Annotated in this window: 101 protein-coding genes; 73 read left to right on the forward strand and 28 right to left on the reverse strand. The window is 41.1% G+C overall.

What is annotated here, in order from left to right; all coding sequences use genetic code 11:
• A partial coding sequence (locus AN395_RS10465) for an Ig-like domain-containing protein (RefSeq protein ID WP_200910447.1) occupies positions 1–7,176 on the forward strand: 7,176 nt, incomplete at its 5' end.
• Positions 7,177–7,333: 157 nt separating this feature from the next.
• Here the strand turns inward: AN395_RS10465 and flgN are convergent.
• The 3 genes from flgN to flgA all read right to left on the reverse strand — a co-directional run bounded on the left by flgN (position 7,334) and on the right by flgA (position 8,865).
• Complete coding sequence (gene flgN / locus AN395_RS10470) at positions 7,334–7,765, reverse strand: flagellar protein FlgN (RefSeq protein ID WP_054982970.1); 432 nt, start codon at positions 7,763–7,765, stop codon at positions 7,334–7,336.
• Positions 7,758–8,081, reverse strand: coding sequence for a flagellar biosynthesis anti-sigma factor FlgM (flgM, locus tag AN395_RS10475; protein ID WP_004588011.1), 324 nt, complete (start codon positions 8,079–8,081; stop codon positions 7,758–7,760). The genes flgN and flgM overlap by 8 nt, the downstream gene beginning before the upstream one ends.
• A gap of 76 nt (positions 8,082–8,157) precedes the next feature.
• Entirely contained in the window at positions 8,158–8,865 is a 708-nt protein-coding gene (gene flgA, locus AN395_RS10480) for a flagellar basal body P-ring formation chaperone FlgA (RefSeq protein WP_054982971.1), read from the reverse strand.
• Between the two features lie 140 nt (positions 8,866–9,005).
• Between flgA and AN395_RS10485 the strand changes: the two genes are divergently transcribed.
• The 23 genes from AN395_RS10485 (at position 9,006) to AN395_RS10595 (ending at position 31,083) form a co-directional block, all read left to right on the forward strand.
• Positions 9,006–9,938, forward strand: a complete 933-nt coding sequence (locus AN395_RS10485) for a chemotaxis protein CheV (RefSeq protein ID WP_004588013.1) — start codon at positions 9,006–9,008, stop codon at positions 9,936–9,938.
• 21 nt (positions 9,939–9,959) lie between these two features.
• Positions 9,960–10,790 carry a protein-glutamate O-methyltransferase CheR gene (locus AN395_RS10490; protein WP_004588014.1) on the forward strand — a complete coding sequence of 277 codons (831 nt, stop codon included), beginning with the start codon at positions 9,960–9,962 and terminating at the stop codon, positions 10,788–10,790.
• 144 nt (positions 10,791–10,934) lie between these two features.
• Positions 10,935–11,342 carry a flagellar basal body rod protein FlgB gene (gene flgB, locus AN395_RS10495; RefSeq protein WP_029773927.1) on the forward strand — a complete coding sequence of 136 codons (408 nt, stop codon included), beginning with the start codon at positions 10,935–10,937 and terminating at the stop codon, positions 11,340–11,342.
• A 5-nt stretch (positions 11,343–11,347) separates the two neighbouring features.
• Positions 11,348–11,779 carry a flagellar basal body rod protein FlgC gene (gene flgC, locus AN395_RS10500; RefSeq protein WP_004588016.1) on the forward strand — a complete coding sequence of 144 codons (432 nt, stop codon included), beginning with the start codon at positions 11,348–11,350 and terminating at the stop codon, positions 11,777–11,779.
• 13 nt (positions 11,780–11,792) lie between these two features.
• A complete protein-coding gene (locus AN395_RS10505; protein ID WP_004588017.1) occupies positions 11,793–12,473 on the forward strand; it encodes a flagellar hook assembly protein FlgD in 681 nt (226 codons plus the stop codon).
• 59 nt (positions 12,474–12,532) lie between these two features.
• Positions 12,533–13,903, forward strand: a complete 1,371-nt coding sequence (gene flgE, locus AN395_RS10510; RefSeq protein WP_054982972.1) for a flagellar hook protein FlgE — start codon at positions 12,533–12,535, stop codon at positions 13,901–13,903.
• Positions 13,904–14,079: 176 nt separating this feature from the next.
• Positions 14,080–14,823, forward strand: a complete 744-nt coding sequence (locus AN395_RS10515; RefSeq protein ID WP_004588019.1) for a flagellar basal body rod protein FlgF — start codon at positions 14,080–14,082, stop codon at positions 14,821–14,823.
• 21 nt (positions 14,824–14,844) lie between these two features.
• Complete coding sequence (gene flgG / locus AN395_RS10520) at positions 14,845–15,633, forward strand: flagellar basal-body rod protein FlgG (protein ID WP_004588020.1); 789 nt, start codon at positions 14,845–14,847, stop codon at positions 15,631–15,633.
• Between the two features lie 20 nt (positions 15,634–15,653).
• Positions 15,654–16,337, forward strand: coding sequence for a flagellar basal body L-ring protein FlgH (flgH, locus tag AN395_RS10525; RefSeq protein WP_004588021.1), 684 nt, complete (start codon positions 15,654–15,656; stop codon positions 16,335–16,337).
• An 11-nt stretch (positions 16,338–16,348) separates the two neighbouring features.
• Positions 16,349–17,443, forward strand: coding sequence for a flagellar basal body P-ring protein FlgI (locus AN395_RS10530; protein WP_004588022.1), 1,095 nt, complete (start codon positions 16,349–16,351; stop codon positions 17,441–17,443).
• A 135-nt stretch (positions 17,444–17,578) separates the two neighbouring features.
• Positions 17,579–18,595 carry a flagellar assembly peptidoglycan hydrolase FlgJ gene (gene flgJ / locus AN395_RS10535; RefSeq protein ID WP_054982973.1) on the forward strand — a complete coding sequence of 339 codons (1,017 nt, stop codon included), beginning with the start codon at positions 17,579–17,581 and terminating at the stop codon, positions 18,593–18,595.
• Between the two features lies 1 nt (position 18,596).
• Positions 18,597–20,603: a flagellar hook-associated protein FlgK gene (gene flgK / locus AN395_RS10540; protein ID WP_054982974.1), complete on the forward strand. Its 2,007-nt coding sequence runs from the start codon at positions 18,597–18,599 to the stop codon at positions 20,601–20,603.
• Positions 20,604–20,605: 2 nt separating this feature from the next.
• Complete coding sequence (flgL, locus tag AN395_RS10545; protein WP_054982975.1) at positions 20,606–21,874, forward strand: flagellar hook-associated protein FlgL; 1,269 nt, start codon at positions 20,606–20,608, stop codon at positions 21,872–21,874.
• 275 nt (positions 21,875–22,149) lie between these two features.
• Positions 22,150–22,968, forward strand: coding sequence for a flagellin domain-containing protein (locus AN395_RS10550; RefSeq protein ID WP_054982976.1), 819 nt, complete (start codon positions 22,150–22,152; stop codon positions 22,966–22,968).
• A 210-nt stretch (positions 22,969–23,178) separates the two neighbouring features.
• Positions 23,179–23,994 carry a flagellin gene (locus AN395_RS10555; protein ID WP_054982977.1) on the forward strand — a complete coding sequence of 272 codons (816 nt, stop codon included), beginning with the start codon at positions 23,179–23,181 and terminating at the stop codon, positions 23,992–23,994.
• 85 nt (positions 23,995–24,079) lie between these two features.
• Complete coding sequence (locus AN395_RS10560) at positions 24,080–24,481, forward strand: flagellar protein FlaG (RefSeq protein WP_054982978.1); 402 nt, start codon at positions 24,080–24,082, stop codon at positions 24,479–24,481.
• A 10-nt stretch (positions 24,482–24,491) separates the two neighbouring features.
• Positions 24,492–25,883, forward strand: a complete 1,392-nt coding sequence (fliD, locus tag AN395_RS10565) for a flagellar filament capping protein FliD (RefSeq protein WP_054982979.1) — start codon at positions 24,492–24,494, stop codon at positions 25,881–25,883.
• An 8-nt stretch (positions 25,884–25,891) separates the two neighbouring features.
• Complete coding sequence (fliS, locus tag AN395_RS10570; protein WP_054982980.1) at positions 25,892–26,311, forward strand: flagellar export chaperone FliS; 420 nt, start codon at positions 25,892–25,894, stop codon at positions 26,309–26,311.
• Between the two features lies 1 nt (position 26,312).
• Positions 26,313–26,645 carry a hypothetical protein gene (locus tag AN395_RS10575; protein ID WP_054982981.1) on the forward strand — a complete coding sequence of 111 codons (333 nt, stop codon included), beginning with the start codon at positions 26,313–26,315 and terminating at the stop codon, positions 26,643–26,645.
• A gap of 6 nt (positions 26,646–26,651) precedes the next feature.
• On the forward strand, positions 26,652–28,772 hold the full coding sequence (locus AN395_RS10580) for a 6-hydroxymethylpterin diphosphokinase MptE-like protein (protein WP_054982982.1): 2,121 nt from the start codon (positions 26,652–26,654) through the stop codon (positions 28,770–28,772).
• 5 nt (positions 28,773–28,777) lie between these two features.
• Entirely contained in the window at positions 28,778–29,440 is a 663-nt protein-coding gene (locus AN395_RS10585; RefSeq protein WP_054982983.1) for a bifunctional 2-polyprenyl-6-hydroxyphenol methylase/3-demethylubiquinol 3-O-methyltransferase UbiG, read from the forward strand.
• On the forward strand, positions 29,441–30,499 hold the full coding sequence (gene pseG, locus AN395_RS10590) for a UDP-2,4-diacetamido-2,4,6-trideoxy-beta-L-altropyranose hydrolase (protein ID WP_054982984.1): 1,059 nt from the start codon (positions 29,441–29,443) through the stop codon (positions 30,497–30,499).
• Complete coding sequence (locus AN395_RS10595; protein WP_054982985.1) at positions 30,496–31,083, forward strand: formyltransferase family protein; 588 nt, start codon at positions 30,496–30,498, stop codon at positions 31,081–31,083. Before pseG ends, AN395_RS10595 begins: the two co-directional genes overlap by 4 nt.
• Positions 31,084–31,311: 228 nt before the next feature.
• On the opposite strand, the gene AN395_RS10600 is transcribed toward AN395_RS10595, so the two are convergent.
• The 9 genes from AN395_RS10600 to pseB all read right to left on the reverse strand — a co-directional run bounded on the left by AN395_RS10600 (position 31,312) and on the right by pseB (position 39,756).
• Entirely contained in the window at positions 31,312–31,965 is a 654-nt protein-coding gene (locus AN395_RS10600) for a hypothetical protein (protein ID WP_054982986.1), read from the reverse strand.
• A 45-nt stretch (positions 31,966–32,010) separates the two neighbouring features.
• On the reverse strand, positions 32,011–32,628 hold the full coding sequence (locus tag AN395_RS10605) for an MBL fold metallo-hydrolase (protein ID WP_054982987.1): 618 nt from the start codon (positions 32,626–32,628) through the stop codon (positions 32,011–32,013).
• 3 nt (positions 32,629–32,631) lie between these two features.
• Positions 32,632–33,225: a TylF/MycF/NovP-related O-methyltransferase gene (locus AN395_RS10610; protein WP_095206645.1), complete on the reverse strand. Its 594-nt coding sequence runs from the start codon at positions 33,223–33,225 to the stop codon at positions 32,632–32,634.
• 403 nt (positions 33,226–33,628) lie between these two features.
• Complete coding sequence (gene pseI / locus AN395_RS10615) at positions 33,629–34,684, reverse strand: pseudaminic acid synthase (protein ID WP_054982989.1); 1,056 nt, start codon at positions 34,682–34,684, stop codon at positions 33,629–33,631.
• 4 nt (positions 34,685–34,688) lie between these two features.
• Entirely contained in the window at positions 34,689–35,969 is a 1,281-nt protein-coding gene (locus AN395_RS10620) for an aminotransferase class III-fold pyridoxal phosphate-dependent enzyme (protein ID WP_054982990.1), read from the reverse strand.
• Positions 35,970–35,972: 3 nt separating this feature from the next.
• Positions 35,973–36,725 carry a cytidylyltransferase domain-containing protein gene (locus AN395_RS10625; RefSeq protein ID WP_054982991.1) on the reverse strand — a complete coding sequence of 251 codons (753 nt, stop codon included), beginning with the start codon at positions 36,723–36,725 and terminating at the stop codon, positions 35,973–35,975.
• A 12-nt stretch (positions 36,726–36,737) separates the two neighbouring features.
• Positions 36,738–37,586, reverse strand: a complete 849-nt coding sequence (locus tag AN395_RS10630) for an aldo/keto reductase (protein ID WP_054982992.1) — start codon at positions 37,584–37,586, stop codon at positions 36,738–36,740.
• Positions 37,583–38,746, reverse strand: coding sequence for a UDP-4-amino-4,6-dideoxy-N-acetyl-beta-L-altrosamine transaminase (gene pseC / locus AN395_RS10635; RefSeq protein ID WP_054983065.1), 1,164 nt, complete (start codon positions 38,744–38,746; stop codon positions 37,583–37,585). The genes AN395_RS10630 and pseC overlap by 4 nt, the downstream gene beginning before the upstream one ends.
• 8 nt (positions 38,747–38,754) lie before the next feature.
• On the reverse strand, positions 38,755–39,756 hold the full coding sequence (gene pseB / locus AN395_RS10640; protein WP_054982993.1) for a UDP-N-acetylglucosamine 4,6-dehydratase (inverting): 1,002 nt from the start codon (positions 39,754–39,756) through the stop codon (positions 38,755–38,757).
• Between the two features lie 368 nt (positions 39,757–40,124).
• On the opposite strand from pseB, the gene AN395_RS19625 reads away from it, so the two are divergent.
• Together AN395_RS19625 and AN395_RS10645 are read left to right on the forward strand one after the other, a co-directional pair.
• The gene (locus tag AN395_RS19625; RefSeq protein ID WP_235576571.1) at positions 40,125–40,271 is read left to right on the forward strand and encodes a flagellin; all 147 of its coding nucleotides are present in this window, start codon (positions 40,125–40,127) and stop codon (positions 40,269–40,271) included.
• A gap of 141 nt (positions 40,272–40,412) precedes the next feature.
• Positions 40,413–41,849 carry a sigma-54 dependent transcriptional regulator gene (locus AN395_RS10645; protein ID WP_054982994.1) on the forward strand — a complete coding sequence of 479 codons (1,437 nt, stop codon included), beginning with the start codon at positions 40,413–40,415 and terminating at the stop codon, positions 41,847–41,849.
• 286 nt (positions 41,850–42,135) lie between these two features.
• On the opposite strand, the gene AN395_RS10650 is transcribed toward AN395_RS10645, so the two are convergent.
• Positions 42,136–42,732, reverse strand: coding sequence for a DNA-3-methyladenine glycosylase I (locus AN395_RS10650; RefSeq protein WP_054982995.1), 597 nt, complete (start codon positions 42,730–42,732; stop codon positions 42,136–42,138).
• Positions 42,733–42,864: 132 nt separating this feature from the next.
• Between AN395_RS10650 and AN395_RS10655 the strand changes: the two genes are divergently transcribed.
• The 31 genes from AN395_RS10655 (at position 42,865) to AN395_RS10805 (ending at position 73,111) form a co-directional block, all read left to right on the forward strand.
• A complete protein-coding gene (locus tag AN395_RS10655; RefSeq protein WP_024032324.1) occupies positions 42,865–43,977 on the forward strand; it encodes a PAS domain-containing sensor histidine kinase in 1,113 nt (370 codons plus the stop codon).
• Positions 43,974–45,398, forward strand: coding sequence for a sigma-54 dependent transcriptional regulator (locus AN395_RS10660; protein WP_054982996.1), 1,425 nt, complete (start codon positions 43,974–43,976; stop codon positions 45,396–45,398). Before AN395_RS10655 ends, AN395_RS10660 begins: the two co-directional genes overlap by 4 nt.
• A gap of 172 nt (positions 45,399–45,570) precedes the next feature.
• Positions 45,571–45,903, forward strand: coding sequence for a flagellar hook-basal body complex protein FliE (gene fliE / locus AN395_RS10665; protein WP_004588289.1), 333 nt, complete (start codon positions 45,571–45,573; stop codon positions 45,901–45,903).
• Positions 45,904–45,923: 20 nt separating this feature from the next.
• On the forward strand, positions 45,924–47,639 hold the full coding sequence (gene fliF / locus AN395_RS10670) for a flagellar basal-body MS-ring/collar protein FliF (RefSeq protein WP_054982997.1): 1,716 nt from the start codon (positions 45,924–45,926) through the stop codon (positions 47,637–47,639).
• A complete protein-coding gene (gene fliG, locus AN395_RS10675) occupies positions 47,632–48,672 on the forward strand; it encodes a flagellar motor switch protein FliG (protein ID WP_004588291.1) in 1,041 nt (346 codons plus the stop codon). Before fliF ends, fliG begins: the two co-directional genes overlap by 8 nt.
• Before the next feature lie 3 nt (positions 48,673–48,675).
• Positions 48,676–49,485: a flagellar assembly protein FliH gene (gene fliH / locus AN395_RS10680; protein ID WP_024032320.1), complete on the forward strand. Its 810-nt coding sequence runs from the start codon at positions 48,676–48,678 to the stop codon at positions 49,483–49,485.
• Between the two features lie 18 nt (positions 49,486–49,503).
• A complete protein-coding gene (fliI, locus tag AN395_RS10685; protein WP_054982998.1) occupies positions 49,504–50,838 on the forward strand; it encodes a flagellar protein export ATPase FliI in 1,335 nt (444 codons plus the stop codon).
• Positions 50,838–51,284: a flagellar export protein FliJ gene (gene fliJ / locus AN395_RS10690; RefSeq protein WP_004588294.1), complete on the forward strand. Its 447-nt coding sequence runs from the start codon at positions 50,838–50,840 to the stop codon at positions 51,282–51,284. The genes fliI and fliJ overlap by 1 nt, the downstream gene beginning before the upstream one ends.
• 89 nt (positions 51,285–51,373) lie before the next feature.
• The gene (locus AN395_RS10695; RefSeq protein ID WP_054982999.1) at positions 51,374–53,359 is read left to right on the forward strand and encodes a flagellar hook-length control protein FliK; all 1,986 of its coding nucleotides are present in this window, start codon (positions 51,374–51,376) and stop codon (positions 53,357–53,359) included.
• A gap of 57 nt (positions 53,360–53,416) precedes the next feature.
• On the forward strand, positions 53,417–53,950 hold the full coding sequence (gene fliL, locus AN395_RS10700; RefSeq protein WP_004588296.1) for a flagellar basal body-associated protein FliL: 534 nt from the start codon (positions 53,417–53,419) through the stop codon (positions 53,948–53,950).
• Between the two features lie 9 nt (positions 53,951–53,959).
• A complete protein-coding gene (gene fliM / locus AN395_RS10705; protein ID WP_054983000.1) occupies positions 53,960–55,051 on the forward strand; it encodes a flagellar motor switch protein FliM in 1,092 nt (363 codons plus the stop codon).
• A gap of 20 nt (positions 55,052–55,071) precedes the next feature.
• Positions 55,072–55,470: a flagellar motor switch protein FliN gene (gene fliN, locus AN395_RS10710; RefSeq protein ID WP_004588298.1), complete on the forward strand. Its 399-nt coding sequence runs from the start codon at positions 55,072–55,074 to the stop codon at positions 55,468–55,470.
• Positions 55,467–55,850 (forward strand): flagellar biosynthetic protein FliO, encoded by a 384-nt coding sequence (fliO, locus tag AN395_RS10715; protein WP_004588299.1) that lies wholly within the window; start codon positions 55,467–55,469, stop codon positions 55,848–55,850. The genes fliN and fliO overlap by 4 nt, the downstream gene beginning before the upstream one ends.
• Before the next feature lie 4 nt (positions 55,851–55,854).
• Complete coding sequence (gene fliP / locus AN395_RS10720; RefSeq protein ID WP_024032315.1) at positions 55,855–56,598, forward strand: flagellar type III secretion system pore protein FliP; 744 nt, start codon at positions 55,855–55,857, stop codon at positions 56,596–56,598.
• A gap of 42 nt (positions 56,599–56,640) precedes the next feature.
• The gene (gene fliQ / locus AN395_RS10725; protein ID WP_004588301.1) at positions 56,641–56,910 is read left to right on the forward strand and encodes a flagellar biosynthesis protein FliQ; all 270 of its coding nucleotides are present in this window, start codon (positions 56,641–56,643) and stop codon (positions 56,908–56,910) included.
• Positions 56,911–56,912: 2 nt separating this feature from the next.
• Positions 56,913–57,692 carry a flagellar biosynthetic protein FliR gene (gene fliR / locus AN395_RS10730; protein ID WP_054983001.1) on the forward strand — a complete coding sequence of 260 codons (780 nt, stop codon included), beginning with the start codon at positions 56,913–56,915 and terminating at the stop codon, positions 57,690–57,692.
• An 8-nt stretch (positions 57,693–57,700) separates the two neighbouring features.
• The gene (gene flhB / locus AN395_RS10735; protein WP_054983002.1) at positions 57,701–58,834 is read left to right on the forward strand and encodes a flagellar biosynthesis protein FlhB; all 1,134 of its coding nucleotides are present in this window, start codon (positions 57,701–57,703) and stop codon (positions 58,832–58,834) included.
• A 190-nt stretch (positions 58,835–59,024) separates the two neighbouring features.
• Positions 59,025–61,136: a flagellar biosynthesis protein FlhA gene (gene flhA / locus AN395_RS10740; protein ID WP_024032312.1), complete on the forward strand. Its 2,112-nt coding sequence runs from the start codon at positions 59,025–59,027 to the stop codon at positions 61,134–61,136.
• 22 nt (positions 61,137–61,158) lie between these two features.
• The gene (gene flhF, locus AN395_RS10745; RefSeq protein WP_024032311.1) at positions 61,159–62,634 is read left to right on the forward strand and encodes a flagellar biosynthesis protein FlhF; all 1,476 of its coding nucleotides are present in this window, start codon (positions 61,159–61,161) and stop codon (positions 62,632–62,634) included.
• Complete coding sequence (locus AN395_RS10750; protein ID WP_054983003.1) at positions 62,627–63,487, forward strand: MinD/ParA family protein; 861 nt, start codon at positions 62,627–62,629, stop codon at positions 63,485–63,487. Before flhF ends, AN395_RS10750 begins: the two co-directional genes overlap by 8 nt.
• A gap of 26 nt (positions 63,488–63,513) precedes the next feature.
• A complete protein-coding gene (locus AN395_RS10755; protein ID WP_024032309.1) occupies positions 63,514–64,224 on the forward strand; it encodes an RNA polymerase sigma factor FliA in 711 nt (236 codons plus the stop codon).
• 41 nt (positions 64,225–64,265) lie between these two features.
• Entirely contained in the window at positions 64,266–64,649 is a 384-nt protein-coding gene (cheY, locus tag AN395_RS10760) for a chemotaxis response regulator CheY (RefSeq protein WP_004588308.1), read from the forward strand.
• Between the two features lie 15 nt (positions 64,650–64,664).
• Positions 64,665–65,432 (forward strand): protein phosphatase CheZ, encoded by a 768-nt coding sequence (locus AN395_RS10765; RefSeq protein ID WP_054983004.1) that lies wholly within the window; start codon positions 64,665–64,667, stop codon positions 65,430–65,432.
• Between the two features lie 15 nt (positions 65,433–65,447).
• Entirely contained in the window at positions 65,448–67,676 is a 2,229-nt protein-coding gene (locus AN395_RS10770) for a chemotaxis protein CheA (RefSeq protein WP_054983005.1), read from the forward strand.
• A gap of 51 nt (positions 67,677–67,727) precedes the next feature.
• A complete protein-coding gene (locus AN395_RS10775) occupies positions 67,728–68,873 on the forward strand; it encodes a chemotaxis response regulator protein-glutamate methylesterase (RefSeq protein ID WP_054983006.1) in 1,146 nt (381 codons plus the stop codon).
• Positions 68,866–69,630 (forward strand): flagellar motor protein, encoded by a 765-nt coding sequence (locus AN395_RS10780; protein ID WP_029773814.1) that lies wholly within the window; start codon positions 68,866–68,868, stop codon positions 69,628–69,630. Before AN395_RS10775 ends, AN395_RS10780 begins: the two co-directional genes overlap by 8 nt.
• A gap of 5 nt (positions 69,631–69,635) precedes the next feature.
• Positions 69,636–70,601 (forward strand): flagellar motor protein MotB, encoded by a 966-nt coding sequence (locus tag AN395_RS10785; protein WP_054983007.1) that lies wholly within the window; start codon positions 69,636–69,638, stop codon positions 70,599–70,601.
• 12 nt (positions 70,602–70,613) lie between these two features.
• The gene (locus AN395_RS10790) at positions 70,614–71,384 is read left to right on the forward strand and encodes a ParA family protein (protein ID WP_054983008.1); all 771 of its coding nucleotides are present in this window, start codon (positions 70,614–70,616) and stop codon (positions 71,382–71,384) included.
• 3 nt (positions 71,385–71,387) lie between these two features.
• Positions 71,388–72,170, forward strand: coding sequence for a chemotaxis protein CheW (locus AN395_RS10795; protein ID WP_004588315.1), 783 nt, complete (start codon positions 71,388–71,390; stop codon positions 72,168–72,170).
• A 24-nt stretch (positions 72,171–72,194) separates the two neighbouring features.
• Positions 72,195–72,692: a chemotaxis protein CheW gene (locus tag AN395_RS10800; RefSeq protein WP_004588316.1), complete on the forward strand. Its 498-nt coding sequence runs from the start codon at positions 72,195–72,197 to the stop codon at positions 72,690–72,692.
• A gap of 17 nt (positions 72,693–72,709) precedes the next feature.
• Entirely contained in the window at positions 72,710–73,111 is a 402-nt protein-coding gene (locus AN395_RS10805; RefSeq protein WP_004588317.1) for a DUF2802 domain-containing protein, read from the forward strand.
• A 79-nt stretch (positions 73,112–73,190) separates the two neighbouring features.
• Here the strand turns inward: AN395_RS10805 and AN395_RS10810 are convergent, their stop codons facing one another.
• Positions 73,191–73,511 carry an EscU/YscU/HrcU family type III secretion system export apparatus switch protein gene (locus AN395_RS10810; RefSeq protein WP_004588318.1) on the reverse strand — a complete coding sequence of 107 codons (321 nt, stop codon included), beginning with the start codon at positions 73,509–73,511 and terminating at the stop codon, positions 73,191–73,193.
• 1 nt (position 73,512) lies between these two features.
• A complete protein-coding gene (locus AN395_RS10815) occupies positions 73,513–75,825 on the reverse strand; it encodes a flagellar hook-length control protein FliK (RefSeq protein ID WP_054983009.1) in 2,313 nt (770 codons plus the stop codon).
• A 113-nt stretch (positions 75,826–75,938) separates the two neighbouring features.
• Between AN395_RS10815 and ccmA the strand changes: the two genes are divergently transcribed.
• Genes ccmA through AN395_RS10865 form a run of 10 tightly spaced genes read left to right on the forward strand, consistent with a single transcriptional unit; the run spans position 75,939 to position 83,654 of the window.
• Entirely contained in the window at positions 75,939–76,559 is a 621-nt protein-coding gene (gene ccmA / locus AN395_RS10820; protein WP_095206646.1) for a cytochrome c biogenesis heme-transporting ATPase CcmA, read from the forward strand.
• Positions 76,559–77,245: a heme exporter protein CcmB gene (gene ccmB / locus AN395_RS10825; RefSeq protein ID WP_004588321.1), complete on the forward strand. Its 687-nt coding sequence runs from the start codon at positions 76,559–76,561 to the stop codon at positions 77,243–77,245. Before ccmA ends, ccmB begins: the two co-directional genes overlap by 1 nt.
• 1 nt (position 77,246) lies before the next feature.
• The gene (locus AN395_RS10830; RefSeq protein WP_004588322.1) at positions 77,247–77,984 is read left to right on the forward strand and encodes a heme ABC transporter permease; all 738 of its coding nucleotides are present in this window, start codon (positions 77,247–77,249) and stop codon (positions 77,982–77,984) included.
• A gap of 3 nt (positions 77,985–77,987) precedes the next feature.
• Positions 77,988–78,191, forward strand: coding sequence for a heme exporter protein CcmD (gene ccmD / locus AN395_RS10835; RefSeq protein WP_004588323.1), 204 nt, complete (start codon positions 77,988–77,990; stop codon positions 78,189–78,191).
• On the forward strand, positions 78,188–78,667 hold the full coding sequence (gene ccmE, locus AN395_RS10840) for a cytochrome c maturation protein CcmE (protein WP_004588324.1): 480 nt from the start codon (positions 78,188–78,190) through the stop codon (positions 78,665–78,667). Before ccmD ends, ccmE begins: the two co-directional genes overlap by 4 nt.
• 1 nt (position 78,668) lies before the next feature.
• Positions 78,669–80,633 carry a heme lyase CcmF/NrfE family subunit gene (locus tag AN395_RS10845; RefSeq protein ID WP_004588325.1) on the forward strand — a complete coding sequence of 655 codons (1,965 nt, stop codon included), beginning with the start codon at positions 78,669–78,671 and terminating at the stop codon, positions 80,631–80,633.
• On the forward strand, positions 80,633–81,202 hold the full coding sequence (locus AN395_RS10850) for a redoxin family protein (protein WP_029773820.1): 570 nt from the start codon (positions 80,633–80,635) through the stop codon (positions 81,200–81,202). Before AN395_RS10845 ends, AN395_RS10850 begins: the two co-directional genes overlap by 1 nt.
• Positions 81,202–81,663 carry a cytochrome c-type biogenesis protein gene (locus AN395_RS10855; protein WP_004588327.1) on the forward strand — a complete coding sequence of 154 codons (462 nt, stop codon included), beginning with the start codon at positions 81,202–81,204 and terminating at the stop codon, positions 81,661–81,663. Before AN395_RS10850 ends, AN395_RS10855 begins: the two co-directional genes overlap by 1 nt.
• Positions 81,663–82,913: a c-type cytochrome biogenesis protein CcmI gene (gene ccmI, locus AN395_RS10860; protein ID WP_054983011.1), complete on the forward strand. Its 1,251-nt coding sequence runs from the start codon at positions 81,663–81,665 to the stop codon at positions 82,911–82,913. Before AN395_RS10855 ends, ccmI begins: the two co-directional genes overlap by 1 nt.
• Before the next feature lie 9 nt (positions 82,914–82,922).
• Positions 82,923–83,654 carry a VacJ family lipoprotein gene (locus tag AN395_RS10865; RefSeq protein ID WP_054983012.1) on the forward strand — a complete coding sequence of 244 codons (732 nt, stop codon included), beginning with the start codon at positions 82,923–82,925 and terminating at the stop codon, positions 83,652–83,654.
• A 77-nt stretch (positions 83,655–83,731) separates the two neighbouring features.
• Here the strand turns inward: AN395_RS10865 and AN395_RS10870 are convergent, their stop codons facing one another.
• Positions 83,732–84,955: an EAL and HDOD domain-containing protein gene (locus AN395_RS10870; RefSeq protein ID WP_054983013.1), complete on the reverse strand. Its 1,224-nt coding sequence runs from the start codon at positions 84,953–84,955 to the stop codon at positions 83,732–83,734.
• Positions 84,956–85,289: 334 nt separating this feature from the next.
• On the opposite strand from AN395_RS10870, the gene putP reads away from it, so the two are divergent.
• Entirely contained in the window at positions 85,290–86,768 is a 1,479-nt protein-coding gene (gene putP / locus AN395_RS10875; RefSeq protein WP_054983014.1) for a sodium/proline symporter PutP, read from the forward strand.
• 116 nt (positions 86,769–86,884) lie between these two features.
• Here putP and fahA read toward each other — a convergent pair whose 3' ends face one another.
• From fahA to bcsR, 10 genes are all read right to left on the reverse strand, one after another.
• Positions 86,885–88,198, reverse strand: coding sequence for a fumarylacetoacetase (gene fahA / locus AN395_RS10880; protein WP_054983015.1), 1,314 nt, complete (start codon positions 88,196–88,198; stop codon positions 86,885–86,887).
• A gap of 130 nt (positions 88,199–88,328) precedes the next feature.
• On the reverse strand, positions 88,329–89,375 hold the full coding sequence (gene hppD / locus AN395_RS10885; protein ID WP_054983016.1) for a 4-hydroxyphenylpyruvate dioxygenase: 1,047 nt from the start codon (positions 89,373–89,375) through the stop codon (positions 88,329–88,331).
• 308 nt (positions 89,376–89,683) lie between these two features.
• The gene (locus AN395_RS10890) at positions 89,684–92,431 is read right to left on the reverse strand and encodes a metallophosphoesterase (protein ID WP_054983017.1); all 2,748 of its coding nucleotides are present in this window, start codon (positions 92,429–92,431) and stop codon (positions 89,684–89,686) included.
• A 145-nt stretch (positions 92,432–92,576) separates the two neighbouring features.
• Entirely contained in the window at positions 92,577–94,070 is a 1,494-nt protein-coding gene (locus tag AN395_RS10895; RefSeq protein ID WP_024032295.1) for a peptide MFS transporter, read from the reverse strand.
• A 245-nt stretch (positions 94,071–94,315) separates the two neighbouring features.
• Complete coding sequence (locus AN395_RS10900) at positions 94,316–98,134, reverse strand: cellulose synthase subunit BcsC-related outer membrane protein (RefSeq protein WP_054983018.1); 3,819 nt, start codon at positions 98,132–98,134, stop codon at positions 94,316–94,318.
• Entirely contained in the window at positions 98,125–99,252 is a 1,128-nt protein-coding gene (bcsZ, locus tag AN395_RS10905) for a cellulose synthase complex periplasmic endoglucanase BcsZ (RefSeq protein WP_095206647.1), read from the reverse strand. Before bcsZ ends, AN395_RS10900 begins: the two co-directional genes overlap by 10 nt.
• The gene (gene bcsB, locus AN395_RS10910; RefSeq protein WP_054983020.1) at positions 99,252–101,498 is read right to left on the reverse strand and encodes a cellulose biosynthesis cyclic di-GMP-binding regulatory protein BcsB; all 2,247 of its coding nucleotides are present in this window, start codon (positions 101,496–101,498) and stop codon (positions 99,252–99,254) included. The genes bcsZ and bcsB overlap by 1 nt, the downstream gene beginning before the upstream one ends.
• A complete protein-coding gene (bcsA, locus tag AN395_RS10915; protein ID WP_054983021.1) occupies positions 101,491–104,160 on the reverse strand; it encodes a UDP-forming cellulose synthase catalytic subunit in 2,670 nt (889 codons plus the stop codon). The genes bcsB and bcsA overlap by 8 nt, the downstream gene beginning before the upstream one ends.
• Before the next feature lie 2 nt (positions 104,161–104,162).
• On the reverse strand, positions 104,163–104,876 hold the full coding sequence (gene bcsQ / locus AN395_RS10920; RefSeq protein ID WP_004588340.1) for a cellulose biosynthesis protein BcsQ: 714 nt from the start codon (positions 104,874–104,876) through the stop codon (positions 104,163–104,165).
• Between the two features lie 31 nt (positions 104,877–104,907).
• Positions 104,908–105,087, reverse strand: coding sequence for a BcsR/BcsP family cellulose biosynthesis protein (bcsR, locus tag AN395_RS10925; RefSeq protein ID WP_004588341.1), 180 nt, complete (start codon positions 105,085–105,087; stop codon positions 104,908–104,910).
• A 114-nt stretch (positions 105,088–105,201) separates the two neighbouring features.
• On the opposite strand from bcsR, the gene bcsE reads away from it, so the two are divergent.
• The 3 genes from bcsE to tyrR all read left to right on the forward strand — a co-directional run bounded on the left by bcsE (position 105,202) and on the right by tyrR (position 110,340).
• Entirely contained in the window at positions 105,202–106,824 is a 1,623-nt protein-coding gene (bcsE, locus tag AN395_RS10930; RefSeq protein WP_054983022.1) for a cellulose biosynthesis protein BcsE, read from the forward strand.
• A gap of 169 nt (positions 106,825–106,993) precedes the next feature.
• Complete coding sequence (gene bcsG, locus AN395_RS10935; RefSeq protein ID WP_004588343.1) at positions 106,994–108,574, forward strand: cellulose biosynthesis protein BcsG; 1,581 nt, start codon at positions 106,994–106,996, stop codon at positions 108,572–108,574.
• Between the two features lie 209 nt (positions 108,575–108,783).
• Positions 108,784–110,340, forward strand: coding sequence for a transcriptional regulator TyrR (gene tyrR, locus AN395_RS10940; RefSeq protein WP_004588344.1), 1,557 nt, complete (start codon positions 108,784–108,786; stop codon positions 110,338–110,340).
• Positions 110,341–110,358: 18 nt separating this feature from the next.
• Here the strand turns inward: tyrR and AN395_RS10945 are convergent, their stop codons facing one another.
• A complete protein-coding gene (locus AN395_RS10945) occupies positions 110,359–110,853 on the reverse strand; it encodes a hypothetical protein (RefSeq protein ID WP_054983023.1) in 495 nt (164 codons plus the stop codon).
• A gap of 103 nt (positions 110,854–110,956) precedes the next feature.
• Here AN395_RS10945 and AN395_RS10950 point away from each other — a divergent pair, with 103 nt between their 5' ends.
• Positions 110,957–111,493, forward strand: a complete 537-nt coding sequence (locus AN395_RS10950; protein ID WP_004588346.1) for a thioesterase family protein — start codon at positions 110,957–110,959, stop codon at positions 111,491–111,493.
• A gap of 60 nt (positions 111,494–111,553) precedes the next feature.
• On the opposite strand, the gene AN395_RS10955 is transcribed toward AN395_RS10950, so the two are convergent.
• Positions 111,554–112,207: an OmpW family protein gene (locus tag AN395_RS10955; RefSeq protein ID WP_004588347.1), complete on the reverse strand. Its 654-nt coding sequence runs from the start codon at positions 112,205–112,207 to the stop codon at positions 111,554–111,556.
• Positions 112,208–112,468: 261 nt separating this feature from the next.
• On the opposite strand from AN395_RS10955, the gene dapE reads away from it, so the two are divergent.
• Positions 112,469–113,653, forward strand: a complete 1,185-nt coding sequence (gene dapE / locus AN395_RS10960; RefSeq protein WP_054983066.1) for a succinyl-diaminopimelate desuccinylase — start codon at positions 112,469–112,471, stop codon at positions 113,651–113,653.
• Positions 113,654–113,787: the final 134 nt, after the last annotated feature.

Below are 113,787 nucleotides of genomic sequence, written 5' to 3' on the forward strand. Positions count from 1 at the left end.
AGCTACAGTGTACAAGCCAGCATTACGGATGCGGCGGGCAATACAGGCGGCGCTACGCAATCGGGCACCCTTGATAGCCTTGCCCCGACACTGACACTCGACACTGTAGGCGCTACCAACGACAGCACGCCAACCATTAGTGGTACCACGAATGCACCAGCCGGCACGGTGATTAGCATCAGCGTTAGCGATGGCATTACCACCGAAACCTTTACAGCCACAGTCCAAGCGGGTGGCAGCTGGTCAGCCGATGTACCAAATGCACTGGTTGATGGTGAGCTCACCATTGAAGCCAGCGTGAGCGACAACGCCGGTAACACCACCACAGTTAGTGAAACAGCCACGCTGAACACCACCGCGCCAAGCATTAGCATTAATACCTTGGTTGATACCAACGACACCACGCCAACCATTAATGGGACAAGTGATGCAGCCGATGGCACCACCATTAGCTTAACGTTTGTAGACAGTTCAGGCGCTGAAACCACCACAACCACCACAGTAACCGGTGGCGTATGGAGCGTTGATGCACCGAGTGAACTAGCTGAAGGTGAATACACAGTGACCGCGGAGGTAGACGATGGTCTGGGTAATATCGGCAGCGCCACAGAAACCGGTATTATTGACACCACTATGCCTGCGATTGAAGTGAATGAGTTAGTTGTTACCAATGATACAACCCCAACGATCACCGGCACCGCGAATGCACCGCAAGGCAGCACCGTAACTGTAGAGATCACCGATAGTAATAATATGACCCATACGGTTACAACGACCCTAGGAGCTAATGGCACGTGGAGTGTGGCTGCCTCACAAGTAGTTGCTGAAGGCAGTTATACCGTAAGTGCAAGCGTAAGCGATGCAGCGGGTAACACAGCGACCGCCACAGGCGCAGGGGAGGTTGATACCATTGCGCCAACACTTGATTTAACTAGCCCAGGTTCAAGTAACGATGTCACACCAACCCTAAGCGGCACCAGTGATGCGGTTGAAGGCACCGTGATCACCTTTACGGTTATCGATGATTTAGGGGCAGAGCAAACCTTTACGACGACTGTGGATGCGAGCGGCAACTTCTCAGTCGAAGTGCCAAACGCATTGGCTGAAGGCCCTTACAGCATTGAAGCGACTATTAGTGATGCGGCGGGTAACAGCACTGATATCACCGGCACCGGTAACATCGATACCACCGCACCAAGTGTGAGTGTAGATGCACCAGCGCTCACCAACGACAGCACACCAACAGTTACGGGCACCAGTGATGCACCAAACAGCACCGTCACGGTAACCTTTACCGATGCAGCCAATGCCGTACAAACTATTGATGTACAAACCGATGCCAATGGTAATTGGAGTGCCACCTCAGCGACTGATTTAGCCGAAGGGAGCTACAGTGTGAGTGCGAGCATTACCGATGCAGCAGGCAACACTGGCACAGGCAGTGATACGGGCGAAGTGGATGTAACTCCACCGACTTTAGAGATCATTCCTTCGTTTGCCCTAGGCAATTTAGTCTCTCTTTCTGGGGATTCTGATTTACCAGAAGGGTCAGTGATCACAATTACCGAGTATTTAGTCGGTGGTTTAGTGGGCGCAACGTACACTGCTACCACGAATGCTGATGGCACATGGGGACTTGCCAACATAACAGTACCTTTGCTTAGTCTTGCGTATGTTACTGCAACTGCAAGTGATGCAGCCGGTAATGTTGCGAGCGTCAACTCACTTAATTTTGATAATGAAGCACCTGCGCTCACTGTGACTGTTGATGCCTTATCGAACGATGCAACGCCTGTGATCTCTGGTGTTACTGATATGGTTCAAGGAACCGAGGTAGAACTAACCGTCGTAGATAGTGCAGGTCAAAGCCAGCAGTTTACGGCCATAGTTCAAGCTAATGGAAGTTGGTCTGTTGAAGTGCCAACCGAGTTAGCACAAGGGCAATACACTGTTACCGCAGAGGTAAGAGACGATGTGGGTAATTTAACCACTGAGCAAGCACAAGGTGAAATAGACAGCATAGCACCTACTCTTAGCGTTAATCCTATCGACACGACAGCAGATACAACGCCAACCCTATCAGGCACCAGTGATGCCATAGGTGCTGATGTAATAATTAGCATTGATGGCCAAACCTTTTTTGCGGTAGTCGATGCTGATGGAAATTGGCAGGTAGAGATACCAACTGCACTCACCGATGGTAACTATACGGCGCAAATTAATGTTGCTGACGACGCCAATAATATCACTAACACAACAATCGACTTAACAATTGATACTCAGATACCAATAGTCGCATTGGACGACATAACCGTATTTAACACAGATACGCCAGTTATTAGTGGTACATCTGGTGAACCTACTGGCACAAATGTAGATATTGTTATTACAGATAGTAATGGTGATACGCATACGTTAGCCGCTACGGTTGATGCAAATGGTAATTGGCAAACAACAGCGCCTAATTTACCTGAAGGAAATTACAGTGTTGTTGTTAGTATTACCGACGATGCTAATAATACAGGCTCAGCGACTGGAACAGGGCTTGTTGATACTCAAGCACCAACCATTACCATTGACGCATTAGGTACAATTAATAGCAGCACGCCTACTATTTCAGGTACATCTAATGAGGTTGAAGGTACTACAATTAATGTCACAATTACTGATGGTGATAGCACTGATACCTACACAACGACTGTGGGGGCAGGCGGGGCCTGGAGTGTTGATGTAACCACGCCATTAACTGATGGACAAGTGACAGTTTCAGCAAGCATTACTGATACTGCAGGTAACAGTAGTGAAGCAAATGCTACTGCCACGCTTAATACTAATGCACCTACCATTAATATAAACACTATTGTTGATACAAACGATCAAACACCTACGCTTTCTGGGTCGAGTAGTGCTGCAAATGGTACGCTAGTTACGGTTACTATTACCGATGTTAATAATGTCTCGCACACGGTTACAACAACTGTAACTGATAATACATGGAGTGTAGATGCGACAAATATCCTTCCTGAGGGCACGTTTACTGTTTCAGCCAGTGTGACTGAAGGTGGCTTAACCAGCAGTGCAACAGATACAGGGCTGATAGATTTAACAGCCCCAGAATTGAATATTACACCGCTACTAACGAGTAATGATACAACGCCTACAATTTCAGGTACAAGTACAGCCCCACAGGGCGCCATAGTCGCTATTTTGATTACAGATAGCTTAGGCGCAGAGCAAACAGTTAATGCCACAGTAGGTGCAAATGGCACATGGTCAGTTGCAGCTCCTTTATCGCTTAGCGAAGGCACGTATACTGTTACTGCATCAACAAGTGATACCGCGGGCAACCCTGTAAATACTAGCACTACCGGTGTGGTTGATATAACCGCACCAGTGGTTAGCATTAACAATATTGTAGGTAGTACAGATTTAACACCTAGCGTTTCTGGCAGTGTAACAGGTGCAGCCGTAGGAGATGTGGTTGCTGTGGTATTTACCGACTTCCAAGGTAATGCGCATACAGTCAATACAACGGTGCAAGCCGGTGGAACTTGGTCAGTAGAAGCAAGCAATAGTCTTTCGCAAGGGGCATATTCAGTAGAAGTATTTATTACTGATAATGCCGGAAATACAGGCAGCAATATCACTAACGCAAATATTGATACAATTGCGCCAGAAATTAGTATTGATCAAAGTTCATTAATACTTACCCAAGACAGCACGCCATTAATTAGTGGCACATCAAACGAGCCAAATACAAACGTTTTCGTTACGTTTACTGACTCAGCTGGCGCATCGCATCAAATTACCGTACAAACGGATGCTAATGGAGACTGGCAAGCCGCTGCAGACAACGTATTAGCAGAGGGGGTTTACAGTGTTTCGGCAACGATTACTGATAGCGCGGGAAATACCTCTGTTGATAGTAAAACAGGTGGCGAAGTAGATACAGTAGGGCCAGAGCTTACTATTGTGCCTTCGTTCGTATTAGGGCAGCTAGTATCTTTATCTGGTACTTCCGATTTAGGTGAAGGTAAAACAGTCACCGTTAATTTAGAATTAGCAGGTGATTTGGCTAACTTAACTTACGATGTAACCACCGATGCCAATGGAGATTGGGAGTTATTAGGCCTAGCGGTTAATATTATTGGCTTATCAGTTGTTGAAGCCTCCGCAACTGATGAAGCGGGTAACACCACCACTATAACGACGGCAGATGTAGATGCTTCAACGCCGTTACTTAATGCGGTGGTTGACTTTGTAGCTGGCGAGGGTGATTTACCAGTAATTAGCGGTACGACCGACCAAGCCCCAGGCACCGAAGTGCTAGTGAGAGTGGTAGATAGCGATAACATAGCACAAGATTTGGTTGCTATAGTGCAGGCAGATAATTCATGGACTGTACAGGTTCCTCAATCACTTGCTGAGGGCGTGTTTACTGTAACTGTAAATGTATTAAGTGAAGTCGGGATCACAGCTACACAGCTGCTAAGCAGTGTAGTAGATACCATCTCGCCAACGCTTAATTTGCAAGTGATTGGTACAACGTCAGATTCTACTCCAATTATTCAAGGGAGCAGTGATTTAATTAATGGAGTGGTAGAGATTCAGCTGGACGGAGGTTCAGTACTTACAACAACAGTGAATGCAGCAGGGCTATTTTCACTGGAGGTTGATGCGCTGACTGAAGGGCAGCATGTTGCCAACGTGAGTATCACTGATGATGCCGGCAATGTAGTAACACAAACGCTCGAGTTTGTTGTTGATACGTTAGTGCCTGTGGTAGATATTTTACCGTTGAGCATCAGCAATACTGACATTCTAACTATTTCTGGTACTTCTGAAGAAGCTCAAGGCACAGACATTGATGTAACTGTGATAGATATTAACGGCAACGCAACAGTATTTGATGCCCTTGTTGGTAGCGATGGCACGTGGTCATTAGTAACCACTAGCCTACCTGATGGTATATATAGTGTATTCGCAAGTATTACTGATGCTGCGGGTAATCTAGGCCAGTCTGCTACTGAGCAAGTGACGATTGATACCATACCGCCATCGTTAGAAATAGACGCCTTTGGTGTACTTAATACATTAACGCCTACTATTACTGGCACCAGTGACGAAGAAACCGGTAGCTTAATCACGGTTAATATTACCGACTCTGCAAACACACTTTATGAAGTTACTACAACAGTATTAGGAGATGGCACGTGGCTTGTTGTTGCACCTTTACTTGCTGAGGGCGATTTAACCGTCGAGGCTATTAGTATTGATAACGCAGGCAATATAGCAACGGTGACGCAAACGGGCGTTGTGAGCACCACTTTACCGAGTCTATTAATTAACCCAATAATAGATACAAGCGATACAACCCCAACTATTAGTGGTACTACCGATGTACTAAACGGTAATGTAGAAGTTGTTATTACAGATAGCAGTGGTAATGCAACAACCTATAACACTCAAGCTATTGCTGGTGTATGGACATTAATACCGACCACTCCATTAGCTGAAGGTGCATTTACGGTTGATGCAACAGTCGAAAACTTAAACCTTACAAGCTCTACAAGTCTTAATGGCATAGTTGACTTAACTCCGCCTACAATTGAAATTAATGAACTTGCAGTTACGAATAACTCACTGCCAATCATCTCAGGTACAAGTGATGCTCCGGCAGGTACAACCATAAGCGTAGTACTTACTGATGCTAATAGTGATTCGCAAACATTAACTGCGCAAGTGGCAGGTAACGGAACTTGGTCAGTCACAGCTGTTACGCCGCTTAGTGAAGGCGGTTTTAGTGCTACTGCAACAGTGAGTGATGCTGCAGGAAACTCATCAAGCGATACCATGGTTTCAAGTACTGATTACACAGCACCTATTGTATTTATAGACCCTATTGCAGTAGGCCAAGATACCACACCGACTATTACAGGCTCGGTAACCGGAAGTTTTGCGGGAGCTGCAGTTATGGTGATGTTTACTGACGCACTAGGTGAAACACACAATGTTTCAACAACAGTAAACACAGATGGATCGTGGAGTGTTACAGCTTCGCAGCCTCTTAGCGAAGGGAATTACAGTGTTGATGTAAGCGTACTTGATAATGCAGGTAATATTGGCGAGCAATCTATAAGCAGCATAGTTGATTCAGGCATAGTAATTAACTCTGGTTTAGAATTAACAGCCGATAGCACACCTAAGATCACCGGTACCGCAGGAGCAAATGAAGATATTACCGTAAGCTTTATAGATGAAAGCGGTACTGTTGTAACCAAGGATACAACAGCGGGTGAGACAGGTGTATGGAGCGTATCACCAGACAATGCTTTACTCGATGGAGCATACACTGTAACGGCTACCGCTACTGATGAATCTGGAAATGTTACTTCAAGTGGAAGCTTATCTGGGTTAGTGATTGACTCAACGCCGGTAGACTTCGAAGTGTCTAACTATTACTGGGGCTTACTAGGAATAGGTTTAACTGCAGAAGGCACAGTAGAAGAAGGAAATAGTGTATATGTTGTAGGAGCAAACTTACTTGGCCTTGAGGTGTTAAACCTAAACTTAAATGTGCTAGAAAGCGCTATGGAAATTCAACCTGATGAGAATGGAAATTGGAGTTCATTATTATCAGTTCTTGATTTAGGTTCTTGGTCTGATTATCGCTTTATCACAGTTGATGAAGCCGGTAATTATTTAATTAAGGATATTAATGACAATATTATTGACCAAGGAAACGACCCACAACTTGCTAGCGCAGGAAGCAGTGCAAGTGCCACCGATACAACATTTGGCTTAGAAGGAGCCGCTGAGCCGTTTAGCGAAGAAGCAGCATTAGGCGCCAATATACCAAATGCAGCAGTAACCAGCGATGCTTTAGGAGAAACGGTTAATTTAAGTAATGTAAGTGCTTTATCGAGTACAGAGCAAACGGTGTCAATGAGCTCTACAGAGCCCCTTAATATCAATGATGTAATTATTGACGAAGACACCGAGCAACTCGTTGCTCTTAATACTGTGATTGACGATGAAGGCTCTGCAATTGCTTATAGCCCTGCACAAAGTGGCGGAAGTACCGATGAAGCTGCGCCAGCAGTTGATGTTCAAAATCAATCAGAGGAAATGATTAAACACTTAATTGAAAATGGTAATAACCAAACAGATATTTAAATCAGTAACCCACTTCAGTTAAATAACTGAAGTGGGTTTCTAAAACTCACTTAATCAAAAGTGTGGTTATTATTTTGTGCTAAGTAGTAAACCTAAAAAAGCCCTTATTGAGACTTCAATAAGGGCTTTTTTAATAAATTAGGATATATAAAAGCAGTTAAGCTTTTAGGTTACGAACCAGCTTGCTGTCGGTATTAACCACACTACCGCCTTGGTCGTAAGTCATACTAGTTGGGGCGCCAATTAAAATATCTTTTAATTGTTTTACACTTAAGTGTGCTTGGCGGGCAGCATGTGAGTTTACTTTATTTTGTTTTTGGCACTGCGCTAACTGCGCTTTAACTTGCGCTACTCGTTCAGTCACTTCAGGGGCATTTTCATCATTTGCAGCAAAAAGTTTATTCAACTCTTTATCGAGCTGCGTAAGCTTAGTTAAAAAAGACATTTTTTGTTGGGCAAGTTCTTTTAAACCTTCACCTCTACGAGAGGCAATAATACTAAGCTCTTCGTTTAATAACGCATATAATGAATCCAAGCATTTAACTTGTTCATTTAATTTAACGCTAATTAAACTATTGTGATCAGCCATATACGTTAAACTCAAAATCAGCTAAGTTTTTAGTCAGCTTTTCAGCATCAATTTGGTATTTACCTTCGGTAATCGCTTTTTTAAGCTCAGCGACCTTTTCACTATCAAAGCCAGATGATTGCTGTGCTTTATCTTGCAGTGTTTTTAACTGCTGTGCTTGTGGCGTCAGGCTCACTGAATCGCTCGCCGCTTTAGGCGAAGGAGTCTGTGTTGTTTGTGTACTTGCAGCGTTATCTTTTTTAATATCAACTTGTTGCTGTTTAGCGTTTGTAAGCGCATTAGCTTGTTGATTACTGCCATTAACTTGATTAACCATAATAATAAACCTGTATATTACCCAACTTATGCCAAGTTATCGGCATATACATAGGATACTTTAGTATAAATCGAAATTAAATATTAACTTGTACAGACTCTACACCATCTACGCGTGCATTCAAAATTTTACCGGATTTTTTATTCTTGATCTGTACTTGCTCACCAAGGGTGCCATCTTCAAGTGCTATCCCCGTAGTTTTTATTCTAAGTCCTTTAATACTCGCATAAATATTAACAGCGTCGCCTTTGCAAACCATACAAATTTGGTTGAGCAAAACCGGCATACCGCTTCTTATATTTCGCTTACTGCGGCTGCCAATAAGCATTAAAGGGTTATCTAAATATTGTACCCTAACAAACTGCGAAGGCTTCATTTGTACGCTTAAATGAGACTTAGTAATAACTTCACCACGGGCTAGATTTGCCGTGGCAACCACAACGGGCGCCATTTTAACGATTCTTACATGGACATATTGAGTCCAGCTTTGCGCATCGTTACATTTTATTTGTACAGTCACCTGGCGTGTAAATGGCGGCTCATTTGGCACGACTAATTCTGGCTCGTTTTCGCATACCCTATCAGGAATACGGCTATCGAGGGCAAGCGCGGTAATCTCCACATTTTTTTCAAGTGGAACGGTAACTTGCTCTGCAATATGAGAAATTGCTATTTCTTGTAATAAATCTTTACTAAACACTTTTGCATGCAAAGGTGTTGCTAAGCAGAGGCTAGCAAGAAAATAAAAAACACTGTATCTTCTGACTTTTTTTAACAAACTCATAATGTTTCGACTATGCTTATGGTTTCAAACAGGGTATAAATATTTTGCGTCAAAAAGTAGACGCTCCCGCGATGTTATGTAGCTTTATAAACAGAAAGCAATTATCGTTCCGCATTATTTGTTTTCTTTAGGAGATTTGAATGGCAGGCATTTTAGACTCAGTAAACCAACGCACCCAGTTGGTTGGGCAGAACCGCCTAGAATTACTATTATTTAAGCTCAGAGGGCGTCAGCGTTTTGGGATCAATGTATTTAAAGTAAGAGAAGTACTACAATGTCCTCCTTTAACGAGTATGCCTAAATCAAATGCATACATTCGGGGTGTGGCGCATATTCGTGGTCAAACTATTTCAGTTATCGACTTATCAATGGCCGTAGGCGGCCGACCTATTGAAAATGTTAAAGACAGCTTCATAATAATTGCAGAATACAATCGTTCAGTGCAGGGCTTCTTAGTTGGTGGCGTTGAGCGAATCGTTAATATGAACTGGGAAAAAATAATGCCACCTCCGTCGGGAGCAGGGCGTTACTCTTATTTAACTGCCGTTACCGAGATTGAAAACGAACTAGTCGAAATTCTCGATGTAGAAAAAATCTTAAACGAAATTTGTCCAGTAAATACCGAAGTTAGCGCCGACCTTGCCGCCGATAGTGCAATACAAAAAGACTTAGGCGAGCGCATTGTATTTATTGCCGACGATTCAGCTGTTGCACGTAACCAAGTAAAAAGAGCACTTGAGCCACTTGGCGTGCAAACTGAGCTTGCAAAAAATGGTAAAGAGGCTTTAGTTAGGCTTAAAGAAATAGCCGAGCTTGATTGTAAAAATGATATTACTGAGCGCGTAGGTTTACTTATCTCTGATGTTGAAATGCCTGAAATGGACGGCTATACATTAACAGCAGAAATTAAAGCAGATCCAAAATTAGCGCCTCTACATGTTATTTTACACACTTCTTTGAGTGGGGTGTTTAATCAGGCGATGATCGAAAAAGTAGGCGCGGATGACTTTATAGCAAAATTTAACCCTGATGAATTGGCAACAGCAGTTAAAAAATGGGTTCATTGCGACTAAACAACAATAGGTGTTATTAATTTGAATAATAAAGATTTGCAGCAAAGTGACTACGATCAGTTTCGCTCATTTTTAGAGCAGCAATGTGGTATTGTGCTAGGCGAAAACAAGCAGTATTTAGTAAAAAGTAGGCTTGCGCCGCTTATGGCTCGTTTTAATGTTGAATCTTTATCACAATTAGTGAGTAAAACGCTTGGCCCTCATGAGCGGCAACTTAGAGCCGCTGTAGTTGATGCCATGACCACTAACGAAACCTTGTGGTTTAGGGATCAATACCCATTTGAGCTTTTAAAAAATAAACTGTTTCCAGAGTTTAAAGACGCCCGCCGACCATTAAAAATTTGGTCAGCGGCCAGCTCTTCAGGCCAAGAACCATACTCTATTGCCATGTCTGTTGCTGAGTTTCAGGCCAAGCAACCGGGCGTGTTGCGTATGGGGGCACAAATTATTGGTACTGATATTTCTAACACAATGCTGGATATGTGTAAAAACGCCGAATATGACGCGCTGGCATTAGCGCGAGGCCTATCTGCAGAGCGCCGTAAAAAGTACTTTATGGATAGCGGCAACGGCATGGCAAAAGTTGTCGACTCAGTCAGAAAACAGGTGAGCTTTAGACATTTAAACTTGCTTGATTCTTACGCCTTAATGGGGAAGTTTGATATTATTTTTTGCCGCAATGTCCTTATATATTTTTCACCAGAGGTTAAAGCAAAAATAATTGGTCAGTTTGCCCAAGCACTAAACCCAAAAGGGTATTTATTTTTAGGTGCGTCGGAGTCGATGACGGGCTTAAGTAATGAGTTTGATATGGTTCGTTGTAACCCTGGAATCATCTACCAAAAAAAATAATCCTATCACTTTGTTATTAAAAAACGACGTTCTTAGCGTCGTTTTTTTATTTAATAACAACCCTCTATAAAAAAATAACGTAACTAAAAACTACTGGCTTATAAATTGCTTTAACTTAAGCAAGTCAATTTTTTGGAGAACGTTATGGCTATCAGTTTTGATAAAGCATTAGGTGTGCACCCGCATGCAATGTTGATCCGCTCACAGCGGGCAGAAGTACTTGCCACAAATATAGCGAATGCTGATACGCCTGGCTATAAAGCAAAAGATATCGACTTTGCCTCAGCATTAAAAGCGGCAAGGTCAACTCAGCAAAGCGGCAATAGCATGGTTACTACCAATGAAAAACACATCGCAGGCGGTACTCGAAGTGTAGGTGGTTCTGAATTATTTCGCACTCCAAATCAAGGAGATACAGGCGATGGTAACTCAGTTGATATACAGGTGGAACGAAACTTGTATACACAGAATGCGATGGAGTATCAGGCAAGCCTGCAATTTTTAAGTAGTAAATTTAAGGGCCTGAATAAAGCGCTCGGTAGTCAAGGATAATAATTATGAGTTTATATAACGTTTTTGATATTTCAGGCAGTGGTATGAGTGCACAAAATGTTCGCTTAAATACCACCGCGAGTAATATTTCGAATGCTAATACAATTAGTTCATCCCAAGACAAAACTTACCGAGCACGCCAACCTGTATTTGCTGCCGAGCTGACGAAAGCGTCTGCCTCAGCCAGCAACCCTCAGGGCTCCGCTGTTGGTGTTAAAGTGCTGGGAATTGTTGAGAGTAACAAACCACTACAAATTGAATATAACCCTAATCACCCAAGTGCGGATGAAAATGGCTATATCTATAAACCCAACGTTAATGTTGTTGAGGAGATGGCAAATATGATCTCTGCTTCTCGCTCTTATCAAACAAACGTGCAAGTTGCCGATGCAGCTAAGCAAATGTTAAGCAAAACGCTGTTACTTGGGCAGCGATAACCGAGGGTAGGTTATGAGTAACGATATTAGTACTAGTTCATCTTTTTTGGACTCTATAACTTGGCAAGAGACCCAAGTAGCGACAACCACTGAAGAGAGCGATGCATTAACGCAGGAAGATTTTTTCTCGTTGCTAACTCAGCAGCTATCGTATCAAGATCCGAGTAATCCGGCTGATAACGATCAGATGATTGCGCAAATGACTAATTTTACCATGGCGCAAGGCATCACAGATTTAAACACAAATTTTGAATCACTTGCCTCGTCAATGACCTCAAACTCTGCCTTACAAGCATCAACGCTGGTTGGTAAGCAAGCGCTTTTAGAATCTAATACGCTTGAGCTTGGCGAAAGCGGAGAGGCAAAAGGGTCTGCGGTTGCTGAAGAAGCCGTTGATAATTTAACAATTAAAGTCACAGATGCTTCTGGGCAACTGGTTAGAACTATCGATATGGGTTCGCAAGCAGCGGGTGCAGTGCGCTTTAGCTGGGATGGTAATAATGAATCCGGTGAGCGCCTACCAGAGGGCGAATACACCATTACTGCAGAGGGCAGTACCAACGGCGAGTTTTCAAGCTTACCGGTGGCAACATTCAAAAACATTGAAAGCGTTAATATCAATGGCTCTAGTGGCATTATTATTAACACTAAAGAGGGTGCGGTTAGGTTGACTGATGTCGCAGAGATCGCATAACCAATTAAAAAGTATTTCGCCTGCTAGCAGGCTATTAGATTAAAAGTTAGAGGTGAATTATGAGCTTTAATATCGCACTTACAGGCCTAGCTGCCGCTCAAAAAGACTTAGACGTAACAGCAAATAATATTGCTAACGTAAATACCACTGGTTTTAAAGAATCGCGGGCTGAATTTGCTGATGTATATGCTGCATCTGTGTTTAGTGCAGGTAAAACCAAAAATGGTGATGGTGTGCAAACAACCATGGTTGCACAGCAATTTCATCAAGGCTCACTGCAATTTACTAACAACTCGTTAGATTTAGCGATTACCGGCGAAGGGTATTTTGCAATGACTGATGATATTTCGTCGCAAGATTTAACCTATACTCGTGCAGGTGCATTTAAGCTTAACCAAGATAACTTTATGGTTGACGCCAAAGGTAATTACTTACAAGCTTTTCCGGTTGATGCATCAAGTGGGGACACCACATCGGTAAGTCTAAGTACAACTAACCCAATTCAAATTCCTGATTCATCTGGTTCGCCTCGCGCAACCGAAAACGTATTTTTATCGTTCAACTTAGATGCAACAGCTGATGCAACAGGCCTCGATTTTGATCCGACATCGAACGGTACCTATAATTCGTCGACGTCTACTACTGTTTACGACTCATTAGGTGAACCACATATTCTGCAATACTTTTTTGTAAAAGAAGAAGATGCAGCTGCAGGTGGTACAGACAATAGCTGGGAGGTATACGCTACGCTTGATGGTAAAGTGGTAGACGGTACATCTGGTGCAGAGCAAACAACTACACCATATACACCTATTACCACACTTGGTTTTGATTCTAGCGGTTTACCCGCCACAACAGATGGTGTAGCAAATACTAACACCACCACGTTTGATGAAATTAATTTACCGGCAGGTGCAGGTACTGGTTTATCGTCAATGCTTGATAACGGCGCAACATTCCCAAGTACAGGTATTGAGCTAAACTGGCGTGATGAAAACAACACAGCTGGCCGTATTCCAACTCAGTACTCAAGTGGCTTTGAAGTAAAAGCACTTGACCAAGATGGTTCTACAGTGGGTCGTTTAGCGGGTATTGATATTGGCACAGACGGTAAAATTGTTGCCTCATACAGCAATGGCGATTCAACCTACTTAGGCCAAGTTGCTATGGTTCGCTTTCCAAACTCTCAAGGCCTTTCGCAAGTAGGCGATACCAGCTGGAAGCAAAGCATTGACTCTGGTGAGCCAGTGGCCGGTGAAGCAGGCTCGGGCACTTTTGGTAGTATTAATTCATCCGCGCTTGAGCAATCAAATACTAACTTAACAAACGAATTAGTTGATTTGATTACCGCTCAACGTAACTACCAAGCGAACTCAAGAGCGCTCGAAGTTAACTCAACAATTCAGCAAAGTATTTTGCAGATTCGATAAGTTAACCTTATTTTTGGTTAAGATTTTAAGGCTGCATTTTTGCAGCCTTTTTTGTAGCTATGTAGCTGAAACTAGCGTAGCTGAACCGTTCAATACCTTCCTTATATTGCGTCAAATTTAATCTGGCATCTATTTTGCATTTATCAACTCAGAGATTTTTTATGTGAGTCGATGTTATGGACAAAATGGTCTACATTGCAGCCTCTGGCGCTAAGCAAAGCCTACAAGGGCTTGCACTTAAAGCCAATAATTTGGCAAACGCAAACACCACAGGTTTTAAAGCTGACTTTGCGCAAGCGCGCTCTATGCAAGCATTTGGCGAGGGCTTACCAACGCGCGTGTTTTCAATGCAAGAGCGACCAGGTTCTAACATGACCTCTGGCGGCATAATCGAAACAGGTCGTGATTTAGATATTGCCATGAGCGATAACGCCTGGCTTGCCGTTCAAGATGACTCAGGAAACGAAGCCTATACAAAAGTAGGCACGCTAAACATTACTGCACAAGGTATGTTAGTAACGAGCCATGGTCGTCAAGTTATTGGCGAAGGTGGCCCCGTAATTTTACCGGTTCCTATAGAAAAAATAAGCTTTAGTGAAGATGGTGCCATACAGGTTCGCCCGCAAGGGGCACCAGCCAATTTTTTAGAAGAAGTAGACACGCTGCGCGTTGTTGAAGGAAACAGCAGAGAGCTTGAAAAAGGCAACGATGGTTTATTTAGACCTGTACCTGGGCAAACCGTCGATACCTCTGCAAATGTAAAAGTATTAAGTGGTGCACTGGAAATGTCTAACGTTAATCCAGTTCACGAAATGGTCGATATGATCAACCACCAACGTCAATTTGAGTTACAAGTAAAACTAATGAAAACAGCTGAAGAGATTGACGAACGTCAAGATCAGTTGATGCGCATAGTTTAACTTTAAAATGAGGGCATACTTATGAATCCTGCATTGTGGATAAGTAAAACAGGGCTAGACGCTCAACAAACTGATATTTCAGTTATTTCAAATAATTTGGCGAATGCCAGTACCGTAGGTTACAAAAAGAGCCGCGCTATTTTTGAAGATTTACTGTATCAAAACATCAACCAGCCTGGCGGGCGCTCTTCACAAGATACCGAGCTGCCATCTGGCCTAATGCTAGGTGCGGGTGCAAAAGTGGTTGCTAACCAAAAAGAGTTTACGCAAGGTAATATGCTCACCACCGAAAACTCACTCGATTGGATGATTTCAGGCGAAGGCTTTTTTGAAGTGCTGCAACCCGATGGCAATATAGCGTATTCGCGTAATGGGCAATTTACTACCGATGAAGACGGCCGCATTGTTACCTCAGGTGCAGGTTTTGTTGTTCAGCCCGAAATGAATGTACCCGATGATGCGCAATCAATTACAGTCTCTCAAGATGGTGAAGTATCTGTACGCGTTGCAGGGCAAGCCGATAACGTGGTAATTGGCCAGCTAACAATTAGTGACTTTATTAATCCATCGGGTCTTGAGCCAATTGGTCAAAACCTTTACACCGAAACCGCTGTTAGTGGTGCGCCTGTTCAAGGTAATCCAGGCGTAGAAGGCTTAGGTACTATTATTCAAGGCTCACTTGAAACATCAAACGTTAATGTAACGGAAGAATTGGTAAACCTTATCGAAACTCAACGTGTTTACGAAATGAACTCAAAAGTAATCTCGGCCGTTGACGAAATGATGAGCTACATCAATCAACAGTTATAACCGTGCACAAGGGGATAGTTATGCGTAATGTTATTTTATTTGCAGCAGGCACCTTATTTTTAAGTGGCTGTGTTTCTACGCAAAATAGTGAAGTGGTTCAAGATGACCCCTACTACGCACCCATGTACCCAGAGCCTGTAGCAGAGCCTGTTGTTGCAACGGGTTCGTTGTTTAACACCAATACATTTAATGATTTGTATTCAGACAAAAAAGCACTTAGAACCGGCGATATAATTACCGTTAAGCTTGAAGAGTCAACACAAGCTACAAAAGCCGCTAAAACCGAAACCGATAAAGAAACCGAAGCCAGCCTAGACCCCGTTATTGGGTTAGGTGGTTTACCAGTCAATATAGGTGGCGACAGTATTCAGTTTGGCATTGGTAGTGATTCATCATTTACCGGTGACTCTAAATCAAATCAGTCAAACAGCTTAGTGGGCGACATCTCGGTGAATGTTATGCGTGTTTTACCCAATGGTAACTTAGTTATTCGTGGTGAAAAATGGCTAACACTTAACACCGGCGAAGAGTTTATTAGGCTCGAAGGCCTTGTACGTCCGCAAGATGTAAGCGCCGATAACACGGTTGAGTCGAATAGAATTGCCAATGCCCGAATTCAATATTCAGGTAAAGGACAAACACAAGAAGCGCAAAGCCCAGGGTGGTTAACACGTTTCTTTAGTAGCTCGTTATTTCCGTTTTAGAGGATAGTAGTATGAATAGCATTAAAGCGTTTATTTTGATCATACTGCTAGGCTGGCAATTTTCTGCCAGCGCCGAGCGTATAAAAGATGTCTCTATGGTTGAAGGTGTACGTGCTAACCAATTGGTAGGCTATGGTTTAGTGGTGGGGCTACCTGGTACAGGGGAGCAAAACTCTTACACACAACAAAGTTTTAGAGGCATGCTAAACAGTTTTGGTATTACGCTGCCTTCAACACAAAGCCCTAAAATTAAAAACGTAGCAGCAGTGGCAGTCCACGCTGAGCTTCCGCCGTTTAGAAAGCCGGGTCAAACAATTGATATTACGGTATCTTCTATTGGCAGTGCAGGCAGTTTACGTGGCGGCACCTTGTTACAAACTTTCTTAAAAGGGGTGGATGGAAACGTATACGCTATAGCACAAGGTAGCCTAATTGTGGGTGGTTTAGGAGCACAAGGGCTAGATGGCAGTAAAGTGGTCATTAACACCCCGACGGTTGGCCGCGTACCTAACGGAGCCACTGTTGAGCGCGAAGTTAAAAGCCCTTTTATGCAAGGCGACTACATTACTTTTAACTTAAACCGCCCTGACTTTACAACGGCAAAACGTTTAGAAGCAACAATTAACAATTTGGTAGGCCCTAATAGTGCACAAGCTATTGACGCTGCCTCAGTACGCGTTATTGCGCCACGTGATGCATCGCAACGAGTGTCTTATTTATCAACGCTTGAAAACCTAGAGTTTAAGCCTGCTGATACCTCAGCCAAGATTATTGTTAATTCACGTACGGGAACGATTGTCATTGGCAAAAATGTGAAGCTACAGCCTGCGGCAATAACCCATGGCGGCCTAACAGTCACAATTGCTGAACAGCAAAATGTAACGCAGCCTAATCCGTTAGCAGAAGGCGAAACTGTTGTTACACAGCAAAGTATTATTGACGTTAATCAAGATGATTCTCGTGCGTTTGTATTTAACCCCGGCGTTAGCTTAGATGACTTAGTGCGTGCTATAAATGAAGTAGGCGCAGCACCTGGAGACCTAATGGCTATTTTAGAAGCGCTTAAAGAAGCGGGTGCAATTAACGGACAGCTTGTTGTTATTTAATTATTTTTAAGAATATTTACCCTTCTACATAAAGCTTAAGTACTCAAAAGGTACTTAAGCTTTTTACTGTTTACCTTTCTTTGGCTTAATTTTTGCATTTCTTAAAGCATTATTCATTTTTGTGTCAAAAAGCTGATGGAAACAAATCACCTCGATAAGCAAAACTTTTTTGATTTAAGTAATCTTAATACTTTACGTCAAGACGCTTTAAATAGCGGTGATGCATCTACTGATGCCTCTAAAGCGGCGCTAAAAAAAGCAGCGGCACAATTTGAAGCTATTTTTACACAAATGCTTCTAAAAGGGATGCGTAAAGCCAACGAAGCATTTGAAGATGAAGACAGCCCGTTTAACTCAAGCGGTGTAAAGTTTTTTGAAGAAATGCACGATCAGCAGCTCTCTTCTGAGCTTTCATCAAATGGGTCTTTGGGCTTGGCTGATTTAATTGTGCAGCAGCTCTCTCCAGAGGCTGAAAACTTTATGCCTGGCTCAGTGTTAAGAACAACCAACGACTTTATCAGTGATAAACGCGCAGGCTCTGAACTGCCTCATGAAAAGGTGCACAGTGTAAAGCAAGCAAATAAAGATGACTCAGCAGTCAGCAGTGCGGCAACACAAACTAAAACCACAACACAGCCTACACAGCAGTCGTCGTTTAATAATGCTGAAGAGTTTGTTAGTGCAGTGTGGGAGCATGCTAAAACAGCGGCCGAAAAAATTGGTTTAAACCCTGCAGTAATGGTGGCCCAAGCGGCACTTGAGACTGGTTGGGGTAAGCATATTATTAATAAAAGCGACGGGAATAGCTCAAATAACCTGTTCAATATTAAATCAGATAAAAGCTGGGAAGGCGATAAAGCAAGTAAAGTAACGCTTGAATTTGAGCAAGGTACCCCTGTTAAAAAGCAAGCAAGTTTTAGAGCTTACGATTCTATAAAAGAAAGCGTGAACGACTTTGTCGATTTTTTAACGCAAAACCCACGCTACGAAGAAGCATTACAAAAAACAGCACAGCCAAACGAATTTTTAGATTCGCTACAAAAAGCAGGCTATGCAACCGATCCTAATTACGCGAGTAAAATAAAAAAAGTGCTAAATAGCAGTGAGCTTAAAAATATTGCAACAAGCGCGTTTACCCAAGGAGTGAAGTAATATGTCGTTTAGTTTATTAAATATTGCCAGTGCTGGGGTGCGTTCAAGCTCTGAGCTGTTGCAAACGACCAGTAAAAACATCACCAATGTAAATACAGAAGGCTACGTACGTGAGCGCACTGAATTTACCACTATGGTTGATAACCAAGTAGGTCGCGGCGAAACATACAGGTTATTGAACGAGTTTGCCCAGTCGCAGTTAAACCGCGACACCTCAAATAAATCGTTTTTTGATCAATTTGTAACAGAAGCCAACCGTGTTGATACTATTTTTTCAGAAGAGTCTAATAACTTATCAACGGGTATAAATTCATTATTTAATAACGTGCAAGAGGCGCTAAACCAGCCGTCTTCAACAGTTGCTCGCTCATTAGTAATGACCGATGCGCAAAGTTTAGTTGATCAAATGGATAGGCTTTCGGGTATCGTGCTTGAGCAACAAGGTATAGTAAATGAGCAGCTTGAGATTTTTTCTGAAGAAGCCAACTCACTCATCCAAAATATAAATACGTTAAACCAAGAAATTGCAGTCGTAAATGGCACAAATAACGCCTCTGACGCAAGCTCTATTTATAACCAGCGCGACTTAGCGATTCGTGAATTATCAGAGCTTGTTGATATAGAAACACTTGATGGCCCTAATGGCGAAAAACTCGTCTTTATGGGCAGCGGTGAATCTTTAGTTATGGAAAACGGTACATTTAACTTGTTTTCACTGTCGGGTGACCCCGATCCTAATTTTAAAGAATTGACGCTTGACGTTAATGGCGGCAAAGCTGTGCCGCTAGAAATAGATGCAACTAAATTAAAAGGCAAAATTGGCGGCTTGTTGGCTTTTAGAGACGACATACTCGTGCCTGCACAAAACCAAATTGGCCAAATGGGATTGGCAATTGCTGATGCGTTCAACGAGCAAAATAAATTGGGTATGGATGCTAACGGCGAGCTAGGCGGTGATATATTTAATATACCTACCGTGGGTGCTTATGCATACCAAGCTAATACCGGCGGCGCCAGTTTAACTGCCACGCTTGAGGCTGGTAAAGGCAGTGAACTGCCTGCCAGCGACTTTATTGTTACTTATACCGCTAATGCAAATGAAGTGAGCATTCAGCCTATAGATAATAAAGGGGAGCCGATAGGCAGCGCCTCTTTAGCGACGATACCGCCATCTGGAGTTATTGACTCAGACGACATTACGAGTGGGGAGTCGTTTGGTTTACAAATTGATGTAGCAGGTACTGGTAATACAGGTGATCAGTTTCAAATTAAACTTAACTCAGAGGCGGCAACCAGTATTTCCCTTGCGACAAGCCGCGGTGAAGACTTAGCACTGGCATCGCCTATTCGTACAGCTAACAGCATAGATAATGTAGGTACAGCGACTATTTCAGCCGGAGAAGTAACAAGTGTTACCTCGGGTGGCTTTAACACTACCCCTGGTTTAGCCAATGGCGATATCACGTTAGTTAAAACAGGCACTGCAAACGAATATCAAATTACAGATGCAAATGGCACCACGACGTTTACAGTAACGCCTCCAGCAGAGGGCGTGCTGGCTCAGGCTGGTGCACCTTATAGCAACTATGGCTTTGACTTTGACATTGAAGGCACGCCAGCCACTGGAGACACTTTCACCCTTGAATTTAACGAAGGCGGCTTTGATGATAACCGCAATGGTTTAAAACTCGCTGATTTACAAAATGGCGAATTAGTGCGTAAAAATGTAGTGACAACAGCCAGCGCCGACAATCACGAAACGTTTAACCAAGCTTATTCAGGTTTAGTGAGTGATATTGGCGTAGTAACCGGTCAAGCCATTACCAGTGCCAGCGCATTTGATGCGTTAGCCCAGCAATCAGAAGCGTGGTATGAGTCGCTCTCAGGTGTAAACCTAGATGAAGAGGCTGCCAATTTACTGCGTTTTCAGCAATCATATTCAGCATCAGCTCAAGTACTAGCTGCGGCCCAAGAAGTTTTTGACACCTTATTAAGTGCAGCGAGGTAATTATGCGTTTATCAAATAACTTAATGTACCAAAACAACATTAATAAAATACTCGATAGCCAACAAAGTGTTGCTAATGCACAAGAGCAAGTAACGACAGGGCAGAAGTATTTAACTACCTCAGAAGCACCTGCTGTTATTTCGCAAGGGATGCTTTACTCAAATAAAATACAAACAAATGAGCAGCACGCTAAAAATATTGACCAGTTGAATAACCGTCTTAATACAGAAGAAGTTGTATTAAGCAGCATAACTGATGCAATTCAAAAAGCACAAACACTGGCAATCCAAGCGGGTAACGGTGCCCTCAGTACGAGCGACAAAGCATCTATTGGCAAAGAGTTAGAAGAATTACAACAAACTATTTTGAGTTTAATGAATACCCGCTCAGAAGACGGTAAATTTATTTTTTCAGGTTACCAAGACAGCACTCAACCATACCAGTTTGACTCTAGAACAGGTGAGTACACCTATAATGGGGATCAAGGCCAGCATGTAATAACCATTGCTGAAGGGGTAAGTATTAAATCAAGCGATAACGGTTTTGATACATTTGAGAAAAGCGACGCAAGGTTAGATGTTACTGATAATCAAGCTGCGATTCCGGTAACTACGCCTGCAAATAATATTACTGCAGGGACGGTTTATGTAGATGGCCAAACAGAGTTCGACCGTTTCCATCAAGATAACTACAATGCTGATCCAACCGCAGCGGCAACAGCGAACACGTATAATGTGGTAATAACACCAGGCGCTACCGCCACCGACCCTGATACTTATGAAATTTTGCGCGACGGTGTGTCGCTGAGCCCCGCACAAGTAGGTGAGGTAACGGATGAGCCAATCGATTTTGCAGGCATGAAAATCGAATTTGAAGGCGCAGCACCAGGCCAGCTTGATTTTACCCTCGAAAAGCCGCACAAAGAAAACGTGCTTAATACATTACAATCGCTCATTACGGGGTTAAATGATGGCACACTTGAAAACGATGATTTTCAGCAAGTATTAGCCGATGGTGTAGTACAGCTTCAAAATGCAAGTGAGCAAGTTGTGTATACGCAAGCGAGCTTAGGCGGGCGGATGAATGCGGTTGATAGCGTGAGTGACTCAAATCTTGCGCAAGACATTCAAAACAAAAGTAACCTCTCTGATTTAGTAGAGGTAGACATGGCAGAAGCCATTAGTGAACTCACTAAACAAGAAACCGCACTGCAAGCGTCACAAGCCACGTTTGGCCGTTTAACAAACCTTTCTTTATTTGATTACTTATAAACAGATTATAAGCAGAAATACCTTGCCGCTTTAGTTAATACAAAGCGGCAAAAACCTCCCTCAAAATAGCGGCAATAAATTGTCGTCACTCCAGATAACCAGATAACTTATTATTAACGTTTAATATTTTGATTGAAAATACTTTAAAAACATGTGGTTATATTTATTTGAAAGTTGGCACAGTAAATGCTTTTCTAATAATTAGAAATTATCGAATAGTGGTTCCTGTTAAAACGTGTTGAACCACACTCTGTTTAAACCTAGGAGATGGTAAAATGGCATTAACAGTAAATACAAACGTTTCGTCGCTTAACTCTCAGCGTAATTTAAGTAATTCAACAAATGATCTAAGCACTTCATTTGAACGTTTATCTTCCGGACTAAGGGTTAATAGCGCTAAAGATGATGCGGCAGGTCTTCAAATTGGCACCCGCTTACAGTCACAAGTTAATGGGCTTAACCAAGGTGCACGTAACGCTAATGATGGTATTTCAATATCACAAACGGCTGAAGGGGCGCTTGATGAAACAACGAATATGCTTCAACGTATGCGTGTTCTTTCAATTCAATCGGCTAACGGGTCAAATTCAGCATCTGACAGAGCAGCGCTGAATAAAGAGTTTGTTGAGTTGAAATCCGAAATAGATCGTATTGCAAGTGATACAACATTCGGTGGTGTTAAAGTTTTAGATGGTAGCTACGATGTTGATTTTCAGGTGGGTGCTGATGCTAACCAAACAATTGGTGTTAGTATTCCGACTAATATGAATCAAACGGGTTTAGCTTTAAGTGGCATAGATATAGATACAGCATCAGAAGCACAGGCAGCAATCACTGCTATCGATGACGCATTATCTACTGTAAATGAGGTTAGGGCTGATTTAGGTGCAAAACAAAACCGTTTTAGTTCAACTATTCGTAATTTAGAGAATGTCGCTGAAAATGTGTCGGCGTCGAAATCTCGTATTATGGATGCAGATTTTGCGCAGGAGAGTGCTAATTTAGCGCGCAACCAAGTACTACAACAAGCTTCGAGCTCTATGCTTGCACAAGCTAACCAACAACCTCAAATTGCGCTTTCATTATTACAATAATTTTTGACAACTACGTAATATAATCAGTTAGGAGCCAGAGTAACGCTCTGGTTCCTAACTGATTGAAATTTAGTATAAAATAAAAATTATAAAAAAAAGTTAAAGTATCACAATTAAGCGCCGATAACTTAACTGCAGGCAGGAATCATTGAGCTAAATTACAATCTGTAAAGCCAGGTTCCCATCTAGTTAAATTATTAGGAGGCTATTATGGCTTTAAGTGTTAATACAAATGTAATGTCTATCAACTCACAGCGTAACCTATCAAATTCATCAAACGATTTGTCAACATCATTCCAACGTTTGTCATCTGGCCTAAGAATTAATAGTGCAGCTGATGATGCTGCTGGTATGCAAATTAGTACTCGTTTACAAGCGCAAACTAATGGCCTTGATCAGGCTGCCCGTAATGCCAACGATGGTATCTCTGTTGCTCAAACAGCAGAAGGGGCCTTAGATGAAACTACAAACATGCTACAACGCATGCGCGTATTATCTATTCAATCAGCAAATGGTTCTAATTCAGCCTCTGATAGAGCGGCTCTTAATAAAGAGTTCACAGAATTGAAAAGTGAAATTGATCGTATAGCTGACGATACTACATTCGGTGGTGAAAAGTTACTTGCTGGCACTTATACCGCAGATTACCAAGTAGGGGCAGATGCCAACCAAACAATTGGATTATCAATTGCAACAAGTATGGGAACGTCAGGTCTAACTGTTGATGCTATTTCTATAACTACAGCTGCTGATGCTCAGGCAGCAATAACAGCAATAGACAATGCTCTTTCAACAGTAAATGGTGTTCGTGCTGACTTGGGTGCGAAGCAGAACCGCTTTAGTTCAACGATACGTAATTTAGAAAACGTATCAGAGAATGTATCGGCTTCTAAATCACGTATAATGGACGCTGATTTTGCTGCGGAAAGTGCAGCACTTGCTCGTAATCAGGTTCTGCAACAAGCATCAAGCTCAATGTTAGCTCAAGCTAACCAGCAACCACAGATTGCGCTTTCTCTTTTATAATTTATAAATTTTAAACTAAAATTAGAAGGACTTGTGTGCTGGTTTTACTGGTGTACAGGTCCTTTTTTGTTTTAGAGGTGTCAAAATGGATAATATAAATACTAACCTCAATAAAGACAGCTTTGCTACTATGCCTATAAAAGAGTCTGAGCAAGAAGTAATTGCTAAAGCCATGAATCAACAAAACTCGGTGAATGATGAAGCAAAGCAGATTAATAAAATAGGTCAAGTTAGTGAAGTGGAGCAAAGTTTGCAAGATTCTGTTGAAAAGCTAGAATCTTTAGCGCAACTAAACTCAAAACAGTTTAAATTTCATATTGATGAGCAGACAAACTCTTCAGTCGTTGTTGTTACAGATACTGAAACAGATGAGGTTATTAGGCAAATACCAAGTGAGGAAGTATTAAAATTGGCTGGCAAAATAGATGAACTGCAAGAACAGATATTTGGACAGCCCCTTGGTGTTTTTTTTGATCAAAAAATTTGAGGAATAGTGTATGGCTAGTATAACTTCAGCGGGTGTTGGCTCTGGATTAGACCTAGAGTCGATAATAACTGCGACACTTAATGCTGAGCGCAGTGTTAAAGAAAATCAAATTAATGAGCGTGAAATAAACTACACGACTGAATTATCGGGAGTTGGTACTTTTAAAGCTGCATTGGATACATTTAACGAAGCACTGGCTAAATTAGGAGATGATGAAACTTACAACTCCAGAAATATTAATTTCAGCAATAGCTTGGAAGATGATGAGCAAGCATTTTCAGTCGAGGTTGATAGCTCTTTGCAAACTGGTGATTTTACTGTTGAGGTACTTCAGCTGGCAAAAGGTTCAAAGTTACAGTCATCTTCATTAGGTGAAGCAACAGATACAGTAGGTGCCGGAAATTTGACGTTCAAAGCTGGAGATAATGAGTTTACTGTAGCTGTGGGAGCTAGTGACACTTTAGAAGATATCCGAGGTAAAATAAACCAAGCAGCAGAAAACTTCGGCATAAGCGCAAATATAGTAAATAGTGATGCAGGTGCCGTTTTTACCTACGATTCGACAATATCTGGTGACGGTAATACATTAACGGTTACGACAGATGACGACTCATTAGCTTCAATTGCTACAAACTCCCCAAGTAGTGTATCCGGAATGACTGTAACCCAAAATGCTCAAAACGCCCAAGTAAACATTAATAATCAGGCTGTTTCCTCTTCTACTAATGTGCTTGACAATAAAATACAGGGTGCAACCTTAACATTAAATAAAGTTACAACTGAGCCGCAAGAGTTTAAAGTTGAAGTAGATAGTGACGTGATAAATGAAAATGTTCAGCAATTTGTTGACGCATATAATGAGCTTCAGGGGCAATTAGATACCTTATCCAACCCTAGCAGTGGATTATTAGCATCAGATAGTACTGTTAGAAATGTGGAACAACAATTGCAAAGATTATTTACTAATGACCTTGGCGGTCAAACTCAAATTCAATCTTTGTTAGAGTTAGGGTTTTCATTCAATAGGGATGGGGAGCTTGAAGTTTCTTCAATGGGTATTGGCTCATTACCTAGTGGAGAGGAAACATTAAACACGGCAATCAGTTCAAATTTATCTGCGTTTCAAAGCTTTTTTAGTGATGATGACGGGCTTGTTAATCAGGTTGGAGATTTGATTGATTTATATACCGGCACTGGTGGGTCGTTGATTAAAAGAGAAGAGTCGCTTAATGAGTCACTAGAAACAATAGAAACGGATCGTGACAAGTTGAATAACAGGCTAGAAAATTTAGAGGCGTCATTACGAAGCCAGTATGCAGCGTTAGATAGTATTATTGCTCAGTATCAAACCTCTGGGTCTTATATTTCTAGTATACTCACAAATTTATCTACAGACAGTTAAGGTTTAAAATGAACAAAAAGATAACTCAGTATCAAAAAGCACAAAAAGAGCTGACTTTATTAGACGCAGACCCTCATCAAGTCATACAAGTTTTAATGCGTGAATTTATGACTCAAATTTATCAAGCGAAAGCCGCAATTACTAGGAAAGATATTGCTGCAAAGAGTGAAAGTATAAGTAAAGCAGTGAAAATTGTAGGGGGGTTACAAGGTGGCCTGAATATGAAAAGTGACTTGGAAATAGCTAATAATCTAAATGATTTGTATAACTACATAACGATTAGACTAACAGATGCGAATGTTGAAAGCTCTATAGAAATTTTAGACGAAATACATAACCTATTTTATCCAATAAAAGAAGCTTGGGACAATATAAGTAATGAAGACAAAGCTGTAGGTTTTGAGTTATTAGCTAAAAGTAACACGTAATATGTGCAATGATGCATTAAACGACAAGTTAAATAAATTGATTCAACTTACCGAAACGCTAAAGAATCACGTTTTGAACAGGGATATAGAAAATCATTTAATAATTTTGTCTCTTCGCAATAGTATTCTTGAAGAGATTAATAGCATGGATTTAAATAGAATAAGCACTCCCGATAAAAATAGGCTGTCTAGAATATTAAGTGATATTGCCAAAGAGGATGCAGCAACCAATAAGTCCTTATTAAAAATTAAATTGGAAGTTGCGGATAAGATTAAAGAAATAAAAAAAAATAAACATGCCTCGGCAAAGTATTTAGAAATTAAAGGTAGGTGATCATCCATGGCTGATAATTTAGAACGAGAGATTAATGAACAAATAAAATTTTTAGAGAGTTTACAGAGTAAACTTTCCAGAAAAGTTGCTTTTGATAGAGAGTTAAAGCAGTTCTCAGAAACATTTGTGGAACCTGATTTTGATATGGAAAAAAGGTTTTTAGCTAACATGGCTGCCTTTGCAAAATTTTATCCAGATATTTACAAAAGTTTTAAAAACTATAATTTGAGTAGGTATGAGCTCACTTTTGATAACGACCATCTGAATATTTTAGATACAAAAGAATGCAAGAGTCTTTACAAAGAAAATGTTTTCAAAAGCTCATTTTTGCAATGTAAACGTTTTTATCAAGATCCACAATTATTTCAACAAGCATTTAGCGAAAGAGAAGAAAATGTTGAGAGGTTTATTCACACCAAGCATTTAACTAAATTAACAAGCTTTTTTAATTCAATCCAGAGTAGTAACGATAAATTGCCTTCGACTATATCATCGATGCTATTTTTTGGTGTTGGTGCCGGTTGTCACATACATCAAGTTGTGCAGAACCACAAAATTAAAAATATGTTCATATATGAGCCTAGTCTAGACTTGTTTTATTTGAGTCTTTATTTGAGTGATTGGAATGATATTTTGAATAAATTGGACATGGATGGCGCTCAGTTACACTTCAGTTTAGGTAAGCCTGAATCAAACTCTGATCTTGCTCAGGAGTTATCTGGCTTGTTTCTTAAAATTGGTCGTTTTCATTCTGCCAGAAGTTATATATATGTACATTACTTTGAAAAGGATTTACTTGAATCAGTATCTGAAGTGTCGAAAAGTTTTGATTTGAACTTGTTAGGCCTAGGATTCTTTGATGATGCATTAATGAGTATTGGACATTTTCAGAATAATTTGAAAAATAAAATCAAGCTTTTAAAAAATAAAAAGTTAGATATGCTAGCCAACATACCTGTTTTTGTAGTTGCTAACGGTCCCTCTCTAGATGAAGATATCGATTTTTTAAAGAAAAATAAAGACAAGTCGATTATTATAAGTTGCGGAACTGCTATAGGTGCATTGTATAAGTACGGAATAAAGCCAGATTATCACTGTGAAATGGAACGTTGTTTAATAACAAGAACTGTTTTAGATGTTATAGATGATAAGAGTTATTTTAACGGGATCACTTTACTTGCCTTGAATACTGTTCACCCAAGTGTATTCGAGTTGTTTGATTATTCTGTTCAAGCTATAAAATTGGGTGAAGCAGGAAGCACGCTACATCAGCAAAACCCAGGTATTATACAAAGTGAGTATGCTGTTCTAACACACTGTAACCCAACAGTAACGAATTGTGCATTAACATTTTGCGAAAGCATGGGGTTGAATAGAGTATTTTTATTTGGCGTTGATATGGGGTTTATAGGAAATAAACACCACTCCGTGAAAAGCGTTTATTATAATCAAAATGATGAAGAAAAAGATAGAAATTTATATAAAGTTGATAATTATATTTCCGTTAAAGGTAACTTTGTAGAAGAAGTGAAAACTGACTCAATATATAATTACTCGCGCAGAGTTATCGAAAAATTCCTTGCTGATAAACCTCATTTAGATGTAATTAACTGCAGTAATGGGGCAGGTATTTTAGGTGCACCACCAAAACACTCCTATGATTTAACATTCGCGGAAACTTTAAATAAGAGATCATTAATCGATTTAATAAGCAATAATCTTTTTATTAACTCAATAGATTCAACATTAGACTTTTTTGATGAAGTGATATTAGAGAATAAGCATCACTTTATAGATTTATGTGATCTTTTTATAGAACAGCTTTCTGCTGAGCCAAAAAGCATTGACGAAACAATTGAAATATTAGATTCTCAACTAGATAGACTAAAGAGTTTTAGTGGTAGCAAATTTAGTGTGTTTGATGACTTGTTAAGAGGGAGTTTATTGCACTCTCACTCTGTGCTTCTGCATATATTATACTCTTCAAATGATGAACAAGAGTCTCTCACTCACTATGTTAAAGCAGCTAAAATTGCAATTGACTATATTGAAAATATAAAAGAGGAATTTTTAATTAATCCTTATAAAACTGATACTGTAGATGAGTCAGAAGTTTGGAAAGAGTAAAGCACATGAAAAAAATAGAGCAGCGACATATCTTCCTTTCTTCTGAAGGGGATAGGTGGTTTGAACGGAATAAACAAGTTTACTCTGAAAGCAGAAAAGATAAGGTTATTGATTTTATCAAAGCGCAAGAGCTGTCTCCTAAACGCGTACTTGAAATTGGTTGTGCAAATGGTTTAAGGCTTCATTCTTTGTTCAAGGAACTCGGTTCGGATGGGTACGGCGTAGACCCGTCATCTTCCGCAATTGAAACTGGTAAACAAAATTATCCACATTTACATTTGTCTGTAGCAACTGCTGATTCAATTTATTTCGAAAAAGATAGTTTTGACTTAGTGATTCTTGGTTTTTGCCTTTACTTATGTGATAGGGAAGATTTATTTACCATTGCAGCAAAGGTTGACCAAGTGTTGGAAAATGGAGGGTATATTATTATTCAGGACTTTTTACCTCCCTATCCTTACAAGAATAAATATAGCCACTGTGAAGGGCTGTATAGTTACAAATTTGATCATAGTAGAATGTTTACATGGAATCCGCTTTATTCGATGTTAGCAACAGATATCTCTACTCACTCCGCGCGCGAATTGAGAACAGATGTAGATGAGCGTGTAGGTATCAGCTTACTATATAAACAAATCGACGATGCATACCCAAATAAGCAAAAATAGATGCACATAGCGATTAGAGTTGACTCATCAAGTCAAATTGGGGCGGGGCATGTTATGCGCTGTCTTAATTTAGCACGTTGCTTTCGTGAGCATGGTCACACGATCGTATTTGTATGCAGAGATTTGCCCGGCAATTTAACTCCCTTTTTAATGAGTCTTGATTTTGAGGTGGTTACACTGCACAATCAAGAGCCATCATCTTCTCAGTTGCTTTCTTCATACGAAAGCTGGATAGGGGTAAGTTGGCAACAAGATGCTAAACAGTTTTGTTCATATAACCTGCAGGCTGATATAGTAATTGTTGATAATTATGCCCTTGATTATAAATGGCAGTCACAAGTGCAGCAGCATTTTAATTGTAAAGTGGTTGCAATCGATGATTTAAAAAGACGACATGTTGCCGATGTGGTAATTGACCAAACTCTTAATTGCACACCTGCCGCTTATTCCGACTCTGACAGCAGCTGTATCTTAACGGGCACAAGATACGCAATAATCAATCAAAAGCTGCTAAATTACCGTAACACTGTAACTAAATCTTCACTTGATGGTTTTCTCAGAGTGCTAATTAGTTTTGGTGCAAGTGATGAGCCTAACGGTACATTGCGTGTATTACAAACCTTGGTTACAGCTCGCATTAATTTTCAGGCTACAGTCTTATTGAGACCTAGTGCAATAAACTATCAATTGGTTAAAGAGTTTGTAAACAGATACCCTAAGTTTATTAAACATTTTGACCATATTGATAATATGGCAGAAATTATGACAGAACACGATGTTGCAATAGGTGCCGCGGGATCTTCATGTTGGGAGCGTGCTTGTATCGGGTTACCAAGCATAATCTTGCCCATTGCTGATAATCAGCGCGATATTTGTGATGCCCTTGTTTTAGAGAACATTGCGATTCAAATTAAACTTGAACAAATAGAAGATAAACTTCCTTTCGCGGTATCTGAGCTGATTGAAAAATATGATGATTTGAAGTTTAATGGCCTAAAAATTTGTGACGCCAAAGGGGTTGAGCGGATATATAATAAGGTAATGGAAGCGATAGGTTGAAAGTACTCTTTTTAGGCACTGAGAAAACTGCGGTGTATCAATGGTTAAAGCATTTCGATTACGAGTTGCTTTTTACATCCACTGCTATAAGCATTGAAAAAGTAATCCAAATCGAGCCTGATTTTATCGTTAGTCATGGTTATCGCCATATTATTGGACCAGATATTGTTGCTGAGTATTTTGGTAAAATAATTAACTTACACATTAGTTATTTACCTTGGAACAAAGGTGCAGATCCAAATTTTTGGAGCTTTTACGATAATACGCCAAAGGGCGTAACTATTCATCTAGTTGATGATAAGCTGGATACTGGTGATATTTTGGTACAATGTGAACTTGACTTTAATTTACAAAAAGAGACACTAGCATCATCATACGCGATACTGCAGAAGTCGATTTTAAATTTGTTTATTCAATCGTGGCAAGATATTGTCACTGGTAAACTTATAGCTAAACCGCAAATGGGTGCAGGTACTTATCATAACACCTCTGACAAAAATGAGATTTTTGAAAAGCATGATATTAGTTGGGATACACGATTATGCGACATCGTATTTTTGAAAAAGCAGTTAGAACAGAAGTAGGGACAAACTAGTTCATTTCATGTGATATTCATATAAACTATAATCTTACTTTCCTTAGTTGCAAATCTGTAGACACTTTAATACGTCCATTCTTAGCTATATGGCTATTGTGAACTTCCCCAAATAGAAACGGATAGGTAAAAAAATTAGATTGTGGCCGAGATTAATTGACCACAACACTTTTTAACCTATGGCAAAGCCAAGAGAGATTAATTGAATGACTTCTATTTATTGGTGGAAGAAACAAAGGCAATGGTAGAGAGCACGCTCAAACGTATTGGGCTTTCGCTCATATTGAATGTGTGAACCGATTTCAGCATTGTTCCAATGCGCATATTTTGGACCGCGAAGTAGACGGTGAAGCAAGTTATGCTCTACCGTTAATCGAACATATGGCTGCGGCACCTGAGAGTCTTTGAATGTTTGGGTGGGCTTTTTATCAAGAGACATAGTAAAACATACTTTCTCACTTTCGATCACTAAATAAGTGGTCGACGAGTAGTTAATTTCATCAGCTTTGGATTTAAAGCGCAAATAGGAGTTTAACATTAAGTCCTCAAGCTCGTTATCATCCCAGACATCATTATCATAGGCGAGAGGCTGTTTGGTAATGTGGTTCATATACTGCTTTAATGTTGGTACTGCCTTGGTGCTTTTTATTAACTGCTGAATAGTTAAATCGTATTTATCATGCTGATTTAAAAGTAGACCCTTAGAGTTGCTAGGGGTGTTGGCCTCTAAATAGCAAATGGCATCTTCTAGGCTTGGCACGCCACGATACTCATTCATTTGGGCATAACGGGAGCCTAATACATAAGTACCGGCAAATGGTGCAAAGGCTTTAGGTTTAACAAGTTCAATGAAGTTTAGCGCTTGATGCAAAAATTGTATTTGTTTAGCCTTTGCAGCATTGTTTTTTAGCTCGATTTAGTCAAACTGAAAACATTGTGGATAAGGGCCTGCACCAGCATAGCCGACCATTAAGAGGTCAATATCCAGTTGATCAAGACCATTCTTTAAAATTGTATGGCTAGCTAATTCATAAGGACAATCATTTAAATTAAGTAAATGTTTACCTCCATGTGAAAACAGTGCTAGGGAATCAATTTGAGTGCTGCCAAATTTAGTTTCAATATGTCCACACCCCAAAAATTTTGAGCAGAGCTCTGGATTACAATTATCAGCGGCATAAATAGTTAATTGACTACCATTCTTAAATTTATAGGGTGTGGTGTTGTTCAACTCAATGACCTCAAAACCCAATAATTCCAATTTACGTTTTAAGAACGGGGAACTGTATTTGTGAATAAGTATAGGTTTTTTATAAGGTAATTTGTTTAATGTCGCTTCACTCAAATGGTCTGGATGGATATGAGATACATAGATATAATCGTATTGGAGTAAGCTTAATTCAGACTCAGCAAATGGCGGGTAATGATACCAACTGCCGTAATATTCACCTTCAGTTAGCCATGGATCGGTTAAAACTCGGATTTCTCCCATCTCAACAATTTGTGTTGAGCTTTGCAGGTGAGTAACGATCATCTTTTAAGCCACTCGTCTGATTGCAACGGTAGGTTGTGTGCTTAAGGGGTTACTAAGCATTTCAAACTTTTTGTTTGTTTCTTTTAAAAACTCTTTCATTGCTAACGTTTCTCCAGGCCACTCTTTAGTACATGCTTCATCAAAAACAATTACACCACCAATACTAATTGAATCCGAGAGTAACTTTAATGCAGCACGAGTTGGCTCGTATAAATCAAAATCTAAGTAAGCGAAAGAAATTAAAGAGTGTGGATTTTCTTTTTCGTATTCGGGAATAGTGACTAGCGCATCGCCAGGGATAAGTTTTACCTTGTCTTCCAGTTCGAATAATGAAATCGCTTTTTTTAGTGTCTGCTCATCACCGCAGTACTTGCCTGTTTGCGTGTTAGCGAACTCTCCGTCTTCTTTTACACCTGTCGGTAAGCCTGAAAAATTGTCGAACCCAATTATTGTTTTTGGCGCATATGGTTCTAAGAGAGAGCTCATTTTCGCTAAAAACATTAAGTTTGCACCTTTCCAACAGCCAAACTCTATGATGTCTCCAGGAACTCCTTGAGTACTTTTCAGTAATTCAAAAGTCCAAAGTCCAAAGTTTATTTGCTATTGTATGTACGCCTGCATACAAAGCATAGTGAACGATCATATCGTAAAGGTTCGGTTGGCCAATATCTTCCGCGAAGCTGGTTCTATTAGCTATAAAGCTATCTGGTTTCATAATTGGATCCTGTTTTAGAACAATAATTAAATTTTAATTTTATATCGCCATTAAATGAAATTAGACTGAGCTTAATTATATTACCGCTCAACCTTAATATAGAGAACAGTCAGTCTTTTCTATAAAGTGCTTAAATAGGTCTATGGTATCAAGGCTTGATTCAATATGAATAAGCTTTGCTAACAACAGAGCCACAAAACCTGAAAGTAATCTGAATACCTTTGTCGATTGGCTGAAGTACAGGTTGAATGGGCCTAAGACAAACTTAAACCATGATATAATAACTTATATATTTGTCGTCTGCCTATTGACCATATCCCATGTCAATGCTGTAGCGGCTTCTATATCCATTGTAGCTTCCAAACCTAAAACAACATCTAGGTGTTTTGGAGCAAGTCCATAGCCCGGTCGAATGCAGCGAACATTGTCTTTGGAGAACACTTCTCCTTTCTTTATATCTTTGCTGATGTATAGCGAGCGTCGAAATATAAGGTTAGGTTGTTCTGATTGCGCTAGGGTAAAATTTGGTTTACCAATCGCATGCCAAGCGTCACGAACATCCTTACATAAAGCTTTTAGTTCTTCGGGCTCTAAAGAAAATGCTGCGTCTGGCCCCCCGTCTGCTCGTGCTAACGTAAAGTGCTTTTCGATAACTGTTGCACCTAAAGCTACTGATGCAATAGCGGTTGTATTACCCAACGTGTGGTCTGATAAGCCAATTGGGAGGTCAAACTTTTCTGCAAGCGCTTTTATTGTTGCTAAATTAGTTTGCTCAATCGGGGTAGGGTAACCACTCACGCAATGAAGCAGTGTTACTTGACCGTTACCATAATTTAAGGCAACAGCAAGCGCCTCTTCAATTTCTTGAATATTTGCCATACCGGTAGACATAATCATTGGCTTTTTTGTTTCAGCAACTTTTTTAACTAGCTCATGATCAATTAACTCAAATGAAGCAATTTTGTATGCAGGTGGGTCAAATTGAGTTAAAAAATCAACAGCAGTTTCATCGAATGGTGAACTAAAAATATCAATTCCTAGCTTATTTGCTCGTTCAAATAGTGCTTGGTGCCACTGCCAAGGAGTATGTGCCCAATCGTATAATTGATAGAGGCTCTTACCTTGCCATAACCCTTCAGATATACAAAAATCTTTTTTATTAGAGTTTAACGTTAGTGTATCCGCGGTATATGTTTGTAATTTAACTGCATCTGCACCTGCTTCAGCTGCTGCATCGATTAACTTTAATGCCCTATTTATGTCGCCATTATGATTCCCTGACATTTCCGCTATGATGTAAGGAGGCGTGTTGTTTGATATTTCTCTTTCACCAATTTTCATAGTGTTATCTGACCTTAAAGACATTCTCTATTTGTTTACCATCAAGATGCGCAGCTAAATTACCTTGTTTATCCAAATCATTTAATTGAGTAAATAATTCCTGATAATGCATTATAAGTTGATCTATGTTTTCAAAACTATGCGCGTAGGAAAGGTTGTGTGTCCCTATAAATAAAACACCGCGTTTGCAGAGCTCTTGAATCAACCAAGATTTAATTGTGTCTGCAGAGTTAACTCTGTCGTTGGTAATTTTTAAAAATGTCCAAGGGGCGAGTCCTTTTAATTCAAACATTGTAAACTCTGAGCAATATTTTTGATATTGCTCTACTAAGTAATTACCTAACGTCCAAATATATTGACTGAATTCAATTTTCTTCATCTTTTCGATAGTTGCTTTAGCTGCTGCAAGAGATAAAGTTTCGCCCCCAAAAGTTCCTGAAAAAAAGATATCATTCATTAACAACATAACTTCACGTTTACCAACGATTGCAGATAGCGGCATACCGTTAGCCATCCCCTTACCAAAGGTTGCTAAATCGGGTGTTACACCAAAGTAGCTTTGAGCGCCACCTAAGTGATATCTAAACCCTGTGATGATTTCATCAAAAACAAGCACGATGCCATTACGAGAGCATAGTTCTCGTACTTTCTCTAAAAAACCGTCTTCAGGAGGCGCTATATTAAGTGGCTCCATAATGACTGCTGCAAGTTCGTCTGGGTGATTTTCAATGAGCGCTTCTAGTGAAGAGATATCGTTGTAAGTGAAGCCATGAGTTAGCTTTTTAGTGGCTTCAGGCACACCCATATCACGTGTGGTCGAACCTATATACCAGTCTTGCCAACCATGGTAACCACACACAGCAATGTGTTCTCGTCCTGTATAAGCTCGTGCTAGACGCACGGCAGCACTGGTAACATCACTGCCATTTTTAGCGAAGCGAACCATTTCAGCACAGGGAATAAGGTCAACTAAGAGCTCTGCCACTTCAGCTTCTAAAGTATGGGGAAGTGAAAAACTTATGCCTGATAAAAGTTGTGCTTTGATTGCATCATCAACTTCTTGGTCTTGGTAGCCCAAGCTAACGCAGAGCAAGCCATTAATGTAGTCGGTATAAATATTGTTATCGAGGTCGGTAACCTGAGCGCCTTTACCATACTTAATAAAAAGTGGTGCAGCTTTAAAAGGCAAAGCCATTTTACTTTTACTAAAGGTTTGGCTTGCTAGTGGTATGACGTTTTGCGTCTTTTCATACCAATTTAGTGATTCAGAAAAGCTGATAGTCATTAATTAGAAACCTTGTTCTTTGTCTTGTAGCAGCGACAATTTGTAGCCTTCATTTAACTCTATATCGGCATTGAGCGCATTAACTTGCGGGTGTGATTGTAAATACTCAACGATTTGTTGATAACCAAATTGTTGCCCATCGAAATGACCATAGATTGCTGAAATTACCTCAAAGTCTTGGGGATAGTCTACGCTAATTCGAAATGCAGAATAATCTTGATCTATGGTGAAATCTTCCAATGAAAACAAATTAGAGTCGCGAATAAAAGGTGTTACGTGTTCACGCTCTGAAGGCTTTTTTGCTTTCTCATAAGCGGTTTCTAACACATTAAAGCTAAACACTTCGACATCTTGCCCATCAGGGAAGCACCTTGTAACACAGTTGCTAGTATAGTCTGCGTTGTTTTTAATATATGTGCTAACTATTTGGTCAATTAACACGGGGTCAATCAGTGGGCAATCTCCACATATGCGTACAATATGAGAAAAATTAAGCGTTTTAGCGCAATGATAAAATCGTGCCAGAATATCATTTAAATCGCCACGGTAGCATTCTATATTAAGTCTTTGGCATAATGTCTCGATCGGGCTATCTAGCGCTTCATTTGACGTCGCCACAACAACTTTGTCTACAACTTTTGTCTGCATAAGGCGCTTAAGTTGAATCTCTAGCATGGGTACGCCATTAATGGGCAGTAATACTTTTCCCGGCAATCGTGTTGAACTCATTCGAGCTTGAACAATAATACCTATCATACTTCCTCTATTTTAGTGGTGTGGCCAATTACTTGGTATAATGAGCGAGTTATTGGTGCAAGCTAATTGGCGGTAACTGACATTAACTTTGGTGTGCCAAGCCTTGTTTATTTGTGCTAATTCTGATGCCGAACAACAACCAACAACAACCCGATCAATTTCATCAATTGATTTTAGAAAATCTAAGCAAATTTCGAGCCTAGAGTAAGATACTGAATTGACAAATTTGTCGAAAGCATTTAGTTCGTTGAATTGCGAAAAATAGTCACTACGTGACTTTGGCGACATTAGCAGCAATCCTTGCAAAAATGCGGAACGTACGTGAATTTCAATACCTTGCTCTTTCATTTTGGTTAATAAACCATCTTGTAAAAAACGCTGGTCTAATACATTTAAAGGTATTTGAATTATATCCGGTTTAAGTATTTCAAATAGCTTTATTTGTTCTGGAAAGTAAAGTGACATTCCAATTTTTTGTACTAACTCTTGAGCTTTTAATTCAGCGAGTTGAAAGGTTATTTCGTCAGCTAGTGAACTTTTTAGCACGTCAGCATTGTGTAATAGCAACCCATAAATAGATGGCCTTTGCAGTTTGCTAAGAGATTCCTTAAGTGATTGGCTTACATTAATAATTGAACCTGTGTCAATTGCGAGTTTTGTAACAATTTTGAAACGCTTATTAGTGAGTTGACCTAAAACTTCTTCACTTTTGCCATACATTGCAGCGGTATCTAATATATTAATTGACATTAGCTCTGCTTGCTCAAGTAATCGAGAGGCTGTTTTATTGGAAACAACTCCTTTGGAGTTACTAATACCGTAGTCCAAGCCAAATTGCACTGTGCCTAAAGCGAGCTTCATACTAAACCAGTCAATGTATTGATAACAAATTGCTGCTCGTCTGCTGTTATAGCAGGATGCAGTGGAATAGTAACAGCCTGTTTGTAGTAGGTTTCAGCATTAGGGTAGTCGCCTTCCGAAAAGCCTAAAGCCTGATAGTAAGGCTGTAAATGGATCGGTATATAATGTAAGTGAGCAATAATTCCTTGCTCACGCATACCGGTAATGACTAACTTGTGTTTTTCTACGTTACACTTCGTTAAACGAACAATATATAAATGGTAGCTAGAGTAACAATCATCAGATTGTGTTAAGTGAGAGACCGTTGAATTTGCAAACGCAAGATTATATGTTTTTGCAATATCGTTACGGGCAGATACAAAATTATCTAGCTGCTTTAACTGACTCGACCCCAAAGCGGCTTGCATGTCAGTCATTCTATAATTAAAACCAAGCTCTAACTGTTGATAATACCAAGGGCCGTGACTTGGCTCGGTCATTTCTTTTGGATCATTAGTAATACCATGGCTTCGCAAGCGGCTCATTTTTTTGTTAAGCTCAGCGCAGTTGGTAACCGCCATGCCCCCTTCAGCTGAGGTAATTATCTTGACTGGATGAAAGCTAAACACAGTAATATCTGAATAAACACAGCTGCCTACAGGCTGGCCTTTATACTTTGCGCCAATAGCATGCGAGGCATCTTCAATAACCTTAAAACCATACTTTTCGGCAAGTTCATTGATTGTTTCCATATCGCATGATTGACCAGCTAAATGAACAGGTATCACGACTTTAGGGAGTCGCTTGTTTTGTTTGGCGATTACTAGTTTTTCTTTAAGGGCACCAACAGACATATTGCCTGTTTCAAGGTCGATATCAACAAAGTCAACTTCTGCGCCACAATAGAGTGCGCAGTTACTCGATGCGACAAAGGAGATTGGCGACGTCCATACGATATCACTTTTACCTACACCTAAAGCAAGGCAAGCTACATGTAAAGCTGAAGTAGCGCTGTTAGTGGCACAGCCATAGTCAGCACCACAATACTCTGTAATTGCACTTTCAAATGCCGGGACCGCAGGCCCCTGTGTTAACCAGTCAGATTTTAATACATCAACAACCGCATCAATGTCACTTTGTGAAATACTTTGCTTGCCGTAAGGAATTACCTTGTTTGTCATAATAGTTTTCACAGCAACGCTTGGATATTGAAGTTTTTGATTTCTTCAATACTCATATAATCAGTGTTATCTAGCGAGTTATATTCAAAACCTTGCGCTACTTTTTCACCTTTTTCGCCAAGGGCATTCACAGTAAAGTCATTACTGCGGCTGCTAAACTTGATGCCTGGTGCGATAACAAAATGATCGTTATATTCGTAAGTTTCAAAGCATAAGTCGGCAGGGCACATGACCTCATGTAACTTTTCACCTGGGCGAATACCGATAATCTTAATTGGTAAGTCAGGGGCCATGGCTTTGGCAAGATCAACAATGCGAATTGAAGGGATTTTGGGTACAAAAATTTCGCCGCCTAACATTCGTTCAAAGTTAGTCAAAACAAAATCAACACCTTGCTGTAGGCTTATCCAAAAGCGCGTCATTTCTTCGTGAGTAATTGGGATGTGGTCGCGACCTTGGTCGATAAACTTTTGAAATATAGGGACGACCGAGCCTCGAGAACACACTACGTTACCGTATCTTACTACAGCAAAAGTTGTTTTATGGCCGCCTGCAATATTGTTGGCAGCAACAAATAATTTGTCTGATGCAAGTTTAGTCGCACCATATAAATTGATTGGGTTCGCTGCTTTATCAGTCGACAGTGCAATGACTTTCTCTACATTATTATCAAGGGCAGCATCAATAACGTTTTCAGCCCCATTTATATTGGTTTTGATACACTCCATCGGGTTATATTCAGCTGCGGGTACTTGTTTTAATGCTGCAGCGTGAATCACATAGTTTACGCCACGCATGGCACGACGAAGTCTTTCTTTATCGCGTACATCACCAATGAAGTATCGCATGCACGGTTGGTCAAACTCTTGCTGCATTTCAAACTGTTTTAGCTCATCTCGAGAAAAGATGATGATCTTTTTCGGTTTATAGCGTTCTAGTAGCGTTTTGACGTATTTTTTGCCGAATGAACCAGTACCACCGGTAATTAAAATCGTTTTATTGTCGAACATAGTGTTACCTAAGTTATTTATCATTGGCGTAGTTGTTTATAAAAGTGAAGTACGCAAATTGAGAATTTTGACACAAATTCTCAGTAATTTAACTATTAACTAATACACAAGCAAGTCAGATGCCAAGTTAATTTATCTAAACCATGGTACAAAGTATAAAATTTGGCAAATTAAGCTATAAATTAAGCAATCGGTTTGTAGGTGGCAGCCATGAATATTCAATCACTTTCCACAAGTCGAACAGGATCTCAAGTTGTCGTTGATATTAGACCAAGCAGCAGAGGAAATTAACGCAAAGGGCTGAGTTAGGCGTTTTTTAAAACAACTTAGAAAGTACGATAAAAGGTTTAGGTGACCAGCGAGAGAGCATTGCTGCGAGCCAAAGCCGAATAGAAGATACTGACTATGCAAAAGCTTTGTCTGATCAAGTAGCTAATGACATTTTATCGCAAGCATCGATTGCCTTGCGTGGTCAGGAAAATCGTTCAGCCGAATCTATATTAGGTTTACTTTAATTCTTTAGCATTAAATTTTAGTGCTAAGTGACTATTTTTTGGCGTTTATGTCAAAAAACCGCCGCTATTACTTGCATCCATTCAGATCTCGCTTACAATTTAGCTAATATAATAAATTAGTGAAATTATGGCTCGCTAACTATGATCTTGATTTTAGATAATAATAATAACCGTGCAATAGGATTAAATGCATCGCTTACCTTTATTGGGGAAGCTGTGCAGTTGCTTGATGAAAGTGATTTTGAGCAAGTATCTAGTAAGTATCAACAACAAGAATGCATTGTTATTTTAGGTGCATTGCAAGGCTTAGATCATGAAAGCTTAATTAAGCGTTTTCCAACCCTGCCTTTTTTACTGATTGGTGAAACACTCAAGCCCTTATTAAGTATTGCTAATGTAGTGGGCTTAATTTGTGAGCCGTTTAATCACGAAGTAACCACACAGTTATTACACGACTGCCAACAGTACCAACGTATGTTGCCTGGTAGCCACAAGCAGCATAAACCACACAAAACATTTGATGGTTTAGTTGGCGAAACCGATGCTGTTAAAAACGTACGCTTTTTAATTGAGCAGGTGGCTAAAACCGATGCAAACGTGCTTATTTTAGGTGAGTCGGGTACAGGTAAAGAGGTGGTTGCGCGTAACGTCCATTTATTATCTAAACGCAATACGGGGCCATTTGTACCAGTAAACTGTGGTGCCATACCTGGAGAGTTGCTAGAAAGCGAACTATTCGGTCACGAAAAAGGGGCATTTACCGGCGCTATTTCTGCACGTAAAGGGCGCTTTGAATTAGCGCAAGGCGGTACGCTATTTTTAGATGAAATTGGCGATATGCCGCTGCAAATGCAAGTTAAGCTATTGCGGGTATTACAAGAGCGCAGCTACGAGCGTGTAGGTGGCACCAAAGCTATTCAAGCAGATGTACGGGTGATTGCCGCTACTCATCGCAACCTTGAGGAAATGATTGAAAAGGGCAGCTTTAGGGAAGATTTATATTACCGTTTAAACGTGTTTCCTATTGAAAACCCGTCACTTAATGAACGTGCTGACGACATACCTTTATTACTTAAAGAGCTAATGCGCCGTGTTAATGAGCAAAGTGGTACGTCGGCTAAATTTACAGAGCGCGCGGTTGAGAGCCTCAAAGAACATGCTTGGCCTGGTAATATCCGAGAGCTTGCTAATTTAGTGGAGCGCATGGTGATTATGTTCCCTGAAAAAGTAGTGGATGTACCCGATTTACCCAATAAATATCGCTACATCGAGGTAGACGCATACGAGCCAGAATACCCTGAAGAGCTACTTGAAAAAGATGCCTTTAACGATATTTTTAGCTCAGGCTTTAGCGATTATGATAATGAACCAGAGCCTGAATTTAGCCAACCGGGATCTGGCGTATTACCCGAAGAGGGCATAGAGCTTAAAGATTATTTAGCAGAGCTTGAAATAAGCTTAATTACCCAAGCGTTAGAGCGTTTTGATTACGTTGTTGCGCGCGCCGCAGAAATATTAGGTGTAAGGCGTACAACGCTTGTTGAAAAAATGAAAAAGTACAATCTTTCACGAGATTAGCAGTATGCAAATGGTGAAAGACTTTTCGTTATTTATTATTCATTTTTGAGGAGTTAATTTACGGGCTTTGCCCGTCACGCAAGCAAGCTTCGCGTTTACAAGGTAAACGCAAACTTAAACTTTGGCGGTAGACGCGAAGCTTGCTCGCGTAAAAAGCGCAGCTTTTAATTGCTTAACCCCAAAAAAACGAGGTCAAATGAGAAACCACAATTAACTTACACGTTACTTCTCTAAAGCGAAGCGTCTCTTCACCTTTTTATGAACAGATCACTTTTATGGTGATAAATCACTTATCAACCATAGCCTTTATAATTTCTTTTTTTCTAAAACAATCATTACTATGATCGTTAACCATGCCACAGGCCTGCATATGTGCGTATACCGTTGTAGGGCCCAAAAATTTAAAACCTCGTTTTTTTAAATCCTTTGCAAACGCTTTTGACTCCTCGGTAATTGCAGGGGTGTCTTCAACACTATTTAAATCACTAATAATTGGTTTATTGCCCACAAATTGCCATTGGTAATTACTAAAGCTGCCAAATTCTTTTTGAATCTCAATAAACCGCTGAGCATTATTAACGGTGGCAGCAATTTTTAAGCGGTTACGCACAATGCTCTCATCTTGCATTAGCCGTTCTATATCATCGGCTGTAAAGTTAGCCACTTTTTGCACATTAAAATTAGCAAATGCTTTTTTATAGCCTGCGCGCTTTTTTAAAATGGTGTACCAACTTAAGCCCGCTTGCGCCGACTCGAGAGTAATAAATTCAAATAATTTCGTGTCGTCATAAAGGGGGACTCCCCATTCTTCATCATGGTATTTCACATAATCAGGCTTTGTGGCGTCGAGCCATGCACAACGGCATTTATTTTGCTCACTCATTATTATTCCTTTTAGTGTGCGTCATTTTTTTGTTACGCGATATTGTAAGGTAACTAAATGAAAAATATATAAAATAATATTGGTATAAATTGTGCATTCAGCCCTATATCTACATCATTAAGAGATTTGATTATGGCCCTTGCGAGTGTACTTAAACCACAGTTTATTACTGCAAAACAGTATAACCCATGTTTACTTCAAGAAGAGTACATTGGTGAATTAAGTGATTTAAGACAGCAAGCAAGTTGGCTGTCGCACTTAGTTGATACTATGCCTGCGGGTGTTGTTGTGCTTGATGGCAAAGGGCTTATTGCAAAAGCCAATCAAATCGCGATTGATATGTTAGGCGAGCCGCTCGAAGGAGAGAAGTGGTTTAACATTATTCAACGCTCTTTTCGTCCCCACCAAGATGATGGACATGAAGTGTCACTCAAAGATGGGCGACTTATAAAGCTTGATATTACTGCGCTAGCGCCAGAGCCTGGGCAATTAATATTAATGACAGATTTAACAGAAACGCGCCGTTTGCAAAAGCGCGTAGCCCATATGCAGCGCCTAAGCGCGTTAGGTAAAATGGTGGCATCGCTTGCGCATCAAGTGCGTACACCGCTCTCGGCGGCTATGTTATACGCGGCCAATTTGGGCTCTAAAAAGCTACCAGAGTCATCACGGGATAACTTTCAAACTAAGTTAATGTCGCGTTTAAAAGATTTAGAAACCCAAGTTAACGATATGCTGCTTTTTGCCAAAAGCGGCGAGCAACAAGTGGTTGAACAGGTTTCTATGCAGCAGCTTTTAAACGAGGTAAAACTAGGTGCCGATGCAATGGTGGCCTTAAATAACAGCTCGCTTGTTGTTGAGCTACCAGAGCCAGACATAGAAATTACCGGTAATAAAACCGCGCTGGCCAGTGCTATTCAAAACCTTATTCACAATAGTATTCAAATTATTGGCAGCCAAGCCCAGGTGACATTAAAAGCGCAGCGCGATAGCAGCGAACCCGATACCGTGCGTATTAGCGTATGCGATAACGGCCCTGGTGTAGAGTTGAGCCAAATAGAGAAAATTTTTGAACCGTTTTATACCACAAAAAGCCAAGGTACAGGGCTTGGGCTTGCTGTTGTAAGCTCTGTGGCTAATGCGCATCAAGGACGTGTTGAAGTGGTTAATAATGCCAATGGCGGTGCATGTTTTAGTTTATTGCTGCCTATATGCACGGCTTCAACGCAGGAGAAAACAGCATGAGTAACACAATACTAGTGGTTGAAGATGATGCAGGTTTAAGAGAAGCACTCATAGACACGTTAGAAATGTCGGGTATTGCCTGTGTTGCAGCCGATAGTGCTGAGCAAGCCATGATCCAATTAAAAAAATCTGAGTTTTCATTAGTGGTCAGCGACGTGCAAATGGGCGCGATGAGCGGCCTAGATTTGCTCAGAAGCATAAAGCTTAACTACCCGGATCTCCCCGTATTAATGATGACTGCCTATGCAACGATTGATGATGCAGTAGAGGCAATGCGCTTAGGCGCAATTGATTATATGGCTAAACCATTTGCCCCTGAGGTGCTTTTAAATATGGTTAGTCGGTATTTACCCGAAAAACCAAAAGACACTGACGGCCCAATTGTTGCCGACCCAAGCAGTATTGCGCTTTTAGAACTGGCGAGCAAAGTGGCGCGCTCAGATGCAAGTGTTATGGTGCTAGGCCCTAGTGGCTCTGGTAAAGAAGTGTTAGCGCGCTACATTCACGATAAATCAAACCGATGCGATGCGCCTTTTGTGGCAATAAACTGTGCGGCTATTCCCGAAAACATGCTTGAAGCCACTTTATTTGGCTACGAAAAAGGCGCGTTTACTGGTGCAATACAAGCATGCCCAGGTAAATTTGAACAAGCCCAAGGTGGCACCATATTACTTGATGAAATAACCGAAATGGACTTAGGGCTGCAAGCTAAGCTGTTACGGGTATTGCAAGAGCGTGAAGTTGAGCGTTTAGGTGCCCGAAAAACAATTTCACTCGACGTAAGAGTACTCGCAACCAGTAACCGCGACCTAAAAGAAGCCGTTGCAGATAACCAATTTAGAGAAGACTTATATTATCGCTTAAATGTATTTCCCCTAATGTGGCGACCGCTCTGTGAGCGCCCAGGCGATATAATAGTATTGGCTAAGCATTTAATAGAGCGCCATTTAGTTAAAAGTAAAGAGCCGTTAGCAACGCTTGATAGTGCCGCTGAACAAAAATTACTAAGCCATGCATGGCCTGGTAATGTACGCGAGCTTGATAACGTAATTCAACGTGCGCTTATTTTGCGAACGGGCAATGTAATTGGCAAACAGGCTATTTTTATTGAAAACTTAATGCAAGCGCCAATTAACAGTACGCCTACACAGGAGATAGCGGCTGAACAAGCGAACACTCCCAGTGGCGCGTATTATGATGACAAAATAACGCCTGCAGAGGTGAGTGGCTCACTGCCTAGTGTTGATACTGGCAGCTATAAAGATGAGCTAAAAGATAAAGAGCATAAAATAATATTAGAAACCCTAGCGCGCTGCCAAGGCAAACGTAAAGATGTTGCACAAACACTTGGGATCAGTCCGCGTACTTTACGTTATAAGCTAGCGCAAATGCGCGATTTAGGTATTTCGCTGCCCGCATAACTTTATCCCTTTCTTCTATATAACCCTAAACTAACCACGCTTAGTTTAGGGTTGTCAAATCTCTGACTCTCAAAAATAATGGTTAACCTTATGTAATTAAAGGTTTATTTTTGTGGCACACTTTGTGCTTTATTCCCTTTATGAACGTTAACTGCATTTGCCAGAGAAAATTATGAAAATTCAAAACAGCGCGCTATTTCAAGAAATGCAATCAATGGCTTTAGAAGCAGGCCATACAAATCAAATCAATAAGCTACCTACTCAAGCTCAGCCGACATCGTCTGCTCAATTTGGTGACTTACTAAGTGATGCATTAAACACGGTTAATGGCTTACAACAAGATGCCAAACAAAAAGTAGTGGCTGTTGAAATGGGTGATAGAAGTGTATCGCTTGCTGAGGCAATGATTGCCTCACAAAAATCGTCAGTGGCATTTGAGGCTACAGTACAAGTAAGAAATAAACTTGTTGAGTCATACCAAGAAATTATGAACATGCCTGTTTAAGTAGGTAGTGGAGAATTATTGTGGCGCAATCTAATCAATCAACAGATCTTGCTCTTGCTGGCGGCGGTATTGACCAAAGCGAAGATAACGAGCAACAAGAACAAAAGTCGGGCTACTTAAGCGCCTTAAATGGTGTTGATGTGCTTCGCCAAGTTACCCTTATTATTGCGCTGGCTATTTGTTTAGCTATTGCCATATTTGTGATTATTTGGGCACGTCAGCCAGACATGCGTCCGCTGGGTAAAATGCCAACAGAAGAGCTGATCCAAACCCTTGATTTTTTAGATGCACAAAAAATTGACTACGAGCTAGATGGCAACGTAATTTCGGTTGATGAAAGCGAGTATCAAAACATTAAATTGCTAATGGCCCGTGAAGGCCTAGAGCAAGGTCCTACCTCAGGCACCGACATCATAATGCAAGATATGGGCTTTGGTGTTAGTCAACGGTTAGAGCGTGAACGTTTAAAACATGGCCGCGAGCAACAACTTGCCCGCACCATAGAAGAATTAAACAACGTAACACGCGCTAAAGTTTTATTAGCCATTCCAAAAGAAAACGTATTTGCACGCAGAGAGAAAAAGCCATCAGCCACAGTGGTATTGACTCTTAAGCGCGGCAGAATGCTTGATGGCGAAGAAATTGACTCAGTGGTTGATATGATTGCCTCTGCAGTACAAGGGCTTGAGCCTTCACGTGTAACGGTAACAGATCAAAACGGCCGCTTACTTAATTCAGGCTCGCAAGACTCATTAGCAGCACGCTCTCGTAAAGAGTACGACATTGAAAGAAAGCGTGAGCAAGAGTATTTAGAAAAAATAGACAGTATTCTTATTCCTGTAGTTGGCTTGGGTAACTACACGGCGCAAGTTGATTTAAATATGGACTTTAGCTCAGTAGAAGAAACACAAAAGCGCTACAACCCAGACTTACCAGCAGTAAGAAGCGAAACCACATTTGAAGAGAACAACATTGGTGGCTTAGCGGTAGGTATTCCTGGGGCACTCACTAATCAACCACCTATAAATTCAACTATTCCAGAAGTGGCAGGTCAAGGCAATGCTGGTACAGCAACGAACCCAAGCCGAGTGCATAAAGAGGCTACACGTAACTTTGAGCTAGACACCACCATTTCGCATAAGCGCCAACAAACAGGGGTTATTCGCAGAATTAGCGTCTCGGTTGCCGTTGATTATGTGCCAAAAGTAGGTGAAAACGGCGAAACAACCATGGCGCCGCGATCGGTAGAGGCTTTGTCAAATATACGTCGCCTATTACAAGGTGGGGTAGGCTTTGATATGCAACGCGGCGATGCATTAGAGGTGGTAACTGTGCCATTTGTTCGCGAAGCAGTTGATTTAGATTTAGAAGTACCGCTGTGGGAGCAGGACTGGTTTATGAAAATCGTCCGCTTAGTACTGGGTGCGCTGGTTATTATTGTGCTTATTATGGCAGTTGTTAAGCCTATGCTTAAACGCTTAATATACCCAGATGATACGCTCGAAGAGTACGATGAAGATGCATTAAGCTCTGGGGTTGATATTGGCGATAGCACGCTAGATATGCTAAATAAAGACTTTGATTCTGCTTCTGTAGGCTTCTCAAGCGATGGTACACTACAGCTGCCAGATTTACATGGCGACGAAGATTTGCTTAAAGCGGTAAGAGCACTTGTAGCGAACGAACCTGAACTCTCATCACAAGTAGTGAAAGCGTGGTTAACAGAAGATGACTGATCAAGAACAAAAACAACTCCCGCCAGCGTTTGATGTTGACAAGTTAGATGGCGTAGATAAAGCCGCAATTCTTTTATTGAGCTTATCTGAAGAAGATGCAGCGCAAATACTTAAACACTTAGAGCCTAAGCAAGTGCAAAAAGTGGGTATGGCAATGGCTGCGCTAGATGACTTGTCACAATCTAAAATAAGCGCAGTTCACAATTTATTTATAGAACAAATACAAAGCTTTAGTACAATTGGCTTCCAGTCAGAAGACTTTATTAAAAAGGCGCTAACCGCCGCATTAGGTGAAGATAAAGCAGCAAGTTTAATAGACCAAATTGTAATGGGCTCGGGCGCTAAAGGCTTAGATTCACTTAAATGGATGGACTCAAAGCAAGTTGCCAATATTATTCGTAATGAGCACCCGCAAATTCAAACTATTGTTTTATCGTATTTAGAGCCTGAGCAATCTGCAGAAATCCTAGCGCAATTTCCTGAAAAAGTGCGCCTAGATTTAACTATGCGTATTGCTAATCTTGAAGAAGTGCAACCTGCAGCATTGCAAGAACTTAACGAGATTATGGAAAAACAATTTGCCGGCCAAGCAGGCGCACAAGCCGCTAAAATGGGTGGCTTAAAAGCCGCGGCAGATATAATGAACTACCTAGATACAAATGTAGAAGGGCAGTTGATGGACTCTATTCGTGAACACGATGAAGAAATGTCTCAGCAAATTCAAGATCTTATGTTTGTGTTTGAAAACCTTATGGATGTGGATGACCGCGGTATTCAAGCCATATTGCGTGAGGTACAGCAAGACGTACTAATGAAAGCAATTAAAGGGACTGACGAAGCGCTTAAAGATAAAATTTTGGGTAATATGTCTAAACGTGCAGCCGAAATGCTTGCCGATGACTTAGAAGCAATGGCACCAGTTAGAATAAGTGAAGTAGAAGCTGCCCAAAAAGAAGTGCTTTCTACAGCAAGGCGTCTATCTGACTCGGGTGAGATTCAGTTAGGCGGCGGTGGTGGCGAGGAGTTCCTATAAGCTATGTCTAAATTAAAAGGTCGCCCTTTACATGCAGATGAAGCTGATGAGCTTTTAAAAAACTGGCCAATACCTGATGTTGCTCCTGATGAGCGCAGTTTTGGCAATCGTTCAACGGCTTTTGGCACACCGCTTTCTGATTTGTATAAAAAAGAAGTTGAAGAAGAAGCAGTAGAAGACACTCAGCCGCAAGAGCCTGAACTGCCTTCGTTAACTATGGCTGAGCTTGAGCGCATTAGGCAAGATGCTTATGAGGAAGGCTTAAAGCAAGGGCACGAACAAGGCTACATAGATGGCTTTGAAAAAGGGGTTGGTGAGGGCAAAGAAGCAGGTTACAAAGAAGGCGTAGAGCTTGGTAAAACACAAGGCCAAGAAGACGTTAAGCCGTTAATAGAAGAGCAGTTAACCAGCTTGCGTAGCATAATCGACAACCTCAGCGCTCCGCTTGATAAAGTGGACGAACTGGCAGAAAAGCACTTAGTGCAATTAGCGATTATGCTGGCAGAAGCTATAACCTATCAAGAAATTAAAACATCGCCCGATGTTATTTTACATACGCTTAAAAAAAGCATAGATGCATTAAATACTGAGCAAGAAAAAGTTCGTGTGCATTTAAACCCAGATGACTTAGAACTGGTAAAGCAAAGCTATGGTGAGCAAACTATTGCAGATAATAATTGGCAACTAATTGCAGAACCCACACTCGAGCGCGGCGGTTGCGAAGTTAAAACGCCACAATCGTCTTTAGATATGACCCTAAAAACCCGTGTCAAAGAAACGTTGGATAGCTTTTTGCATAATAGCGGTATCTAATCTTTTTTGTGGCGTGTTATGGCAGCTCAACGTGCACCTCTAAGCGAACGCTTAAATCAATACCAACAACATATTGCAGCGTTTAAACCTGCTGTAGCGGGTATTTTAACCCGAGTAGTCGGTTTAACCCTTGAGGCGAAAGGGCTACGTGCGCCTGTAGGCAGCCAATGCAAAATAGAAACTATGTCAGGGTTTGTAGATGCTGAGGTGGTGGGCTTTAGTGAGCAAACCCTTTACTTAATGCCTAATGACCACATTTCCGGTGTGTTACCCGGTGCGCGTGTTATTCCACAAGTAAATGATACCGGCTTGCCCGTTGGTATGAGCCTACTGGGCCGCGTTGTGGATGGCTTAGGCCGCCCGCTTGACGGCCTGGGAAAAATTAACGCCGAACACTATTTAAAGTTTGCACAAAACCCCATAAACCCCCTCGCTAGAAGACCAATCAGCCAACCTATGGACGTAGGTGTACGGGCTATAAACTCAGTTATTACTGTAGGGCAAGGCCAGCGTATGGGTTTGTTTGCAGGCTCTGGTGTTGGTAAATCGGTCCTCTTAGGTATGATGACCCGCGGCAGTGAAGCCGATGTTATTGTGGTTGGCCTAGTGGGTGAGCGTGGCCGTGAGGTAAAAGAATTTATTGAAGAGATACTCGGTGTAGAAGGGCGCAAACGCTCTGTTGTGGTAGCTGCTCCTGCTGATGCATCGCCTCTTATGCGCTTAAAAGGCTGTGAAAGCGCGGTGACCATTGCTGAGTACTTTCGTGATCAAGGTTTAAACGTATTGTTATTGCTTGATTCAGTAACACGTTACGCTATGGCGCAACGCGAAATAGCGCTAGCGGTTGGCGAACCTCCTGCAACAAAAGGGTATCCGCCTTCTGTATTTGCTAAATTACCGGCGCTGGTGGAGCGAGCGGGTAATGGCGGCGAAGGGCAAGGGTCTATCACTGCGTTTTTTACAGTCCTTAGTGAGGGCGATGATATGCAAGACCCAATAGCCGATGCTGCACGTGCTATTTTAGATGGGCATATTGTACTTTCGCGTGACTTAGCCGATAGCGGTCATTACCCCGCGATAGATATCGAAAAATCAATTTCTCGTGTTATGCCGCAAGTTGTGTCTGAGCCTCATATGCAGCAGGCCCGCGTATTAAAACAAGTGTATTCAATGTATCAGCAAAATAAAGATATGATCACCTTAGGTGCGTATCAAAAAGGGGCTGACCAAATGCTTGATCAAGCTATAAATATGATGCCGCGCGTAAATGCGTTTTTACAGCAAGGTATGCGCGATGTAATAAGTTACGATGATGGTTTACATGGCCTAGCCCAATTACTAGGACAAGCATAATGGCAAAAAATAAGCTCGATTTACTGCTTAAGCTCGAAAACGACAAAGAAGAAAATCTGCGCATGAGCTACTTACAAGCCAATCAAAATTTACAAGCTAACCAACAAAAGCTGCAAGGGTTAAATAACTTTAGATTAGAATACTCTCAGCAATTACATGTGAAAGGAAAGTCCGGTTTATCAAGCGCGGGCTTTGGCCAGTACCATGCCTTTATAGCAAAAATTGAAGAAGCGATTCGCCAGCAAGCCAGTACGGTCAATACCGCTAAGCAAGTTGTAACACAGCGTAAAGCTTTGTGGTTAAAGCAACAGGTAAAAGCAAAAGCCGTAGCAAAATTAATTGAAAAACAAAACCTAAAAGCAGCGGCGTTAATGGCAAAGAGTGAGCAAAAAATGCTGGACGAGTTTTCTGCTAATCAATTTTTTCAGCGCCGTAAAAGTTTATAACTTTGGCGCGTTTATTGCTTTATTGGTAGGTGGTAATTAATTTTGGCAAAGTGCGGTGGCAACTTGCCGCAGTGCTGTGTAGGTGAATTATGGCAATAAACGATATTTCAATGTTGGCAACAGCTGAAAAAGACTCTTTTTTAGCATTTAAAGACAATAACTTACCTGCAGGTAACGAATCTGGTGATGCTTTTTTAAGCCAGCTACAAGATGCAGACAAACCCTTTGTATCGCCTGCTAATTCTGAGGCTCCTAGCCAAACAGGCTCTTTGTTGCCAACAGATGATAAGCAGCTAGCCAATAGCAAAAAACCGACAGCTTCATCAAGTGATGACACGCAAGATACGTTATTATCTGGCGATAGCGTTTTAGCACAAATAAACTCCTCGCAAGTGATTGATGTAAGTGTAAAAAAACATGGCAGTAGCGATAATGATTTTAGCGATTTAAGTGCTAAAAAGAGTGATAAAAGTGTCAGTTTTTTAGCTTCGCAATTAGGTGAAACTGATGAAGCCGATGCCATAACGACTAAAGCCGATGATACTCTTTTAGCTGATAATAATAGCAACGGCAAAAAAAGCGCGTTTACAAACGCCGAGCTTGAAACTAAAGCAGCTAAGCAAAGCGCTGGAGAAAATTTAGCCCCTTCTTTAAAAAATGAGAGCCTAGCAAGTAGTGCCGCTAAAAACCCAATAGCAGAAGCGGTGCAAACACAAATTAATAAAGCTAATAGCAGTGCAGCCTCTGTAAATAATGAAGGTAAAGGTGCTGAGAATACAAAAGCGCCAGGCACTGTATTAAATGCTGAAAGTGCGCTGCCTATAAGCGATGCAGACATAGAGCAATTAGCCAAAGACCTGACTCGTTCATCTACGCAATCAGAGCTATCAACTACATCTAAAGTACTCAACTCATTAAGCGAAGCGCAACGTGCACAATTAAACGAGCACGTTAAAAGCTCATTTACTGAAACCACGCCAAGTGAAAGTGATGATCGTGCAAGCTCCGTTAAACAATTACTGACAGAGTTTGTCGTACAAAACGAAAAAGTTCCAAGCACGCGCGGTGAGCTAGTTCAATCTCAGTTAAAAAACTTAAATAGCGATGAAAAGCAGGCGCTACTTAGCCAATTAAAAAGCTATGTGAGTAACGAGCAACCAACAGGTGATACGCTCAAAAAAGTAAATGAAACAATAAGCAACTTACAAACTATGCTTGATACGCAGCTTAGTGAGAGCAAAGCGCAAAGTGTGTCGAGCTCTGCTAATGCGGCTTTAAATGCGCAGCAAGCCAGTAATGCTGCAATGAATGCGAATACACCGCAAAATAAAGCCATAATTAATGCTGAAGCACACTCTAGCATTGAGCAAGACGGTGTAAATCCAGATGACTTCAACGCCCTAGAGGCTGAGCAGGAAAGCTTACTTAAAGAGCCTAAAACAAATACTGGTTTATCGCGTGTAGCTCAGGTGTTTACGTTGATAACCGATGGCGTTAATAACACGCAGGCACAAATAAATACTCAGTATGACAACGCTCGTTATGAGCAGTCTATTTTAGAGAGCCAAGCTATACAGTCGCAGCAATTACAAAGCAGCACCGCGCAGGTTAAGCAGGTAAATATAGATGCAAGTATGATGCAGGCTATTAATATTGTTAAAAGTGATGCAGCTAAAATGCTTCAAGAGCGTGTATCTTCAATGCTAAGCATTAGCAATAAAGAAGCTGAAATTCGCTTAGATCCGCCAGAAATGGGCAGTATGCAAATTCGTATCAGAAGTGATGCTGAACAAGCACAAATAAATTTTGTGGTGCAAAACCAGCAAGCTAAAGAAGCACTTGAACAATCAATGCCGCGCTTACGTGAAATGTTAGCCGAGCAGGGAATTGATTTAGGTGAAAGTACGATTTCTTACGGGCAATCTGGTAATGAGCAAAGCGATGAAGGCGAAGGGCAATCACAAGGTCAAACGGCTAATAAAAATACACAGCAGGATAAAAATGATGAGCAAGATAGGGCTAACCCACAAAGTTCTCGACAACAAACTTCATCATCAATAGATTACTATGCCTAAGTACTGCTATTATAATAACTAAAACAAGCAAGTACCTTTGCTAAAAAAGGAATCACAATGGCCGAAGAAACAAGTTTAGAAATAGAAGAAACCGGTAAAAGCAAAAAAAAGCTGATCATAATCATAGTGGCAGTACTGCTTGTTGTTGGCGGTGGTGCAGGCTATTTTTTTATGGCGGGCGATGATGCACCCGTTGAAACATTAGATGAAGAAACAACAACCGCAGCGCAAAGCGACTCGGCTACACCTTCAGGCTCTTCAGCTGAAATGGGCAGTGCCTTGTATGTTGCTATGCCAAGACCCTTTGTGTTTAATGTACCTGGGTCAAGCAGAGATAGAATTGTACAAATAAAAGTGCAATTACTTGTGCGTGGCGATGTAAATGAAGAAACCGCTAAAAAGCACATCCCACTGATTGAAGGCACCTTGTTAAGCGTGTTTTCAACCACCACAGCTGATGAACTCAGCACCAGTGCAGGCAAAGAAACATTACGCTTTACTGCGCTTGAAAAAGTGCAAGCTGCGCTAAATGATGTTGAAGGCACTAAAGTAATTGAGCGGGTATTGTTTACCGGCTTTGTGATGCAATAAGGGGCTAGCGTGAGCGATTTATTATCCCAAGACGAAATTGATGCACTCTTACACGGCGTTGATGAAGTCGAAGAGGAAGATATACACGAAGGTGAAGACGGCGAAGGCAGTACATTACAGTACGACTTTTCTTCGCAAGATCGGATCGTGCGTGGTCGCATGCCGACCCTGGAAATTGTTAACGAGCGGTTTGCTCGTCATATGCGAATAAGCTTATTTAACATGATGCGCCGCACCGCAGAGGTGTCGATTAATGGCGTACAAATGATTAAATTTGGCGAATATATTCATACCTTATTTGTACCAACAAGTTTAAATATGGTGCGTTTTAGACCGCTAAAAGGCACTGGCCTTATCACCATGGAAGCACGTTTAGTGTTTATTTTGGTAGATAACTTTTTTGGTGGTGACGGGCGTTACCATGCCAAAATTGAAGGCCGCGAATTTACCCCTACCGAACGTAGAATCGTGCAAATGCTACTAAAAATTATCTTTGAAGATTACAAAGAAGCATGGGCACCGGTTATGGACGTGTCGTTTGAATACCTCGATTCAGAAGTAAACCCAGCAATGGCCAACATTGTGAGCCCTACTGAGGTTGTGGTTATTAGCTCTTTTCATATTGAATTAGATGGCGGTGGCGGCGATTTTCACATCGCTCTGCCGTATTCAATGCTTGAACCCATTAGAGAGCTATTAGATGCGGGTGTACAATCGGATACAGAAGACACCGATTTGCGCTGGAGCAAAGCTTTACGCGATGAAATTATGGACGTTGAGGTGGATATGTCGACTCAACTTCTTGAGGTGGATTTGTCTCTTAAACAAATAATGGAACTTAAAGCGGGCGATATTATACCGGTAGAAATGCCAGAGCATATTACGGTATTTATTGAGGAGTTACCTACATTTAGAGCTAAAATGGGTCGTTCTCGCGATAACGTTGCGCTACAAATTAGTGAAAAAATTAAACGCCCTGATTCAGTTAAATCTGAGCTGCATGTATTTACCAAAGGCGGCAAGAAAATTGATTCAGATGCAGAATTAGCAGAACTAGAAGATGATTTACACCTTTCTGACGGTGTAGACTTAGACTGGTAATTGATTAAAAGGTTAAAAGTATGAGCGATGATCAAGACACAATGGACGAATGGGCAGCAGCCCTAGCTGAAGCCGAAGGCGGTGATGAGAGCGCCGAAGCGCATGTAGCAGAGCTTGATGAACTAAGTGATGCTAAACATGAACTTAGCGGTGACGAAAAGCGTAAACTCGATACAATTTTAGATATTCCTGTGACTATTTCTATGGAAGTAGGGCGCTCTAAAATAAATATTCGTAACTTACTGCAGCTAAACCAAGGCTCTGTTGTTGAACTAGACCGCGTAGCCGGTGAACCACTGGATGTATTAGTAAATGGTACGCTCATTGCCCATGGCGAAGTGGTTGTAGTGAATGATAAATTTGGTATTCGTTTAACGGATGTTATTAGTCAGGTAGAGCGGATCAAAAAATTACGATGAGCTCCCTTGCTGCTTTAACAAACTCAGTATTTACAAAGGCAGAAACGTTAACACCTACGGCCGACATTTTGTCTATGGTGTTGTCGTTGGTTGCGGTGCTAGTACTGATTGTAGTGCTGGCATTTTTTGTTAAAAAACTTAACCCAAATTTAGCTAATAGCGAAGAATTTAAAGTGGTGCGAAGCTTACCGCTTGGCTCACGAGAGCGCTTAATGGTGGTTGAAATAGATAATGCGCAGCATTTATTAGGGGTCACCCCGCACAGTATTAACTACTTACATAAATTAGACACGCCGTTAAGTGAAAAAGAACTGCCAGAACTTGCTAAGCGATTTAGCAAACTACTAAACCCGCAAACGAATCAAAATAAAAAGAATTAACCCTATGATAAAGTGGCTGCTGATTATTTTAGCTGTGTTATTTGTACCTGCTGCAAGCAGTGCAGAGGGCATAGACGCTCTAACCATTACAACCAATGCCGACGGGACGCAAGATTACTCTGTAACCTTGCAAGTACTGGCAATTATGACGGCGCTGAGCTTTATTCCTGCTGCCATAATTATGATGACCTCGTTTACCCGAATTATTGTTGTACTGGCCATTTTGCGCCAAGCCATTGGTTTACAATCAACACCTTCAAACCAAGTTTTATTAGGGATGTCGCTTTTTTTAAGTATTTTTATTATGGCGCCTATTTATCAGCAAGTTAACGAACGTGCGATAGAACCCTATTTAAATGAACAAGTTACTTCGGTACAAGCATTAGAGCTTGCAAAGGAGCCCATGAAGGCCTTTATGCTCTCGCAGGTACGATTAAAAGACTTAGAAACGTTTGCCAAAATAGCAGGTTATGACCAGCTTGACTCGCCAGAGGCCACGCCGCTTATTGTGTTAATACCTGCATTTGTGACCAGTGAACTACAAACCGCGTTTATTATTGGTTTTATGTTCTTTATACCGTTTTTAATTGTGGATTTAGTGGTTGCCTCGGTATTAATGGCCATGGGTATGATGATGCTCTCGCCCATGATAGTGTCCTTGCCTTTTAAAATAATGTTATTTGTACTGGTCGATGGCTGGAGCCTAGTAATGGGCACGTTAGCCAAAAGCTTTGGCTTAGGGACATAAACCATGTTTTACATTCGCACTTTTAAACATTAGGAGTACAACATGGAACCAGAAATTTTTGTTGATATTCTTAGCGATGCACTGTTTTTAGTTATTAAGCTGGTATCAGCTATTGTGGTACCAGGTTTACTTGTTGGTTTAGTGGTGGCGGTGTTCCAAGCGGCAACCTCAATTAATGAACAAACCCTAAGTTTTTTACCGCGATTATTAATTACCATTGGGGCACTTATTGTAGGTGGGCATTGGCTTACTCAAGAGCTAATGGACTTTTTTACCCGCCTAGTATTACTCATTCCTGAAATTGCAGGCTAATTGTGGAATTTCCTTTTTCTGTTGTTATTCAATGGTTAAGTGATTTTTTACTGCCTTTAGTTCGCATCAGCTCTATGATCATGATTATGGCGGGCTTAGGCGCGCAAAACGTACCTACGAGCATTAAAATGGGGTTGGCGGTAGTGGTAACGTTTTTAGTTGTGCCAGCGCTGCCTCCTGCAACATTTACCAATTTATTTTCTTTTGAAATGGTGCTGGTGGTTATTCAGCAAATGTTGATAGGTGTTGCGATAGGGTTTGCCTCTACGCTAATGCTAAATACTTTTGTGCTTGCTGGGCAAATACTGGCAATGCAAACCGGTTTGGGCTTTGCCTCTGTTATAGACCCTTCAAATGGTGCGAGCGTGCCTGCAGTTGGCCAGTTTTACTTAATTTTAGCGACCTTGTTATTTTTTGTTTTTAATGGCCATTTAATGATGATTCAAATGGTGGTGCATAGTTTTTCGGTGTTGCCTATAAATGGCCAGTGGTGGGCTGTTGATCATTACTGGGACATAGTAACGTGGGGCAGCTGGATGTTTACCACTGCATTGGTATTGGCTTTAGCCCCTCTAACGGCCATGCTCATTATTAATATTTCATTTGGTATTATGACCCGCGCAGCACCGCAATTAAACATTTTCTCAATAGGTTTTCCGTTTACATTAGTTGCCGGTTTAATGATTATTTGGGCCACCTTGGGTAATTTTGTGACCCAATTTGAGTTTCAGTGGTTAAAAATGATTGAGCTAATGTGTAGCCTTGTTGGCTGTACGGAGTAGGAGGGGCAATGGCTGAAGATTCAGGACAAGAAAAAACAGAAGAACCCACCTCCAAAAAGCTCGAAGATGCTAAAAAGAAAGGCCAAATAGCACGCTCAAAAGAACTAGGTACTATGTTTGTACTTATTTTTTCTGCAATTTCGTTGCTGTTGTATGGGCCCGAAATAGGCAAAGGCTTATACAATATTATGGGCAGGATGCTGTCTTTAAATCGCAGTGAAACCTACGACACCACTAAAATGTTTGCGGTGTGGAGTGAGGTGGCCAGTGCGTTACTGTTTCCTATGGCGATGTTTGTTTTAATTATTGTTATTGCGGCATTTATAGGAAATACCTTACTCGGCGGCTTTAATTTTAGTTGGGAAGCCGCGGCACCTAAACCCAGTAAAATGTCGCCAATGAAGGGCTTTAAACGCATGTTTGGCCCACAAGCAGCGATAGAGCTTGTAAAATCTATATTGAAGTTTGCGCTGGTGGCTATTTTTGCGGTGTTTTTGATTCAAACTTTTTTTGATGAAATTTTGCATTTAAGTATTGAAAGCGCACCTAGTAATATAATTCATGCCCTTGAAATACTCTCGTGGATGTTTTTAGGGTTGTCGTGCACTTTGGTGATTATTGCCGCAATAGATGCGCCTTATCAGAGTTATAACCACAACAAACAACTTAAAATGACAATGCAGGAGATCAAAGACGAGTACAAAAACTCAGAGGGTGATCCGCAAATTAAAGCGCGAATAAGGCAAACACAAAGGCAAATGTCGCAGCGAAGAATGATGCAAGATGTCCCCGATGCCGACGTAATTGTAACCAATCCTACTCACTATTCTGTGGCGCTAAAATACGATACTGAGCGAGCAGGTGCACCGATTGTACTTGCCAAAGGGATAGATGAAATGGCTATGCAAATTCGTAAAATAGCCAAAGGTAACGAAGTACCGATTGTAGAATCTCCTATGCTTACGCGGGCGCTTTATCATACCGCCGAAATAGGCCAACAGATCCCAGATCAGCTATTTACCGCTGTCGCACAAGTTTTAGCCTATGTATTTCAGCTTAAACGGTTTAAAAAAGGGCGTGGTAAACGACCTATTCCGCTTAAGTCTAAACTGCCCATACCTGATGACTTCAAATACGATTAGAGTGTGTTGAGCTAACCACACTTTATAAATATCAACACGGGGCTGCAAATTCAAACCATAAAGCCCATACGCTCTTGTCTCTCACTTGCTTTAAATTTTGCATCAATACTCAATGAATCTATTGCTGACTCTATACTTGGAATAGTTATTGCAATTTCAGGCTAGTGTCAATTTATTGAATTGTAGAGTTATGGATTTTAAAGCGGTATTACAACAACTTAACAAAGATAAAAAAGAGTATGCCAAAGGTGTTGGCACACCGCTATTAGTACTTGCAGCGCTGGGTATGGTTATTTTACCGCTGCCGCCATTTCTTCTTGATATATTATTTTCATTTAATATTGCCCTTGCCTTAGTTGTTTTACTGGTGACTGTTTACACCATGAAACCCCTCGAATTTGGTATGTTTCCGGCGGTATTGTTAATCGCTACAATTATGCGTTTAGCCCTAAATGTTGCCAGTACACGCGTGGTGCTCCTTGAGGGTCACAACGGGGGCGATGCGGCTGGTAAGGTAATTGAAGCGTTTGGCTCAGTGGTTATTGGCGGAAACTACGCGGTAGGTTTAGTGGTGTTTTTAATTCTGATCATCATAAACTTTGTAGTAATAACCAAAGGTGCAGGGCGTATTTCTGAAGTATCGGCTCGTTTTACGTTAGACGCTATGCCGGGTAAGCAAATGGCGATTGATGCCGACTTAAACGCTGGCTTTATTAGTGCAGAGCAAGCACGTGAGCGCCGCAGTGAAGTAACCCGCGAAGCCGACTTTTACGGCTCTATGGATGGGGCGAGTAAGTTTGTAAAAGGCGATGCCATTGCCGGTATCGTGATATTAATTATTAATATTGTTGGCGGCTTATTTGTGGGCATGATCCAACACGACTTGAGCTTTAGCCGCGCAATGGAAGTATATACTTTACTTACCATTGGTGACGGCCTTGTGGCGCAGCTTCCTTCATTACTGCTCTCTATTGGTACTGCTATTGTTGTTACTCGCCAAAACGAATCACATAACATGGGTGAGCAATTTAAAGCCCAATTAGGTAACGAAAAATCATTATTTATCGCCTCAGGTATTTTAATCATTATGGGGTTGGTTCCGGGTATGCCTCATATTGCTTTTTTAAGTTTAGGCGCACTACTTGGCTACTTAGCTTACTTTACTCAGCAGCAAAAATTAAAAGCCGCTGCTCTAGCAGCCCAAGAGGCTGAAAGTGGTGCCGTTGCCGGTACTGGCGTTGCAAACAAGCAAGAGCAAAAAGAGCTTGGATGGGACGATGTACAACAAATTGACGTTATTGGCTTAGAAGTTGGCTACAGGCTTATTCCGCTTGTTGACCAATCTCAAGGTGGTGAGCTGCTCAACCGAATTAAAGGGGTGCGTAAAAAGCTATCTCAGGAGCTTGGCTTTTTAGTACCGCCTGTACATATTCGCGATAACTTAGAGTTAGACCCTAATGCGTACCGTATTACCATGATGGGGGTTTCAAGTGGTGAAGGCGAACTCAAACATGGCGATGAACTGGCCATAAACCCTGGGCAAGTATTTGGTCCTATTAAAGGGGTTGAAACCAAAGACCCAGCATTTGGCCTAGATGCGGTATGGATAAAGCCTGATCAAAAAGACGAAGCACAGTCACTAGGTTACACCGTGGTCGACTCAGCCACTGTGGTAGCCACCCACATTAGCCAGTTATTAACTAACAGTGCCGCATTATTGCTAGGGCATGAGGAGGTTCAAAACCTGCTTGATATGTTAGCTAAAAGCCATCCACGTTTAGTAGAAGGGTTAGTGCCAGAAGTACTACCACTGACAACCGTTGTAAAAGTACTGCAAAATTTATTAAACGAAGGGGTGGCTATTCGTGATATGCGCTCTATTGTTCAAACCCTTGTAGAGTACGGCCCACGTAGTCAAGATGCCGATGTTTTAACAGCTGCAGTGCGTATTTCGCTGCGCCGTTTAATAGTTCAAGACGCTGTGGGAATGTCATCAGAAATCCCTGTCATAACCTTGGCGCCTGAGTTGGAACAGATGTTGCATCAGTCATTACAAAATGCAGGCGACGAAGGTGCCGGAATAGAACCAAGCCTTGCTGAGCGACTTCAAACATCATTAAACGAAGCGCATCAGAATCAAGAAATGGCCGGAGAACCTTCAATATTGCTAACGTCAGGAATGTTACGCACTGTGTTATCTCGCTTTGTTAAGTACACCATACCGGGTTTAAGGGTGATGTCTTATCAAGAGGTACCAGATGAAAGACAGATCAAGATTGTCAGCTCAGTAGGCCAACAATAAAGATTTTAACAGGGGTTGAACCATGAAGATTAAACGTTTTTTTGCCAAAGATATGCGCACCGCACTGAAAGAAGTTAAAGATGAGCTAGGTGTTGATGCCGTTATTATGTCGAACAAAAAACTCGCTAATGGTGTAGAAATTGTTGCCGCAGTAGATTACGACAAAGCAGCCCCTAAAGCCGCAGCACAACCACAGGCAGCGCCTGCTTCGCAAAGAGCCGTGCAACAGCCTACTCATAACTTTGTAAAGCCAGAGCCTAAGCGTGCGCAACCTGAGCCACAAGCAAAAGTAGCAGATAGCTTACAAGCTTTATTAGAGCGCCAGTCGCCACGCCCTCGCTCTCCTGAGCTAGCCTCTATGTTTTCGCAATCAGGTATTGATACGTCTGAGCATTACCAAGAGCCAGCACAGCCACGTACGACAAATATGTTTGCACGCGAAAATGAAGCGCCAAAACGCATGCAAACCCAAGCAGACAGCCTAGGCTTTGATGACTTAGATCAAGACTTTGACGAGTTAGATGCGCCGGTTGCACCGCGTAGTCAAGCTAATAACAACGAAAGCGCCCAAATGAGCGCGATGCGTGATGAAATGAACGCAATTCGCCAGTTATTAGAACACCAAGTATCGGGTTTAATGCAGCAAGATATGGCACGTCGCGACCCTACACGTGCATGCATGATTGACCGTTTAGTTGGCATGGGAATAGATAAAGACGTTGCAGAGCAAATGGCGTGTTTTATTCCAGATGACGTATCGCGTCAGCAAGGTTGGAAAGCATTATTGCAAATGGTTGAAGATCAAATGCAAACCACCAATAACGAAATTCTTCGCCAAGGAGGTGTGTACGCCCTTGTTGGGCCTACTGGTGTAGGTAAAACAACCACAGTAGCTAAACTTGCCGCATTAGGCGCACAAAAGTATGGCGCCGACAAAGTTGCCCTAATCACCACTGATACATACAGAATTGGTGCTTATGAGCAGCTTGCAACATATGGTCGTATTATTGGTTGTGGTGTTAAACAAGTAAAAGATGCCAATGAATTAGCTGAAGTTTTATATCATTTACGCAATAAGCGTCTAGTATTAATTGATACAGCGGGTATGAGCCAACGTGATTTACGCCTTACAGAGCAATTAAATACGTTAATGCGCAACCAGCGAGTAGATATACGTAGTTATTTAGTATTAAGTGCCACAGCACAAATAAATGTACTGCAAGAAACCGTAAGACATTTTAAAAAGGTTCAGCTAAGCGGTTGTATTTTCACTAAGTTAGATGAATCATTAAGTTTAGGTGAGATTATTAGTATAGCGATTCAAAATCGCCTTCCAATAGGGTATCTTACTAATGGTCAGCGTGTACCAGAAGATATTCGCGTTGCAAATGCTGAAAAACTAGTAAAAAAAGCTGAGCAATTGTATTTAAAAAGAGCAAAAGCACAACATTCAAGGCACCAAGCAGTGGCGCCAAGCACAGTAGGGATGTATGATTAACACAGTATTAGATCAAGCAAGCGGCCTGCGCAAAATGAGTCAAAACAACAACAACGGCGTAAAAGTTATCGCTGTCACCGGCGGTAAAGGAGGGGTGGGTAAAACCAATGTCTCTTTAAATACTGCTATTGCTTTAGGGCAGCAGGGTAATCGTGTATTAGTATTAGATGCCGATTTAGGCCTAGCTAATTGTGATGTAATGCTAGGACTACGTGTTGAAAAAAACTTATCTCATGTCCTTTCAGGCGAGTGCGAACTTGACGAGATTTTAGTTGAAGGCCCAGGCGGTATTAAAATCGTGCCTGCTACATCAGGCTCGCAAAGTATGGTGGAGCTAACCCCATCTGAGCATGCTGGGTTAATTCGTGCCTTTAGTGAGCTTAATACCGAATTTGATATTTTAATTGTAGATACCGCCGCTGGTATTTCTGACATGGTGCTGAGTTTTTCTCGTGCAGCGCAAGATGTCATGGTGGTGGTGTGTGACGAGCCGACCTCTATTACTGATGCCTACGCGCTTATTAAAGTACTTAGCCGCGAACATGGCGTTTATAAATTTAAAATTGTTGCAAACATGGTGCGCAGTATGCGCGAGGGCCAAGAGCTTTTTGCAAAGCTCTCTAAAGTAACAGACCGCTTTTTAGATGTGTCTATGGAGCTTGTTGCGACTATTCCATATGATGAAAATATGCGTAAATCTACGCGTAAACAAAAAGTAATTGTCGATCTTTTCCCTAATTCACCAGCAGCAGTCGCGTTTAAAACATTAGCGACAAAAGCAGTAAAATGGCCTATACCTAATCAACCTTCAGGACATTTAGAGTTTTTCATTGAGAAGCTAGTAAACGGCTGATTATGACAACATCGGTGAAAAGAGCTATGGGATATCAATCAACACAAAATTTAAATGTGATTGTTGAAAAGCACGCGTCGCTTGTCAAAAAAGTGGCGTGCCATTTAATAGCTCGTCTTCCTCCTAGCGTTCAGCTTGATGACTTAATTCAATCGGGAATGATTGGCCTTATCGAGGCCTCAAAAAACTTTGACGCCAGTAAAGGGGCAAGCTTTGAAACGTTTGCTGGTATTCGTATTCGCGGCGCTATGCTTGATGAAATGCGCAGAGGGGATTGGGCACCACGTTCGGTGCACCGTAAAAGCCGATTAGTAGCCGAAACTATCACAGAATTAGAAAATAGCTTAAATAGAGAACCAAAAGATACTGAAGTAGCTGAAAAACTTGATATTTCGCTAGAAGAATACCATCATATTTTAAATGATGTTAATTCCAGTAAAGTGCTTGGTATAGAAGACCTAGGGGTAGATGAAGATGTTATTAGCCCTGCAGGTCAAGATTTAGCGCTAGACAAACCATTTAATAATGTTAAAAATGAACGGTTTAATAATTCATTGTTAGAGGCAATAAAGTCTTTACCAGAGCGAGATGCAATGGTGCTTTCTTTGTATTACAACGATGAAATGAATTTAAAAGAAATTGGGCATATACTCGATGTAAGTGAATCGCGTGTAAGTCAGATACATGGTCAGGCGATGATTAAGCTCAAAGCAAAAATCAATGACTGGATAAACTAGTAGTAAGTAAATTATAGGTTAAGACCTCACCGGAGGATGTTTTGGATAAAAACATGAAAATTCTTGTTGTTGATGATTTCTCTACAATGAGACGTATTATAAAAAATCTGTTGCGTGACCTAGGGTTCACGAATGTTCAAGAAGCTGACGATGGTTCTACAGCATTACCTATGTTGCAAAATCAGGTTTTTGACTTTGTTGTAACCGATTGGAACATGCCAGGCATGCAGGGTATTGACTTGCTAAGAGCCATTAGAGCTGACGAAAAATTAAAACATATTCCGGTTTTAATGGTGACGGCAGAAGCTAAAAAAGAACAAATAATAGCGGCAGCGCAAGCAGGTGTTAATGGCTATATTGTTAAGCCATTTACTGCTGGTACTTTGAAAACTAAATTAGAAAAAGTGTTTGAACGCTTAGGTTAATGAGAGGAGAGGCTTATGTCAGCACCAGCTGCGCCTCAAATTACTTTAGAACAAGCTCGTCAGCTCGTCGTTTTTTTAGAAAATGGTGAGCAAGATAAAGCAGATCAATTAATTTTAGATACTGCCTCTCAAGAGCAATCGCAGCTTTTTGCTGAAGTAGGTAAGTTAACACGCCAATTACACGAAGCCCTTAAAAGCTTTGAACTTGATACGCGTTTAACCGATTTAACCACTGATGCAATTCCGGATGCGAAAAAGCGCTTAAACTATGTCATGGAAATGACAGAAAATGCAGCTAATAAGACAATGGATGCGGTCGAAGCAAGCCTCCCTATTGCGCAGCAGCTAGCAGATGAAATTGCACATATTAAGCCTACTTGGGATAGGCTTATGAACCGCGAAATAGAGCTGGGCGAGTTTAAAACCTTATGCCACAGCATCGACAAGTTTATGAACAGCTCTCATCATAAAACCGATGAGTTGCAAACTTTAATGACTAATGTACTAATGGCGCAGGATTTTCAAGATTTAACCGGCCAGGTTATCCGCCGTGTAATTGAATTAGTCAGAGAAGTAGAAGAAAGTTTAATCCACCTTTTAACAGCATTTGCTGCACAAGATGACAGCATTGCTGAAAGTAAAGAACAACAAGAAACAGAAGAACAGGTTGCCGCACAAACATTAGCAGGTCCTGAAGGCCCTATTATTGATAAAGAGTCGCGAAATGATGTTGTATCTGACCAAGACGAGGTCGATGACCTATTATCAAGTTTGGGCTTCTAAGAGGAGAGTAACTGCATGAGCTTTGAAGTCGATGAAGATATTTTACAAGACTTTCTTGTAGAGGCCGGAGAAATCCTAGAGCTTTTATCTGAACAGTTAGTTGAGCTAGAAAATAACCCAGAAGATACTGAGTTACTAAATGCTATTTTTAGGGGCTTTCATACCGTAAAAGGGGGAGCAGGCTTTTTAGCTATGACTGAGCTTGTTGATGCCTGTCATGGTGCTGAAAACGTATTTGATCTCTTACGCCAAGGGGTTAGAACCGTTAATTCAGAATTAATGGATGTGATTTTACAAGCACTAGATACCATTAATGAAATGTTTGCCACTATTCAAAACCGCGAACAGCCAGACCCAGCAGACCCTCAATTATTAGAAACCCTTCATAAACTTGGCCAACCGCCTACGGATGACGAGCTTACTGAAACAACCCCCGAAGTTGTTGAACAAGAACCCGGAGCTCCCGTTAGCGCAACAGATGATGAAGACCCATTTGCATTTGATGAACTATTTGATGTGGCAGGTTCAAGCCCTTCAGCAGATAGCACGCAAATTGACGAAATTACAGAAGATGAATTTGAAAGCTTACTCGATGAGTTACACGGCAAAGGCCAAAGCCCGGTGTCGCAACCAAGTGCAAGTGCAGAGCCAGATTCAAGTTCAGATATTACCGATGATGAATTTGACAGTTTATTAGATGAATTACACGGTGTAGGTAGTTTTGGTCCAGTTGCAGGAGATACTTCAAGCAGTGAGCCAGAAGTAAAGCACACAGCACCACCAGCGGCTGTTACAAATGATAGCGGTGATGATGAAATCAGCGATGATGAATTTGAAGCACTGCTTGATGAACTGCATGGTAAAGGCGCCGCACCAGAATCAAAAGAAGCTGACACACCTGCACCGCAGCCACCTAAGGCTGCACCTGTAGCTCAAACGCCAGCAAAACCTACGCCAGAAAAGCCTACGCCAGCACCTGCAGCAAAACAAGCTCCGGCGGCTAAAGCCGCTGCGCCTACACCTAAAGTGGCTGAAAAACCAGCGAGTAGCGCTGCACCTAAAAAAGCTACGCCTCCACCTGCTGAAACCACAGTACGTGTTGATACAAAGCGTTTAGATCAAATAATGAATATGGTTGGCGAGTTGGTATTAGTACGAAATAGGTTGGTCAGTTTAGCGACCAATACAGACAGTGAAGCGATGGGTAAGGCGATATCAAATCTTGATGTGGTTACTGCTGATATTCAAGGTGCAGTAATGCAAACGCGAATGCAGCCTATCAAAAAAGTGTTTGGCCGATTCCCTCGCGTAGTACGTGACTTAGCCCGTAGCTTAAATAAAGAAATTGATTTACAGCTTGTAGGTGAAGAAACCGATTTAGATAAAAACTTAGTTGAGGCACTGGCCGACCCGTTGGTGCATTTAGTACGAAACTCAGTTGACCATGGTATTGAGATGCCAGCAGCGCGTGAAGCTGCGGGTAAGCCTAGAACCGGTAACGTTACATTATCGGCTTCGCAAGAAGGCGACCATATTTTGTTAACCATTAAAGATGATGGTGCAGGTATGGATGCGGAAAAACTGAAAAAAATAGCGATCAGTAAAGGCGTTATTGACCATGATCAGGCAAGTCGCTTATCAGATACAGAAGCGTATAACTTAATATTTGCACCAGGCTTTTCGACCAAAGAAGAGATATCTGATATTTCTGGCCGTGGCGTAGGCATGGATGTAGTAAAAACTAAAATTACGCAGCTTAATGGCTCTGTGAGTATACAGTCAGAGTTGGGCGTAGGGACTATTTTAGAAATAAAAGTACCATTAACACTGGCTATTTTACCTACGCTGATGGTTATTGTTGGTGAGCAAACGTTTGCGTTACCACTTGCTGGTGTGAGTGAAATATTCCACTTAGATTTAACCAAAACCAATGTTGTAGATGGTCAGCTTACAATTATTGTTCGTAAAAAAGCGATACCGCTATTTTACTTAGAGCATTGGCTAGTTAAAGGTGCTGATTGTTCTCAGCGAAAAGCGCAAGGTCATGTGGTAATTGTACAAATAGGTACTCAGCAAGTTGGCTTTGTGGTTGATTCATTAATTGGCCAAGAAGAAGTTGTTATTAAGCCTCTTGATGCGTTATTACAAGGTACGCCAGGAATGGCTGGTGCAACAATTACATCTGACGGTGGTATTGCGCTGATTCTGGATGTACCTAATATGCTTAAGCATTACGCAGGATAAAATGTAGGCATACCTGTGTATGCCTACACATAAATTTAATAAGAGAGCGCAATGGCCGTAAAAGTTTTAGTTGTTGACGATTCCAGTTTTTTTCGCCGTCGAGTAAGCGAAATCCTTGAACAAGACAGCGGTATCGAAGTAATAGGTTTTGCTGTTAACGGTAGAGAAGCCGTAGAAAAAACAGCGCAGTTACGTCCAGATATGATCACCATGGATGTAGAAATGCCTGTGCTTGATGGTATTAGCGCAGTAAAAGAAATTATGGCGAGTAACCCAACGCCAATACTTATGTTTTCTTCATTAACCCGCGACGGTGCAACCGCAACTTTAGATGCACTTGATGCCGGAGCTATGGACTTTTTACCGAAAAAGTTTGAAGACATTGCACGAAATAACGAAGATGCAATCAAGTTATTACAAGCCAAAGTGAAGGAAATTGGTCGCAGGCGTGCTCCACGCCCTGTTAGGCCATTAACATCAAGTAAGACAACTGCTCCACCTGCAAGCAAACTTGCCACAACAAGCTCATCGCTTAAACAACCTGATAGAAGCTTTCAACGTGCTGCCCCAGTGCAGACAAGAACTACACCCAGTATGCCCACGCGTGCCAGCGGTAAACACTATCAAATAGTGGCTATTGGCACTTCAACTGGCGGGCCAGTTGCTTTACAAACCATATTAACCCAATTACCTGCTAACTTTGCACACCCTATTTTGTTAATTCAGCACATGCCGGCAGCATTTACGCCTGCGTTTGCGGCACGTTTAAATAGCCTTTGCAAAATACGCGTTAAAGAAGCGCAACAAGGTGACAGGCTAGAAGCCGGCACAGCCTACTTAGCACCTGGTGGACAGCAAATGATGGTAGAGGGGCGAAGTGGTAACAAAACGTTGCGTGTATTTGAAGATAATAGTGAACGAATAAGCTACAAACCAAGCGTTGATGTTACTTTTGCAAGTGTTGCTAAAAGCTACCAAGGAGACGTACTTGCTATTGTTTTAACCGGCATGGGCGCTGATGGACGTGATGGCGCGCGAATGCTTAAGCAATCTGGCGCAACCATTTGGGCGCAAGATGAAAAAAGCTGTGTGGTATACGGTATGCCTCAAGCTATTGCCAACGCTGGGCTTGCCTCTGAGCATTTAGCGTTAAACGACGTAGCAGCAAGAATAAAAAGAGAGACTGGTTGTGGATAAGCTCTCTGTTTTAGGGTTAATCATTGCGCTGGGCGCTATAGCGATTGGTTACTCTTTAGAGGGTGGCGTTGTCACGGCGTTATTTAATGGCCCTGCACTTATTATTGTACTTGGCGGCACCTTAGGGGCTGTTATGTTGCAAACGGCCACAAGCACCTTTAAAAAAACGCTAAGCATGAGCCATTGGGTGTTTTTTTCACCTCAATACAATATTGAGCAAGCCATAGAGCAAATTAAAACGTGGTCGCATAAAGCTCGCCAGGAAGGGTACTTAGCGCTTGAAAAAGAGGCACTTAGTCACCCAGATCCTTATGCAGCAAAAGGGCTTAGTTTACTAGTAGATGGGTGTTCGGAGCAAAAGCTACGCGACACCTTAGAAATAGATTTAATGCTTGAACGAGACCGCTTACTTGAAGCAAGTAAAGTGTACGAAGCCATGGGCGGATATAGCCCAACTATAGGTATTTTAGGGGCTGTACTTGGTCTTATTCAAGCAATGTCATTTATTACCGACCCTCAAAAGCTAGGCGCAGGGGTCGCCACCGCATTTATTGCAACAATATATGGGGTGGGTTTAGCTAACTTATTATTTTTACCTATGGCCAATAAGCTTAAGCAGCGAGTAGAGCAAAAAATGCTTTACCATGAAATGATGGCCGAAGGGGTGATTGCTATAAGCCTTGGCGAAAGTCCTATTAACATAGAATTAAAGCTTGAAGCTTATCGCACAGAGCGCCCTAATGTCGTGGTAGAGTAACTTTTATGTTACGCCGGCGCTTACGTCAATCAGCTGAAAAAAATCAACATACAGAACGTTGGTTAGTCTCTTATGCTGATTATATGACCATTATGTTTGCCTTTTTTGTGGTTATGTATGCCATTGCCATAAATAAAGAAGAAAGCTTTCAAATCCTCTCAGACTCCCTAGAACAGGTTTTTGACAAATCAGCAAGGCAGCAATCGCAACAAGGTGAGGGCGTGACAGGCGAAGGGCTACTTACTGACCGTGTTACCCCAGAGCAAGAGTTATTGTACGGTGAGAGCATTCAAAAACAGGAGTCTGGCCCAGAGCTGCTAGATGGACATAGTGATACCAGCAATATAAAACAAAAACATTTAGGTAAACCACTCGATAGTCTGTTAACTAAATTACATTCAGCACTTATTGATGAAATTCGTGATGGAGAAGCAAGTTTAGAGCTCAACCAAGATTGGCTTATTATTGAGCTAAGTTCAGGAATGCTGTTCTCAAGTGGTAGCTCTGTGGCCCACGCGCGAGCTAAGCAAGTCGTAAAAATTGTAAAAGATATTATTGCCCCAGTAGATAACTACATAAGGGTAAGAGGTTACACAGATAACGAAAGTATTCGCAATGAAATGTTTCGCTCTAACTGGGAGTTGTCAGTTGCACGGGCGACCTCTATTTTAGTTGAATTAGAAACGTTAGGAATTAACCCAGCGCGAATGGCAATCGAGGGGTATGGGCAATACTCACCTTTTGCCGATAACGACACCGCAGCGGGTCGAGCAGAGAATCGTAAAGTTGTTATTGCGCTTTCTAAGTATGGCTTAGTACAACAAACCACCGAAAATGAAGCTGAGCCTGATGAGCAAGTGCAACAAGCTGCGCCTGAGCCAGAGGTCGAACTTCCCTCTGATGATAACTCTATTAAAATAATTCGTTTACCTCATGGTGGCATCAGAATCACCACGCGCAATGAACAGTAATTAGGACTTAATGTGAAGATTTGGACAGTAGCAAATCAAAAGGGCGGTGTAGGTAAAACCACAACGGCTGTCAGTCTTGCTGGTATTTTGGCCTTGCAAGGTAAACGCGTATTACTCATTGATACCGACCCTCACGCCTCACTAACGTACTATTTTGGTATTGATTCTGAAGATTTAGAAGTCAGTGTGTACGATATTTTTGCCCGCGGCACCTCAATGCAAAGTGAAGAAGTACTTCAAGCATTGTGCCCCTCTACCATGGAAAACCTGGATATATTGCCCGCGACGATGGCTATAGCAACCCTCGATAGAAGCATGGGCAATAAAACGGGAATGGGCTTAATTTTAAAAAAAACACTTGCAAAAATTAGTGAACATTACGATTATGCGCTGCTTGATTGCCCGCCCGTTTTAGGTGTTTTAATGGTGAACGCATTAGCCGCCAGCGAACGTATTTTAGTGCCTGTGCAAACTGAGTTTTTGGCGCTCAAAGGGCTTGATAGAATGATGCGCACTATGGAATTAATGCAAAGCTCTCAAGCGAAACAGTACCAATATACTATAATCCCTACTATGTATGATAAGCGCACTAAAGCGTCGCTTGAAGCCTACAAAACGTTACAAAATACATATAAAGATAAAGTATGGCCAGGGGTGATCCCCGTTGATACAAAGTTTAGAGATGCAAGCCTTGCACAAAAGGTACCCATAGAGTTTTGCCCACGTTCGCGTGGGGTTTACGCTTATAAAGCGTTATTAGATTATTTAATTGGACAAGGTTAATGAATGAGTAAGCAATTATTTGCTAATGAAAAAGTAATGACTCAATACTTAGGGGCGCTATTATGCGAAGACGAACCTGAGGAAAACCTTGAGCCTGTAGCAAAGCTACTTGAGCAAGTACCTAGTGCCTTACAAAACGACGAAGTACTTTTAAAGCCCAAAGCGCAATTAAAAGTAACCGAGCAGCTTTATTCTGAGCAAGTAAAAGAGAGTAATAGCGAGGCTGATGCCACTATTTCGCCACCTGCACCTATTGAGCCTGAGCCAGTAGAGACAGCTGAGGTGCAAACTCAGTTAAGTACAGAACCTGCTCCTTTATTACATAGCCAAGAAGATTACTTTGAAGGTGAATTTCAGGCTCTGTTTTTTGAAGTGGCTGGTTTAACATTGGCAGTTCCTTTGAAAGCGCTTGGAGGAATTCATCAATTAGGTGAAGTAAATCATTTATTTGGTAAGCCAAAGTGGTTTAAAGGCGTTATGCTTAATAGAGATGAAAAGCTAAACGTAGTTGATACTGCCCGTTGGGTAATGCCTGAAAAGTACGATGAAAAGTTAGAGGCCTCTCTTAATTATCAGTATTTAATAACCTTAGGCGATAGCAACTGGGGTTTATTGGCTGAAAAGTTAATAAATAACATTACATTGAGTAAAGAAGATGTAAAATGGCGAAAAAACAGTGGCAAACGCCCTTGGCTTGCCGGTGTTATTAAAGAAAAAATGTGTGCTTTAATAGATGTAGATAATTTAAATGCACTATTAGAAAAAGGCTTAGATAGCCGTCAGTAGTAACGACCATTACGGGGTAACAGCATGAGCGAAGATAGACTATTATCAGCGAATAAAAACGCAGATAACAACGATGAAATTTTACAGTGGGTAACGTTTAAGCTTGAAGAAGAAACGTATGGCGTAAACGTAATGCAGGTGCAAGAAATTTTACGTTATACCGAAATTGCCCCAGTACCTGGTGCACCTTCATACGTTATTGGCATTATAAATTTACGTGGTAACGTAGTCACTGTTATTGATACTCGTGCACGCTTTGGTTTGCCTGCTGCGGATGCAACTGATAATTCTCGCATTTTAATTATTGAAGCAGAAGAGCAAGTAATTGGTATTTTAGCTGATAGTGTTTCTGAAGTTGTGTACTTACGCAGCTCTGAAATAGACAGCGCCCCAAATGTTGGTACCGAAGAAAGCGCTAAGTTTATCCAAGGTGTATGTAACCGCGATAACGAATTACTTATTTTAGTCGATTTAAATAAATTACTTAGCGATGACGAATGGGATGAGTTAAGCGATATTTAAGCTTTACCACTAAAATTATGTTGTTACTCAGTATCGCAATAGCAGCGCTAGGGATAGGTTTAATATCCCTGGCGCTAATTGTTGCATTAAAAAATAAACAGTCGGCGGAGCTTAATGCGGTATCACAGCAATTAAAAGATACCTCAGAGCAAACACATATATTACGCAGTGAAGTGTCTGAGCTCAGAACAGGGCTTTTAAGTATTGGTAAGCGCGTACTTGAAGTTGAGCAACAAAATCAAGAGTTGATGCAACAACAAGCTGCCCAAAAATATGATGACCCAGACGCAAAAATATATTCTCGTGCTGTTAAAATGGTTGAGCTTGGCGCAGATTTAGATGAGGTGATACGCGAGTGCGAGCTTCCTAGGGCTGAGGCTGAACTATTATTTTCGTTACATAAACAAAAAGACGCCTAGCGTCTTTTTTGCTTTTAACTACACAATACCAATGTGCAGTAATACTTAATAAATGGGGAGATATAATTCATCCACCTAGTTATGCCTTTACATTTAGCTTACCTTGAAAGTCTTGCCAGCCAGGTGGGAACTGCCCACGAAGCACGTACGAAAAAGCAATCAATTCAGCAATAACATAATAAAGCTCTTTAGGTATTTCCTCTCCTAATTCTAAGTGAGAGAGTGTTTTAGCAAGTGCTTCATCTTGGTGGATCATAATGCCTTTTTGTTTCGCTGCTGCGATTATTTCATCAGCCAACTCGCCAAACCCTTTTACACTTACCGCGGGGGTGCTTCCTGCTTCATACAACAGGCCAATCGCGGATTTATTATTTGCTGCTAAATTAGAGGTGTCAGTCATGTTAAACCTTAATATTTATAATGGCATGCGATTGATAAAACGCTTGATGACTAGCATCTCCGCGTTTTAAGTTTAGCTCGCCTACTTGCAAGCCATGCTGAGCTAATTTAGCCCTGAGGCTATCTAAATGAGGGTGTGCAATTGCACTTACTTCTTGGCTAGAGGCAAGCAGTTGGCAATCGAGCGCTTTGTCCATAAGCTCAGCCACTATTTGTAGTTGCCCTTGCTGTGCATAATCAAAATTTAATCTAACAAACCACACGTTTTTTTCGGTTTTATCTACACTGGCTTTTTTATATTGCCCTAAGGTTATCTCTGTTTGTCCCGCTTCAGGCGGAAGTTTCATCGGAAATAAAAACTGTGCTAGCGGGTTTGTGTCGCTTTGTTGGTTTGGCGTAGTTACTTGTACTTGGCTAAGGGTATTTTTAACTTGTAGCAGCTCTGGGGCAAGCTCTTGTATTTGTGTTTGTTGAAGTTGCTCTAATAGTTTATCCGCGCCATTACCTACTTTAAAAGTAGGTAAAAGCACATTAAGTAGGGCATCAACCCCTGTGTGGTTATTAAACGTTAGCGAAGTACTTGATTGGCTTATTATTGGCGCCGCTAAAATAGTAACCGCAAGTTGCTCAAGCCCTTTTGTAAAGCTACTTTGTAGTGTGTCGTTTGGCGTAGTAAGCGGTTGTAAGGTACTTAAAAGCTCTCGCTGTATGGTGGCTGGGTGCACATTAGTACTGGAGACCATTCTATTAAAAGCTTGATTCACTAAACGCGTAAGATCAGGTGTATTTTGAGTAGCTTTACTTGCTATGTCAGTAATTTGGCTACTCAACAATGTTTTAGGGTTGGAAGCGCTATTTGGGCGCTCACTCTCTGTTGGCAAATTTAAAAGCGAGGTTAAAAGTTTAGCCTCTGTTGGTTGTAACTGCTGACTTACAGCTGTGTTAAAAAGTGAGTGAGACAAACTGGGTTGGTTAGGAGTATTTACCTGTGAAGTTGTGGCATGTAGTGTTTTTAAACTCAGCGGCACAGAAGAGTTGCCTTGCGTACTTACATTTGTTGGTTGGGCGCTCACTGCATGGGGCTGAGCTGCGTTGTTTGCTGATTGCCATAACGACACACTCGCCTTTAATTGCTGGGTTATTTGCACTAAAGGAGGAAGCTGCGCAAAGTGTTTAGCTAAAGGGCTGCTAGGGGTAAAAGAATGATTAGCAACTTCTGCGGTTATATTTAGCTTGCTTAAATTAGGGTTTGTTAGCGTGTTTATTTGTGTAGGCGTTTTATTTACATCAAGCTTAGCTTGTTGAGCCTGCAAAGGCGGCGTTTTACTCGCAAAGGGTTTGTTTTCAAAGTATTTAACGGCATCGTTAATTCGCGTTTTTATATCACTAAAGCTACTTTGTAACCATGACTTTATAGGGCTTTGTGCACTTAACTGCGGGCTTGTTATATCAGCGGAGGGTCTGGCTGCATTTTGCTGCTGTGATAAAACCAAGTCGGTAAAGGGTTTACTAAATGAGTTATTAAGTGCGACCTGCATTTTAGGTAAGTTAGTTTTAATGAGCAGCTTATCTGCTTGATTAGTAATATTTACTGCCACGGGCTTGCTAGGCAATTCACTAAGCTGTTTATTGGTTATCGGGGTTGTGAACGAGCCGCTATGCTGAGGGTGCGAAATAATAGCTAATTTAGGCGTTGCTTGTAGTTGCGCGCTGGGCAGTAAGTTAGTTAATAGCTGCGAAATTTTATGTTGGCTGAGAGTTTGAGTATGGACGGTGTCAGCAAAGCGGTTAATAACATTTATTTGTGCGCCCTTATTGGTTGTATTAATAAGTACCTGTAATGGCTGCTCGGTATTTAACAGCTGTGCGGTTTCTTTGTTAATTGCAATACTGGCATTAAGGCTAGGTATCATAAGCTGCGGTGACGGCGAAAGCTGTACATTGACTGGCAAAGGTTTACTTTGTATTTCACTACCGGTACTAACATAATTTAAAAAACGCTGCAGTTGTGATGCGTTGCTAAGTGTAATATTGGTATTGTTAGGAGTAATATTTAGCTGCTTTCCATCAGCGCTGAGCTGTATGTTAGCACTTGCTATTTTGTCTGTATTTTGAGGGGCATGCGTTATGCCTAAGCGTAGTGTTTGCCAGTGTTTATCAATTAAAACATCGAGTGTAATTGAGCCTTTTGAAAACTGAATATTTTTAGCCGCAAGTACCTGCTCGGGTAATTGTACTAATTCGCCCGAAGTGCTCGGGGCGCTTTGGTTATTAACCAATGAATTAGATAATGTGATTTGCGTTGGATTATTCATTATTTTAAATCAAGTTTTCGCTAATTTTCGTGAATCGATTTTAAAGCAATATTCGTATTACCCTATCATTATGGTAGACTAACGCCTAATTTTTGGCATAGAGAAACGTCATCTTGTTACACATTAAGTCCGTCACCTGCATCAAGCAAGAACGTTGTTTGTTTGCGGATCTTAATTTTAGCCTAAATAGCGGTCAAATCATGCAATTAGCGGGTCCTAACGGGGCTGGCAAAACATCATTATTGCGTATTGTCGCAGGCTTTAGTGTGCCTGATGAAGGCGCTATTTTTTATAACCAGCAAGCTATTGCCAAGCATTATGAAGAGTACGCCACAGACCTGCTATTTATAGGCCATAAAACCGGTGTCAATGTGCAGCTCAGCGCACTGGAAAACGTACGCCATTGGTTGCACATTAACGGCTATACAAATGAGCCCGACTTATATCCAATTTTAGCTAAGCTTGGCTTAGTGGGCCTTGAAGATGTGCCGGTAAGAATGCTCTCTGCAGGGCAGCAGCGTCGTGTCGCTTTAGTGCGATTATGGTTAAGCGATGCAAAACTATGGGTGCTTGATGAACCCTTTACTGCACTTGATAAAAATGGCGTTGCATTTTTACAACAACGTTTTTCTGAGCATTTAAAAAGTGGTGGCGCTATTTTACTAACAACCCATCAAGATTTAACAACACAGTTTGAAAACCTACAAACGGTGACCTTGGAGTATCGTTACTGATGACTCGTCAACATTCATATTGGCTGCTGTTTAGTGCGGTATTTAGTAAAGATGTAAAGCTTGCGTTTCGCCAGCGTGCTGAAATTATCAATCCTATCTTGTTTTTTCTCATTGTTATTTCTTTATTTCCGTTAGCAATTGGCCCAGAGCCCGGTCTATTAAACAGAATGGCGCCAGGTATTATTTGGGTAGCAGCTTTGCTCTCTACCATGCTTGGACTCGATAAATTATTCAGAGACGACTATAACGATGGCTCGTTAGAGCAGTTAATTGCTTCATCGTACCCGCTATCACTCACCGTGTTGGCTAAAGTCGCGGCGCATTGGGTTGTTACCGGTTTACCATTAGTATTAATGACACCGTTATTTGCTTTATTGCTTAATTTAGAGAGTTCTGCGCTGTTAGCGACCGTATTAACATTATTATTAGGCACGCCATTATTAAGCTTTATTGGTGCAATTGGGGCTGGCCTTACTGTGGGATTACAAAAAGGCGGCATTTTAATGAGCCTATTAGTGTTGCCTTTGTATATTCCTGTTTTAATTTTTGCAACGTCAGCCATTGATACCAGTACTATGTCGCTGGATTATAGCGGGCAGCTTGCCATTCTTGGGGCCATGTTAGTAGTTGCTATTATGTGCGCACCCATCGCCATATCGTCAGCATTAAAAGTGAGTGTAAGTTAATATGTGGAAGTGGTTACATCCCTACGCAAAAGCAGAGCGCGCATATCAATTATGTAATACGTTACTGCCTTATTTTGCCGTTGTTACGGTTATAAGTATGCTTGTTGGTTGGATTTGGGGCTTAGGTTTTGCACCGGCTGATTATCAACAAAAAGACAGCTACCGTATTATTTTCATTCATGTTCCATCGGCTATTTTGTCTATGGGCGCATACTCTTCTATGGCTATAGCAGCTATTGTCGCTTTAGTGTGGCAATTACGTAACGCTGAGCTTGCTGTAATTGCTATTGCCCCGGTGGGAGCATGTGTTACAGCTATTGCCTTAATTACCGGCGCTGCATGGGGTAAACCTATGTGGGGTGCTTGGTGGGTATGGGATGCACGTTTAACCTCTGAACTTATTTTATTGTTTTTATACTTAGGCGTGCTGTCGCTTTATCATGCCTTTGAAGATAAAAAATCAGCAGGGCGCGCAGCGTCTATTTTAGCCATTGTAGGGGTAATTAATTTACCTGTTATTCACTACTCCGTAGAGTGGTGGAACACCCTGCACCAAGGCGCAACAATCACAAAGCTTGATACAAAAGCCATTGACCCAAGTATGTTTTGGCCGCTTATGGTAAATATTTTAGCGTTTGCAGCGTTTGTGGGCACTGTAACGTTAATTCGCCTTAAAAATGAAATATTACAACGTGAAAAGCATCGACCTTGGGTTCGAGCCTTGTTAAGTAAGGGGTAAATTATGCAGTTTGACTCTTTTTCTGATTTTATTGCAATGGGAGGCTACGGGTTTTACGTGTGGCTTTCATTTGGTACATGCGCCTTAATTTTGTTGGGCATTTTATTTAGCTCTTTACGTGATACAAAACGTATTATGGCCTCAGTAGAGCAGCAAGTTGCGCGCGAAGCGCGAATTAAAAAAGCGAAGCAGGAACAAATCTCATGAACCCAAGACGTAAAAAACGCCTATTGGTAATTATTGCAGTACTGTTTGGTATTGGTGCCTCTGTAGGCCTAGTGCTTTATGCACTACAAGAAAACATAAACTTATTTTATACACCAAGCGAGCTAATAGACGGCAAAGGCCCAGATAAAGAAAAACCGCAAATAGGGCAAAAGTTGCGTATTGGCGGTATGGTTGTGCCGGGTTCTGTCATTCGTAATGAACAAAGTTTACAAGTCAGCTTTAAATTGATTGATACCGGGCCATTGGTAACAATTAAATACCAAGGCATTTTGCCTGACTTATTTCGCGAAGGCCAAGGTATTGTAGCGCAAGGTGTGCTTGTAGAACCAAACGTGATTGAAGCTTTTGAAGTACTGGCTAAGCATGATGAAGAATACATGCCAGCAGAAGTAGCAGAAGCCGTAAAAGGAATTAAACACGAAAAACCAAAATACAACCTAGATAGCGGTAGCTAATATGATCCCAGAACTTGGTTATTTTTCTTTAACGCTTGCCATGGTGCTAAGCGTTTTACTGTGTATTTTTCCGCTGTGGGGCGCGCATACCGGTAATCTTCGTTTAATGCGTGCGGCCCCGTCTTTAGCCGTTGGGCAATTTGCTTTTGTACTTCTCTCGTTTGCTGCGCTTATCTATGCCAGCTTAACAGATGACTTTACGGTATCTTATGTGGCGTACCATTCAAGTAGTACGTTGCCTTGGTATTATAAAATTACCTCTACGTGGGGTGGGCACGAAGGCGCTATTTTACTGTGGCTTGTAATGCAAGCAGGGTGGACCGCCGTAGTTGCTATGCGTTCTAAATCGCTACCTTGGGTGTTGCGTGCACGCGTTTTAGGTGTGCTTGGCTTTTTAGGTGTCGGTTTTATGATGTACACACTACTGCTTTCAAGCCCGTTTGAACGCTTACTGCCGTATTTTCCTGTTGAAGGGCGTGATTTAAATCCGCTTCTACAAGACCCAGGTATGATCATTCATCCGCCATTACTGTATATGGGATATGTAGGGTTATCGGTTGCGTTCTCATTTGCTATTGCAGCACTTTTAACAGGTAAACTTGATAACACCTGGGCTAAATGGTCTCGCCCATGGACGATGACTGCTTGGGGCTTTTTAAGTTTAGGAATAACCATAGGCAGCTGGTGGGCTTACTCTGAGCTTGGCTGGGGTGGCTGGTGGTTTTGGGATCCGGTAGAAAACGCATCGCTTATGCCCTGGCTAGTTGCTACGGCTTTATTGCACTCTTTGAGCGTGACAGAAAAGCGCGGTGTATTTAAATCGTGGACTGTGCTGCTTGCCATCGCTGCATTCTCCCTAAGCTTATTAGGCACCTTTATTGTTCGCTCAGGTATTATTGTATCGGTGCATGCATTTGCCACTGACCCCGATAGAGGTTTATTCATTCTAGCCTTTTTAGGCATTGTTGTTGGCGGCGGTTTATCGTTGTATGCGCTGCGCGTATCACAAGTTAAAAGCGAAGGCCGTTACAAGTTTGTATCACGCGAAGTGGCCTTATGGCTTAACAACATCTTTTTAGTGGTAGCCACATTAATTGTTCTTTTAGGTACTTTGTTACCTATGGTGCATAAAGAAATGGGCCTAGGCAGTATTTCTATTGGCGAACCGTTCTTTAATAAAATGTTTGCCATTTTATTAGTACCATTTGCCATATTAATGGGAATAGGGCCTTTTCTTCGTTGGAAACAAAACAAGTGGGCTGTACTACAAAATAAAGTATTAATAGGTGTGTTAATAAGTGTTGTTATTACCTGTGCGTGGTTGTTCTCAAGCTACGATGTCGTAAAACCACTTACATTATTAGCAACCACATTAGGTGTATGGGTTGCTGTATCTACTGCCATAGATTTATACGCCAAGGCGTCGGTTCACGGGACGCTAAAAGAAGGCATTAAACGTTTAGGCATTAGCTACTGGGCTATGGTGCTAGGTCACGTTGGTTTAGCATTTGTTATTGCAGGCGTTACGCTTACTTCGGCGTACTCGGTAGAGCGTGATGTTTCTATGAAGCAAGGCGATATTGTTACGCTTAACCAATACGAATACCGATTTGATGGCGTTAAAGCAATACGCGGCCCTAACTACAGTGGACATGCTGGTGTAGTGTCGGTATTTAATAACGATAAGCTAGTGACTGAGTTACATGCAGAAAAACGCAAATACGATATTGGTATGCAATTTATGACCGAAGCGGCAATTGATGCCGGCTTTACTCGCGACCTATATTTAGCGCTTGGTGAGCAATTAAGTAAAGGGGCATGGTCACTGCGTATTTATCACAAACCTTTCGTGCGTTGGATGTGGATAGGCGGAGTACTTATATCGCTTGCAGGGTTTATGATTTTATTTGATAAACGCTACCGTACATCAGCAAGTACACGCAAAAAAGCGTTGGAGAATGCGTAATGAACCGTAAAATTTTAGCTTTAGCACCGTTATTAATATTCATATTTTTATGTGTATTTTTGTATCAAGGTTTGTTTGCCAACCCGCGTGAAATTCAAACCGGTCGACTAGGCCAAACGATGCCTGCGTTTAACCTGCCTGATTTAATGCAAGATGATAAGCGCTGGACAGATGAAAGCCTAAAAGGCGAAGTTTATTTACTTAATGTATGGGGGACTTGGTGCCCTACATGTTTAGTTGAACTAGGGTATTTAACTAAGCTACGCGAGCAAGGCGTAAAAATTATTGGTTTGTACTATGTACAAGGGTACGATGCCGATTTTGATGGCCCATTTGATATGCAGGCTTTGCGCACCGATGTGAGCGATATGCTCAGCCGTGCTGGCGACCCATACCAATTTAATATTTTAGACTTGCACCGTACCTTGTCACTTGATTTAGGTGTATCAGGTGCCCCTGAAACATTTTTAGTGGATAAAACGGGTAAAATTTTATTACACCATACAGGGGATCTAAACCCGCGCGTATGGCGTGCTAAATTTGCCCCTGTTATGCAGGAGCTAAATTAATGCGAGTGTTTTTATTAACCCTGAGCTTTTTTATAAGTATGGCAGTGTATGCCGAGCAAGATCGCTACCAGTTTGACAATAACCAACAAGCTGTGCGCTTTGAAGAGTTAACCAAAGAGCTCAGGTGCCCTAAATGTCAAAACCAAAATATTGCAGACTCTGATGCCATTGTTGCAAAAGATTTACGCGACAAGGTACTCGCGTTGGTAAAAGAAGGTAAAACAAAAGACGAAGTAATCGATTACATGATAGACAGATACGGTTATTTTGTTCATTACGATCCGCCTGTAACACCAGCCACATTAGTACTTTGGGTTTTACCTGTACTTATTGTTATTTTGGGTTTTGGTTTTATTGTAATTCGCCAGCGTAAGGCGTCAGTTAAGCAAACCTGGAACAGCGATGATGAAGCAAAACTTGCTAAGTTAATTGCAGAAAATAAACGTCAGGAGCAAAATTAATGATTTTAATGTGGGCGTGTTTTGCTTTACTCACACTAATTGCACTGGCTTTTATTATGTTGCCTTTTTTAAAAAAAGAGCGCGTGCAAACCATTACTCATAATGCTAATGCAGAATTGATCAGCATTTACGAACAGCGTTTAGTTGAGCTGCAAAACGACTTAGACAATCAACGTATTGATGCACAAAGCCACAGTGAATCGGTTATTGAGCTAAAACGTCGCTTATTGAACGAGCTTTCGCCAGAAAAATCGCTTAATAGCAAAGGTAATAACCGTATTTTTGCTTTAACAGGCGCAGCATTTTTATTAGCCCTCACCGGTGTTTTTTACACCTTTACAGGGAGCCAGCAGCAAATAGCAGCGTGGTATGATGCAATGGATAACCTTGCAGATTATGGCGAGCGTGCGGTAATGCAAAAAGGTGAGCCACTAACTCAAAACGAGTTGCAAGCGTTTGCTTTAGCGCTGCGCACTAAGCTTAGTGAATCAGGCGATGACGAAGTTGCGTGGATGTTGCTTGGACGTGTAGCCATGTCGTTAAACGAATTTGATATGGCGCAGCAATCGTTTGATAAAGCCCTGCGAATGAACCCAGACAACATGCAAGTACTCATTAGCTACAGCCAAGTTTTACTGCTTGAAGGCAGCGAAGAGAACATGACGCGTGCAGCGGGTATGCTATCTAAAGTGCTAAAGGTTGAACCAACAAACCTTGATGCTATTTCTTTATTAGCGCTTATTGCCTTTGAGCGCAAGGACTGGCCGCAAGCCAAAGCGGCGTTTGAAGTATTACTGGCAAGCATGGATAAAAGCGATACGCGTTATTCAATGATAGCGCAGCGTATTTCCGATATAGAGCAACAAATGCAAAATGAGGGCTCTGTAATGCCGGTCTCTGCTAATAGTACTATTAGTGTTACTGTGAGCTTAGCAGATGAGCTTTTCGATAAGCAGCCACAGCAGGGGACTTTATTTATTTTTGCCAAGGCTGCTCAAGGCTCTCCTATGCCATTAGCGGTTGTTAAATTAAATGAATACAGCTTTCCGCTAACGGTGCAACTCACTGATGCTAATGCAATGGTTGATGGGTTAAACTTATCAAGTGCTAAAGATATTGTGATCACAGCGCGGATCTCAATCGATGAGTCAGTTATGCCAAGTAGTGGTGAGTTAGAGGGTCACTCTGAGACACTACAACGTGAAAACGTAAGTGACTACCAACTTCAAATTGATACATTAATACCTTAAGGACATTAGATGTTAAAGCATAGTTTTACTTTTTTATGTTTATTGGTGCTAGCCGGATGTGCACATGTACCAGAAAACAAAGTTGATGAGCGCGACCCGCTACAAAGCATTAACCGTCCATTGTACGACTTTAATATGGATATTCTTGATGCTTATATTTTACGCCCAGTGGCTGTAGGGTATGTAGAAGTGACCCCTGTACCTGTACGCAATGGGATTGTTAACTTTACCGATAATATTAGTGCGCCTGTTGATATGATAAACGCAGGGCTACAAGGTAAAGCGGGTAACGCAGGCGTGAGTTTAGCGCGTTTTTTAGTTAACTCTACGGTAGGTGTATTTGGTATTTTTGATGTTGCAAGTTCACTTGGACTTGAGCTGGTAGATGAAGACTTTGGCCAAACATTGGGCGTGTGGGGCGTTGGCGATGGCGCATATATTATGTTGCCGGCAATGGGACCGACTACAGCACGTAACTTAACAGGCGATGTCGTTGATAACTTTGTGTTACCAGAAATCGCCTTGACTACGCCTCAAACTATTTTAGTTTTTGCGCTTAAAGCGGTTGAAGCTCGTGCTTCGCTTATCCCGCAAGAAGGCTTACTAAATGACTCTCTTGATCCGTATTTATTTGTTAAAGACATATACTTTCAGCGTCAGCTTTATGAGCTATACGACGGCAATCCTCCAATCAAAGAAGAGCCTGAAGACTTTGATGAAGACTTCTTAGAAAGCCTCTAAATAACAGCTATAAAAAATGCCAGCAATTGCTGGCATTTTTTATGTGTATTTTGAGCTTAAATAAGCCCTAATGTTTATTATTCTTTAACCATCAGCTGCATTTGCTCATTAACCCAAGTTAAGGCGTCATGGTATGCATTGGCAACTTCTTCGCCTAAATTTAACTGTTTAGCAATTTCGTTGGCGGCTTCCCAATCTGCGTGCTCATAAAACTTAACCAAGTTTAGATACTGAGCAAGCAGGCCTTCGTCATTCAATAGCGCAGCTTTTATCTCTGCAGACAGCGGGAGCTTTTGCATAACGCTTTCCATGGTTTCATCTAAAATGGCGTCCATAAGCGACATCATGCCAGTTAAAAAGGCCATACCGGTATCTTTAAACTGCCCGTGTGAAATAGCAAGTAGTTCACCAAATCGTGCACGTGTTAGCGAAAGCCTAATTAGCTCAACAGGTTTATCGGCAGAAACTTGCGCTGCAAATAACAAAGATAACAGCTTTTTAATTTCGTTAGCGCCAAGGACGATGAGTGCTTGTTTGATTGTGTTTATTTCGGCTCTGCGCGCAAACGCAGCTGAGTTTGAATAACGCAATAACTTGTATGATAGATTTACGTCACGTTCAAACACATCGGTTATCTTTTTAAGATCCATTTCAACAGATGAGGTTTCGTAAAGTAGCTCTGCTAATGCCATTTCTGATGGCGGCAGTGCTTTACTTTGTACCATTTCAGGCTTTGAAAAAAAGAACCCCTGAAAATATTCAAACCCAAGCTCAAGAGCTAAATTATAGGCTTCATAGGTTTCTACTTTTTCAGCTAAAAGCTTGATGTGTGGATAGGCTTTAATATCGTTAATTATGGTTTTTATTGCACTTTCATCAGTGGTTAAAAAGTCTATTTTTAAAATATCGATAAACGGGTAAAAATGGCGCCATACTGGTTGGTGAATGTAATCATCAAGCGCTAGGGTGTAGCCTTTTTCTTTTAAATCTTTAACAATAGCCAGTAAGCGCTTACCTGGTTGCACTGTTTCAAGGATTTCTACAACGACCGTCTCTTTCCCTAACATAGTAGGGTAACCTTTAAGTAAGGTTTCTAGGGTAAAGTTAATATAGGCGGGTTTGTTGCCAGTTAAATCTTCTAAGCCAAAATTAAACTGACTCCCTTCGATTAGCTTCGTTGTTGCTTCGTCACCGTCTATGTCTGGAAATACATTATCAACGCCATCGCGAAATAATAACTCGTATCCAACAAGCTCCTTTTCGCGGTCTAAAATAGGTTGGCGTGCAGCATAAAAATACATAAATAGTTCCGTACAAAATAATAATTATTAGCAATGGCTATAATATATGGCAAAACGTTCGAAATAGCATTAGGTAATTATTATTGATTTAATGAATTGTTATTAAATATTAGCTATATATGTAAATAAATTTACCGTATATCGGCTGTTTGAGGGTTAAATAGTCAATAAGGCTGTTTTTTGTTCACTTCAGTGTAACAAGTTGGAGTTATCACCTTTAAGCATGGTATAGTCAAGACGGATGGTTTTTACCCCAATAGTGTCTTTATTATAATATTTTAAGAGTCATTATTAGGATTAAAAGCCTGTTTTATACAACTTTGTGGAGGCGAATTTGGAAACAGGAATGATTATTTCACTGGTATTGTATTTTATAGTCATGCTTGGCATTGGACTTTATGCATACAAACAGTCTACAAGTGATGTTTCGGGTTATATGCTAGGTGGACGTAGCTTATCTCCAAGTGTTGCAGCATTATCTGCTGGCGCATCGGATATGAGTGGTTGGATTTTAATGGGCTTACCTGGCGCTATGTTCGTTACTGGCTTTAGTAGCACATGGATAGCAATAGGCTTGGTTATTGGTGCGTGGTTAAACTACTTTTTAGTTGCGCCTCGTTTGCGTGTTTACACTGAAAAAGCAAACGACTCAATCACAATCCCAGACTACTTCTCTAATCGTTTTAATGATAAATCAAACCTTTTACGTGTAGTTTCTGCGGTAGTAATTATTGTGTTCTTTACGCTTTATACATCATCAGGTGTTGTAGCAGGCGGTAAATTGTTTGAAAGCTCGTTTGGCTTAAGTTACGAAATGGGTTTATACATCACCACTGGTGTTGTTGTTTTATATACCTTATTTGGTGGCTTCTTAGCAGTTAGCTTAACTGACTTTGTGCAAGGCTGTATTATGTTTATTGCCTTGATACTGGTACCGACCGTTGCTTACTCTTTATTAGATCAACCGCTAGAGTCAACACTTCATAGCGTTAACCCCGATATGCTTAATTGGATAGGTGCAGGCTCTGCATTAGGGATTATTTCGGCAATGGCATGGGGCTTGGGCTACTTTGGTCAACCTCATATTATTGTACGTTTTATGTCGGTGCGTAGCGTAAAAGATATGCCAACGGCTCGCCGTATTGGTATGACATGGATGATAGTTGCAGCCATTGGTGCTGTGGGTACTGGTTTATTTGGTGCCGCGTACACTTACGAAAACAACATTGTTGTTGAAGACCCAGAAACCATTTTCTTAATTCTTTCTGAGTTATTATTCCACCCATTAATTGCTGGTTTCTTATTGGCGGCTATTTTAGCTGCAATCATGAGTACAATTTCTTCGCAGTTACTTGTTAGCTCAAGTTCGTTAACTGAAGATTTTTACAAAACGTTTTTACGCAAAGAAGCAAGCGACACAGAGCTTGTTACTGTAGGACGTATTAGTGTAGCAGCAGTTGCTCTATGTGCTATTTACTTAGCGTACGATAGAGATAGCTCAATATTAAGCTTAGTAAGTAATGCATGGGCAGGTTTTGGTGCGGCATTTGGCCCACTGGTTTTATTTAGCCTGTACTGGAAACGCATGAACTTTGAAGGCGCACTAGCAGGTATGGTTGTAGGTGCTGGTACGGTTCTGTTTTGGATTTACTCACCATTTATGATTGATGGGCAAAGCTTAAGCAGTTACATGTACGAAATTGTACCAGGCTTTATTTTAGCAAGTATTGCAATTGTCGTTGTAAGCTTAGCGACGAAAGAGCCAGCGCAAAATATTACTGCGCTATTTGATGAGGTTGAAAAAGACCTTTAATCAACCCGTACTTTAGATACGAAAAAGCCACCTAGTTTAACTAGGTGGCTTTTTTATTTGCTATGTGTTGTCCTCAAATGTGTTTGCTTATTTAGGACATATCAATAACCAATAAGTTATTTAGCAGGTAATACTGTGCTTTCTACACTACCAAAGCCAATACGGGCATAGCCTGGCTTTTCGCACCAGCCGCGCATAATTACGTTATCGCCATCTTCTAAAAAGCTGCGCTGCTCACCATTACTCAGGGTTATTTTTTCTTTACCACCACGAGAAAGCTCTAATAAAGAACCCGCTTCTTCATGTGTAGGGCCTGACTGCGTGCCAGAGCCGAGCATATCTCCTGGCATAAAGTTACAGCCATTTACAGTGTGATGGGTCACCATTTGCGCCACAGTCCAATATGAATGTTTGAAGCTTGAGGCAGAGACCTGCGTAGGTTGGTGGTTTTCATCACGCATTTTTTGAGTCTGAATTTTAACATCCATTTGGATATCAAATGCTCCTTGCTCGCGGTTAGCGGCAGATTCTAGGTACGGCATTGGTTGTGGATCGTTTTCATCACGTGTCCAGCTAGTTCTAAAAGGTGCAAGTGCTTCAGTGGTGACAATCCAAGGCGATACGGTTGATGCAAAGTTTTTAGCTAAAAACGGGCCTAATGGTTGGTATTCCCATGCTTGTAAATCTCGTGCTGACCAATCATTAAATACACAAAAACCAAATACATGGTTTTCAGCGTTTTCAATGGCGATAGCATCACCTAACGCATTGCCTTTGCCTAAGTATATACCGAGCTCTAACTCGTAATCTAGGCGCTTACATGGGCCAAATGATGGAGTATCTGCATCGGGCGCTTTAGTTTGCCCTTTAGGGCGGTGAAACGTTTGCCCCGATACATCAATAGATGAAGAGCGGCCATGATAGCCAATCGGCACCCATTTATAGTTTGGTAAAAGCGGGTTGTCTGGTCTAAACAAGCTACCAACGGCTGTTGCATGGTAAATTGAGGTATAAAAGTCGGTGTAATCACCAATACGACACGGCAGTGAAAACTCTATATCAGCTTGAGCAATAAGGGTACTTTGCATTTCTTTTTGTTGCTGTGCGCCTTCACGCAATGCTTTTGAAAGCGCTAAGCGCAGTGCTGACCAGTACTGCTCCCCTAAACCCATAAATGTATTTAGTGTTGATTCGCTTGCTGCATCTAGGGCTGTTTTAGCATCACCGGTAAAAATGTTTAAGTGGCTCAATTTTGCTAAATCAATAACCTGATCGCCAATAGCAACCCCGCCTCTGAATTCTTCATTTGTATTTTTAGTACGAAATTCTGCAAAAGGTAAATTTTGAATCGGGAAGTCACAGCCTTTAATATTGGCCGACTCTACCCAGCTAGTTAAATTAATGTCGTGGGTTTCGTTAATTTGGCTCATTACTTATCCTTTAGGTTTGATGTTGGGTGCATGCATTTATTTAAGCATACTTGTATCTTGCACCCTACTTTTTAAATATTAAAACGACAAAAAGCAGCGAAGATCGCTGCTTTTAATTTACTCAAAAAAGTTATAAAACGCCGCGGCGCTCTTGGTCTCGCTCAATTGACTCAAACAATGCTTGGAAATTACCTTCACCAAAACCACCATCATCTACACGTTGGATCATTTCTATAAAAATAGGTCCAAATAGGTTTTTAGAGAAAATTTGTAATAGGTAGCAGTTTTCACTTTGGCTATCGACTAATATTTGATGCTCGCGAATTTTTTCTTTATCTTCTGCAACCCACGGCACACGGTCAAAAATAGTGTCGTAATACTCAGGAATAATGTCTAAAGTAGCAATGGTCGATTTATCAAGCTTATCAAGCGAGCTAACTAAATCGTCAGTTAAAAACGCGAGATGTTGTACACCAGGGCCATTATATTCGCCTAAATACTCGTCAATTTGGTTGTTGTCATTGCCTTTACCTTCATTAATAGGAATTGAGAAGGTGCCACAGGGTGATTTTAATGCATACGATAGCAACGCTGTTTTTTGACCTTTAATATCGAAATAGCGTACTTCTGTAAAACCAAACACGTCTTTGTAAAAGTTTGCCCATGTTTCCATAGTGCCTTTGTAAACGTTATTAGTTAAGTGATCTATACGTATAAAGCCTTTATCTTCAACTACATTAGGTGATGATAAATCTTCAAAGTCAGACTCATAAATAGACCCTTTATCACCAAATTGCTCAATAAAGTAAATCAGGCTATCGCCAATACCGTAAATGGCGGGGTAAGGTAAGTCTTTATGGGTTGAGTCGGTTGCGGGTTTTGCACCACGTGCTACAGCTGTTTCAAATGCATGCTGTGCATCCTCAACGCGCCAACCCATAGAGCAAATTGCTGGGCCATGACTTTTTGCAAATTCAGCAGAAAAACCATCGCGTTCGTTATTTAGTAAAAAGTGAATGTCGTTTTGGTTGTAATAGACAATATCCTTGCCTTTAAATTTTTTTAATTTTGAAAAACCAAAATCAGTAAACACTTTATCCATGTAGTCTGCATCAGGTGTTGCGTATTCAGTAAACTCAATACCAACTAAACCTAGTGGATTATTTGTTTCACTCATTTTTATTACTCCTGCAATAAATATTGCTACTGCGATTATGTGTTGTTGTCGTGTTGAGCTAGATAATCAACTAGATTTTAAGTTTGGGGAAGAGGGGGAGCAGATTTAGCATTTGAGCAAACTGTAAATTTAATAAGACGTTTACTTAGTCAATAGGTTTATACCTTACGCTTTAGGGTAAACGAGCATGTATTAGCTTGATGCTTTTAGTTTATTAAAGTTTAAGATATTGATATAAATAAATAAAAAAGAGGTTTTATAAAAATAAAACCTCTTTTAAAAATGTAGCTACGTAATGTTTTTTGTATTTAATTGTTTACACTTTGTGTGCGATTGTTAAAAAACGTGTTGCGCTGCTCGAGCCAAAGATTAGGTGTTACGGTTGGAGCTGCTTGGTAATGGCGCTCAATAGCTTGGTTTAATACCCGTGTTGTAGGAGTAAATGTCAGCTTTGATTGTGCACTGCCTATGCTTTTAATTTCGTCTCGAGTCAGGGCGCGCCCAGCATATAAAAGGGCGTTTAAATAACCGGGCACTGTTTCAAAGTTGTTATCTGTAAAGAGTAAAACAGATGACGTTAATGCCCAGGTGTTATTTATTTCACCGTCTTCTTTCACACCAGCAAGCTCGCCGTCTATGTACACTTCAAATACCCCATTACTGGGGGCGGTATAAAATACAAATGCAACTCGGTGCCAGTTTTCAGGCTCTGTTTGTCCAAAGTAACCACTATCACTGGTTGATTTACCATAACCGCCCGTTGGGTCGATAAACATATCGGCATCATCAGTGAGGTAATCTTGTGTGTTTGCTTGCATGATAGCGCGATAAATATCTTTGCCTTCTTCTGGCCAATATAAATCCATTACTAAGGTGTAATCAGAAACCATTCCTTCACTTGCATAATCACCATTGGCAGGTGTATTTAAGGTTATTAATAACCCCTCGGTAGGGGCGTGGCGTGAAAACGCCATTACACCTGAGCTGCCATCAGCAAAATCAGCAATACCAAGTGCTTGAGTTGTATTATATTGCGTTTCTTCAGGGCCCCAGTTTGTTTGTTCTGGGTCAAAATAGCTCAATACTGAAGGGCCATAATCTGCTGCCAAAGGGCTATTTGCATCGTCAAAATTCCACACTGTGACATTACTTTGCTCATTACATGAAAAGAGTTGATTATCGGTATCTAGGTATAAGCATTGGCTTGTTCTAAACCGAGCATATTGATCGAGTAACCACCATGCTTCGTCAATGGCTTCTACATTTGAAAAGGTAACACCGCTAAAAAATAGCTCAGGATTAAGTGCTGCGCCTTTAAATAAAGCAACCTGATAAGTGCTCGCAGCTTGTATATCATCTGGTTTGAGTAAAAACCAATCGGGTTGACTGGCAAGCATGGTGTTTAAATCGCTACCTGTAACCGTTACGCTATATAACGAATTAAAGCCAGGAGTGTTAGAGGGCTGGCGCTCAACATAGTAGGCTTTATGAAAGTCTTCTTGTGTTAAGGTCCCTGGTGTCCACCTCGTTTGTACTAATTCTGGGTTAAGCAGGGCCGCCGTTATATCACTTGCATGGGCAGCAGCTAAAGCCGTTATTTCTGCAAGTTCCAAGCTACTTGGGTAGTTTTCAGAAATAGCAATTTCTGTGTTTGCATCAGGCGCATAGCGGCCCATAATTTCGTCAATTGCCAGTTTAGTTGGTTCATCACGTTCGCTGATGCTGTCAGTTTCAATGGTGCTGTAATCTATTGTTGGCGATGTTTTATCTTGCAAGTTAAACGTAAGAGTAACATCGGTGATGCCTTTGGCGTAAAAATCTGGCTGAATAACCACAGCGCCGTTCTCGAGCGTATTATAGCTTTCACCGCCATGGGTATGACCGCCTAACACTAAATCAATACCGCTTACATCGGTTGCCATATCAATGTCTAAGCCTTCACCTAAATGGCTTAGCATTACCATGTAGTCAACGTCGCCTTGGTATTGGTTTACTATACTTTGTGCTATTTGTTGCCACTGCCAGCTCATTTTAAATTGTTTGATAAAATCAGGTATAGGCTCATCATCTATCGGTTCGTCTAGCTCGTTCCAAGGTACTGAGGTCATGCCAAATACACCTAAGGTCACACAGCCTACTTGTACTTTAGCAAAGCCTACAGCGGCAAAATCTTGTAATTGTTCGCCTTCATAGCGTGTATTACTGGCAAGCACTATGGCGTTGTCATCTTGCGAGTAGCTTAATAGTTTTTCTGGCCCCCATGCATAGTCGTGATTTCCGACCACACGTAAATCAAACTGCATGGCTTTAATGGCTTCTTCTGTAGCGCTACCTTGTGATAGTTGCTCAGCAACAGTGCCTTTTTCGTAGTCATCACCCCCGTTGGTAAAAAGGGTATGCGGCGTTTGTGCAAGTACTTGGTTGTAGTAGGCTTTTATGCGGCTAAAGTATTGCTCCTCATAACCGAATCGCGCATGTAGGTCAGCAACATGAACAAATCTAACCGATTGCTCTGTGGCTGTGGCATCACACGTTGGGCCTATAGCTGCAAAGGCCTCATTGCGCTGCATCATAATAGCGAAGGTTCCTAGTGTTGTTACTTGCGCACTTACAAACCCATTTTCAACGTAAGAGTTATCAAAAACTGCCCAGCTATCGCCAGATTGTCTAGCAATAAATAGCTGGCCTCCTAATTGGTAATCATCAGGTATTTTTATGCTGATAGTAATTGGATCACTAAAAGAAAGCGTACTTGGGGTGAGTAGGTGTATATCTGAGATAATATTTAGTAGTGCATTTGCATCATCTAATACTGTTTTTTCGTGTGTAAGTTCAGTGTTTTGAGAGACGGCATTGGCAGGTACAGTCAGTAAAAAGCTTCCTTCATCAAGGGTGACATCTAAACCTGTAGTTGTAGATACGGTTAACTCGCTAGGCTCAGGCTCAACGGGATCATTTGGGTTAGTTGTAACTTGATCGTCTGAACCACCACAGGCTGATAAAAAAACAATGCTTAAGGTTAAAAATAGGGTGTGAGATAAAGTTAACAAGCGCATGTACTGCGTCCCTGAGACTAGTTAAAAATTAATCAGCAGATGATAGCAGTTTACAGCGAGGTGATATAGAAATTTGAGAAAATTTCCCCCATAGCGGCTATGGGGGAAATTATAATTAGTATTACGCGTAATTAAACGTGCAATATTATGCAGCTTTTTCTTCTAGGCCTTGTTTTTCCCATACTTTCGCTTTAAAGCTCATAAGCACTAAAACAATACCTACGCCAATGCTAAATAAGGCAATTTGTAAGTATAAGTTAGGGATTTCTTCAACGTTATTTGGATCAAAGTTACCAGCCAGTAAGCCAGCAATAATGTTACCAATTGAATAAGTTAATACAAATACACCCATCATTTGGCCTGTGTAACGACGTGGCGAAAGTTTACTTACCGCACTTAATGCTACAGGGCTTAAACAAAGCTCTCCCACTGTATGTAAAAAGTAGGTTGTTACTAGCCAGTATGGCGCTACTTTTAAGCCTTCAGCTGCGTAGTGAGCGGCCATAAACATAACTAAAAAGCCAGAAGCCATAATAATTAAGCCCATTGCACATTTTACGCTGTAAGTCGGCGATACCATCTTTTTAGATAAGTTAATCCAAAGCGCGGCAAAAAATGGCGATAAAGCAATAATAAATAGTGAGTTTAACGACTGGAACCACGTAGTCGGAATTTCAAAAGTGCCAATAAGGCGATCTGTGTAATCACGGGCAAATAGGTTAAGTGATGAACCCGCTTGCTCAAAGCCAGACCAAAAACACGCAGAGGCAACACACACTAAAAATAGTGCCCACATTCTTTGTTTTTCGCCCGCTGTTAATTTACCTGTAAAGTAAATAACCCCGAAATAAATAAAGAATATAATAGTAAACACAACAGCTGTGTAGCCTGCTACAACAGTTGGGTTAATAATAATTGCGCCCGTCATTGCTGCAGCGGTCACACCAGCGGCAATAACAACAAAAGCAGCAATACCAAACCATGCACGAGATGCACCTTTAGCGCTTAATGGGTTAGCCGGTAATGCACTGTGCTCTGGTAGGTTGTTAAGCGTACGCTTATATTGGATTAAGCCAATAGCCATACCCACAGCAGCTGCACCGAATGCCCAGTGCCAACCTACGTTTTCCATAAAGTAACCACATACGTAGTAACCAATTAAAGAACCTAAGTTAATACCCATGTAGTATATAGCGTAACCGCCATCACGGCGCTCATCAGCATCGCTGTATAACTGGCCTACCATTGCGCTGATATTTGGTTTTAGCAAACCAGTACCTGTAGCAACAAAGATCAAACCAATAAAAAATGAATACTCATGAGGCACGGCCAAAATAATATGGCCACACATGATGATGATACCGCCGTACCATACGGCCTTTTGACCACCGAATAATCTATCCGCTAGCCAACCACCCGGTAAGCCTAAAAAATAAACGGCACCTGTGTATAAACCGTAAATTGCAGCAGCTGATGCAACAGTAAAGGCAAGGCCTTCTTCTTGTAGGCTTGCTGTCATAAACAATACGAGCATCGCTCGCATGCCGTAGTAACTCATTCGTTCCCACATCTCAGTGAAGAACAATGTCGAAAGTCCTTTAGGGTGGCCAAACCAACCACTATCTGGAGCTGAACTCATATTTACTTCCTAACTTTAAGAATTGTTGTAATGGCCTTATAATTTTTTGCTTTAGCTGTTTTGTGCCATGGGGCACTAAAACGCTCGACCATCTGTATATTATTTGTAGCTAAGATAATGATTTGCTAAATGGTAGTAACACCACAAGGTAAGAGACACACCCTTATCCTAGTTACAATTGCGCTCAAGTATACATATACCTTAGTGCGAGGGGAAGCATTCGCGATGTATCACCTTGCACTGCGTTAAAAGTCTGCATAGGGAATAATTGGGGTGCCAGGAAACTCTAACGTCCCGTACACAGGATTGAAGTAATAGCGAATATAGAGCTGGCCAAAGTTTGGTTCGTAAAAGTCAGCGCGATCGATGGCTAAATAACCACCAAAAAACCAATGTGGCGTTATACGGTACTCAAAGCTCCCTTCAAGATTGTATGACACGCCAGAGCTGTCATCACTCTCAAATACTGGGTCTACCCCGGTAATCGCTTCTCTATCGTAGGCTTGTAGCTGCAAGTCAGTGTCGTTAGGATAAAAATCAATGGCTTGGGTTTTTGTTTGCGAATACGAAATCCCCGTTTTTAAGCGATAAACAAAATCATCGCCCCAGCGCGCATCGTAGCTTAAAGGCACCGACAACCCAACGTAGTTTTGTGGGCTATAGTAACCGCCGTGGCCCCATGTTTCTTCGCTTAAATTATACTGATATGCCCAATGTAATAGACTTGCGCCGACGGTAAATTCGCGTTCTTGATTACTAATAACGCGATAATAAGACCCGCCCATTACTCTATAGCGTTGGTTATCTTTAACATTTTGCCCTTTATAGAGCGTAAAGTCGGCGCTTGACCAAAAGCCCCAATCGCCACCTAAGTCATGAGATAGGTTGGCAGTTAGGCCTGTTGAGCGCACGCCGCCCCAAATTTCACCGGTATTTATATCTTCAAGCCCAGCATAAGAAAGCACGGAGCTTGTTACAGGGCGTTTTTCGAGCTCTAGGCTATAACCAAAGTCGCCAATACTGTTGGCGTAATTTACACCCCATACTATGTCTTTAATTAAAAAGCCAAGTGGGGTCGTGCCTACATCAACACGCCAATTTTCATTTTGCCATCCAATACCTATGTCGACCCCATCTTGCTCAGGGCTTACTTCATCAATAGCACAGGTAAATATACAAAGTGCACCTTGGCCGTAGCGGCTACCAGCAAATTGCTCATCAAAGCGAGTTGTTTGTGCGCTAATAGTGGTTGGGTCTATTTTAATAAACCCTTGGCCTTGCCAAAGTGGAAAGTAGGCTTCAATAGGTACTAAGCCTGCGCCAAGAGTCGCCTCGCTTTCGGTGCTTGTTTGGCCACTAAAGTTTACCCCAATAGCAATGTATGCTTGGTTTTTGCTTAGCTCATTTATAAGCTCGCGTTTAGCGCCATTAATATACCACGCATCATTTTCATCTATGTTAGCAATTTGTTTGTAAAACGATTCATCGTTTAGGCGTTGCTCGCTTGATAGCGTTTTTAAATACCATTGCTTAGCTTGGTCTTGTTCATTAAAATTTCGAGCAACTTCAGCGCCCAAATAACTAAGCTCTTTATCATAGGGTGATTTAGCAATTAATTGATTGGCTAAAACTAAAGCATCACCTGCGTAATTAAAGTCATTTAACGAGGCCATTATTTGGCGTTGTAAGTAGGCTTGCTGATCATCTGTTTGCGTTATTGCGCGCTCAGTAACTTCTTTTGCCTGAAAGTCGTTACCTAATTCTCTGTAAGCTTTTGCTATTGCAAGCATTGCTTGAGGTTCAATTGGCTGATTGTTTTTCAGTTTTTGCTGATAAACAATAATTGCTGACTCTTGCTGCCCCAGAGCTAAATTAGCATTTATTAATGCCGTGGTGATGGCGGGTGTACTTTGGTACTTTTGATCAAGCTGGTTAAGCTTTGCTAATAATTCGCCACCTTCGTAATACTGATTAATATACGTGGTGTATAAATTGACGTACTGTTCTACTTCGCCAGCACTTACATTATTTGGCAAGCTGTAATGAGAAAACCATTGTTCTACAGCAGGGCGCTCGTTTTGTTCTAATAGCCACTGCGCGTAAAGCATATGCCAGTAAGGTGATAAAGTAGGCTCAGTATTTAATGCGTTATTAATTAACTTTAGAGCGTGTTTTTTCTCATCTATTTGATACCAGCTACGCGATAGTTCGGCTTTCATTACTGGAGTTAAATTTTGCGCTTCTAAATTACTTAAATGAAAAATAGCCGTGGTTCTATTTTTGGTATTTAAGTGTCGCTCGCTTTGTCGAAGAGACTCGTTAAGCCTAAGCTGTTGCTCAAGAGAAATTATGTCGTCATTTCGATCAGTAACCGGCACATACTCTAAGGTGTTTAAAGCGCCTTGATAATCATCAATTGAGCGTAAAAATAAAGCATGGCTATAACGTAACTGTGGATTGAGCGGAAACTGCCAAAGCACATTATTAAATAACGTTTTTGCCTTTTGAGTTAACCCGTTTTGTTGATAAATAAACGCTAAATCGTAATAAAGCCAAGGCTGCTCAGGGGCCAGTTCAATTGCCTCTTTTAAGGTTTGCTCAGCAAGCTCTGTATCGCCTGCATCACTATATTGGCGTGCTTTTTCGCGAAGCTGGCTACTTAACGTTGCCGCATACACAGGTTTAAGTTGTGCTTTTTGAGACTGAGATAAAGCATTATAAAACTTGATTAACGATTGCTCATTGTTATCCAATTCAACAATTTCTAATAACCCTGTTAGAGCGCCATTATTAAGCGGATCATTTTTTAACACGGTTTGATAAATAGCGGCCGCTTGTGAATAATTACCTTGAGCAAATTGTAACAATCCGCGGTTATACAAAACGCTAGCAGGGTCTTGCTCAAGTGTGTCGGCTAAATTTAATTTAAGCAACGCCGTTTTAAACTGGCTATTATTAATGGCTTCTTTAGCTTGGCGTATGTAAAGCCAAAACTTCGCTGTGGCGGCTAAATCTTTTAGCGTTTCTCGCTCGGCAAAGTCGGCGGTATGCGAATACGCCTTAGTAAAATAATTATAAGACGTTTGATTTTTACCCATACGCAAATAAAGGGTGCCAAGGCTGCGCATAATTGCGCCATCGTTAGGGCGCCCTTTGAGCGCTTTTAGTAAAAGCGGCTCTGCGGCAACGAGCTTGTTTTTTTCAAGTAACGCCTCACCTTTAAGCCATAGTTGGTAGGCCGGGTTAGCTAATAATTTTTGTCGCGCTTTTAAATCTTTTTTGAAATCTTGATACTGTAATTCGCCTTTGCTGCTAAACGGATACACGCTAAAGTAGCGCTGAAATTGCTTTTCTGTAGCGCTATTTAATTGCATGTTAGATAAAGCACCTAACCAGATTGCTTCTACTTCATTACTGTAGCGAGAGGTGGCACCATATTTACTTAAAATAGTTAGCGCGGTGCTATCAGTGGGGTTATTTCTGAGTAAGTGGCGCGCATATGCAATATCTACCGCGCCGATGTTCTCGTAACTGCGTAGTAGCCTTTCGTAGCCTTTTTTTACATTTTGCCATTGGCTTTGTTCTTGTGCATACCAACTTAAATGCTCAAGCTCAAACGCTAAGCTTGGATAGGTGTTTTTAAAAAGCCTGCTGTAAATTAATCGCGCTTGTTCGTAACGTCCCGCACGGGCAAGTAATTTAGCTTGTTGTATATCTGCTTTGTCTTCGTTTTCTAATCTAGCAATTAATCGTAACTGTTTTACACAAGGGTGGGTACGTGTGTTGTTACCGTCAATTTTTCTTAAAATTTTATTTGCTTGTATAGCCTTACCATTGGCAAACTCAAAACGAGCAAGCGCACACTGGCTTTCTATTCGATTAGGGGCAATGGCCAATAACTTTTGTAAGCTATCGGCAATTAAATCTTTATTTTCTTGCACTTCACCAATATTGATTTGGCTTAAAAGCCACTCAACAGAGTGTGTATCAATGTCATTATTTGTTTTAGCATGCACACTTGCGCTGACTGCTAACGTACAAACAACAGCCCATTTTAACGACATTCAGTGCTCCACCTTGGCTTGAGCGTCCCGTCTGCTGTTATTGAAAAGCGCTTATTAAGCGCACTACTACCAAACAGATTTAATACACTGTCGTAATAGCGTGTTTGTGTGAATGACTTATCGACCATTAACTTTTGTTGAATGGCCATAACCAAAGAATCATCGCCTTTTTCTTTTAGCATGGGCAGTAGGGCAGCATTAAAGCCTAATGGGCCACGCTTTTGGGTTTTGCCAGAGCGAGCATAGGTATTTAAAGGAACGTAGCCACGGCTGTTTATAGCCTCTACAAAAGAGGTAAACTGCTCGCTTAGCTGTGCTTTGTAAGGCGCATCGTTCGCCATCATGCTGGCCCATAAGTAAACCCTAATGGCATTAAAGCTGCCTAAATCGGTTGCTTTTTTATCATAATAAAAACCTTTTGCTGGGCTATACATCACCCAATCAGGGCTCACTCCGTTTTTAGCGGTATCCAAAATAAGCTTTGCAGACGCTTCATGTAATTGCTGCCAAGGTGAGTGCGGGTATAATTTGCTAAATTGCTGATAAATAAATAACGGTGAATAACTAGGGTTGAGTTTATAGGTGTTATTTTCAAATTCAAACCCAGCAGGGGCGGGTAATAAAGTAAGCCCCAACCCTGAAATATAGGCGGTTTCTTCTCGCATAATACGCTGCGCTAATACAGCAGCTAAAATACTATAGCGGCGGTCGTCCCATAAAATAGCTGCTTGCGATAAACTATATGCTATCCATAAATCAGAATCTGATGCTGGGTTTGAGTCTATAATCCCATAGGTATCATTGCCTGTTTCACCCCATTGCCATGCAGGCAAACGTGTACTTAAATCGCCTTCAGAGAGATGGTCTTGCGTCCAATCTATAATGGTATCAAACGCGGCTTTATCGTTTGCTACTAGCGCAAAAAATAGTGCGTATGATTGCCCCTCTGAGGTGGTAATATTTTGTTTTGAGCCTAGGTCTATTACGCGACCGTCATCACTAATAAAGTGATTTTTAAATACTTGCCACCCCTGCCAAGGCTCGCACTGCTGCGTTTGCGCTGACACAGAAAAACTTAAAAAAGCGGCTACTAATAATGCTCGGTTAAGTAATGTCATTATTCATCTCCTTCAGCTAAACGCTTATGGGTGAGTACTTGTAGTAATCGCCATAAAATAAATGAAATTAGTAACAGCGTTAATATAGAAAGCAGGGCTAAAATAAATGGATGGTCAGATAGATGGAACCACACCAGCGTATGTACAGGAATATGACCGACAAAGTATTGCTCTTCGGTTTTTATTGTTTTAACGCCTTGTGAGTTTATAACCGCAGCACTGCCTTTTAATTGGCTTAATGTCTGTGAGTCCATAAGGGTTTTATCAATTAAGCCAAATGCTTTTTCAGTGGTGGCATTAAGTGATACAACAGAGCGTTCAGAATCAAAAGGAGATTGATAAGCTGTAATTACCGCCATATCTCCGCTACTTTTTACACTTACTTGTATTTTATCTGTAGCTTGCTCATCGTATGCACCGTTGTAAATTGCTTGCTTTATTTCACGTTGGTTATTCGTTAAAAGTACGTTTGTATGCGCATCTTCATCTAGTTGCTGAGCTGTGCTGCCAGGCTTTGCAACAACTAAAATATCTTTGTCGTCTAAATCAACATTTTCATTTAAATGGGCCACTGTCATTCTGTGGGTTGGATACCCCGTTATTGCGCCAAAATGACCGGTAAGATTAAACAGCAAAGTTAACGCTTTTGCAGAAGGTTGCTGGTCAATTAGTACAAGTGTTTGCTGTAAATCGGCATATTTGGTGTACGGGAAGCCACTGTTCGCAAATACATTTAAATCTGGCAGGGCAATGTAATGATCAAAGCCACTTACATCAATATTAGAATTACCATCAATAACACCAAACTCACCACCAGGTGGTGCTATTGCACACTCACCTTTTTTCATCGCATCAAATCTAAAATCAAAGTTTAGCTCGTTCCGAGTGGCTAAGTTTATGCCATTAAGTGAAAAGTTTTCTGTGTTTTGTGTAGTATCGGTATTGGCAATAAGTGGCAATAATGTTTTTGTAGTATTGAGTGTAGAGTCGTCGTTATCTAACAAATATCCACTAATAAACTTTTGATTAATCAACATATTTAACCGAGAGTCCAAAGACTCGCTCTCGGGTGTGCTGCGATATTGCAATGTAATGGGGATGCCTTTTTCTCGCCAAGTAAATAAATCTGGAGCAAAACGCACGTTTAATTTTACGGGTCCGTTATTTAGCCCTTGTGCTTGTAGCTGATTGTCAAAATCAATTAATTCGTCAAAGTGTACTGCTCTATCAGCGCGTAACCAGCGCGGGGCATCGTACGCCTTGCGAAGCGGTAGTTGGTTAATTGCTTCTATGCTAGCGGTTCTGCCGGTCATGACTTTATGGCCAAAGGCCAATCCCGTGACGGCGGTTTTTAAATCGTCTTCATCACGCCCTAAAATAAGCAACATTTTGCTGTATCTATGTAGTGGGTTTGAAATAATCTCAACGGTTGGCTTTTCCACATCGGGATAGTCTTTTAAAAAGTCAGGCTTTGAATCGTTGGTAATAAAAACCACGCTGTGCGTATCTAATGATTTATTAATCACCACCGGAAAATCAGCACCACGCCAGTCAGCTTGCGCGCCAAACCAGCTTGAAAGAGTCGCAGCCGCTTCAATCGTTTTGGTGTTAGGTGTTTTTGCAAACACAAACGGTAAGCTTAACTTATTGTAATCTTTGGCATCAAAAAAGGGCTCTGGTAAATATTCTAAACGGCTATCTATTGCCAGTTGCTTTTGATTGAGCGTGATATTGCTCGATTTATTAATTTCGGTCCAAATAGAGCGGCTAAAGTAATCTTGGCAACGTAAATCATAATAACCAACAAGCTCAAACCGTACTTGGTTGTAGTCTTGTACATACTTAGCATTGAGTTTTAGGCTATGGTTAACGGTATTTTTAACCACACTTAGTTGCTCATTTATGGGCAGTACAGTGACTAAGTTTTCATTAAAATACACTTTTAAATGCGACACGTTCGCAATCAATGATGGCGAGTTTGTGTACGAAAAATTAAGCTGTAAATCGGTGCTTAATTTATCAATGCGGTTGGTAAAATCCACTCTTGAGTTGTTGTTTATGCCATCAAGCTTGTAGCCATCAAAGCCTAAAGCAGCAAAGTCTAATCTTAAACTAGACACGTTGGCGCTTTCTGGGTAGCCATTTATAAACACAGATTTATCGTGCATTGGCTCAATAGCACATGCTTTGTAAGCACTGCATGTTAAAAACAGTATTAGAAATGTATTAAGCAAATTTTTAATCATAATTATAATGCACTATTGGTTTTTTAGGGGTGAAAGAGTTTATATATACAACAATTTTTGTCATTAGTTTTACAAAGGGTTGTAATGGCTTAGGAGCATGAAACAATAAATTGCTAAATCCTCTTAGGCTTGTTTTTTGTACTTCTTTAAAGCTATATGAAGGGCGGTCATGACGAAAATTATTTTGCCAGTCAAGCCACGCATCCGCTCTTGAAAAAGTACATTGTATAAATGCTTTTTGCTTTTCGAGCGAGAGATCTTTTAACGTTAAGCCTATTTGTTTGTTTCGGGTGTTACATACATACGTTGTAAATGAAAACTGTTTATTACCGCGGCTCATTAATAGCTCTATTTTGTCGTTTACTCGGCATAAATGAGCGTGCTCTGTTTCAATGCCCACTCCATTATCTGAGTAATCGGTTATTTTAACTTTTAACGTATGCCCATTTGCTAAGCGCACGCCCGCCGGAAAGTTTGCTTTAATACGGTGAGACTGCCTTACTTGCCTAGCTTCTGCAGCAACGGCTACCGCAGCGCCTAAAATAATAATATTATAAATTGCCCAGCCCATGCTGATTAACAAAACGCCCACTTGGCTCGGATCGCCAAAGCCTAAGCGTAAAACACCTACAAGCATGCCAACTAAGTTTATGAGTAAAAGTACCAAGTAGGGTTTAGATATACCCCAATCGTAATGTTCTTTATCATTTAAGCCGCCTTTTTCTGTTACGTTAAACTTACCTTTATTAGGGTTTATTAGCGCAACGGTGGTCGGCTTTAATATGTACCACGCAAGAACAGACTCATATACTTCACCCCAAAAAGAGTAGCGATATTTACCCTGAATTCGTGAGTTGGTCGCTTTTATTTGTATGAGTGTAGGCACTACATAAATAAAAATAGCTAAAAACGGCGCATAGATAATGTAAGCATTAAAGTATATGAGCGCCAGTGGCGCGGTTAAAAATACAATACGCGGAATGCCCGATAAAAAGTGCAGCATGGCGTTTAAGTAGCACAGGCGCTGTGGTATATCGAGCCCTTTACCTAAAATTGGGTTATCGAGCCTAAATATTTGCGCCATACCCCGAGCCCAACGAATACGCTGGCCAATATGTGCAGAGAGGCTGTCGGTGGCAAGCCCTGCAGCTTGTGGGATATTTATATAAGCGGTTTTATAACCGGCACGTTGCATACGCAGAGCAGTGTGGGCATCTTCGGTTACCGTTTCAAATGCAAAGCCACCAATATTGTCGAGTGCTTCGCGTTTTAAAACAGCGCATGAGCCACAAAAGAAGGTGGCATCCCACATGTCATTACCATCTTGGATCAACCCATAAAAAAGCATGTTTTCATTAGGGATTTGGCTGTGGTTATTTAAATTACGCTCAAAGGGGTCTGCTGAGAAAAAGTGATGCGGTGTTTGCACTAAACATACTTTGCTGTCTTTTAAAAATTGCCCCATGGTCATTTGTAAAAATGAGCGGGCAGGTACGTGGTCACAGTCAAAAATAGCAATGTAGTCGCCGTTAGTGTAGCGCATGGCGCTATTCATATTACCGGCTTTAGCGTGGTTATTATCGGGTCGTGTTAAATAACCCACCCCCACTTTTTGAGCAAATTCTTTAAACTCAGGGCGTTTGCCATCATCAAGAATATACACGTTGAGCTTATCAGCAGGCCAATCAATGCTCATCGCCGCAAGCGTGGTAGGTTGTACAACACTTAATGGTTCATTATAAGTAGGAATGTATACATCAACTGTTGGCCATAAGTCAGTGTTTTCTGGCAACGGAACAGGTTTACGCTCAAGGGGGTTTATAGTTTGAAAAAAGCCTAAAATGAGCACTAGCCACGCATAGGTTTCTGCCAGCAGCAAGCCTGCGCCTAACGTAAGCGCAACAGGGTCATCCCAATTGAGGGTTTCTGTGTAGCGCCACCATAAATAACGCGATGAAGTGGTTACCGATAGGGTGATCATTACAATGGTGGCCATTTGCCCTTTAACGCGCTTGAGCCCGTATGCCACTATCAAAATAAAACTAATAAACACGGCTTGCGCTTCTAGGCTAAACGGAATGGTTATAAAAATAGCCAGTAAAAACAATATAAAGGCTACAACCACATATTTTATTAGTTTATTTTGCCAAATCTTAGCGTCAGCCATGGTTTTAAAAGCGCTTTTTTTAGGACCCTTAACGTTTTTTGATAACAAACGCTTTAGTAATCTACCTAGCTTTAAGTCAAACCAACGCAACTGTTTAAGTGAATAACTTACTCCATTATAAAACTGATTTGATAGCCGCTCCCTAACAGAGCTATTTTTAGGTTTGTATTTAAAAAATAACAAATAAACGCTTTGAATGATAAAGCGCAAAATGTTTGAGTAAATAAACGTGCGGTACGGCAAGCGAAGATGCGGGTAGTAATCATATAAAATAAGTTCAAAGTTAAATCTGTGGTCTTTTATATTGATAAACAATGAACTAATCAGCGTAATAAAAGGCATTAAAAAGGCTTCTATTACGTTTACTTTGTGCTGGTTAAAATAACTATGAAACTTAAATAAAATATAACGTACAAGTTTTTCAGTAAAAATAATGCTTAACAGTAAATACAAAGTACTGTGTATTGGGCGCTTATAAAATAAAGAAAAGCTCATAACTACAGGGCCGATTTACTTACAAGCCAGCCGGCAAGTGTTTCAAAGTCATCGTTAGCAACACTGTAAGGCGCACAATTAAGCGCTACATTTCTATAGGCTGTAGACTCTTTAATTACTTCATCACTATTTATAAAAAAGGGCGCCATAAGCGGCAAGGTAGATTGCCATAAAGAAAACAGGTCAAACTCAAGTGTTGATGCAGAGTTATAACGATTGACTAAAAAGAAGTGTTTCCACTGGTTGTCAGTGTGTTTTAACGTTTGTAGTTTTTTATAAATTAAGCTGTGGCAAATAGCATCACAATTAACTATTTCAATCACTATGTCGTTTTTATCGAGCGGATAGTGGGTGATATCAATATGTGCAGGGCAATCAAAAAGAAGCCAAGCATTATTGTTATAATCCAGTTTATTGCAATTGTTAATAAAGTCGAATAACGCGGCGGTACTAACACTTTTATCGCCAAAAGGTAAAAATACTATGCCATCACTATCTTGATGAAAGTGCTCAAGGGCTTGTTCAAAGTCCTGCTCGTTACTCCAGCCGTGGTTGTACTGCCAAGGCAGGCCAAAGTGCAGGCCCAAATCGCTTTTAGAATCTAAATCTATAGCAATAACGTCAGAGCCCGACTTTTTTAATACGCAGGCTAAGTTGGCAACCATAGAAGTAGCGCCAGTGCCGCCTTTAATGCCTTTTAGAAAAATTCTTTGCAAGGGGTTGTTTACCTGTCGTTTCAATTACTACTTACGCATTTACTGCACGGTGTATTTCGTTCAGTAATGCGTATTTTTCTATTGTTTGTTTATTTTTTTGTTTATTAACAATTTCAACGTAATCTTCACTTTTGCCGCCAAAACGCCGTGCAAGGTTCTCAATGTCATTTGATGTTAAGGTTTCAGAGCTTTTTGTCGTTAAATTACGCATTGTTGCCTTTATAGTGAAGTTTATTATTTTTATTTAAAGTGGACAATATTTGTCTATTATATATAGAATAGCGGGTAAAACTAGTAAAAAAGTATTTTTTATAGGCTAAATTCAGTGCAAAACTTTAACATTTCAGGCTTGCAGCCCTCTGCTGCAGAGCTAAAACCTGCATCGTTATATGCAATTTTAGCCCCTTTAGACAATTTTGCTACTGAACTGGCATTACATGCAATTAATAAACCCTCAGCCTCTGATATTTATATTGTTTCTTCTCAAATAGAAACATTTTTTGAAGGCCCTTATAGCGATGCATTAAATCATGCATTTGACCAACACAAAGTGCATCCGTTTAGGTTTTCGGCAGATACACGCGACTGGCCAAAGAAACAAATAATTAACAATACCCTAAAAGAGCTAAATGCTTATAAACAGCTAAATAATGCATTAGTCATTGTTCACTTTAGTACGACTGATTTAGCCTCATTGGATCAAAAGCAACTGATTCAAAGTGTTCAGACCTATAAAAAATTTAGTACACAATCAGGAGCGACCGTCTTATTTTTAGTTTCTGGCCCTGAGGTGACTAACTATCGCTTTTTATTAAGGCGGTTAAATTCGGACCTCGACGGGTTGGTATATGTTGAAAATGATTCAACAGTGCGCGTAATAGAGTACGATTATTGGCATCACAGTACAGGTATCATCGCCTCTGTACAGTATCCATTAATGATTGAAAATGGCTGCTTTAAAGTGCAGCAAAATAGTATTACGGAACAACAAGCCTCAACATCGGGTGTATTTGCAGATGAAGACGACGTGTGGATTGTACAAGGAGCTATTCCTGAAGGGACCAAGCTTCCTGCAAAATATAAAATAATAAAAGACAACAATGCGCTTTTTTCAAAAGGCCCTAAATTAGAGGCGGCAACATTGGTATTTGCAGTTTCGCGCTATACCGATTTAGCCTTGCTTGCCAAGCAATGTTTTGAGCTGAGAAAAAACTGTGGTCGCTGGCTTAAATTAGTGATTCAGAACGTTGATGGGGTGATCCGCCATCAAGATGAATGCTTATTTTTGACCTTAGGTGTTAATCTAATTTTGTATAGTTTTTCAGAGCCTTCTAGGTTGCTCTCACAGGTGCAGTCAATTCAAGGGTTTCAATTTTCAAGACCGTTACCGCCTTCTATTGAACATGTACTTCAATTTACCGAAAATACCTTTTCTAAAGGTTACCTGCCTTTTATAGAATTTACCAAACAGGTAGAAGTTCACAGCGACTCAGCTGTAAATTTAGGGGTAAGCGGGGTGTTGGTTAAATTAGAGCTTTTGCCTCGGATTGACCCAATCCACCCTTTGCATTTATTTCATATAAAGCGAGAAGGTGACGTATTCAGTTTGGTAGAAAACACCGTGTATTTGTATTTACATGCGTGTCGCGAAAATGATGTTAACAATGCGATAAAGCACTTGTTTAAATTAGAAACAAACGATTTTTTTGCACAGCAAAATATTATTTCCGATCATTTTTATATTCAGCAAGAATGTAAACAGCTTAGGCGTTATTATGCGGGCCAAGATATAACCGATTACTCTGCCCAATTAAAAGAGAATGAAAGCTATAAATTTTCGCAAAAAATAGATCCAAATGTTGCAGCTGATTTAGAAACACCGGAGTTTACTAAAAACGAGCGCGCAGATGCTGTGCCGTTTAAAATGGCTATAAAGAGTAACGTATGAGTATTAATCAATTATTGATTACAGCAATTTTAGCGATGCTAGTTGGCGTATTTTTATGTATGTCGGGGTCGTTGATACTGAAAAAAATAAAAAAATACTATGCTCAGCTTACGTTTAAACATGAAGTACTCGAACCTTACAAACCAAATAGAATAAAGAAGGGTAAATAGTGAAATTATCAGGCTTAGGGGTGTGGAACCTCTACTTTTTAGTTAAGTTTGCACTTTTTTATTATGGTGCAATCGACTTTGGCTTATTAGCAAATGCTGCGCTGGCTGCTTTTTTTGCTATTTCTTACACGCACCCTTTACTAAATAAAGCCAAACATTGGTTAGGCGCAGTAATGGCCATTGTTTTACTTTATAAAGATTCGTGGTTGCCCCCTATAGACCGTTTAACACGCCAAGCTGGTAACGTGCAAGACTTTAGCTTTGGCTACTTTTTAGAGCTCATGGCGCGTGTTATTAATGTTGATATGTTATTGGCACTGTTTGTTATTACTGTGTGCTTTTGGTATTGCTCACAGTGGATACGCTTTACCACCGTAACAATAGTTGGGCTTATGTTTGTAGCTTGGCAGGGCACAAACAACGAGGATAATTTAATTACACAGCCTGTGGCGGCTAATAATGTTCAAACAGCAGCGCCTCGTGCACAAGCACAAGTGGTAACGCAAGAAGCAAAATCGCCTGATCAGCAATTAAAAGAGTTTTATCAGCAGCAAAGTTTGCTAGCAAGCCAATTCCCTCAGCAATATAATGGCGAGTTATTCGATGTCATAGTACTAAATATTTGCTCGATGGCCGTGGCTGATCTAGAGGCCATTGGCGTAAGCCTTGATGATTTATATAGCGATTTTGATGTGGTGTTTTCTGATTTTAATTCGGCTACTTCTTACTCTGGACCTGCTGCAATTCGCCTGCTACGAGCAAGCTGTGGTCAAACAAGCCAAACTGCCTTATTTGAAAATGCGCCAGAGCAGTGTCACTTGTTTAAAAATTTAGAAAACTTAGGCTACAAAAGCAATGTGGTAATGAACCACGACGGCCACTTTGATGAGTTTAAAGGTTTGGTGAAAAAGTTTGGTAAAATAGATGAGCAGCCTTACGATATAACTAACTTACCTGTTGCTCAATATGGGTTTGACAACAAGCCTATTTATTCAGACGGGGCAGTACTAAACTCATGGTTAAATGAAAAAGGTGAAGACTGCGCGCCATGTGCTATGTATTACAACACCACCAGTTTGCATGATGGCAATCAACTAGCGAATCAAGCCCGCATGAGTAGCCTTGAAAGTTACCCAATTAGACATAAAAACTTATTTAACGATATTAACGGGTTTATTAAAAACCTAGAAAAACGTGGTCGTAATGTCATGCTGATGATAGTACCTGAACACGGCGCAGCATTAAAAGGCGATAAAGTGCAGTTTGCTGGGCTTCGTGAGATACCAAGCCCAAGTATTGTATCTGTTCCGGTGGCGATTAAGTTTATTGGTAAAAATGTACAAAGCTATTCACAAACGCTTGTAAGCGAATCAACAAGTTACTTTGGTTTATCGGAGCTAATTAGTGGCGTGCTTAGCACAAACTTTTTTGCAGGTAATGGCAATATTGCCGACCTAGTTGATACGCTGCCTCGCGCACCTAAAGTAGCCGAAAACGCCGATACAATAATGATGTATGTTAATAAGCGCCCTTATATTCAATTAGATGGCGGAGACTGGACCCCATACCCGCAAAATTAATAGCATATATGCACAACCCCTTTTAAAACGCAGCTTACACGCTGCGTTTTTTAGTTTTAAGCTACACGTTATTACAGTTTGATGTTTATAGGCGTGAGTTTACAGCGATAAAGGCGGTGGTTTGTCCAAATTTGTTTACAATTTACTGTATTGAATAACGGAGTTAGCGTATTATTCGGCTAATATAGTTTTTCCTTATTCGAGGATGTATGCGTCTAGATATTCATTGTGCCGACCGTGTAGGTATTGCCCAAGAGATCCTAAATATTTTAGTAAACTACGATGTTGACTTAAAAGGGATTGAGGTTGATTCGGTAAATTGCCGTATGTATGTAAGCTTTCCTGAAATTGAATTTGAGCAATTTCAAAAAATTATGCCTTCCATTCGTTTGATTGATGGCGTACATGATGTTCGCACAACCGCCTTTTTACCCTCTGAGCGAGAGCATAACGAATTAAATACACTGCTGCGTGCACTTCCCGATGGGGTTATTTCGATTGACGCAAAAGGGTGGGTACGCTTGTGTAACGACGCTGCCTGTAAAGACCTACAGTTGAGCGAAAAAGAAGTAGTAGGGGCTAATATTAATAACCTACTAAAAGGGTTTAACTTTACGCGTTGGTTAGAAGGCAAAGAAGTACTTGGACAAACAACCCGGGTAGATGTTGCTGGTGAAGACTTTATTGCCGATATTTTACCGATTGCCGTCCCGCAAGGTGGTGAAGGTGACGTGTTAGCTGGTGCGGTTATAAATATAAAATCGCAAAGCCGCCTTGGTCAGCAGGTCAGTGCCTTTAGACGTTACGGGCAAGAAAGCTTTGCAACTATTCATAACTTTAGTACTGCTATGCGCCGGGTAGTGCGCGAAGCACGAAAAATGTCGCAGCTAGAAGCCCCCATTTTAATAACCGGAGAAACTGGCACAGGTAAAGAGCTCCTTGCTCGTGCTTGCCACTATGCCTCTAATCGTTCGGTTAAGCCGTTTATTGCACTTTCGTGTGCATCCTTGCCTGATGATGTGGCTGAATCTGAATTATTTGGTTACGCCGGATATGAAGAAAACACCGCACCTAAACGCGGAGTACTAGAGCAAGCCGATGGCGGTACTGTGTTTTTAGATGAAGTTGGCGAAATGTCTACACAGCTACAAACAAAGCTGCTGCGCTTTTTACAAGACGGCACATTTAGAAAAGTGGGCGACGAAAACGAAGTAAAAGTAAACGTGCGTATTATTGCAGCCACACAAAAAGATTTACCCGCGATGGTGCAAGAGGGCGTATTTAGAGAAGACTTATACTATCGAATTAATGTACTCACATTAGAGATTGCACCACTGAGAGACCGTAAAGCTGATGTAGGCCCATTAGCCGAGCACTTTATTCAAAAGTACGCACAGCAAAACGGCCACGCAATTCCGCTTTTATCACAAGAGTGCTTACGCTTTTTACAAGAATACCCGTGGCCAGGTAATGTGCGCCAGCTAGAGAATGCAATTTATCGGGCGGTGTCGTTACTTGATGATAGCGAGCTACGTGTAGAGCATTTGCAATTGCCCACATTTACCCACGATTTAGGCTACTTAGAGTCAGATTTTGAAGGGTCGTTAGATCAAGCTGTAAAACGTTTTGAAGCAACCTTGCTACGCAAATTGTATCCGGCTTACCCAAGCTCAAGACAATTAGCTAAGCGTTTAGGGCTTAGCCACACTGCAGTGGCAAATAAACTACGAGATTACGGTATTAACCGCAAAACTGTTAAAGTTTAATAGCCGGCTTACTGGGCACTAGCTCTTAGTGCCCATGTTTTTAGTAACCCCATCAATGGCGATAGTTTCTATGCCATTTTCATCAAAATTAATCACTATGCTTGCGTTATTACGAGTAAAAAAGTAACTGCGGCCATTCAGCTCAATCACGTAATTGCCTTTTACGGGGTCTTTAAATTGCTGCTTTTTTAAACTGACAGTATGTTTACCTATTTGCCAATCAAACGCTTCAATAAAGCCATTATTAAACTCTTGTACCCACACTTGGCTATCGTCTTTAGCTAAAGTGATTGCTACCGAGTATGAGTTAGGTAATTGCGACATATCGTAGCTTTTGCTACCTATCGAAAATTTACCAAGCTGCTGCTGCCATGCAAAGCCAAAATTAAAGGTTTTTTCTATACCTGTTGGGTAAGTTACCGTACCTGGGCCTTTAATTGTAAAATCGGCTAGTGCGCAGGTGCTAATGCATAATAAACTGGTTGTGAAAAGTGTCGCTAATTTATATTTCATACTATGACTTTTTTATATTTATAATTTGAGATTAAAACAGAACATTCGCCTTAACATGTGGCTATGTTACACTGAGTTAACTTTATACTGGTAAGACCTTCTCGTGAACTTATATATTAGACTTCTTTTATTATTTTTTAAAATTAAGCGCAACCGCGACTACCAACAGTTACTTGATACTGTTGATATTGATTACAAAGCACTGCCAACAGACTGCGATATAAACCTGCATCTAACAAACTCGCGTTATTTGGCTATGATGGACTTGTCGCGCACTTGGATGATTGAGCGAATTGGTCTATTAAAACAAGTAATGAAGCGCCGTTGGTTTCCTATTGTTAATGCTACAGCCATAACTTATATTCGCGATATTAAACCTATGCAGCGTTATACCATTAGTACCAAGCTGGTGGGGTGGGATCATAAATATTTTTACATTGAACAAAAGTTTCATTCTGCGCGTGGCCTGCACGCTATAGCGTATGTGCGCGGTGTGTTTAAAAACAAAAAAGGCATTGTCAGTATTGAAGAAATGCTTGAAGTAGCCGAGTTTGATGGTGTAGCGCCTATTTTACCAAGCGAAATTATGCACTGGAAAGAAATGCTTGAGCAAAAAAAGGTGAATAACCTTCCTAAATAATTTTTATAAAATAAGGCCTTTCGGCCTTAAACACATAGAACATAGGCGCTGCAAACTTAATTAAAAGCTGTACCTTACACCAAACATGGCAACGACAGGGTCAAGCTCAACGGTTGATGTAAGGGCTTTTGCACCGTTTGCATACACTGTGGCATCGGTATCTATATCAATCATTGATACCATGGCATGTAGCCCCCAATGTTGATCGATTTTATAGTTAGCGCCTACTTGTGCAATAAAGCCAAACGAATCATCGAGTTTTACTTCAACATCGTCAGTGCCTAGGGTTGCTTTTAGCGCTTGAGAAGGCTGCTCGTCAAAAAAGGTGGTGTAATTTAACCCTACACCAATAAACGGGCGTAGCGCGTAACTTGTATCTAAAAAGTGGTATTGCGCAACCAATGATGGCGGAAGCTGTTTGATGTCGGCAATTTTATTGCCAGCTAACCCACCTGCGCCATTTACATCGTGCGAAAACGGCGTAGCGGCAATAAGCTCTACCACCCACTTATCGTTAAATGCATAATCGATTGTAATACCTAGCTGCGTGTCAGAGTCGCCTTTTAGACCCAGGGTTGGCGCTTCGTTAATTGCCGAGCTGCTGTTATCTGGATTTACATTAATAGCGCCAACATTAACGCTAAGGTTAGCGTGTGCCGCAGGGGTAATAGCAAGTAAAGAGGTAAGTAATGCAATGCTGATTTGGGTTTTCATGTTGTGCTCCAATAACTACTTTATGATTGACGCTATTATTACAATCTCCGAGCGTTGAAAACCTGTTCTAGATCAAAGTTTCAAAAATGTTTGAAGTATGTGAACCCTTTTCTTGATTTAGATTAAAGTCAGTGCAAAAAGTATTTTAATTAATTGACACAGCTATGTATTTAACGGTCATCGCACTGTATTAACTTTGCCATTATTTGGTCATATTCTCGCGCTTTAATAATCTTTCTTATGGTTATTGAGTGTGTTGTTATGTCTGTTGCAAAAGTATCGCAAAACAGTGTAAGTAAACCTTTAAGCGCGGTGGTAAAAAATACGCAAACGCTTATTAGGTTTGAGTCTGTAACGCCTAATCAAGGCGGTGCCATAGATTGGCTTAGCAATGAGTTAACTGCGCTTGGCTTTAACTGTGAGCAGTTTATTTGTGAAGGCGTTACCAATTTAATTGCCTACGTTAGTTTTGAACAAGAAGGACCTTGTGTTGCGTTTTCTGGGCATATTGATGTTGTGCCTGCCGAGTCGGGCAACTGGCTAAGCCCGCCTTTTGCTGGCAATATTATTAATAATGCCGTGTATGGTCGCGGCGCTGCCGATATGAAAGGCGGTGTGGCGGCTATGCTTGGTGCTACTAAGGCACTATTAAAAGATACTAAAAGTAAAAAAGGGCGTTTTTATTGGCTTATTACCTCCGATGAGGAAGGAGAGGCCGAATTTGGCTCAGAGGTAATAGCCGCGCGTTTAGCAAAAAATAATATACAACTTGATGGCTGTATTGTTGGTGAGCCGACAAGCTCTACACACGTAGGCGATACAATTAAAAATGGTCGCCGAGGCGCTATTTCTTCTCGTATAAAAGTACACGGCAAGGCCGGACATGTTGCCTACCCACAGAACACTATAAATGCTGCGCATATTGCGGGTAATATTGTAAATTGTTTAAGTAATTTAACATGGCCTGACGATGAGCCAAGCTCTAAAACCACCTTGCAAGTGACCGGCATTAATATAAAAAATGTTGTTGATAATTTAGTGCCTAGTGAATGCGAAATTACCTTTAATGTGCGATATAGCCATGGTTATACAAGCAATGCAATAAAGCACTGTATATCAGCGGCGCTGAGTGAATACGCCCAGCACCTGGAGGTTGAATGGGAGCGAGCGTGTGAGCCCTATTATACGGCACCAACAAACGGGTGGAGTTTATTGCAGCAGTTAGAGCACACCATTTATGCGCAAACAGGGAGTTACCCCATGTTAAGTACCAGTGGCGGTACTTCTGATGGCCGATTTTTTGCAAACCAGCATACCCAAGTTATTGAGTGCGGCGTTAAAAATAGTACTATTCATCAGGTAAACGAGCATGTTCCGGTTGATGATTTACTTAAAATTGAGGCCATTTATACAGACTTATTAGCGCGAATTTTTAGCCATAAATAGTAATCGCCCGATAAAAATAAACAGCGAGAATCACCTCGCTGCTTTATTTGAGTAGGGCGTGTTGATCTTTAATAATTGAGTTTGCAGCAGTATGTTTGGTTTTTAGGCAAGGCAGAGCCTATGAAGTGTGGTTA

It is taken from the genome of Pseudoalteromonas sp. P1-30, assembly GCF_001400005.1.
In the GTDB taxonomy this organism is placed as follows: domain Bacteria; phylum Pseudomonadota; class Gammaproteobacteria; order Enterobacterales; family Alteromonadaceae; genus Pseudoalteromonas; species Pseudoalteromonas atlantica.

Excerpts from the sequence above, each read along its gene's own strand:
- flgN (WP_054982970.1), bottom strand. The coding sequence starts at position 7,765 with ATGGCTGATCACAATAGTTTAATTAGCGTTAAATTAAATGAACAAGTT.
- flgM (WP_004588011.1), bottom strand. The coding sequence starts at position 8,081 with ATGGTTAATCAAGTTAATGGCAGTAATCAACAAGCTAATGCGCTTACA.
- flgA (WP_054982971.1), bottom strand. The coding sequence starts at position 8,865 with ATGAGTTTGTTAAAAAAAGTCAGAAGATACAGTGTTTTTTATTTTCTT.
- AN395_RS10485 (WP_004588013.1), top strand. The coding sequence starts at position 9,006 with ATGGCAGGCATTTTAGACTCAGTAAACCAACGCACCCAGTTGGTTGGG.
- flgB (WP_029773927.1), top strand. The coding sequence starts at position 10,935 with ATGGCTATCAGTTTTGATAAAGCATTAGGTGTGCACCCGCATGCAATG.
- flgC (WP_004588016.1), top strand. The coding sequence starts at position 11,348 with ATGAGTTTATATAACGTTTTTGATATTTCAGGCAGTGGTATGAGTGCA.
- AN395_RS10505 (WP_004588017.1), top strand. The coding sequence starts at position 11,793 with ATGAGTAACGATATTAGTACTAGTTCATCTTTTTTGGACTCTATAACT.
- flgE (WP_054982972.1), top strand. The coding sequence starts at position 12,533 with ATGAGCTTTAATATCGCACTTACAGGCCTAGCTGCCGCTCAAAAAGAC.
- AN395_RS10515 (WP_004588019.1), top strand. The coding sequence starts at position 14,080 with ATGGACAAAATGGTCTACATTGCAGCCTCTGGCGCTAAGCAAAGCCTA.
- flgG (WP_004588020.1), top strand. The coding sequence starts at position 14,845 with ATGAATCCTGCATTGTGGATAAGTAAAACAGGGCTAGACGCTCAACAA.
- flgH (WP_004588021.1), top strand. The coding sequence starts at position 15,654 with ATGCGTAATGTTATTTTATTTGCAGCAGGCACCTTATTTTTAAGTGGC.
- AN395_RS10530 (WP_004588022.1), top strand. The coding sequence starts at position 16,349 with ATGAATAGCATTAAAGCGTTTATTTTGATCATACTGCTAGGCTGGCAA.
- flgJ (WP_054982973.1), top strand. The coding sequence starts at position 17,579 with ATGGAAACAAATCACCTCGATAAGCAAAACTTTTTTGATTTAAGTAAT.
- flgK (WP_054982974.1), top strand. The coding sequence starts at position 18,597 with ATGTCGTTTAGTTTATTAAATATTGCCAGTGCTGGGGTGCGTTCAAGC.
- flgL (WP_054982975.1), top strand. The coding sequence starts at position 20,606 with ATGCGTTTATCAAATAACTTAATGTACCAAAACAACATTAATAAAATA.
- AN395_RS10550 (WP_054982976.1), top strand. The coding sequence starts at position 22,150 with ATGGCATTAACAGTAAATACAAACGTTTCGTCGCTTAACTCTCAGCGT.
- AN395_RS10555 (WP_054982977.1), top strand. The coding sequence starts at position 23,179 with ATGGCTTTAAGTGTTAATACAAATGTAATGTCTATCAACTCACAGCGT.
- AN395_RS10560 (WP_054982978.1), top strand. The coding sequence starts at position 24,080 with ATGGATAATATAAATACTAACCTCAATAAAGACAGCTTTGCTACTATG.
- fliD (WP_054982979.1), top strand. The coding sequence starts at position 24,492 with ATGGCTAGTATAACTTCAGCGGGTGTTGGCTCTGGATTAGACCTAGAG.
- fliS (WP_054982980.1), top strand. The coding sequence starts at position 25,892 with ATGAACAAAAAGATAACTCAGTATCAAAAAGCACAAAAAGAGCTGACT.
- AN395_RS10575 (WP_054982981.1), top strand. The coding sequence starts at position 26,313 with ATGTGCAATGATGCATTAAACGACAAGTTAAATAAATTGATTCAACTT.
- AN395_RS10580 (WP_054982982.1), top strand. The coding sequence starts at position 26,652 with ATGGCTGATAATTTAGAACGAGAGATTAATGAACAAATAAAATTTTTA.
- AN395_RS10585 (WP_054982983.1), top strand. The coding sequence starts at position 28,778 with ATGAAAAAAATAGAGCAGCGACATATCTTCCTTTCTTCTGAAGGGGAT.
- pseG (WP_054982984.1), top strand. The coding sequence starts at position 29,441 with ATGCACATAGCGATTAGAGTTGACTCATCAAGTCAAATTGGGGCGGGG.
- AN395_RS10605 (WP_054982987.1), bottom strand. The coding sequence starts at position 32,628 with ATGATCGTTACTCACCTGCAAAGCTCAACACAAATTGTTGAGATGGGA.
- pseI (WP_054982989.1), bottom strand. The coding sequence starts at position 34,684 with ATGAAAATTGGTGAAAGAGAAATATCAAACAACACGCCTCCTTACATC.
- AN395_RS10620 (WP_054982990.1), bottom strand. The coding sequence starts at position 35,969 with ATGACTATCAGCTTTTCTGAATCACTAAATTGGTATGAAAAGACGCAA.
- AN395_RS10625 (WP_054982991.1), bottom strand. The coding sequence starts at position 36,725 with ATGATAGGTATTATTGTTCAAGCTCGAATGAGTTCAACACGATTGCCG.
- AN395_RS10630 (WP_054982992.1), bottom strand. The coding sequence starts at position 37,586 with ATGAAGCTCGCTTTAGGCACAGTGCAATTTGGCTTGGACTACGGTATT.
- pseC (WP_054983065.1), bottom strand. The coding sequence starts at position 38,746 with ATGACAAACAAGGTAATTCCTTACGGCAAGCAAAGTATTTCACAAAGT.
- pseB (WP_054982993.1), bottom strand. The coding sequence starts at position 39,756 with ATGTTCGACAATAAAACGATTTTAATTACCGGTGGTACTGGTTCATTC.
- AN395_RS10645 (WP_054982994.1), top strand. The coding sequence starts at position 40,413 with ATGATCTTGATTTTAGATAATAATAATAACCGTGCAATAGGATTAAAT.
- AN395_RS10650 (WP_054982995.1), bottom strand. The coding sequence starts at position 42,732 with ATGAGTGAGCAAAATAAATGCCGTTGTGCATGGCTCGACGCCACAAAG.
- AN395_RS10655 (WP_024032324.1), top strand. The coding sequence starts at position 42,865 with ATGGCCCTTGCGAGTGTACTTAAACCACAGTTTATTACTGCAAAACAG.
- AN395_RS10660 (WP_054982996.1), top strand. The coding sequence starts at position 43,974 with ATGAGTAACACAATACTAGTGGTTGAAGATGATGCAGGTTTAAGAGAA.
- fliE (WP_004588289.1), top strand. The coding sequence starts at position 45,571 with ATGAAAATTCAAAACAGCGCGCTATTTCAAGAAATGCAATCAATGGCT.
- fliG (WP_004588291.1), top strand. The coding sequence starts at position 47,632 with ATGACTGATCAAGAACAAAAACAACTCCCGCCAGCGTTTGATGTTGAC.
- fliH (WP_024032320.1), top strand. The coding sequence starts at position 48,676 with ATGTCTAAATTAAAAGGTCGCCCTTTACATGCAGATGAAGCTGATGAG.
- fliI (WP_054982998.1), top strand. The coding sequence starts at position 49,504 with ATGGCAGCTCAACGTGCACCTCTAAGCGAACGCTTAAATCAATACCAA.
- fliJ (WP_004588294.1), top strand. The coding sequence starts at position 50,838 with ATGGCAAAAAATAAGCTCGATTTACTGCTTAAGCTCGAAAACGACAAA.
- AN395_RS10695 (WP_054982999.1), top strand. The coding sequence starts at position 51,374 with ATGGCAATAAACGATATTTCAATGTTGGCAACAGCTGAAAAAGACTCT.
- fliL (WP_004588296.1), top strand. The coding sequence starts at position 53,417 with ATGGCCGAAGAAACAAGTTTAGAAATAGAAGAAACCGGTAAAAGCAAA.
- fliN (WP_004588298.1), top strand. The coding sequence starts at position 55,072 with ATGAGCGATGATCAAGACACAATGGACGAATGGGCAGCAGCCCTAGCT.
- fliO (WP_004588299.1), top strand. The coding sequence starts at position 55,467 with ATGAGCTCCCTTGCTGCTTTAACAAACTCAGTATTTACAAAGGCAGAA.
- fliP (WP_024032315.1), top strand. The coding sequence starts at position 55,855 with ATGATAAAGTGGCTGCTGATTATTTTAGCTGTGTTATTTGTACCTGCT.
- fliQ (WP_004588301.1), top strand. The coding sequence starts at position 56,641 with ATGGAACCAGAAATTTTTGTTGATATTCTTAGCGATGCACTGTTTTTA.
- flhB (WP_054983002.1), top strand. The coding sequence starts at position 57,701 with ATGGCTGAAGATTCAGGACAAGAAAAAACAGAAGAACCCACCTCCAAA.
- flhA (WP_024032312.1), top strand. The coding sequence starts at position 59,025 with ATGGATTTTAAAGCGGTATTACAACAACTTAACAAAGATAAAAAAGAG.
- flhF (WP_024032311.1), top strand. The coding sequence starts at position 61,159 with ATGAAGATTAAACGTTTTTTTGCCAAAGATATGCGCACCGCACTGAAA.
- AN395_RS10750 (WP_054983003.1), top strand. The coding sequence starts at position 62,627 with ATGATTAACACAGTATTAGATCAAGCAAGCGGCCTGCGCAAAATGAGT.
- AN395_RS10755 (WP_024032309.1), top strand. The coding sequence starts at position 63,514 with ATGGGATATCAATCAACACAAAATTTAAATGTGATTGTTGAAAAGCAC.
- AN395_RS10765 (WP_054983004.1), top strand. The coding sequence starts at position 64,665 with ATGTCAGCACCAGCTGCGCCTCAAATTACTTTAGAACAAGCTCGTCAG.
- AN395_RS10770 (WP_054983005.1), top strand. The coding sequence starts at position 65,448 with ATGAGCTTTGAAGTCGATGAAGATATTTTACAAGACTTTCTTGTAGAG.
- AN395_RS10775 (WP_054983006.1), top strand. The coding sequence starts at position 67,728 with ATGGCCGTAAAAGTTTTAGTTGTTGACGATTCCAGTTTTTTTCGCCGT.
- AN395_RS10785 (WP_054983007.1), top strand. The coding sequence starts at position 69,636 with ATGTTACGCCGGCGCTTACGTCAATCAGCTGAAAAAAATCAACATACA.
- AN395_RS10795 (WP_004588315.1), top strand. The coding sequence starts at position 71,388 with ATGAGTAAGCAATTATTTGCTAATGAAAAAGTAATGACTCAATACTTA.
- AN395_RS10800 (WP_004588316.1), top strand. The coding sequence starts at position 72,195 with ATGAGCGAAGATAGACTATTATCAGCGAATAAAAACGCAGATAACAAC.
- AN395_RS10805 (WP_004588317.1), top strand. The coding sequence starts at position 72,710 with ATGTTGTTACTCAGTATCGCAATAGCAGCGCTAGGGATAGGTTTAATA.
- AN395_RS10810 (WP_004588318.1), bottom strand. The coding sequence starts at position 73,511 with ATGACTGACACCTCTAATTTAGCAGCAAATAATAAATCCGCGATTGGC.
- AN395_RS10815 (WP_054983009.1), bottom strand. The coding sequence starts at position 75,825 with ATGAATAATCCAACGCAAATCACATTATCTAATTCATTGGTTAATAAC.
- ccmB (WP_004588321.1), top strand. The coding sequence starts at position 76,559 with ATGACTCGTCAACATTCATATTGGCTGCTGTTTAGTGCGGTATTTAGT.
- AN395_RS10830 (WP_004588322.1), top strand. The coding sequence starts at position 77,247 with ATGTGGAAGTGGTTACATCCCTACGCAAAAGCAGAGCGCGCATATCAA.
- ccmD (WP_004588323.1), top strand. The coding sequence starts at position 77,988 with ATGCAGTTTGACTCTTTTTCTGATTTTATTGCAATGGGAGGCTACGGG.
- ccmE (WP_004588324.1), top strand. The coding sequence starts at position 78,188 with ATGAACCCAAGACGTAAAAAACGCCTATTGGTAATTATTGCAGTACTG.
- AN395_RS10845 (WP_004588325.1), top strand. The coding sequence starts at position 78,669 with ATGATCCCAGAACTTGGTTATTTTTCTTTAACGCTTGCCATGGTGCTA.
- AN395_RS10850 (WP_029773820.1), top strand. The coding sequence starts at position 80,633 with ATGAACCGTAAAATTTTAGCTTTAGCACCGTTATTAATATTCATATTT.
- AN395_RS10855 (WP_004588327.1), top strand. The coding sequence starts at position 81,202 with ATGCGAGTGTTTTTATTAACCCTGAGCTTTTTTATAAGTATGGCAGTG.
- ccmI (WP_054983011.1), top strand. The coding sequence starts at position 81,663 with ATGATTTTAATGTGGGCGTGTTTTGCTTTACTCACACTAATTGCACTG.
- AN395_RS10865 (WP_054983012.1), top strand. The coding sequence starts at position 82,923 with ATGTTAAAGCATAGTTTTACTTTTTTATGTTTATTGGTGCTAGCCGGA.
- AN395_RS10870 (WP_054983013.1), bottom strand. The coding sequence starts at position 84,955 with ATGTATTTTTATGCTGCACGCCAACCTATTTTAGACCGCGAAAAGGAG.
- fahA (WP_054983015.1), bottom strand. The coding sequence starts at position 88,198 with ATGAGCCAAATTAACGAAACCCACGACATTAATTTAACTAGCTGGGTA.
- hppD (WP_054983016.1), bottom strand. The coding sequence starts at position 89,375 with ATGAGTGAAACAAATAATCCACTAGGTTTAGTTGGTATTGAGTTTACT.
- AN395_RS10890 (WP_054983017.1), bottom strand. The coding sequence starts at position 92,431 with ATGCGCTTGTTAACTTTATCTCACACCCTATTTTTAACCTTAAGCATT.
- AN395_RS10895 (WP_024032295.1), bottom strand. The coding sequence starts at position 94,070 with ATGAGTTCAGCTCCAGATAGTGGTTGGTTTGGCCACCCTAAAGGACTT.
- AN395_RS10900 (WP_054983018.1), bottom strand. The coding sequence starts at position 98,134 with ATGTCGTTAAAATGGGCTGTTGTTTGTACGTTAGCAGTCAGCGCAAGT.
- bcsZ (WP_095206647.1), bottom strand. The coding sequence starts at position 99,252 with ATGACATTACTTAACCGAGCATTATTAGTAGCCGCTTTTTTAAGTTTT.
- bcsB (WP_054983020.1), bottom strand. The coding sequence starts at position 101,498 with ATGATTAAAAATTTGCTTAATACATTTCTAATACTGTTTTTAACATGC.
- bcsA (WP_054983021.1), bottom strand. The coding sequence starts at position 104,160 with ATGAGCTTTTCTTTATTTTATAAGCGCCCAATACACAGTACTTTGTAT.
- bcsR (WP_004588341.1), bottom strand. The coding sequence starts at position 105,087 with ATGCGTAATTTAACGACAAAAAGCTCTGAAACCTTAACATCAAATGAC.
- tyrR (WP_004588344.1), top strand. The coding sequence starts at position 108,784 with ATGCGTCTAGATATTCATTGTGCCGACCGTGTAGGTATTGCCCAAGAG.
- AN395_RS10945 (WP_054983023.1), bottom strand. The coding sequence starts at position 110,853 with ATGAAATATAAATTAGCGACACTTTTCACAACCAGTTTATTATGCATT.
- AN395_RS10955 (WP_004588347.1), bottom strand. The coding sequence starts at position 112,207 with ATGAAAACCCAAATCAGCATTGCATTACTTACCTCTTTACTTGCTATT.
- dapE (WP_054983066.1), top strand. The coding sequence starts at position 112,469 with ATGTCTGTTGCAAAAGTATCGCAAAACAGTGTAAGTAAACCTTTAAGC.